This window comes from Collinsella stercoris DSM 13279 (assembly GCF_020735465.1).
Classification (GTDB): domain Bacteria; phylum Actinomycetota; class Coriobacteriia; order Coriobacteriales; family Coriobacteriaceae; genus Collinsella; species Collinsella stercoris.
Genome location: NZ_CP085935.1, coordinates 517044 through 632386 on the forward strand (window position 1 = coordinate 517044; position 115343 = coordinate 632386).

General features: G+C 61.8%; 103 protein-coding genes, 1 tRNA gene and 1 pseudogene (2 of these 105 cut by a window edge). 89 read left to right on the forward strand and 16 right to left on the reverse strand.

All coding sequences use genetic code 11. The features are described 5' to 3' along the window. Positions 1–410, forward strand: the final stretch of a protein-coding gene (gene dnaG, locus LK434_RS02210) for a DNA primase (protein ID WP_227917806.1). The gene continues 1696 nt to the left of window position 1, outside the view; 410 of the gene's 2106 nt are visible here — the last part of the coding sequence; its start codon lies beyond the left edge, outside the window; its stop codon occupies positions 408–410. A gap of 91 nt (positions 411–501) precedes the next feature. Beyond that, entirely contained in the window at positions 502–1839 is a 1338-nt protein-coding gene (rpoD, locus tag LK434_RS02215; RefSeq protein ID WP_006721486.1) for an RNA polymerase sigma factor RpoD, read from the forward strand. Between the two features lie 168 nt (positions 1840–2007). Here the strand turns inward: rpoD and LK434_RS02220 are convergent. After that, positions 2008–2082, reverse strand: a tRNA-Asn gene (locus LK434_RS02220). A 630-nt stretch (positions 2083–2712) separates the two neighbouring features. Between LK434_RS02220 and LK434_RS02225 the strand changes: the two genes are divergently transcribed. The 22 genes from LK434_RS02225 (at position 2713) to rpsT (ending at position 23840) form a co-directional block, all read left to right on the forward strand. Beyond that, entirely contained in the window at positions 2713–5082 is a 2370-nt protein-coding gene (locus LK434_RS02225; RefSeq protein ID WP_198002280.1) for a helix-turn-helix transcriptional regulator, read from the forward strand. A 109-nt stretch (positions 5083–5191) separates the two neighbouring features. Beyond that, on the forward strand, positions 5192–5674 hold the full coding sequence (locus LK434_RS02230) for a DUF2712 domain-containing protein (RefSeq protein WP_006721484.1): 483 nt from the start codon (positions 5192–5194) through the stop codon (positions 5672–5674). 77 nt (positions 5675–5751) lie between these two features. Then, the gene (locus LK434_RS02235; protein WP_040361333.1) at positions 5752–6426 is read left to right on the forward strand and encodes a DUF5027 family lipoprotein; all 675 of its coding nucleotides are present in this window, start codon (positions 5752–5754) and stop codon (positions 6424–6426) included. A 16-nt stretch (positions 6427–6442) separates the two neighbouring features. Further along, on the forward strand, positions 6443–7312 hold the full coding sequence (locus tag LK434_RS02240; protein WP_148334618.1) for a hypothetical protein: 870 nt from the start codon (positions 6443–6445) through the stop codon (positions 7310–7312). Continuing rightward, positions 7309–8151, forward strand: a complete 843-nt coding sequence (locus LK434_RS02245) for a hypothetical protein (protein ID WP_006721481.1) — start codon at positions 7309–7311, stop codon at positions 8149–8151. Before LK434_RS02240 ends, LK434_RS02245 begins: the two co-directional genes overlap by 4 nt. After that, positions 8148–8822, forward strand: coding sequence for an ATP-binding cassette domain-containing protein (locus LK434_RS02250; RefSeq protein WP_006721480.1), 675 nt, complete (start codon positions 8148–8150; stop codon positions 8820–8822). Before LK434_RS02245 ends, LK434_RS02250 begins: the two co-directional genes overlap by 4 nt. Further along, complete coding sequence (locus tag LK434_RS02255; RefSeq protein ID WP_006721479.1) at positions 8809–9480, forward strand: DUF5028 domain-containing protein; 672 nt, start codon at positions 8809–8811, stop codon at positions 9478–9480. The genes LK434_RS02250 and LK434_RS02255 overlap by 14 nt, the downstream gene beginning before the upstream one ends. 66 nt (positions 9481–9546) lie before the next feature. Next, the gene (locus LK434_RS02260) at positions 9547–10206 is read left to right on the forward strand and encodes a C39 family peptidase (protein WP_006721478.1); all 660 of its coding nucleotides are present in this window, start codon (positions 9547–9549) and stop codon (positions 10204–10206) included. 395 nt (positions 10207–10601) lie between these two features. Continuing rightward, on the forward strand, positions 10602–11180 hold the full coding sequence (gene pyrR, locus LK434_RS02265; protein ID WP_040361331.1) for a bifunctional pyr operon transcriptional regulator/uracil phosphoribosyltransferase PyrR: 579 nt from the start codon (positions 10602–10604) through the stop codon (positions 11178–11180). Positions 11181–11183: 3 nt separating this feature from the next. Then, a complete protein-coding gene (locus LK434_RS02270; protein ID WP_006721475.1) occupies positions 11184–12128 on the forward strand; it encodes an aspartate carbamoyltransferase catalytic subunit in 945 nt (314 codons plus the stop codon). Next, a complete protein-coding gene (locus LK434_RS02275; protein ID WP_006721474.1) occupies positions 12112–13401 on the forward strand; it encodes a dihydroorotase in 1290 nt (429 codons plus the stop codon). Before LK434_RS02270 ends, LK434_RS02275 begins: the two co-directional genes overlap by 17 nt. 123 nt (positions 13402–13524) lie before the next feature. After that, positions 13525–14295, forward strand: a complete 771-nt coding sequence (locus tag LK434_RS02280) for a dihydroorotate dehydrogenase electron transfer subunit (RefSeq protein WP_006721473.1) — start codon at positions 13525–13527, stop codon at positions 14293–14295. Positions 14296–14306: 11 nt separating this feature from the next. Next, entirely contained in the window at positions 14307–15215 is a 909-nt protein-coding gene (locus LK434_RS02285; RefSeq protein ID WP_006721472.1) for a dihydroorotate dehydrogenase, read from the forward strand. Beyond that, positions 15209–15934 (forward strand): orotidine-5'-phosphate decarboxylase, encoded by a 726-nt coding sequence (gene pyrF, locus LK434_RS02290; RefSeq protein WP_227917808.1) that lies wholly within the window; start codon positions 15209–15211, stop codon positions 15932–15934. The genes LK434_RS02285 and pyrF overlap by 7 nt, the downstream gene beginning before the upstream one ends. Before the next feature lie 199 nt (positions 15935–16133). Beyond that, on the forward strand, positions 16134–16442 hold the full coding sequence (mihF, locus tag LK434_RS02295; protein ID WP_006721469.1) for an integration host factor, actinobacterial type: 309 nt from the start codon (positions 16134–16136) through the stop codon (positions 16440–16442). Continuing rightward, entirely contained in the window at positions 16443–17012 is a 570-nt protein-coding gene (gmk, locus tag LK434_RS02300; protein ID WP_006721468.1) for a guanylate kinase, read from the forward strand. It abuts the gene before it with no gap. Between the two features lie 5 nt (positions 17013–17017). After that, on the forward strand, positions 17018–17302 hold the full coding sequence (locus LK434_RS02305; protein ID WP_040361329.1) for a DNA-directed RNA polymerase subunit omega: 285 nt from the start codon (positions 17018–17020) through the stop codon (positions 17300–17302). Further along, positions 17303–18565: a tRNA uracil 4-sulfurtransferase ThiI gene (thiI, locus tag LK434_RS02310; RefSeq protein ID WP_006721466.1), complete on the forward strand. Its 1263-nt coding sequence runs from the start codon at positions 17303–17305 to the stop codon at positions 18563–18565. It abuts the gene before it with no gap. A gap of 309 nt (positions 18566–18874) precedes the next feature. Then, positions 18875–19615, forward strand: a complete 741-nt coding sequence (locus LK434_RS02315) for a ComEA family DNA-binding protein (protein ID WP_040361327.1) — start codon at positions 18875–18877, stop codon at positions 19613–19615. Between the two features lie 32 nt (positions 19616–19647). Continuing rightward, positions 19648–22023, forward strand: a complete 2376-nt coding sequence (locus tag LK434_RS02320) for a DNA internalization-related competence protein ComEC/Rec2 (protein ID WP_227917809.1) — start codon at positions 19648–19650, stop codon at positions 22021–22023. A gap of 350 nt (positions 22024–22373) precedes the next feature. Further along, a complete protein-coding gene (holA, locus tag LK434_RS02325; protein ID WP_006721461.1) occupies positions 22374–23339 on the forward strand; it encodes a DNA polymerase III subunit delta in 966 nt (321 codons plus the stop codon). Between the two features lie 240 nt (positions 23340–23579). Beyond that, positions 23580–23840 carry a 30S ribosomal protein S20 gene (gene rpsT, locus LK434_RS02330; RefSeq protein ID WP_006721460.1) on the forward strand — a complete coding sequence of 87 codons (261 nt, stop codon included), beginning with the start codon at positions 23580–23582 and terminating at the stop codon, positions 23838–23840. Between the two features lie 446 nt (positions 23841–24286). On the opposite strand, the gene LK434_RS02335 is transcribed toward rpsT, so the two are convergent. After that, complete coding sequence (locus LK434_RS02335; RefSeq protein ID WP_006721457.1) at positions 24287–25375, reverse strand: iron-containing alcohol dehydrogenase family protein; 1089 nt, start codon at positions 25373–25375, stop codon at positions 24287–24289. Between the two features lie 123 nt (positions 25376–25498). Here LK434_RS02335 and LK434_RS02340 point away from each other — a divergent pair, with 123 nt between their 5' ends. The 6 genes from LK434_RS02340 to LK434_RS02365 all read left to right on the forward strand — a co-directional run bounded on the left by LK434_RS02340 (position 25499) and on the right by LK434_RS02365 (position 33830). Next, the gene (locus LK434_RS02340) at positions 25499–25939 is read left to right on the forward strand and encodes a DUF523 domain-containing protein (RefSeq protein WP_040361319.1); all 441 of its coding nucleotides are present in this window, start codon (positions 25499–25501) and stop codon (positions 25937–25939) included. A 974-nt stretch (positions 25940–26913) separates the two neighbouring features. Then, entirely contained in the window at positions 26914–27255 is a 342-nt protein-coding gene (locus tag LK434_RS02345; protein ID WP_050754987.1) for a DUF3784 domain-containing protein, read from the forward strand. Positions 27256–27901: 646 nt separating this feature from the next. Continuing rightward, on the forward strand, positions 27902–30703 hold the full coding sequence (ileS, locus tag LK434_RS02350) for an isoleucine--tRNA ligase (protein ID WP_006721452.1): 2802 nt from the start codon (positions 27902–27904) through the stop codon (positions 30701–30703). Positions 30704–30848: 145 nt separating this feature from the next. Continuing rightward, the gene (lspA, locus tag LK434_RS02355) at positions 30849–31367 is read left to right on the forward strand and encodes a signal peptidase II (protein WP_006721451.1); all 519 of its coding nucleotides are present in this window, start codon (positions 30849–30851) and stop codon (positions 31365–31367) included. Next, on the forward strand, positions 31367–32383 hold the full coding sequence (locus tag LK434_RS02360) for an RluA family pseudouridine synthase (protein ID WP_006721450.1): 1017 nt from the start codon (positions 31367–31369) through the stop codon (positions 32381–32383). The genes lspA and LK434_RS02360 overlap by 1 nt, the downstream gene beginning before the upstream one ends. Before the next feature lie 172 nt (positions 32384–32555). Further along, complete coding sequence (locus LK434_RS02365; RefSeq protein WP_006721448.1) at positions 32556–33830, forward strand: glycosyltransferase family 2 protein; 1275 nt, start codon at positions 32556–32558, stop codon at positions 33828–33830. A gap of 124 nt (positions 33831–33954) precedes the next feature. On the opposite strand, the gene LK434_RS02370 is transcribed toward LK434_RS02365, so the two are convergent. Continuing rightward, complete coding sequence (locus LK434_RS02370; RefSeq protein ID WP_006721447.1) at positions 33955–34350, reverse strand: hypothetical protein; 396 nt, start codon at positions 34348–34350, stop codon at positions 33955–33957. A 129-nt stretch (positions 34351–34479) separates the two neighbouring features. Here LK434_RS02370 and LK434_RS02375 point away from each other — a divergent pair, with 129 nt between their 5' ends. From LK434_RS02375 to LK434_RS02440, 14 genes are all read left to right on the forward strand, one after another. Beyond that, complete coding sequence (locus tag LK434_RS02375; protein ID WP_050754986.1) at positions 34480–35004, forward strand: prepilin peptidase; 525 nt, start codon at positions 34480–34482, stop codon at positions 35002–35004. A gap of 64 nt (positions 35005–35068) precedes the next feature. After that, positions 35069–36340: a deoxyguanosinetriphosphate triphosphohydrolase family protein gene (locus LK434_RS02380; RefSeq protein ID WP_148334606.1), complete on the forward strand. Its 1272-nt coding sequence runs from the start codon at positions 35069–35071 to the stop codon at positions 36338–36340. A gap of 77 nt (positions 36341–36417) precedes the next feature. After that, the gene (locus LK434_RS02385) at positions 36418–37743 is read left to right on the forward strand and encodes a replication-associated recombination protein A (RefSeq protein ID WP_083784228.1); all 1326 of its coding nucleotides are present in this window, start codon (positions 36418–36420) and stop codon (positions 37741–37743) included. Between the two features lie 312 nt (positions 37744–38055). Beyond that, on the forward strand, positions 38056–38613 hold the full coding sequence (locus tag LK434_RS02390) for a hypothetical protein (protein ID WP_006721443.1): 558 nt from the start codon (positions 38056–38058) through the stop codon (positions 38611–38613). Continuing rightward, positions 38606–38992: an ATP-binding protein gene (locus LK434_RS02395; protein ID WP_006721442.1), complete on the forward strand. Its 387-nt coding sequence runs from the start codon at positions 38606–38608 to the stop codon at positions 38990–38992. Before LK434_RS02390 ends, LK434_RS02395 begins: the two co-directional genes overlap by 8 nt. Beyond that, positions 38982–39767 (forward strand): SigB/SigF/SigG family RNA polymerase sigma factor, encoded by a 786-nt coding sequence (locus LK434_RS02400; protein ID WP_006721441.1) that lies wholly within the window; start codon positions 38982–38984, stop codon positions 39765–39767. Before LK434_RS02395 ends, LK434_RS02400 begins: the two co-directional genes overlap by 11 nt. Before the next feature lie 20 nt (positions 39768–39787). Next, positions 39788–41155, forward strand: coding sequence for an AI-2E family transporter (locus LK434_RS02405; protein WP_006721440.1), 1368 nt, complete (start codon positions 39788–39790; stop codon positions 41153–41155). 70 nt (positions 41156–41225) lie between these two features. Further along, positions 41226–43880, forward strand: a complete 2655-nt coding sequence (alaS, locus tag LK434_RS02410) for an alanine--tRNA ligase (protein WP_006721439.1) — start codon at positions 41226–41228, stop codon at positions 43878–43880. A gap of 10 nt (positions 43881–43890) precedes the next feature. Next, entirely contained in the window at positions 43891–44319 is a 429-nt protein-coding gene (gene ruvX, locus LK434_RS02415) for a Holliday junction resolvase RuvX (protein WP_006721438.1), read from the forward strand. Next, entirely contained in the window at positions 44312–45640 is a 1329-nt protein-coding gene (gene mltG / locus LK434_RS02420; protein WP_227917810.1) for an endolytic transglycosylase MltG, read from the forward strand. The genes ruvX and mltG overlap by 8 nt, the downstream gene beginning before the upstream one ends. A gap of 3 nt (positions 45641–45643) precedes the next feature. Next, a complete protein-coding gene (locus LK434_RS02425) occupies positions 45644–46141 on the forward strand; it encodes a YqeG family HAD IIIA-type phosphatase (protein ID WP_006721436.1) in 498 nt (165 codons plus the stop codon). A gap of 6 nt (positions 46142–46147) precedes the next feature. Then, entirely contained in the window at positions 46148–46681 is a 534-nt protein-coding gene (locus LK434_RS02430; protein WP_006721434.1) for a shikimate kinase, read from the forward strand. Next, positions 46678–47769, forward strand: coding sequence for a dehydroquinate synthase/iron-containing alcohol dehydrogenase family protein (locus tag LK434_RS02435; protein ID WP_006721433.1), 1092 nt, complete (start codon positions 46678–46680; stop codon positions 47767–47769). Before LK434_RS02430 ends, LK434_RS02435 begins: the two co-directional genes overlap by 4 nt. Before the next feature lie 75 nt (positions 47770–47844). Continuing rightward, positions 47845–48975, forward strand: coding sequence for a M24 family metallopeptidase (locus LK434_RS02440; protein ID WP_006721432.1), 1131 nt, complete (start codon positions 47845–47847; stop codon positions 48973–48975). 395 nt (positions 48976–49370) lie between these two features. Here LK434_RS02440 and LK434_RS02445 read toward each other — a convergent pair whose 3' ends face one another. Beyond that, positions 49371–49769, reverse strand: coding sequence for a hypothetical protein (locus LK434_RS02445; protein WP_006721430.1), 399 nt, complete (start codon positions 49767–49769; stop codon positions 49371–49373). Positions 49770–49831: 62 nt separating this feature from the next. Then, entirely contained in the window at positions 49832–50377 is a 546-nt protein-coding gene (locus LK434_RS02450) for a peroxiredoxin family protein (RefSeq protein WP_006721429.1), read from the reverse strand. A gap of 144 nt (positions 50378–50521) precedes the next feature. Between LK434_RS02450 and LK434_RS02455 the strand changes: the two genes are divergently transcribed. The 35 genes from LK434_RS02455 to LK434_RS02625 all read left to right on the forward strand — a co-directional run bounded on the left by LK434_RS02455 (position 50522) and on the right by LK434_RS02625 (position 88297). Then, the gene (locus LK434_RS02455) at positions 50522–53110 is read left to right on the forward strand and encodes a helix-turn-helix transcriptional regulator (protein WP_006721428.1); all 2589 of its coding nucleotides are present in this window, start codon (positions 50522–50524) and stop codon (positions 53108–53110) included. A 72-nt stretch (positions 53111–53182) separates the two neighbouring features. Continuing rightward, positions 53183–53746, forward strand: coding sequence for an elongation factor P (gene efp / locus LK434_RS02460; protein WP_006721427.1), 564 nt, complete (start codon positions 53183–53185; stop codon positions 53744–53746). A gap of 70 nt (positions 53747–53816) precedes the next feature. After that, the gene (locus tag LK434_RS02465) at positions 53817–54176 is read left to right on the forward strand and encodes an Asp23/Gls24 family envelope stress response protein (protein ID WP_006721426.1); all 360 of its coding nucleotides are present in this window, start codon (positions 53817–53819) and stop codon (positions 54174–54176) included. 3 nt (positions 54177–54179) lie between these two features. After that, positions 54180–54830 carry a transcription antitermination factor NusB gene (gene nusB, locus LK434_RS02470; protein WP_006721425.1) on the forward strand — a complete coding sequence of 217 codons (651 nt, stop codon included), beginning with the start codon at positions 54180–54182 and terminating at the stop codon, positions 54828–54830. 2 nt (positions 54831–54832) lie between these two features. Beyond that, positions 54833–55177 (forward strand): exodeoxyribonuclease VII small subunit, encoded by a 345-nt coding sequence (locus LK434_RS02475; protein WP_006721424.1) that lies wholly within the window; start codon positions 54833–54835, stop codon positions 55175–55177. A 65-nt stretch (positions 55178–55242) separates the two neighbouring features. Then, the gene (locus tag LK434_RS02480) at positions 55243–56058 is read left to right on the forward strand and encodes a TlyA family RNA methyltransferase (RefSeq protein ID WP_040361312.1); all 816 of its coding nucleotides are present in this window, start codon (positions 55243–55245) and stop codon (positions 56056–56058) included. Beyond that, the gene (locus LK434_RS02485) at positions 56055–56915 is read left to right on the forward strand and encodes an NAD(+)/NADH kinase (RefSeq protein WP_006721422.1); all 861 of its coding nucleotides are present in this window, start codon (positions 56055–56057) and stop codon (positions 56913–56915) included. Before LK434_RS02480 ends, LK434_RS02485 begins: the two co-directional genes overlap by 4 nt. Further along, complete coding sequence (recN, locus tag LK434_RS02490) at positions 56905–58539, forward strand: DNA repair protein RecN (protein ID WP_006721421.1); 1635 nt, start codon at positions 56905–56907, stop codon at positions 58537–58539. The genes LK434_RS02485 and recN overlap by 11 nt, the downstream gene beginning before the upstream one ends. Positions 58540–58995: 456 nt before the next feature. Next, entirely contained in the window at positions 58996–60804 is a 1809-nt protein-coding gene (gene lepA / locus LK434_RS02495) for a translation elongation factor 4 (RefSeq protein WP_040361563.1), read from the forward strand. Between the two features lie 192 nt (positions 60805–60996). Next, on the forward strand, positions 60997–61947 hold the full coding sequence (dusB, locus tag LK434_RS02500; protein ID WP_050755000.1) for a tRNA dihydrouridine synthase DusB: 951 nt from the start codon (positions 60997–60999) through the stop codon (positions 61945–61947). Positions 61948–62406: 459 nt separating this feature from the next. Continuing rightward, entirely contained in the window at positions 62407–63843 is a 1437-nt protein-coding gene (gene hemW / locus LK434_RS02505; protein WP_006721417.1) for a radical SAM family heme chaperone HemW, read from the forward strand. A 171-nt stretch (positions 63844–64014) separates the two neighbouring features. Further along, a complete protein-coding gene (locus LK434_RS02510) occupies positions 64015–64485 on the forward strand; it encodes a deoxycytidylate deaminase (RefSeq protein WP_006721415.1) in 471 nt (156 codons plus the stop codon). Positions 64486–64884: 399 nt separating this feature from the next. Next, positions 64885–66003 (forward strand): DnaJ domain-containing protein, encoded by a 1119-nt coding sequence (locus LK434_RS02515; RefSeq protein WP_040361309.1) that lies wholly within the window; start codon positions 64885–64887, stop codon positions 66001–66003. A 308-nt stretch (positions 66004–66311) separates the two neighbouring features. Beyond that, the gene (gene dnaJ, locus LK434_RS02520; RefSeq protein ID WP_227917812.1) at positions 66312–67475 is read left to right on the forward strand and encodes a molecular chaperone DnaJ; all 1164 of its coding nucleotides are present in this window, start codon (positions 66312–66314) and stop codon (positions 67473–67475) included. An 11-nt stretch (positions 67476–67486) separates the two neighbouring features. Next, positions 67487–68827, forward strand: a complete 1341-nt coding sequence (locus tag LK434_RS02525; protein ID WP_227917813.1) for a MiaB/RimO family radical SAM methylthiotransferase — start codon at positions 67487–67489, stop codon at positions 68825–68827. Further along, positions 68824–69864: a PhoH family protein gene (locus LK434_RS02530; protein ID WP_006721412.1), complete on the forward strand. Its 1041-nt coding sequence runs from the start codon at positions 68824–68826 to the stop codon at positions 69862–69864. The genes LK434_RS02525 and LK434_RS02530 overlap by 4 nt, the downstream gene beginning before the upstream one ends. Beyond that, positions 69845–70354: an rRNA maturation RNase YbeY gene (gene ybeY, locus LK434_RS02535; RefSeq protein ID WP_006721411.1), complete on the forward strand. Its 510-nt coding sequence runs from the start codon at positions 69845–69847 to the stop codon at positions 70352–70354. Before LK434_RS02530 ends, ybeY begins: the two co-directional genes overlap by 20 nt. An 8-nt stretch (positions 70355–70362) precedes the next feature. Then, positions 70363–70752, forward strand: a complete 390-nt coding sequence (locus tag LK434_RS02540; RefSeq protein WP_006721410.1) for a diacylglycerol kinase family protein — start codon at positions 70363–70365, stop codon at positions 70750–70752. Positions 70753–71116: 364 nt separating this feature from the next. Next, entirely contained in the window at positions 71117–72133 is a 1017-nt protein-coding gene (gene era / locus LK434_RS02545) for a GTPase Era (protein ID WP_006721409.1), read from the forward strand. A 248-nt stretch (positions 72134–72381) separates the two neighbouring features. After that, positions 72382–73149, forward strand: coding sequence for a DNA repair protein RecO (gene recO / locus LK434_RS02550; protein WP_006721407.1), 768 nt, complete (start codon positions 72382–72384; stop codon positions 73147–73149). Between the two features lie 125 nt (positions 73150–73274). Next, entirely contained in the window at positions 73275–73931 is a 657-nt protein-coding gene (locus LK434_RS02555) for a YveK family protein (protein WP_006721406.1), read from the forward strand. A 1-nt stretch (position 73932) separates the two neighbouring features. Further along, entirely contained in the window at positions 73933–74826 is an 894-nt protein-coding gene (locus LK434_RS02560) for a CpsD/CapB family tyrosine-protein kinase (protein WP_006721405.1), read from the forward strand. Between the two features lie 33 nt (positions 74827–74859). Then, entirely contained in the window at positions 74860–75516 is a 657-nt protein-coding gene (locus tag LK434_RS02565; protein ID WP_006721404.1) for a tyrosine-protein phosphatase, read from the forward strand. 251 nt (positions 75517–75767) lie between these two features. Next, the gene (loaP, locus tag LK434_RS02570) at positions 75768–76352 is read left to right on the forward strand and encodes an antiterminator LoaP (protein ID WP_187371220.1); all 585 of its coding nucleotides are present in this window, start codon (positions 75768–75770) and stop codon (positions 76350–76352) included. Positions 76353–76420: 68 nt separating this feature from the next. Further along, positions 76421–77257, forward strand: coding sequence for a sugar transferase (locus tag LK434_RS02575; protein WP_227917814.1), 837 nt, complete (start codon positions 76421–76423; stop codon positions 77255–77257). Position 77258: 1 nt separating this feature from the next. Then, positions 77259–78161, forward strand: coding sequence for a glycosyltransferase (locus tag LK434_RS02580; protein ID WP_006721402.1), 903 nt, complete (start codon positions 77259–77261; stop codon positions 78159–78161). 3 nt (positions 78162–78164) lie between these two features. Further along, entirely contained in the window at positions 78165–79067 is a 903-nt protein-coding gene (gene rfbA, locus LK434_RS02585; RefSeq protein ID WP_006721401.1) for a glucose-1-phosphate thymidylyltransferase RfbA, read from the forward strand. A 10-nt stretch (positions 79068–79077) separates the two neighbouring features. Beyond that, on the forward strand, positions 79078–80100 hold the full coding sequence (gene rfbB, locus LK434_RS02590) for a dTDP-glucose 4,6-dehydratase (protein ID WP_006721400.1): 1023 nt from the start codon (positions 79078–79080) through the stop codon (positions 80098–80100). Between the two features lie 13 nt (positions 80101–80113). Continuing rightward, positions 80114–81574: a sugar nucleotide-binding protein gene (locus LK434_RS02595; RefSeq protein ID WP_227917815.1), complete on the forward strand. Its 1461-nt coding sequence runs from the start codon at positions 80114–80116 to the stop codon at positions 81572–81574. 74 nt (positions 81575–81648) lie between these two features. Further along, complete coding sequence (locus LK434_RS02600) at positions 81649–82770, forward strand: glycosyltransferase family 4 protein (protein ID WP_148334604.1); 1122 nt, start codon at positions 81649–81651, stop codon at positions 82768–82770. Positions 82771–82772: 2 nt separating this feature from the next. Further along, complete coding sequence (locus LK434_RS02605) at positions 82773–83855, forward strand: EpsG family protein (RefSeq protein ID WP_040361307.1); 1083 nt, start codon at positions 82773–82775, stop codon at positions 83853–83855. Between the two features lie 9 nt (positions 83856–83864). Continuing rightward, complete coding sequence (locus LK434_RS02610) at positions 83865–84848, forward strand: glycosyltransferase (RefSeq protein WP_083784227.1); 984 nt, start codon at positions 83865–83867, stop codon at positions 84846–84848. 104 nt (positions 84849–84952) lie between these two features. Then, the gene (locus LK434_RS02615) at positions 84953–85948 is read left to right on the forward strand and encodes a glycosyltransferase family 4 protein (protein WP_187371218.1); all 996 of its coding nucleotides are present in this window, start codon (positions 84953–84955) and stop codon (positions 85946–85948) included. Between the two features lie 59 nt (positions 85949–86007). After that, positions 86008–87426: a lipopolysaccharide biosynthesis protein gene (locus tag LK434_RS02620; RefSeq protein ID WP_006721392.1), complete on the forward strand. Its 1419-nt coding sequence runs from the start codon at positions 86008–86010 to the stop codon at positions 87424–87426. Between the two features lie 43 nt (positions 87427–87469). Then, entirely contained in the window at positions 87470–88297 is an 828-nt protein-coding gene (locus LK434_RS02625) for a LicD family protein (RefSeq protein ID WP_006721391.1), read from the forward strand. 97 nt (positions 88298–88394) lie between these two features. Here LK434_RS02625 and LK434_RS02630 read toward each other — a convergent pair whose 3' ends face one another. Together LK434_RS02630 and LK434_RS02635 are read right to left on the reverse strand one after the other, a co-directional pair. Next, complete coding sequence (locus LK434_RS02630) at positions 88395–89333, reverse strand: DMT family transporter (protein WP_006721390.1); 939 nt, start codon at positions 89331–89333, stop codon at positions 88395–88397. Between the two features lie 39 nt (positions 89334–89372). Continuing rightward, on the reverse strand, positions 89373–91148 hold the full coding sequence (locus LK434_RS02635; protein WP_006721389.1) for a phosphotransferase: 1776 nt from the start codon (positions 91146–91148) through the stop codon (positions 89373–89375). 455 nt (positions 91149–91603) lie between these two features. On the opposite strand from LK434_RS02635, the gene LK434_RS02640 reads away from it, so the two are divergent. Then, positions 91604–92305 carry an IS1595 family transposase gene (locus LK434_RS02640; protein ID WP_227917782.1) on the forward strand — a complete coding sequence of 234 codons (702 nt, stop codon included), beginning with the start codon at positions 91604–91606 and terminating at the stop codon, positions 92303–92305. Positions 92306–92333: 28 nt separating this feature from the next. Further along, complete coding sequence (locus tag LK434_RS02645; protein ID WP_040361304.1) at positions 92334–93005, forward strand: hypothetical protein; 672 nt, start codon at positions 92334–92336, stop codon at positions 93003–93005. A gap of 462 nt (positions 93006–93467) precedes the next feature. On the opposite strand, the gene istB (LK434_RS02650) is transcribed toward LK434_RS02645, so the two are convergent. Together istB (LK434_RS02650) and LK434_RS02655 are read right to left on the reverse strand one after the other, a co-directional pair. Beyond that, on the reverse strand, positions 93468–94211 hold the full coding sequence (istB, locus tag LK434_RS02650) for an IS21-like element helper ATPase IstB (RefSeq protein WP_227917816.1): 744 nt from the start codon (positions 94209–94211) through the stop codon (positions 93468–93470). After that, the gene (locus tag LK434_RS02655) at positions 94201–94527 is read right to left on the reverse strand and encodes a hypothetical protein (RefSeq protein WP_227917817.1); all 327 of its coding nucleotides are present in this window, start codon (positions 94525–94527) and stop codon (positions 94201–94203) included. The genes istB (LK434_RS02650) and LK434_RS02655 overlap by 11 nt, the downstream gene beginning before the upstream one ends. A 119-nt stretch (positions 94528–94646) precedes the next feature. On the opposite strand from LK434_RS02655, the gene istA (LK434_RS02660) reads away from it, so the two are divergent. Further along, entirely contained in the window at positions 94647–96125 is a 1479-nt protein-coding gene (gene istA, locus LK434_RS02660; RefSeq protein ID WP_227917818.1) for an IS21 family transposase, read from the forward strand. Next, complete coding sequence (istB, locus tag LK434_RS02665) at positions 96106–96918, forward strand: IS21-like element helper ATPase IstB (RefSeq protein ID WP_006721381.1); 813 nt, start codon at positions 96106–96108, stop codon at positions 96916–96918. The genes istA (LK434_RS02660) and istB (LK434_RS02665) overlap by 20 nt, the downstream gene beginning before the upstream one ends. Before the next feature lie 70 nt (positions 96919–96988). Here the strand turns inward: istB (LK434_RS02665) and istA (LK434_RS02670) are convergent, their stop codons facing one another. Continuing rightward, complete coding sequence (istA, locus tag LK434_RS02670) at positions 96989–98047, reverse strand: IS21 family transposase (RefSeq protein ID WP_187371216.1); 1059 nt, start codon at positions 98045–98047, stop codon at positions 96989–96991. Positions 98048–98685: 638 nt separating this feature from the next. On the opposite strand from istA (LK434_RS02670), the gene LK434_RS02675 reads away from it, so the two are divergent. The 4 genes and pseudogenes from LK434_RS02675 to istA (LK434_RS02690) all read left to right on the forward strand — a co-directional run bounded on the left by LK434_RS02675 (position 98686) and on the right by istA (LK434_RS02690) (position 102522). Next, positions 98686–100026 (forward strand): AAA family ATPase, encoded by a 1341-nt coding sequence (locus LK434_RS02675; protein WP_006721379.1) that lies wholly within the window; start codon positions 98686–98688, stop codon positions 100024–100026. Next, positions 100026–100697 carry an RloB family protein gene (locus tag LK434_RS02680; RefSeq protein ID WP_050754984.1) on the forward strand — a complete coding sequence of 224 codons (672 nt, stop codon included), beginning with the start codon at positions 100026–100028 and terminating at the stop codon, positions 100695–100697. Before LK434_RS02675 ends, LK434_RS02680 begins: the two co-directional genes overlap by 1 nt. 87 nt (positions 100698–100784) lie before the next feature. After that, positions 100785–101210, forward strand: a pseudogene (locus LK434_RS02685) (GDP-mannose 4,6-dehydratase); the annotation flags it as partial. Between the two features lie 148 nt (positions 101211–101358). Beyond that, positions 101359–102522 carry an IS21 family transposase gene (gene istA / locus LK434_RS02690; protein ID WP_227917819.1) on the forward strand — a complete coding sequence of 388 codons (1164 nt, stop codon included), beginning with the start codon at positions 101359–101361 and terminating at the stop codon, positions 102520–102522. An 85-nt stretch (positions 102523–102607) separates the two neighbouring features. Here the strand turns inward: istA (LK434_RS02690) and istB (LK434_RS02695) are convergent, their stop codons facing one another. Together istB (LK434_RS02695) and istA (LK434_RS02700) are read right to left on the reverse strand one after the other, a co-directional pair. Then, positions 102608–103378 carry an IS21-like element helper ATPase IstB gene (gene istB / locus LK434_RS02695; protein ID WP_227917820.1) on the reverse strand — a complete coding sequence of 257 codons (771 nt, stop codon included), beginning with the start codon at positions 103376–103378 and terminating at the stop codon, positions 102608–102610. Further along, on the reverse strand, positions 103362–104834 hold the full coding sequence (gene istA / locus LK434_RS02700; protein ID WP_050755028.1) for an IS21 family transposase: 1473 nt from the start codon (positions 104832–104834) through the stop codon (positions 103362–103364). The genes istB (LK434_RS02695) and istA (LK434_RS02700) overlap by 17 nt, the downstream gene beginning before the upstream one ends. A gap of 195 nt (positions 104835–105029) precedes the next feature. Here istA (LK434_RS02700) and LK434_RS02705 point away from each other — a divergent pair, with 195 nt between their 5' ends. After that, on the forward strand, positions 105030–105314 hold the full coding sequence (locus tag LK434_RS02705; RefSeq protein WP_006721374.1) for a transposase: 285 nt from the start codon (positions 105030–105032) through the stop codon (positions 105312–105314). Between the two features lie 474 nt (positions 105315–105788). Here the strand turns inward: LK434_RS02705 and LK434_RS02710 are convergent, their stop codons facing one another. Then, positions 105789–106544 carry an ABC transporter ATP-binding protein gene (locus tag LK434_RS02710; RefSeq protein ID WP_006721373.1) on the reverse strand — a complete coding sequence of 252 codons (756 nt, stop codon included), beginning with the start codon at positions 106542–106544 and terminating at the stop codon, positions 105789–105791. Positions 106545–106633: 89 nt separating this feature from the next. Further along, positions 106634–107461 carry an ABC transporter permease gene (locus tag LK434_RS02715; RefSeq protein WP_006721372.1) on the reverse strand — a complete coding sequence of 276 codons (828 nt, stop codon included), beginning with the start codon at positions 107459–107461 and terminating at the stop codon, positions 106634–106636. A gap of 214 nt (positions 107462–107675) precedes the next feature. On the opposite strand from LK434_RS02715, the gene LK434_RS02720 reads away from it, so the two are divergent. After that, positions 107676–110825 (forward strand): NlpC/P60 family protein, encoded by a 3150-nt coding sequence (locus LK434_RS02720; protein ID WP_083784226.1) that lies wholly within the window; start codon positions 107676–107678, stop codon positions 110823–110825. Positions 110826–111019: 194 nt separating this feature from the next. Here the strand turns inward: LK434_RS02720 and LK434_RS02725 are convergent, their stop codons facing one another. Further along, on the reverse strand, positions 111020–114139 hold the full coding sequence (locus LK434_RS02725; protein WP_187371215.1) for a C39 family peptidase: 3120 nt from the start codon (positions 114137–114139) through the stop codon (positions 111020–111022). Positions 114140–114279: 140 nt separating this feature from the next. Then, on the reverse strand, positions 114280–115343 hold the 3' portion of the coding sequence (locus LK434_RS02730; protein WP_227917821.1) for a lipopolysaccharide biosynthesis protein. It continues 190 nt past the right edge of the window; only the last 1064 of its 1254 coding nucleotides appear in the window; its start codon lies off the right edge, out of view — the gene reads right to left on this strand; the stop codon is at positions 114280–114282.

The following is a 115343-nucleotide window of genomic DNA, read 5'->3' on the forward strand; positions in this document are numbered from 1 at the left end:
CGGACTCGTTCAGGCCGTTTGCCGAGCGCATCACCGAGGTCGAGTGGGTCGACGCCCGCAACGAGACGATCGCATGGGCGGTTCTCGCGACACCCGAGGGCACGGGGGCTGCCGAGGTGATGGCAGCCGCCCGCGCGGTGTGCCCCGAGGCGGCCGAGCTCGTGTCTGCCGGCATGATCTCGTCTACGAGCAAGCACCCCACGGAGACCAATATCGGGTTTTTGCTCGACACGCTGGAGCTCTACACGGCCCGCCGCCGTATGAAGGCGGCGCAGGGGCGCCTGCGCTCGGACAGCTCGCTTGGCAGCGACGAGCGCCGTGCGCTGGCGATTCAGGCCACGCAGGACGCCGCGCGCATCCGCGAGCTCGAGCGTGCGGTGGAGGGCATCGCCGACCCGTTCAGGCAATAGCTAAATTGTCTGGAAGCTGCAATTTTCATGCCCGATCGGGTATAGAACCGTGGTAAAGTAATGAATCCTATGTGTTAAGAAGGGAGCATCTGTGCCGAAAAAGACTCAAAGCACGGGATCTGCGCTGGATACGACCATTGAGAAGCTTCTCAATCTCGGGTCGAAGGCGGGGTCCGTCACCGAGGATGAGATTCAGATCGTCCTCAAAGATGTCGACGTTACCGATGCACAGCTGACCTCCATCTACCAATTCCTGCGCGATCGCGGCGTGGAGATCGTGTCTGCAAATGAGGATGACGAGTCCGAGCTCGTGGTCGATGACGATGACCGCGATGCCATGGATGACCTCGACGGCGATGAGAGCGACGAGGACCACGACCTCAAAATGGCCAAGCAGGCCGATGCGGAGATGGCCTCCACCAAGTCCAAGAAGAAGGCCCGCACGGTGCGCACCACGCGCAGCCGTTCGCGCACGCGCGGCATCGACGCCTCCACGGTCATGCTCACGGGCGACCCGGTCCGCATGTACCTCAAGGAGATCGGCAAGGTCGACCTGCTGACCGCCGCCGAGGAGGTCGACCTCGCCATGAAGATCGAGGCCGGCTTGGATGCGGCCGACAAGCTCGAGAAGCAGGAGGCGGGCGAGATCGAGCTCACCCGCGCCGAGATGCGCCGTCTCATGCGCGTCGAGCAGGTGGGCCTGGACGCCAAGCAGGCCCTCATCTCCGCCAACCTGCGCCTGGTCGTGTCCATCGCCAAGCGCTACGTCGGGCGCGGCATGCTCTTCCTCGACTTGATCCAGGAGGGCAACCTGGGCCTCATCCGCGCGGTCGAGAAGTTCGACTACGAGAAGGGCTTCAAGTTCTCCACGTATGCCACCTGGTGGATTCGCCAGGCCATCACGCGCGCCATCGCCGACCAGGCCCGCACCATCCGCATCCCGGTCCACATGGTCGAGACCATCAACAAGCTCGTCCGCGTGCAGCGCCAGCTGCTGCAGGACCTCGGTCGCGACCCAACCCCGGAGGAGATCGGCGCCGAGATGGACATGAGCGCGGACCGTGTGCGCGAGATCCAGAAGATCAGCCAGGAGCCCGTCTCGCTCGAGACGCCCATCGGCGAGGAAGAGGACTCCCAGCTCGGCGACTTCATCGAGGATGCCCAGGCCGTGGTTCCCGCTGATGCCGCCAGCTTCTCGATGCTGCAGGAGCAGCTCACGCAGGTGCTCGACGGTCTCGCCGAGCGCGAGCGCAAGGTCATCGAGTTACGCTTCGGGCTGGTCGACGGTCATCCGCGCACGCTCGAGGAGGTCGGCCGCGAGTTCGGCGTCACGCGTGAGCGCATCCGCCAGATCGAGTCCAAGACGCTCGCCAAGCTGCGTCACCCCAGCCGCTCGAGCAAGCTCAAGGACTACCTCGAGAACTACTAAGTCAATACGAGAGCGCGTTCTTTTCGCCCCTTGCGAGCCCTGTGCTCCAAGGGGCGCTTTTCATGCTTGCCTAGCGGGTCAGAACTCAGACTTTCGTACTTGCAGGGAAGGGATCGCGATGGCTTATCTGTATACAAAAAGACCCGCAAAAAGCGGGTCTGAAAATTCTGGCTCCTCGAGTAGGACTCGAACCTACAACAACGCGGTTAACAGCCGCGGGCTCTACCATTGAGCTATCGAGGAATTTGTCAAGCTGCTCACGTGCTGTGCTCCTGAGCAACGAAATTAATTATACGGAACGTCCCGCGTGACGCAAGCCCCAATTTTAAAAAAATTTGGAAAACGTTGGCATGTTGGCGCTGGTGCGTTGAAGTGAGGCCTGCAGACGCGGTTACATGCATTCTATCGTTTTGGTACAGGGTTGATGACGAGCGGGAACTTTTCATTGTCTGACGGGTTTGATCGTGTGGGTGGATCGCATGGTGTTACCCTAGTTGTGAATTAGAGACGTCTCATGGTTTGATGCTGCGCGTCGTCTAATCTAGATTCTCCCGGTATAGAACGGCATTATATGGATTGGCTGTTGGCATCCATCGTTATGATGCCTATTGTGGATATGGGCTGGAGGCACCAGTGCTTAGGCGTTTGAGGTTGGATCCTTGTTGGCTGTATGGTGGAATCTGTGCTCTTTATTTAGCATGTCCTTATCATCTGCTTAACGGATATATGGGGCCCTTGTTCGATCGCAGGGCGATCTTCGCGATTCTCGGGATGCTCTTGGGCTGTGCTCTACATCGAGCTTGGCTTAATAGAACAGATCCACAATCCTTTTCTTCGATTTGCCGCTCTTCTCTCTTAAATGGGGCCCTCTTGGTGTTGTCGATTATCACCGTAGGCGTCGAGTTCCTTGACTATCCGATGTACCTTGCGGGAGATGTGGAGAGCAGTGCTTTTTTGTTTCAAGTCCCATCGTTCGCTTCGATTGTCACTTGGTATGTTCTCGATATCGAGCCGTATGTCGTATTGTTAGGGGCCTCGTTCTCGGTGTTCGGGTTTCTCTGCTCCCATGATGCTGCCTACGGGCCTTCCGCCGATTCGCCGAGCATCTTCGCCACAGCGCCGATCGATTTTATCGCTTGGGCTCCGGCGATATCGATTGTTCTTGGAATCGCTGTCCGTCTGGCTTGGACCGTGTTTTTGCCGCCAACGTTTGGCTCCTCTGGATCGCTCGAGGTCATCCTTTCCGGTTGCGTGTCTATTGTCCTCGCCCTTGCGCTGTCGCTTCTCTTCCTGGATCTTGACAGGGCCACTTTTGTTTCTCTGCGATGTGTTGCTGAAAGCAAGTTCTATGGGCGTATCTCGTATGCCCAAATGCTTGTGTTTTGCATGAGTTCGGGGCAATTGATTGCAACCGTTGTGATGCGGTATGCATACGACAGAATTGCCGGACTGGCTACCTTGCTTGTTTTGTTGGCATTGCTGGCCGTTATTCTCTTGCGCGTCCGCCGGTCGGCATCAGCGGGGGAGCAAGATGGCAGTAATGCCACGAGCCAAATCACGGATCTCCTCAGGGAACGTTACGGACTATCTCCGCGTGAAGCCCTGTTTGCGTCAGGAGTTTTACTTGGAAAGAGCGGGAAGGAAATCGCACTTGATTATGAAGTGAAACCGGGAACGGTGCGAAGCATGCTGTTTCGAACGTACCAAAAATTGGGCGTGCACGGGGAGCGTGAACTTCGCGACCAGTTAATGCTCGATGAAACGATTCGCGGACTTCTTGATTGCGCTTCGCAGTCAAGTTTGACTTGCGATGAGGCGAGTTCGCCGCATGAGCATGGGCGGGAGCTTGGATATATTTCCAGGCTCCTTGAATCAGCCGGCATCATTCTTTGTCTGCACGCATCGCTGTATGTATTATTCCCCGTTCAGATTGTTGGTGGTTTGTGGGGGGTCGGTCAACTTCCTTTGGTGGGTGTTGTACTTGCGCTAATTGGGACGGGATTATTCGGTGTGGCATTCGAGGTTGTACAAGGTCTTGGATTTCGTTCGCGCAACTTACCAAGCGACATGGGAAAAATCGGATTGATAGGGCGGGTTTTAGGCGCCTTTATTGTTCTAACTGCGGTCGCCTTTTGCCTCTCATATACTCATGGCGGAAAGCTTGTCCATGCCCTCGGTTCATGCTCGGACATAGTTTCAGTTGTGTCCTATAGCCTGGTTGCCATTATGGCCTTGGCCCTTGTAAGCCACGTGCTCGGCTCGTGGAATAGAATCTCTGCAATTCAGATTGCCGTCTCGTTTGCGCTCTGGGCCATTCTCTCGCGCTTCGAAGCTTGGGGCCTTGTGCTCGTTGAGGCCGCTCTTGGGATCTTGTTCTTGTCGTTCGCTCGTGTTGAGGGAGGCTTTGCTCGATACGGTGAGCCTTCAGGCAAGTTGGATCGTTTGAGCGGTGTCGTTGCGTACGAAGTTGCCTTGTGTTCTCTGTTTGCATTTTGCTTCGAGGAGTGGTGGAGAACTTTGGGCCAGCAATCTTACTTGATCGCGTCGATTCCACTCTTTGTTTCTCTTGCAGCTGCCTATCTCGTTTCTTATCGACGTTGGCTTGTGCCATCCGCCTCTGTTCCAGTTGCATGTATAGCTTGCTTGTTTACCATCATGGTACAGGTCGCGTTTGGCGAGCCGCTCTTTTCGATGTTGCCGTGTTCATTGATAGTACTGTTTGTGTTTTTGGGTGGCATGGGTTTAGGTCGCATGTCGCATGTGTCTCGGTTTTTCGCAGGATGCGTCATGGCGGGAAGCTTGATCGTTGTTAACAAGATTCAAGACTTTGCCGTTCATCCGCCTTCAATGATTGGCTCTCTATTTGGGTCCGGAGAGAACTTCTCTGTTGCGGTGGGCGCCGTTCTTTCCGTCATGAGCCTTTTCGCCGGCGTATTCTTTTGGCACTTTGCTAGAGAAGCATGGGAGATGCGTGAGTCTCATGCATTCGATATCGGTAGTTCTTCGGAAGAGAGTGGAGTCATCCGGCGCCAGAAAGCGCTGCTTGTTTCGCGGGGCCTTTCCGATGTTCAAACGGAAATAATGCTATTGACAGCTCGCGGGGAGACGGCGAGAAATATCTCGGACAGGGTCTGCTATTCGCCGGCAACGGTGAAAGCGCTTCGGACCGCATCCTATCGCCAGCTTCGAGTTCGTGATCGAGCCGGCTTGATTAAACTGATGTCGCAGGTAGATGGCATGTAAACATCTCTCTGCAATCCTCTATCCCGCCTGCTTACATACGGATTGTTCATTTTGGGGCATGCTGTTCTTGCGTCGACGCGCTAGCCAACATCTCTGAAAGGAGAATCTGATGAAGCGTCAATCTCTTACCAAATTCGCGTTCGCATCTTGTGCGGTTGCCGTCAGCTTGATGACGGCAACACCCGTTTTTGCCGATACCGTTTCGGATGTGGCCGGAACGGAGGTGTCCACGTATGCAAACAATTCGGACACGGGCTTCGCGTTTAATTTGGGCCGGGGAGGAAAGGTCGGTACGGGCTTTCGCCGCAAGGATGACAGCAGTTCCCTCTATATCAAGATTCTTGCCTATAGCGGCAAGCCGCTTCGACTCTACGTGGATGGTGCCTATGACACCGGTGGCTCCGGATGGAAGGACTGCACCGAGGGCGTGTACCGCTCGAACCATAAGGGCGAATGGGAAATGTACAACCAGGTGAATGAGTCTGGCCGCCATGCCGCGCGGCTGACATCGTGGGCGGAGAACGGCGCAGGGTCTGTAAACGGTGTTTGGAGCCCTGATTGCGTCGGTCGCTACCAGAAGTTACCGGCGTAAACGTTTGTTGCGATGCGCGGGGCGCAGGCGTGCCCCGCGCATCGCGATTTCCTTCACTTTCTAAAGGAGAATCCAGCATGGCGCTATCTAAATCAGAAAAAATGAGTGCGGTTGGCATCGCAGTGGCTGCGGTCATTGTTGCTGCTCTTTTTGGTGTCCAGCATGTGATGCATGAGATGCAAGCACAACGTGTGCAGGAAGAGAAGAAGTCGCTTGATGTGTCTGTAGGAATGGGGGAGCCGATTCAGCTCGACTCGGCTGCTGACGGGCAACTTCTCGAGGACGGATCAACCTACAATGCTGGCTTGCTTTTCGATGGAATTGCATCCGTGACGGTCCAGAGCGCAAAGTTGTACGATTCAAAAGAGGCAATTGATGCATTGACTGGCGATCCCAGTTGGCAAGGCGCTGCCGACGTGTCAGGAGTGAAGGGGTATTTGGTCTGCTCTGTTACGTTTGACAATGTCGACGCTATGCCACTAAATACCTCGCAAACAGGCGTACCAGTGTTCAATGCCGGCATGTTCAATGTGAATCATGGAGGAGAGATTGCTTGGATGAGCGCTCCGGTTGACCGTGCTAGCTACCACGATGCCCTTAACTTCGAAGTTCCAGAGGGGGAGTCTCGTACCTTCGATATCCTCTTTGTGTTTTACGAGGACATTACTCCCGACAGCATGCAAATGTGGTTTGGGAGCGGCTCGGTGAAAAAATACCGCTGTGACTTGACGGTAGATGATTGCCGTGGTTAGCAAGTCAAGCAGACCATTGATCATCATGGAGCTAGAAAGGATGCTCCATTCCCCCTGGCTCCTCGTTCCCTTGGGCATCGCCCTTGCTCTGGCGACGGCGTCCGCGATTGAGGCATACGCCTATCTGCAGAATCAGTATGCACAGCACGTTAGCTTTGGGTACGGATTGGGTCTGGCCTCTCATTACTACAACGGCCAAACGCGAGAGGGCAGCTTTGGCAACTGGATCGTGGTTGGAGCAAACCCCACACTTTCGGGAACCTTGTTTTTCTATGCATTGCCCCTGCTTGCGGTCATGCCGTGCGCTTGGTCGTATCTTTCCGAGAGAAAGTCAGGTTACGGGGCTCAGGTCTGTATTCGCTCCGACAGGAATTCTTATCTTGTTGGGAAGTGCGTTGCCGCCTTTGTGTCTGGTGCCCTCATCGCTATCGTCCCCCTGCTCTGGAACTTCCTGCTCATTTCTTGCCTCCTTCCTGCCTATTTTCCGCTTATCGAGGATGTCCAAAGGGTGGGCCTGTTTGACACCTGTTTCTTCTCCGAGTTGTTCTACAGTCACCCGCTTCTCTATGTTGGGGCTTATACGCTTCTTGACGCTCTGTTGATGGGTGCGTGGGCTGTGGCGGTGATGGGGGTCTCGAACGTCACCAACGACCGCGTCAAGCTGATGGTCGTCCCGTATCTCGCCCTGTTTGCCTGGCACTACTTCAACGGCTGGATTTTCGACACGCTCGCCATCCAGGGATTCAACATGAATCTCTTCAACAGTCTTCGCTCGGAATCTACGCTCTCACGTCCTGATTTTGCCGCAACGCTGGTGGAGCTCGCGTGTTTAGTTCTTTTTGGAATCCTATCCGCCCGAGCGCTTGCTCGTAAGGAGGCATCATGATGCTGTTGCGAGCGCTTCGCGTCGATCTCAAGGTTGGATTGCATGGGATTCTGCCCGTGCTTCTTGGCTTGTCGATGGTGTCTGTATCGTGTCTTATTGTTGCGTACACGCGCGTAGATGCAGTTGGATCCGTTGACGTTGCAGAGCTGACGTTTGCGGACAACATCGCTTTGATTTTTGCCGGCAGCCTGCCGTTTGAGTATCGGCCGGGAGTCATGTTCGTTCCACCTTTGGGGTGGACGCTTCTATCGATGCTTGTGCTCTATGCGTCCCTTTCGTATCCGTACCGCGATCTCATGGGGTTCGGCCAACAGGTCCTAGTGCGTGAGAATTCCCGCGTTACATGGCTGCTTTCCAAATGCATTTGGGTCGCATTAACTTGCCTGCTGGGTTGCACAATCATTGTTCTGGTGGCGGCGATCTGGACTCTTGTTCAGGGTCAGGGGCTCACCACGGTGCTCCATAGCGATGCGCTATATCTTGCGGCAATGCTCATGGGACCTTTCAAAGCAGATATGTTAGATGGAGCGGGATTTATGCTCTGCATCGTGGTTGTCCTATGCTCATTGTCGCTCCTGCAGCTGTTTTTGAGCATATTTCTTCGACCGAGCATTTCGTTTTTGTCCATGATCTTGCTGCTCATCGCTTCCGCCTATGCTCAAACGTGGTATTTGCCCGGTAACTACCTGATGTTTGTCCGGTGGGGAGGGTTTGTCGAGGGCGGTGTCGATATGTGGGTTGGCATGATGTTGTGCCTGGGTGTTGCCTTGGTCTTCGGCGTTGTTGGTTTTGGCTATTTTTGCAAAATGGATTTGGTGGATAGGGAGATGGCCGCATGACGATCAGAATCGAAGAGCTGAGCAAAAACTACCACGGCGTCGATGTGCTCGCTCGGGTGAATCTTGAGATTCCGACCGGGGCTGTCGTAGGCCTGCATGGCGTCAATGGATCCGGAAAGACCATGCTGATGAGGGCGATATGTGGCCTTATTCGTCCTACCTCGGGACACGTTTACATTGATGGCGTCGAGGTACGTGCCGGTGCCTCATATCCCAAGCGTCTCGGGATGCTTATAGAGGGACCCGCGTTCCTTCCAGGGTATACGGCCCTGGAAAACCTTCTTTTGCTGGCAAGCATACGTGGTGTTGTAGGTGAGGACTATCTGCGTGGTCTCGTTACGATGGTGGGACTTGATCCGGATGACAAGAGAAAATATCGGAAGTTTTCCCTTGGCATGAAGCAACGCCTGGGTATTGCGGCTGCAATCATGGAAGAGCCGGATATCGTGGTGCTCGATGAACCGACGAACGCCTTGGACACTTCAGGCGTTGCCATGGTAAAAAGGGTCGTTTCGTTGCTTCGCGACCGCGGGGCGACCGTTGTCCTTGCGTGTCATGATTTCGCCGTGCTTAAAGACCTCTCGGATCAAATTGTCCATATTGCAGAAGGCAAAATTGACGAAGCCTATGTTTTTCCTGACGTCATTGAGGAAGGGTATGAGCATGTTTAGCGGGAGCTCCTCGATTTCTAGGCGAGGCGTAATTGCTGCGGGGCTCGCGGTCTGTGGCGCCGGATTGGGATTGCGCGTAAAGTTCTTGAATGACACCAGCGTGGTGATTCCCGAGTGCCAATATGGCATGAACGAGTGGCTTGACTTGGATGACTGCTTTTTGGGGACGGAGGATGACCGCGCACCCGGCTATGGCTTCATGGTGTCTGGATGCTCGGTCATGACTCCGAACGAGTTTCTGAAGGCGTATTCGAGAAGCGACCTCAAGGAGCTCCACTCCGATGATGCGGATCGACCAGGCGTTGCGGTGGTCGATATGAAGGTCCGTAATGAGGGGACATCCGATAACGGAATTAAAATGTTCACATGGCATCTGGCATCTCTGGACCATCCAGATAAGGTGTATGAAGTCGATTTTGATCTGCTCGGTGCTGCAACACCCGAAATTGCAGGTTCCGTTGGCTTTATCGTTGACCCTGGGGTCGAGTCACGGGTGATTCATTTCCCGTTTACAACGGTCGGCGGCCCCGATTATTTCCACGATTACGAAGATACATATCGTCCGGATATCGAGGGAAGAAGATTCCGTCTCATAATGACCAACCTGCCGGAGCGCCGCATGTTTGTGCTTGATGCAAAAGATCATGACGCAGCCTAAGGTGCTGATGATTCTATGACACGCAGAAGGCGTAGTTGCCGCCGTAAGAGAAGGGCGAGAGCAATTATGCGTTTTACGGGGGTGGCCGGGCTATTGACGGCGATTGCGATCGCGATGGGCTCCACGTTCGGTTTCCTGTCTCCAGTGCTCTTGCGGTTTCCCGAACGTTCGCAGGCGCCCATCGTCGCGCCACTGTTTCAGAACCCGGAGTTTCCCTCGGGGTGCGAAGCGTTCTCGCTCGCCATGTGCCTGCGCGCGATGGGGTATACAGTTGAGCCATCTGAGCTCATCGATGTCTACATGCCGACCGACCCCACGTGGAGCGATTACGTCGATCATTACGCAGGTGACGCGCGCGATCTTGGGAGCGCCATGCCTCCGGCTGTGGTGGCATGCACGGATGCGTACGCGGTCGCCACGGGTGCGCCGCTTCACGGGGTCGAGCTCACCGGACGCCCCTTCGATGAGCTCGCCGAAATCGTCGAGCGCGGCTACCCTGTGCTCACGTGGATCACGACGGATTACGAGCCCCCTCGTTTCTCAGACGACGGGATGCGGGGGTACCTCCTGTATCGCAATTTTCATTGCGTGCTGCTGTACTGCATTCAGGGAGGCGTTGCTTACATAGCCGACCCGCTCATCGGTCTCGTCGAGCACGACGTACACTCATTCCAAACTCTGTGGGAGGAATGCGGCAGCCTCGCGATGGCAGTATCGGAATCGTAGAGGCAAGTCTCCGTCGCGACGCGTGGCGACCTGTGGGTGCCCAGGGATATACCCCGAATGCGAGTTCCGCACAAGCCGAAGGCCACTTGATGTGGCCTTCGTGCGAGCAGGACTGTTCGAGCAGGCGGGGTTTATCCCTGGGCACCCACAGGTCGCCATCTTCGCTTTTTATGCGCTCCGCGCGAAATTCTATTCACCATGCTCATCATTCGCCATACCGTGTACAATGGACGATGACCTTTAAGTGCGTACGAGATACCACAAGGACCATCAAGCGGGGCGCCCGCGCCCGGTATATATGCCTTCCTGTGATGCTCGCGCGCCAAGCGGTCGGGCATTATTTTTTTGACCTGCAGCGTTTGCGGGTCAAGAGCGTAAGGAAGGAGTTCGAGAGCATGTCTTCACCTAAGGCCGTCATCATGGATGACACCGCGATCAATCGCGCCATCACCCGCATTGCGCATGAGATCGTCGAGAAGAACGAGGGCGTTGAGAACCTCGCGCTCGTCGGCATCGTCACCCGCGGCGACTTGCTCGCCAAGAAACTCGTCGACGAGATCGAGCGGATCGAGGGGGTGCGCGTCGATCTGGGAAGCCTCGACATCAGCTTCTATCGCGACGACTACCTCACCAACTTCGCTCCGGCGGTGCACGCTACGAACATCCCGTTCAACCTCGATGGCAAGCGCGTCGTGCTCGTGGACGACATTCTCTACACGGGCCGCACCATCCGCGCCGCCCTCGACGCCATCATGGACCTCGGTCGTCCCAACCGCGTCGAGCTCGCGGTCCTCGTTGACCGCGGCCATCGCGAGCTGCCCATCTGCCCCGACTTCGTGGGCAAGAATGTGCCCTCCTCCCGCGAGGAGAACGTCCGTCTGTATCTTGAGGAGGTCGACGGCCGTTCCACCGTCGAGATCTTCGACGTCGCGCCGGGTGGCCATGTGGGCTCCGCGCCGTTGGGAGGCGAGTAATCCGTGTTCAACAACCATAAGCACCTCATCGACATCTCCGAGTACTCCGATACGGAGCTCATGACGATCCTGCAGACCGCCAAGGCGTTCTCCGAGGTCAACGAGCGTGCCATCAAGAAGGTCCCCACGCTCAAGGGCAAGACCATCGTCAACATGTTCAACGAGCCCTCCACGCGCACCCGTAGCTCCTTCGAGCTGGCCGAGAAGCGCCTTTCGGCCGATACTCTTAACTTCGGCGGCTCCTCCACCTCCACGGTGAAGGGCGAGAGCCTCATCGACACCGTCATGACGCTCGACGCCTACAAGATCGACTGCATCGTCGTGCGCGACAAGCACGCCGGCGCTCCCCACATCGTCTCCCAGGCGAGCCCCGCCGTGGTCATCGACGCCGGCGACGGCAAGCACGGTCATCCCACCCAGGCCCTGCTCGACCTGTACTCCATCTGGGAGCGCAAACAGAACTTCGACGGCCTCAAGGTGGGCGTTGTGGGCGACATCGGCCACTCCCGTGTGTGCGGCTCCCTCATTCCCGCCCTCAAGATCATGGGCGCCGAGGTCACGGCCGTGGGCCCCAACACCCTCATGCCGCCGCGCCCCGATATCCTGGGCGCCGACCACGTGTCCAACAATCTCGATGACGTCCTGCCCGACCTCGACGTCGTGTACATGCTACGCATTCAGCGCGAGCGCCTCGAGGGCGCGCCGTTCCCCAGCGAGCGCGAGTACCACAAGATCTACGGCCTCACCCAGGCCCGCGAGCGCCTCATGAAGCCCGATGCGATCGTGTGCCACCCCGGCCCGATCAACCGCGGTGTGGAGTTCGACTCCTACATGCCCGATCATCCGGAGCGCTCCGTCATCCTCGACCAGGTGTACGCCGGTATCTGCGTGCGCATGGCTGCCCTGTATCTGCTGCTTGGAGGTGCCGATAATGGCCTTGCTTCTTAAAAACGCGCACGTCGTCGACCCCGCCGTCGACCTTGATGGCGTGATGGACGTCCTCGTCGAGGGCGATGTGATCGCCGCTGTGGGCGAGGGCCTTGCCTGCGAGGGCGCCGAGGTCATCGACCTGACCGGCAAGTACCTCGTGCCCGGCCTGGTCGACATGCACGTACACCTGCGCGAGCCCGGCTTCGAGGCCAAGGGCGACATCGAGTCCGAGACCGCCGCTGCCGCCAAGGGCGGCTTCACCGGCGTGTGCTCCATGCCCAACACCAATCCCGTGACCGACAACGGCGTGGTGGTCGAGTACATCAAGTCCGTCGCCGCCGCCAAGGGCCACTGCCGCGTGTACCCCGCCGGCGCCATGACCAAGGGCCTCAAGGGCGAGATCATCGCCGAGATGGGCGACATGGTCGAGCACGGCGCCGTCGCCTTCACCGATGACGGCCGTGGCATCCAGGGCGCCGGCATGGTGCGTCGCGCCATGGACTACGGCCAGATGTTCGGCAAGACCTTCATGAGCCACTGTCAGGACGATGACCTGGTGGGCGACGGCCAGATCAACGAGGGCGCCGTCTCTACCCGTCTGGGCCTTCTGGGCTGGCCGGCCGAGGGCGAGGAGCTCCAGATCGCTCGCGATATCACGATCGCCGAGCTCACGGGCGCCAAGCTGCACATCCAGCACATCTCCACCGCCAAGGGCCTCGACATGGTGCGCGCCGCCAAGGCCAAGGGGCTGCCCGTGACCTGCGAGGCCACGCCGCATCACCTCTTCCTCACCGAGGACGCCATCGACGGCACCTACAACACCTGCTTCAAGGTGAACCCGCCGCTGCGCACCGCCGCCGACGCCGAGGCGCTCATCGCCGGCGTCGTCGACGGCTCCGTGGACGCCATCGCGACCGACCACGCCCCGCACTCCGATTGGGAGAAGTCCCGCGAGTTCGAGCTGGCGCCGTTCGGCATGACCGGCCTCGAGACCGCGCTCGGCCTCGTGATCACCAACCTGGTCAAGACGGGCAAGATGAGCTTTGGCCGCATGGTCGAGCTCATGGCCATCGCGCCCCGCAAGATCCTGGGCCTCGACCAGGTAACGATTGCCGAGGGCAGCGTCGCCGACCTCACCGTCTTCGACGCCGATGCCGCCTGGACCGTTTCCGAGGACGACTTCGCGTCCCACGCCAAGAACTCCGGCTTCAAGGGCGTCGAGCTCACCGGCCGCGCCACCGATGTCTTCGTGGGCGGCAAGCGCACGCTCGCCAACGGCGTCGTTTGCTAACATAGCCATACGGATCAACGCGTCGCGCGGCCGCCTGCCTCAGTGCGGCCGCGCGCCCGTATCAATCGACCATGCGTTTGCATGGGGAGGGGAGCATACATGCCGAATCCTTCGCCTGCGCGCATGCACGACTTCGAGGTCGTTTCGAATGAGGAGATCGCCGAGGGCATCTTCTCGCTCGTCATTTTGGCCCCGCGTCTTGCATCTGCGCTCAAGCCCGGCCAGTTCGTGAACATTCGCGTCCCGGGCGATGCCTCCGAGCTGCTGCGCATCCCGCTGAGCTACGTCTCGGCCGACGCCGAGCACGGCACCGTCGAGATCTGGTATGCGGTCGTCGGCAACGCGACGCGCCGCATGTCCCAGTGGAAGCCCGGCTTCACGAGCGACCTTTTGGGTCCCGGTGGCCGCGGCTGGAAGGCTCCCGAGGGCACCAAGCGCGCGCTCGTGGTGGGCGGCGGCATCGGCGTGCCCCCGGTGCTTTGCCTGTCGCGCGAGCTCGTCTCCGCCGGCGTCGCCGTCGATGCCTGCGTGGGCGCCGCGAGCGCTTCCAAGCTCGTGGGCCTTGAGGACTTCCGCGCGCTCGGTTGCGACCAGATATGCGTGGCGACCGACGACGGCTCCGCAGGCGCCTGCGGCTTTTGCACCGAGCCTGCCTCCGAGCTGCTTGCGGCCGGTGGGTACGACTACGTCGCCACCTGCGGTCCCGGCGTCATGATGAGCAAGGTCGCCGCTGCCGCCGCCGAGGCTGGCGTGTACTGCGAGGCCTCGCTCGAGCGCATGATGAGTTGCGGCTTCGGCGCGTGCAGCACGTGCAATGTCGAGACGGCCGACGGCATGCAGGGCGCCTGCATGTGCGGCCCGGTATTCGATGCTTCCAAGGTGGTGGTCTGGTGAGCCAGGTGAATATGGCCGTCGACTTCGGCGGCGTGAAGATGAAGAACCCCATCAACACCGCGTCCGGCACGTTCGGACAGGGCTGGCAGTTCTCCGAGCTCATGGACGTGAGCCAGCTCGGTGCCATCACCACCAAGGGATGCGCCGCCGAGCCGTGGCCGGGCAATCCCGCTCCTCGCATGACCGAGGTGCGCGGTGGCATGATGAACTCCGTGGGCCTGCAGAACCCCGGTGTGAGCGCGTTCGCCGCCAACTACGGCCCGTGGCTTGCCGACCTTACCGACAAGGGGACCCAGGTCATCTGCCAGGTCGCCGGTCACTCTACCGAGGAGTACGTCCGTGCGCTCGAGATGTTCGACGAGCTGTGCCCCTGGGCCGCGGGTTTCGAGATCAATGTGAGCTGCCCCAACATCGCCGCGGGCGGCGCCGCATGCGGCTCCACGCCCGAGGGCGCCGCCGAGGTCATGCGCGCGTGCCGCAAGGTGTGCGACCGACCGCTCTTCGTCAAGATGGCGCCGGTGCGCATTCCCGAGATTGCCCGTGCCCTCGAGGCGGAGGGCGCCGACGGCCTCACGGTGATCAACTCGATCCCCGGCATGGCGATCGACGTCCACACCCGCCGCTCCAAGCTCTCCAAGCCCACGGGCGGACTTTCGGGCCCGCTGTGCCACCCCATCGCCGTTCGCATGGTGTGGGAGGCCGCCAACGCGGTCGATATCCCGGTTTGCGGCGTGGGCGGCGTCATGACGGGCGAGGACGCGGCCGAGTTCATCCTCGCCGGCGCGTGCTGCGTGTCGGTGGGCATGGCGAGCTTCGTCGAGCCCGACGCGTCCGTGCGCATCCTGCATGAGCTTGAGGAGTGGGCCGCCAGCCAGGGCGTCCGCGACATCAACGAGTTGATTGGAGCCTTCGAATGCTAGAGGCAGACGCCCGCGATCGCATCATCGTCGCCATCGACTGCGACCGCACGCGCGCCCTTGAGCTCGCCGACGCGCTGTCCGGCCACGCCGCGTGGCTCAAGGTGGGTATGACGCTCTTTTACGCCGAGGGACCTCAGATCGTGCGCGAGTTCAACGAGCGCGGTTTCAAGGTGTTCTTGGACCTCAAGTTCCACGACATCCCGCATCAGGTGCGCGGTGCGGCCCGTTCCGCGGCGCTCGCCGGCGCCGATCTGCTGTCCGTGCACGGGCTGGGTTCCGGCGCCATGCTCGCGGCCTGCCGCGAGGGCGCCGATCAGGCCGCCGAGATTCGCGGCAACCGCCCGAAGCTCGTGGCGATCACCGTGCTCACGAGCATGAGCCAGGACTCCCTGACCGAGATCGGCGTCGATGCGCCCGTGGCCGACGAGGCCGCGCGCCTGGCCACGCTCGCCCAGGGCAACGGCATCGACGGCATCGTCTGCTCGCCCATGGAGGCTCAGGCCATGCGCGAGCTGCTCGGCCCGGATGCGCTCATCGTCACCCCGGGCGTGCGCCCCGCCGGCGCGGAGCTCGGGGACCAGACGCGCGTGGCGACGCCCGCCCAGGCCATCCAACGCGGCGCGAGCCACATCGTCGTCGGGCGCCCCATCACCGGCGCCGAGGACCCGGTCGCGGCGTACGAGGCCATCGTCTCTGAGCTGGTCAAAGACGTGGAGTAATGGTGAAGTGATCCCCGCGAGCCCGTCGATTTCCACAATCGGTGGGCTCCGCGGGCGTTTTTGGGCATCTTTTCGCGCATAGACTTGCACTTTGCAGGCCCATCGACTAGTCTAAGGGACTGTTGAAGGTTCAAACACGCACGTAAATGCCCGTATTCGAACCTACGTTGGAATAAGAACCCTGTATTTGGAGGTACACATGGCGCTTCCTCAGCTCACCGATGAGCAGCGCAAGGCCGCTCTCGAGAAGGCCGCTGCCGCCCGTCACGCCCGCGCCGAGCTTCGCGAGAAGATCAAGAAGGGCGAGACGACCCTCGAGTCCGTCCTGAATTCTGACGACCCCATCGCCTCCCGTATGAAGGTCTCCACCCTCATCGAGTCCCTCCCTGGTTACGGCAAGGCCAAGGCCGCCAAGATCATGGACGAGCTGGGCATTTCCGCCACCCGTCGCGTTCAGGGCCTGGGCGTCCGTCAGCGCGAGCAGCTCCTCGAGCAGCTCACCAAGTAAGTGGGCAGAAGCGAGTCAAAGCTCTTTGTGATTTCCGGGCCGTCAGGCGCAGGGAAGGGAACGCTGGTCGCGCGCGTTCGCGAGCAGGTGCCCAACCTGGGCCTGACGGTTTCCGCTACCACGAGGAGCCCGCGCGCCGGCGAGGTGGACGGCGTGAATTACTACTTCCTGACCGATGAGGAGTTCACCGCCCGTGTCGAGGCGGGGGAGTTCATCGAGTGGGCCCAGGTGCACGACCATCGCTACGGCACGCTTGCCAGCGAGGTCGAGCGCAACTTGGCCACCGGCCAGTCCCTCATCCTGGAGATCGACGTTCAGGGCGCGCTCGCCGTCAAGGAGCGCTTTCCCGACGCCGTCCTCATCTTTATCGAGCCCCCGTCGCTCGAGGTCCTGCGCGACCGTCTTCTCGGTCGCGGCTCCGAGACGCCCGAGTCCCTGGAGCTGCGCCTGCATACCGCCGAGGGCGAGATGCGCCTGCGCGACCGCTACGACGAGGTCCTGGTCAACGACGACCTCGACCGTGCGACCGAGGAGCTCATTGCCGTACTGCACCGTCACGAAAGGAACTGATTCCTGTGTCTGTTGTGAAGCCCGCCATCGATGATCTGCTGGAAAAGACCGACCACAACCGGTTCCTGCTCTCCTCGCTCGCGTCCCAGCGCGCCTGCGACATCAACAACATGCTGCGCGGTCAGCACAATCGCGTGCTCGCTGTCCAGGATACGGACGACCTGACCGTCATGCTCTCCGGCAAGGACACCATCTCCATGGCCATGGAGGAGATCGTCGACGGCACCATCTCGTACGATCACGCTCGCTACGAGGCCGCCCTCGGTCACATCGACCCCACGGAAGCGTAGATGGCCAGTCGCGTTTGCCTGGTTCACTATCACGAGATAGGGCTCAAGGGCAAGAACCGCGCCCGGTTCGAGCGTATTCTCATGGATTCGTGCAAGGCGGCCCTGGCCGCCTTTTCCGTTTCGTGCATCACGCGCATTTCCGGGCATATCCTCATCACGTTCTCGGCAAAGGGCGAGGCCGAGCGGGCTATGCCCCTCATCGCGCAGGTTCCCGGCGTCGCCCGCTGCTCACTGGCGTTTCACACCAATCGCGAGCCCGCCGAGTACTGCCGCGCGGCGATTGACGCGCTCGCCGAGTTCGGCCCGTTCGAGACCTTCAAGGTCGCCGCGCGCCGCTCGAACACCGATTACGAGCTCACGAGCATGGACCTCAATCGCCAGGTGGGCGAGGCCCTGTGCCTGGCCTATCCCGAGAAGAAGGTCCAGATGCGCGAGCCCGACGCGACGGTGCACGTGCTCGTGGTGCAGGGCAGCGTCTACGTGTACGCCAAGAGCGTGCGCGGCGTGGGCGGTCTGCCGCAGGGGTCGGCCGGCAAGGTCGTGACGCTTCTGTCCTCCGGCATCGACTCGCCGGTGGCCACGTGGCAGCTCGCCCGCCGCGGCGCCGTGGTGGTGCCCATCCACTTCTCCGGTCGCCCCCAGACGGCCGACACGAGCGAGTACCTGTGCCAGGACATCATCGAGCAGCTCGCGCCCGCCGTGCAGATCGGCCGCATGTATGTGGTGCCGTTCGGCGACTGTCAGCGCGAGATCTCAATGAAGACGCCCTCCGACCTGCGCGTGATCATGTATCGCCGCGTGATGTACTCGGTCGCCGAACGCATTGCCAAGATCGAGGGCGCCAAGGCCATCGTCACGGGCGAGTCGCTCGGGCAGGTGGCGTCGCAGACCCTGGAGAACATCATGGCGGTGAACGAGGTCGTGGACATCCCGGTGTTCCGCCCGCTCATCGGCTCGGATAAGCAGGAGATCATCGAGCGCGCTAAGCAGATCGGCACGTACGACATCTCGTGCGAGACGGCACCGGACTGCTGCACGCTCTTCATGCCGCGCCGTCCCGAGACACACGCTAAGATGGACGCCGTGCACGAGGCTTGGGACATGTTCGACCACGATGCGATGATCGATTACCTGGTCGAGCATGTGGAGTACGTCGACTTTACCGCGCCGGTGTACAAGCGTCCCCGTGCGATGCGCGAGCGTCACGAGGAACTCGCGCCCCGCACCGTCGTTCGCGAGGGCGACGCCGAGGCTGGCGAATAGGACGTTTTGCCGTCCAGGTTGAGGCCTTGCCATCGCCGTGGTCTAAGAGCGAGTTGGATCGACGGCTGTATACGTGCGCTAAGGGCGCGACTCGATGGGATGGGTCGCGCCCTTTTTCATGTCTGGAGACCGTGTTGGCGCGCGCGTCCTGTCGTTTGCCGAGCGCGGCCGCGGCGTGATTCTGGCATGAATCTCGCGCTCCCTGTCAGCTGCTGGTAAGAGCCCTGCACAGGGCGACATCGTGTTTTTACATTCGTCCCCCTCCGGCCTCGATGCGTTGTGCACGATGGGGGGTGGGAGGTGCTCTTGATGGCTCAAGTTCAGGCGAATACGGCGACGTGGCGGCAGCGCCTTGCGCTCATGGTGCGGCAGAGACCGGTCCTCGGCGTGGCGCTGGCCCTGGTGGCGGGGCTGCTGGTGGGCGCGTGTGCAGGTGGAAGCGTGATGGCGTCCGGTGTGGCGGAAGGTGACTCGTGGGGAGGGGCGGGCATCGAGGTCAAGCGGGCGCGCGACGACGCTGGCGACGATACGGAAGGCGACGGAGCGTCGTCATCGGATGCGGACGGTCTGCCCGATGAGGAGGCGGCGGAGGCGAAGGATGCTATCGTGGTGGACGTGGCCGGGGCGGTGGCGTCCCCGGGCGTGGTGGAGCTGAAGGACGGCGCGCGCGTCGCCGATGCGCTCGACGCCGCGGGAGGGCTTGCCGAGGATGCCGACTTGACGTCGGTGAACAGGGCCGCGCTCCTTACGGACGGCCAGCGCGTCTACGTTCCGCGTGTGGGCGAGCAGGTTGCCCCCGTCGAGGGGGATGGGTCGGGCGGGGTGGCGGGCGAGGGTGCCCAATCTACAGCGACGGGGCAGGCGGTGAACATCAACGACGCGGACCTTGCCGAGCTCGATGCGCTGCCGGGCGTCGGCCCCGCCACGGCGCAGGCCATCATCGACGACCGCGAGGCGAATGGGCCCTTCACGGCGCCCGAGGACCTCATGCGCGTGAGCGGCATCGGTGAGAAGAAGTACGAAAAGCTCAAGTCGTCGATCTGCGTGTGATCGCGATGGGAGGCGAAGCGCGTGAAGCGCCCATGCGCCCTTACGTTCCTCCCACGGCATGCATGGCCTTGGCCACGTGCGCCGCCGCGGCGCTGCTGATGCAGGCGGGGTGGTTGCGCCATGGGGATGAGGAGGTGGTGCCGTGGGGCCTTGTCGTGGCGCTGGCGGCCGGTGGCGCGCTGGCGATGGCGGCGTCGACGCGTCTCGCCGCCGGAGCGCGCGCTGGATGGGCCGGGGTGTTCAAGGCGGCACGCGTGGAAGGCCCGCGCGACTATGCGGCGGCCGCGTTGATGTGCGCGGGGGTCGGGTTCGTGTGTGCGGCGGCCGCGAGCACGCTCGCGTTGTGGGCATGGCAGCGAGACGCCGCATTTTCGCGCGAGGCCTCGGTCAGCTCTTGCATCGTGCGCGTCGAGGGGGATCCGCGTGCGGGGGCAAGCGGGTGGTCATCGACCGTCGTGCTTGCGGACGCGCCGGGAGGCGGCCGCTCTTGTCGCGTCCGTGCGGCGAGCGGGGAGGCGTACGAGGACGGGGACGTGCTGCATGTCGTGGGCCGTCTCGACTCGCTAGGCGATACCGACTGGGACCGCAGCCGTTTCATGAAGGGCGAGGTGGGGTCGTTGGACGTGCGCGCGGTTCTCGCTTGCGAGGAAGGCGCGGACAGAACGCCGCTCGGCTCCCTCCGCGCGGCGGCAATTCAGTGTATCGAGCCTTCGCGCGGCGCGGCGAACGCGATGCTCGCGGGCACGGTGTGCGGGCGCGTGACCGAGCTTGCCGACGAGGATGCGTATGCTGCTTTCACGCGCTGCGGACTCACGCATCTCGTCGCCGTCTCCGGGAGCCATCTGGCCTATATCGCCGCCTTGGTCGAGGCCGTCTTGCGCCGCTCGCGGGCGGGCAGGGGTCTTCGCAAGGCGATACTGCTCACCGCGATGGGTTCCTATGTCGTATTGAGCGGGGGCGCGCCGTCGGCCATGCGCTCGGTGTCCATGGTGGGCATGGCCACCGCGGCGGTGCTCGGCGGGCGCCGCGCGCACGCCCCCTCGGCGCTCAGCCTCACCGTCTCGCTGCTGGTCGTGCTCGACCCCGGCGTCGTGTTCGATCTGGGGTTTCAGCTCTCTGCGATGAGCGTGCTGTTCATAACGGTCTTCGCGCCGTATATGACGTTTACCTTGGAGAGGCTTCGCGTGCCGGCGCTCCTTGCCGAACCGCTCGCCCTGACGCTGGTCGCGCAGTGGGCGACGTTGCCCCTGACCATACCCGTGTTCGGCGAGGTCTCGTTGATCGCTCCCGTGGCGAACCTGATCGTGGGGCCCATCATGAGCGCGCTGCTGGTGACGGGGCTCGTCTCGGTCGCGTTGGCGACCGCCGTGCAGATGGCGGCGTCCGTGCTCGGCCCCGCGGTTTCGCTCGTTTTGGGGCACGTGGGCGTTTTGATGTGGGCTCCCCGCTTTCTGGCGCAGCTCGCCATGTTTCTGGCGGGGGCTATTGCGCGGGTTCCCTTCGCCTCGATCTCCGTGCCCGGGGCCGCTTGGCTTCCCCTGGCGTTCTACGGAGCGGCCGTGTTGCTGTATGTGCGTTGGCATGCGATCTCGCCGCGAGGCCTCGGGGCGTGCGCGTCTGTGCTCGCGGCCCTCCTCGTGCTGCACGTTGTTCGCTGGACGCTGTTTGCGCCGGCTGGCGTGACCGTGCTGGACGTGGGGCAGGGGGATGCGATTTTGCTGCGGGACGGCGCGCATGCGGTGCTGGTGGATGCCGGGGTCGACGACGCCACGCGAGCCGCGTTGGCGCGCAACCACGTGTTCAGGCTGGATGCGGTCGTCGTGACGCATTGGGATCGCGACCATTGGGGCGGTTTGCCCGACCTCGCGCAGACCATCCCCGTCGATTCCCTGATCGTGGCTGAGGGGGCGGCGGATGGCGCGCCGGAGGAAGTCCGCGATCTTGGCGTGCCGATCGTGGAGTTGCGCGAGGGCGATGCGTTGGGCGTGGGCGCGTTCTCATGCGCTGTGGTATGGCCGGATGAACCCGTGGGCGGCGAGGAGAACGCCGACTCGCTCGTGCTCGATGTGGCGTATCGCCAAGGTGGCCGAGCGTTGAGCATGTTGCTCACCGGCGACACCGAGCGCGATGAGCTGGCGCGGTACATGCGGGAGGTGGGTGACATCGACGTGCTCAAACTCGGGCATCACGGCTCAAAGGTATCCGTCGACGGCGCGTCGCTTGCCGTGTTGGACCCCGAGGTCGCGATTGCGAGTGCGGGGGAGGGAAACTCGTATGGGCATCCCGATCCCACGTGCGTTGATGTGGTCGAGAAGAGCGGCGCGAGGTTTCTGTGCACCAAGGACGTAGGCGATATCACCATCACTCCAGGGGAGCAGGGGGTGCGCGCGACGGCGGGCGGTGGGTAGCCCACGCATGCGCGCGTGCCATGGCGAGCCCGGGGTCGGCGAGAGCGGGAATCGCTCAAGCGCGCGCCCAGGAGCCTCGGGGTTGGGGCGCGACGGGGCCTTTGGCTGCCCCGGCGCCCAACGCGTGGCGGGGCGCTTGGCTGTTCCCGGCCTCCAGCGCGGGGACGTTCGGTCGTCTCGGCCCTGAACGCGGGCGATGCGGGAATCTGCAAGCGGGCGCTCGTTTGCCACGCGATCGGGCGCATACGCTGTCCTCGGCTGCCCTCGGCGCCGAACGCGCGCGATATATGTCGGGGACTTCGCTATACTCAAGCAGATGTATATGCGCGTCTTGCGAGCGAGGTGTTCACATGTCCGATACGGGCCTTCTTCCCGGCTATCTGATCGTTGGATCCGATGAGCTCAAGAGCTCGCACGCCGTCGAGCGGATGCGCTCGCGCCTGGAGAAGACGGGCATGGCGGAGTTCAACCTCGACGAACGCGACATGGCCAAGGACCCGCAGATCGACGACATCATCGCCTCGCTCAACACCTTTCCCATGGGCGCTGAGTTTCGCCTGGTCATCTTGACCAATTGCGACAAGCTGCCCAAGGCGGTGAGCGAGCCCCTCGTGGAGTATTTCTCCAATCCGTCCCCCACGACCGTTTGCCTGGTGGTCGCCACCTCGCTTGCCAAGAACACGCGCCTCTACAAGGCGATCAAGAAGCTCGGCGCCAAGGCAATCATCGAATGCGCCCCCAAAAAGACGTGGGAGATGCCGCCGCAGGTGGTCAAGATGGCCGCGGCGCACGGCAAGTCGATGGGCATTCCCGCCGCCGAGGCCCTGGTGGCGCGCTCGGGTGAGAACACCCGCATGCTGGACAACGAGCTTAAAAAGCTGGCGTCCATGGTCGAGGGTCCCGAGATCACCTTGGCGGACGTCGAGCGCCATGTCATGCGGACGGCGGAGGTCAAGCCCTGGGAGTTTTTGAACGCCGTGGCGGCTCGCGACCTTGCGCGCTCGCTCGAGCTGCTCGCGCTGCAGCCGGCCAAGAGCGAGGTGCGTCTATGGTCGCTGCTGGTCACGCGCCTGCGTGAGCTGATCATCGCAAAGTCGCTCGATGCGCGCGGTCAGGGTTCCCAGCTCGCCTCGACTCTGGGCGTTCAAAGTTGGCAGGTCAAAAATCACCTTGGCTGGGCTCGTCGGTGGCGCATGGATGAGCTGCTCGATGCCCTGACGCACGCCGTCGATGTCGAGCTCGCCCTCAAGGGCTCGCGTGACAGTGAGCTCGCCTTGCGCATGTGGGTCATATCCATGACGCGCCGCAACGGTTAAAAGGCGCATGGGAGCGTCCGCCCGCGTGTCCGCTCGCGCCCTGTGGGCGGCATGGGCGTGTGAAAGGGGCTCGTCTTCTCCCGTACACATGTGGAATCCGCAAGTAACCTGCACAATTGTGCAATCTCGCTTGCATGGGTCTGTGCCCGCGTGTAAAATACTCGCCCGTATGACCTCAACAACCGTGTCTCAGAGGCCGGATAGTAAGACCTTGTAAGTACCCGAAAGGAACCGAACCCGATGGCAAACATCAAGTCCCAGAAGAAGCGCATCCGCACCAACGAGATCGCTCGCGTCCGCAACAAGGCGATCCGCTCCGAGCTCAAGACGGTTATCAAGCACGTCAAGGCCGCCGTCGAGGCTGGCGACAAGGCCGCCGCTCAGGCTGCCGCCACCACCGCTTACCGCAAGCTCGACAAGGCCGTGGCCAAGGGCGTTATCCACAAGAACCAGGCCGCCAACCGCAAGTCCGGCGTCCAGAAGCTCGTGAACTCCCTCTAGGATTTCGCGACATACGATTGCCTGCAACGGGTCTCGCTTGCGCGGGACCCGTTTTTCGTTTTGCTTTCGCCGGGGCTCGCGTCATGGATGCCTGGAAAGCGGTCGGCAAAATGGGTCATGGGGTCATGGGGTTGGGTCTATAGGACAACAGCATGCTCAGCGAAGGCAGCTCGCACGGGCGGGTGGTTCTTGCTCGCGCCACGGGACGCAAATGAACGTCGGGGTGCAGGAGGAATAGAGCGCAAAACGAGGGCCATGGAGCTCTGGCGCGCTATGAAACCCAAGGCAAGGGCCATGGTGTCCTGGGATGCCATGAAACCAAAAGCGCCAAAAAAGTGAGGCCGTCTACATAGGTAGACGGCCTCACTTGGATGCACATCTTTAAAAAGACAGCAGGTGTTCGGGCGACACGCCCGCTCTTGCGCACGGTCCTTCCATTGTGGCCGCTACGCCAGGCTTCGACCGTAGGCGTCGGCGACGCGGATCGCCTCGACGAACGCCTCGGGCGAGAACGGTTCGGGATTGCCCTGTTTCCACTCATTGGTGTTTTGCGCGAGCGTCGCGATGCGATCGAGATGGCTCTCGTCCAGGTCGAGCTCCGCCAACGTGGTAGGCAGCCCGATATTCTTGTTGAACGCTGCGTAGCGCTCCAGCTCGGCGGTGTTGCCCATGTAGGCGAACAGCACGAGTACGCCAAAACTCACGACCTCGCCGTGCAGGTGCGTGCGCCCCGCGCGCGGCACGCCGCACGTCGCGTTGTAGAACGCGTGCGCGAGCGATGAGTTGTAATAGAAATCCGGCTGGTTGGTGAGGTTGGATACGTATCCGGTGTTCACCACGATATCCAGCGCGATCTGCCGGACGGCCTCGCTCGAGCGGTCGGCCCGCACGTCCGCCAGCCCCTGCTCGCCATAGGTCATGAGCGGGGCGGTGCAGGTGTGCGCGAGCGTGAGCCCCAAGGTGCCCGTGTGCGTGAGGTCGGCTCGGCTGGTGGCATATTCGACTTCGGGCTGCTTGGAGAGCGCGTCGCCGATGCCCGCCCAAAAGTACTCGGCCGGCGCCTCGGCGATGATGGCGGGATTGATAAAGATATGCGCCGGCGCGTCGGGGTACGCGTAGCCCTTGAGGGAGTGGTCGTCGTTGTAGACGACGGCGATCGCCGTGGCGCTCGAGCAGTTGGAGCAGATGGTCGGCACGGAGAACACGGTCTTGTCGAGTTCCTTGGCGGCCGTCTTGACGGTGTCGATAGCCTTGCCGCCGCCGATGGCGAACGCGACGTCGGCAGCGCGAAACGCGTCATTGCGCACGAGTGCGTCGATCGCGGATTGCGTGGAGTCGGTGCCGTAGACGATCTCATCGAGAATCTCGACGCTCGTGTCGGCCAGGGCCTTGCGGATCTCCGGGGCAGCCGCGGCGAGCGCCCGTGCGCCACCGACCAGGACGATCGATTGCGCGTGGTGGGGCGCGAGGACGTGCGCGATCGCTTCGAAGCAATCCTCTCCGACTGTGTAGCTGCTCATTTGGATGGTTCGCATGGGTCCTCCTTATGTGATGATGGTTCGTGACATTGTAGGACCGCTCCGGTTGTCATCACCGCGCGCCTCGTTGTGTAAAAGAGTGTTAACGTGAGGTTTCGCACACGAGGAAAGGACGACAACGTGAAAGTCGTGGTGAGCGCCTGTTTGCTGGGTGAGAATTGCAAGTACAGCGGTGGCAACAACCGCTGCGACAGCTTGATCGAGAGACTCTCGGAGCGTTCCGACATCGAGGTGATCCCCGTGTGCCCCGAGGTGGCCGGTGGCTTGCCTACGCCTCGCCCTCCCGCGGAGATCGTCGACGGGGAGGTCGTCAACAACCAGGGCGTCAGCGTGGACGCCGAGTATCGCGCGGGAATCGCGGCGGAGATGGAGCGCCTGACTTCCATGATCAACACGGGGGAGGTCGCGGCGGCGGTCTTGCAATCACGAAGCCCCAGCTGCGGCGTGCACGAGGTCTACGATGGCACGTTCACGGGAAGGCTCATCCCCGGTCAGGGGCTGTTCGCCGAGGCACTTGCGCAGGCGGGCGTCACGCTGGTCGACGCCGCCGACGTCGAGTAGGCTTATTGCAAGAGTCTCCCATTTCTTGGACGTTACTTTCAAGTCCAAGAAATGGGAGGCAGTTCAGAACGGGACCCGCTTTTGTGTTTATGGGCTGCAGTCCATGTCGTGCGTCGGCACGGCATGGAAAACTGTCAGGCCGAAATACCGTCATAGACGAAGGCTGTCCGTGTCGTGCGCCGGCGCGGCATGGAAAACCACCCGCTGCGCAGATGGAGGCCAAGCTCGGCTATGCGACTGCGGCTACCAGCCCATCTGGACGTCACATTCTTTACGGGGAGTTTTTAGGCGACTTTTGCATACGACATGCTGCATGTCCGATGTAGTGAGCACCGTTTCGGATGGGCTGGCTCTTAGGGCAGACTGATAGCGCGTCTTCTATCCGTCTTGATGCTACGAATCACGGGAGGGGCGTCGTGTAAGGTGCGTCTGCGGCGGAAATCGTAAAGGATACGCAAGCTGTGTGCGCGTCAATGCCGCAAATCAGGCGAAAAGGTAACGAATTCCAAGACGGCCCGAGTAGACCACGGTTTTTGATCGCAAAATCCCAGTTGTCGATTGCTCGGGACCCTGTTGTGCCTGACCCACTTGGAAATTCGTTACCTTTTCGCCTGATTTGCGGCATGGGAGCTGTTTCGGTTGCACTTTTGAGGGTCCGGATTACATGCTGCCAGTGAAAACCCCGCTCGGCTGCGCATCTTTCAAGCCGCTTAGATACTCATTTGAATGGATCGGTTTGAATGGCTCGGGTTGCTGGTCGATGCGGTTGATGTCGAGTGGCACATCTGGCCGGTATTTCATGGTTTTTTAGGCTGCCGTGTTAAAGACGTGGGCAGCTCTTTCGGCCTTGAGCGATGGGCACCTCTTCGCCAGTGTTCGTGCAGTGCCTAGCGCGAATGGACGTGCGACTTCGAATTATAATTTCAAATTGTTCTTGCTTCGTGGCGTTGGCGCCGATGACTGCAGGGGGCTTTATGGACTCTGAGGTGGTGCTCTCGATTGGCGCGTTGTTGTTTCTTGCCTTGAGCATTCCACTGCTTGCGGGCCGTGGTGCCTGGCTTGTGGCGGGCTATAACACCATGGCGCCCAACCAGCGCGAACGATACGACGAGCGCAAGCTTTGCCGCGCTACGGGATGCATGTTGCTTGGCGTTTCCATTGCCTGCGGTCTTATGGCATGCGCCACCGTGTTTGAGACTGAGCGGGTGGGTGCCCGCGAAGTCGCTGACTGGCTCTATTTGCTTGCCGCAGTGGTTCTCATTGCCGATGTCGTTGTCGGGGTGTGGTATGCCAGCACGAGATGTTATCGAACATGATGTAGGCAGGTCGGGATCATAGACGGGTCGGGTTGTGCTTCGCGCGATGCGGAGTTGGTCTGCGCGCAGGTATTCGCTTGGTGTCTGGTGATCGTGCGGTCGCGGTGTCAATGATCGAGCATGATCTTTTGATGCTGGAATCCCCAGCGGATGATTACCTTGAGGATACGGGTCTTACCGCCTAGGGCATGCCCGCGCGTGCTATCATGCTGAATCACAGGCGTTGATGGGGACGAGTACGTTGGCCCCGCACGGCAAAGAGAGCCCGGGAGGCTGCGATCCGGGTGCGTGCGACCAGTGGAATATCACCCCGGAGCCGCGGTCCGAACGGCTGCGCGTTTGGACGGGTTGCGTTTCGCGCGACGAGGGCGTATGTGCCTTGAGTCGCGTGTTGAGCGAATATGCGATGCGCCCCGTCTCCAAGTGCAGCTCAGTAGACACCGCCGGGATGGCCGTCGTGACGGGCCAGCCGAGTACGAGGGGAGCGCGATTTGCGCGAACCTTTGAGCTGGGTGGTATAGCGAAACGCGAATGCGGGTCTGCTTCCCGCACCTATAGGCGCTTCGTCCCAGCTTGAGCTAGGACGGGCGCTTTTTCTTTTGGGTCGAACGACCCGGTTGGCGCCCACAACGAGAAGGGGGTATTCGTGGCAAACGAGTACAAGCAGACCATGAACCTGCCCAAGACCAAGTTCCCCATGCGGGCGGCCTTGGCGCAGCGCGAGCCGGAGCGCCTCAAGCGCTGGCAGCAAAACCACGTGTACGAGCTCATGCTCAAGAAGAACGAGGGCCACAAGAAGTTCGTCCTGCACGACGGTCCTCCGTATGCCAACGGCCCGATCCATCTGGGCCACGCCATGAACAAGATCTCCAAGGACATCATCAACCGCTACAAGGCCATGCAGGGCTTTGAGACGCCGTACGTTCCCGGCTGGGATTGCCATGGCCAGCCCATCGAGCACAAGGTCGAGGAGAAGCTCGGCACCGAGAAGTTCAACAACACGCCGGTCGCCAAGATCCGCGAGCTGTGCAACGAGTTCGCCGTCGAGAACATCGACCTGCAGCGCGAGGGCTTCAAGCGCTTGGGCGTGCTGGGCGATTGGGACAACCCCTACCTCACGCTGTACCACCAGCACGACGCCGCCGACATCGAGGTCTTCAAGGCGATGTTCGATAAGGGCATGGTGTACCGCGGCCACAAGCCGGTGCACTGGTGCAAGCACTGCCACACCGCGCTCGCCGAGGCCGAGATCGAGTACGGCGACGAGACGAGCCCGTCCATCTACGTGCGCTTCGAGCTCACGAGCAAGCCTGCCGGCCTCGAGTCCTTCGACGGCCCCGTGGACTTCGTGATCTGGACCACCACGCCGTGGACGATCCCGTCCGACCAGGCCGTGTCGCTCAAGCCCGAGGCCGTCTACACCGCCATCGAGCACGACGGCCGCGCCGAGATCATGCTCAAGGACCTCGCCGAGAAGGTCTGCGGCATCGCCGGCTGGGATGTCACGCCCGTGATGGTCGCCGGCAAGCCCTATGAGGTGCCCGCCGAGGTGCTCGATCACCTGCACTACAAGCAGCCCGTCTTCGACGGCGTCGAGGGCGTCGCGCTGCTCGCCGATTACGTGGGCACCGAGGACGGTACCGGTATCGTCCACAACTCTCCTGGCCACGGCGTGGACGACTACTACGTCTGCATGAAGGAGGGCATGGACGTCTGCATGCCCGTCGACGACGACGGCCGCTTCTACAACGGTGACGAGTTCGGCACCGGCGGCCCGTTCTCTGGCATGGACACCGATGAGGCCAACCCGCACATCATCCAGTTCCTGCGCGACCGCGGCATGCTCGTGGCCGAGGTCAAGATCACCCACAGCTATCCCCATTGCTGGCGCTGCAAGCATCCGGTGCTCTTCCGCGCCACCGACCAGTGGTTCGTGTCCATGGACAAGACCGGTCTGCGCGAGCAGGCCCTCGACCAGGTGCGCAACCATGTTGCCTGGTATCCCGGCCACGCCGTCAACCGCATCGGCGCCATGGTGGAGCAGCGCCCCGACTGGTGCATCTCGCGTCAGCGCAACTGGGGTGTGCCGATCCCGTCGTTCACCTGCGCCGACTGCGGCGAGAAGGTCATGAACGACGACACGCTCGACGCCGTCATCGCGCTCTTCCACGAGAAGGGATCCGACGCCTGGTTCACCGACGCTCCCGAGAGCTACCTGGGCGAGGCCTGCGTGTGCCCCAAGTGCGGTGGCCATCACCTCAAGGCCGACCGCGACATCCTCGACGTGTGGTGGGACTCCGGCGTGTCTTGGAAGGCCGTGTGCGAGTACCGCGATGAGCTCCATTACCCGGCGGATGTCTACCTCGAGGGTTCCGACCAGCACCGCGGCTGGTTCCAGTCCTCGCTGCTCACCTCCGTGGGCGCCAACGGCGTGGCTCCCTACAAGGCCGTCATCTCGCAGGGCTTCACCCTGGACGGCCAGGGCCGCAAGATGTCCAAGTCGCTCGGCAACGTGATCGACCCCAACAAGGTCTGCGACGAGATGGGCGCCGACATCGTGCGCCTGTGGGTCGCCTCGATCGACACCTCGACCGACGTCGCCTGCGACACCGAGATCCTCGCCCGCACCTCCGACGCGTATCGCCGCTTCCGTAACACCCTGCGCTTCCTGCTGTCCGTGCTCGAGGGCCAGTTCGAGCCCGCGACCGACGGCGTGGCCTTCGACGAGCTCATGCCGCTCGACAAGCTCATGCTCGCCCGCCTCACCCAGGTTCAGGCCGAGGTCGACGCGGCGTACGAGGGCTTCGAGTTCAACCGCGCGTACCGCACGCTGTACGACTTCGTGGTCACCGAGCTCTCCAACGTCTACCTCGACGCACTGAAGGACCGCCTGTACTGCGAGAAGCCCGGCAGCCACGAGATGCGCAGCGCGCAGACCGTCGTGGCCGAGCTGCTTTCCATGCTCATGCGCGACCTGCAGCCCATCCTCGCCTACACGGTCGACGAGGCCATGGAGTTCGCTCCGGCCGGCTGCCGAGACAACCAGGAGTACGCCGCGCTGCTCGATTGGTACAAGAGCCCCATCACGCTCGAGCAGGCCAACGAGTTCGCCGGCGTCCTCGAGGCCTCCCTCGAGCTGCGCGGCGTGGTGACCAAGGCCATCGAGGAGGCCCGCGCCGAGGGCACCTTCACCAAGAGCCAGCAGGTCCGCGTGAGGGCGACCGCTCCCGCCGAGGCCTATGCCCTGCTCACGGGCGACAAGGCCGTCGACCTCGCCGAGTTCTACATCGTCTCTGAGGTCGAGCTGACGCAAGGCGAGGAGTTCTCCGCCCAGATCGAGGCTGCCCATGGCGAGGCCTGCGACCGCTGCTGGAACTACCGCGCATCCACGGGCGCTCATGGCGAGCACGCGCATATCTGCGACCGCTGCGCCGCCGCGCTTTCCTAGCGAGCCCGGTGGGACTGCCCGCCGCCGGGGCACGCTGCCTCGGCGCCGGGCCGATGCCGATGTGTAAAGGGGGCGGGTCCGTATCGCGCACGTGAGGCGTGCGTGGCGGACCCGCCCCGCACCCGTTTGAGAGAGTGATGAGCCCATGTCGAAACCGACGAAGAGCAGCAAAATCGAGCCCCCGATTGGCTGGCGCGTGAGCGTGGCCCTCGCGGCCGCGGCGGCGGTGCTCGTGCTCGACTGCCTCACCAAGATGGTCGTTCGGGACACCATCGCGGTCACGGGCGAGAGCGTTTCCGTTGTGCCCGGCGTCCTGAGCTTTCGCTACGTGGAGAACATCGGCGCCGCCTTTAGCATGGGGGAGGGTCACGGGCTCGCGTTTGCGCTTTTGGCCTGCGTGGTGACGATAGCGATCGCCATGTATCTGTCCCGCGCGTCGGCGGTGTCAAAGGTCGAGGTGCTCGGCCTGGGGCTGCTTGCCGGCGGTGCCATCGGCAATGCGATCGACCGCCTCACGTTGGGGTACGTGGTCGATTTCATCGCGACCGACTTCATCGACTTCCCGGTGTTCAATATCGCCGACATCGGCATATGCATCGGCGTGGCGCTTGCGTTCCTGGGGTTCATGTTCTGGTCGCCCGCGGCCAAGAGGGGTGGCGCGTAATGGCATCCGAGCTTCATCTGGCCGTCTCCGCAGCCGATGCGGGGGAGCGCCTGGACTCGTATCTGGGGGCGCAGAGCGCCTGCCCCTCGCGTTCGGCGTGCGCCAAGCTCGTCGAGGCGGGCTCCGTCGCCGTCAACGGCGAGACGTGCCTGTCAAAAAAGCAGGCGGTGGCGGAGGGCGACCGCATCTGCGTCGAGCTGCCCGAGATCCGGGAGCCAGGCGCCATCGTGCCCCAGGCGATTCCCCTCGATATACGTTACGAGGACGATTACCTAATCGTCCTCTCCAAGCAGCGCGGCCTGGTGTGCCACCCGGCGCACGGGCACGAGGACGGCACGCTCGCCAACGCGCTCGTCCACCACTGCGGCATCGAGCATCTGGGGACCGTGCAGGGGGAGGACCGTCCGGGGATCGTTCATCGGCTGGACCGCGATACGTCGGGCCTCATGCTCGCCGCAAAGGACGATGAAACACAGCGCGAGCTGCAAAACCTCATCCGGACCCGCACCCTCGACCGCCGCTACATCACGCTCGTGCACGGCGAGATCGTCATGGACGAGGGAACCATCAACACCGGCATCGCCCGCTCGACGCGCGACCGCGTGAAGATGGCGGTGTCGGACGACCCGTTCGCCCGCCAGGCCATCACCACTTTCCAGGTGCTCGAGCGTTTTGAGCCCGCCCGCGGCGATGAGGGCTACACCCTGGTCGAATGCCACCTCTACACCGGGCGCACGCATCAGATCCGCGTGCACATGCGCCACATCCACCATCCCCTGGTGGGCGACCCCCTATACGGCAAGGGCAACGAGCGCATGAACCTCGACCTCGACCGGCAGTTCCTGCACTCCTGGAGCGTCCAGTTCGAGCATCCCGTGACGGGGGAGACCATAAGCTGCCGCGACGAGCTGCCGTGGGATCTGGCCGCAGCCCTGGACGAGCTGCACGACCGTTCGCTCGGCCGCACGGATGCCGGCCGCGCGATCATCCCGCGGCTCGGCATGTTGGAGGATTAAACCGCGCCCCGCGCGCGTGCTGCCGGATGTGGACGCCAGGGGGGGCGGGGCCGCCTTGTGCGCGCGATGCGCAGGGCGGCCCCGCCCCTTCTGAACATTCTTTGAGCTTTTTCGTTTGCGCGTTGGGTGGCGTACACTTGAACGCGTTGTATTTTGCGTCCAAGGAGGCGTTTTGACCCCTATCGTCGCCTTCAACACCATCGTGGGTGTCGTCTTTGGCCTGTGCTTCCTGTACCAGGTCGTGTTCTTCTTCGTCGGGCTCCTTCGCGGCGAGGTGAAGATCCCCCAGGCAAAAAAACAGCATTCGTACGCCTTCTTCATCGCCGCGCATAACGAGGAGGCGGTCATCGCCAACCTCGTCAAGTCCATTCGGGAGCAGGACTACCCCTCCGAGCTCATCGACATCTTCGTGGTCGCCGACGCCTGCACCGACAACACCGCGCAGGCCGCGCGCGAGGCGGGCGCCATCGTCTACGAGCGCAACGATCTGTCGCGCAAGGGCAAGAGCTGGGTCATGGACTACGGGTTCGACCGCATCCTCAAGGAGTACCCGGGCAAGCACGAGGCGTTCTTCATCTTTGACGCCGACAACCTGCTTTCCCGCGATTACGTCAAGATCATGAACGACGCGTACGACCAGGGCTACCTCGCGCTCACGAGCTACCGCAACTCCAAGAACTTCGGTAGCTCCTGGATCAGCTCCGCCTATGCCACCTGGTTCATGCGCGAGGCGCGCTACCTCAACAACGCGCGCATGATCTGCGGCACCTCGTGCGCCGTCTCGGGTTCGGGCTATCTCGTGTCCGCAAAGATCATCCAGGGCATGCACGGCTGGGATTTCCACACCCTCACCGAGGACATCCAGTTCACGACGTTCTGCGCCATCCACGGCGTGCGCATCGGGTATGCGCCCGCGGAGTTCTATGACGAGCAGCCCGTCAAGCTCAAGGCGTCCATCAAGCAGCGCATGCGCTGGACCAAGGGCTTTTACCAGGTGCTCTTTACCTACGGACGGCATATCTTCACGTCCATCACCAAGTTTCGCCGGTTCGCCGCCTACGACATGCTCATGGTCATCGGCCCGGCGATGTTGCTCACCCTCATGTGCCTGCTGGTGAACGTCACGTTCATCGTGGTGGGCAGCTTGAGCCATGGCTTTTTGGCAACCGATGCCGAGATCGAGATGGCCTTCGGCTCGGTGGTGATGATGCTCGCCTACATGTACTTCACGTTCTTCATCATGGGCCTGTTCACGACGGTCACCGAGCGCAAGCACATTCACTGCCCGCAAAAATGGCGCATCGTCACCAACCTGTTCACGTTCCCCATCTTCATGTTCACCTACATCCCGTTGACGGTCGCGGCGCTCTTCCTCAAGGTCGACTGGGTGCCCACGCCGCACGACGTGAGCGTCACCCTCGATGAGGTGCTCGACGGCGCGAAGTAGCCCGTGTCTATCGAGATGCGCGAAAGGGGACGGGCCCGCAGCGCACATCCGGTCGTCGATGTGCGCTGCGAGCCCGTCCCCTTTTTGCGTGCGGTGCGCGTCGGGCGGTTAGGCCGTCGGGCGGTTAGGCGCTATAGCCGTCGTCCATCATCAGCTCGTTCATGAGCTCCTCTTCAAGCTGATCGAACTCGTACTCGTGGTCGTTTTGGAAGTGCTCCCAGTCGTCCCAATCATCCTCGTAGAACGACGGGTCGTAATCGTACGCGTAGGACGAGTTGACCGCCGTCCCCACGACGCCAAAGAGCAGCAGGGCGAACGCGATGGCCAGCAGCGAGACGATGCCGAGCGCCACGCCCGTGAGGACGTAGGCGAAGTTCGAGGAGTTCGTCTGCGGCGCGGTCGATGCGCTCGCGCTCTCGATGGGGCGCGAGGGCGCGAGCGTGTCGGATTCGTGCATGGGCTGCTGCCCAGCGGTGCGAGAGGAGGGCGTGGTGCGGTAGTCGAACGTGGGTGGTTCCATGGATTCCCCCGTAGCTGATCGGATGCGTTGCATCGCATTATACCCGCGCGCCCGTCTAGGTGATAAGGTGACACCACCTCAGAAAAGGGACTGCCCCTCATTTGAGGTGAACGGGCGGAGGTGATGCCGATGCGCAGGAGGGTGTGTGTCATCGCGGGGGCAGTGTGCTCGTGGGGCGCGGGCGTGGGGCGATTGCCGGCCGCGCGTGCGGGCGTTCCGCTGCTTTTTGTGGCGCTGTGGGCCCTGCTTGTCCTCGCCGCCGGCATTGATGCGCGGCAGCGGAGGTTCCCGCGTGCGCTCGGTTGCGCCATCGCCTGCGTATCCGCCGCGTTGAGCGTGCTCGTGGGCGGCCTTGTCCGCTTGGCATGGTGCGCCTGCGCCGCGTGCGCGTTCGGCGCCGTGTTGACGGGTGTCGAGATAGTGTGGCGTCGCCGTCATGCGGGCAGGCCGGGACTGGGCATGGGCGACGTCAAGTTCTTGGCCGCCCTCTCGCTTTGGGCGCCGCTCGATGCGGTGCTCTCGCTTGCCGGGGCGCTCGTGCTCCTGGCGTGGTGCGGGCTGCTCTTGCACCGCGATTCACTGCCGCTGCTTCCCTTTGCGGTTTCCGTGTTCGCCATGGTTCGCGTCGCCCGCCTACTGGGATGGGTTCCGTGACTCGCGTATGTCCGGACGGGATGGCATGATGGTCGCAAGAGATGACAGGATGAGAGGAACCGACATGACGAACGCACATCCGGCAATCGAGTGCCCACCACATACCGACGGCAACGCCCTGAGGGACCGCTTGCTCGCCATGCCCGACACGCTGAGCGATGCCTTGGTCGCGCGCATGGAGGCCGACCGGGCGGCGGGCTGGGTGAACCCCTACCGCACGTCCGACAGCGAGGCGATCCGCCGCGAGCCGCGCGCGGGTGACGCCGGCAGCATCTGGCGGCCCTCGTACGTGCGCGACACCGAGAAGATCTTGCACCTGCCGGCCTACAACCGCTACAACGGCAAGACGCAGGTGTTCAGCTTCCGCAGCAACGACGACCTCTCGCGCCGTGGGCTCCATGTGCAGCTCGTGGCGCGCATCGCGCGCGACATCGGACGGGCGCTCGGCCTCAACTGCGACCTCATCGAGGCCATCGGCCTGGGCCACGATCTGGGACACACGCCGTTCGGCCACGCGGGCGAATCGCATCTCAACGACATCTATCGCGCCCGCACCGGCCGCTCGTTCTTCCACAACGTCCACTCGGTGCGCGTGCTCGACACGCTCTACGGCAGGAATCTCTCCCTGCAGACGCTCGATGGCGTGCTGTGCCATAACGGCGAGTACGAGCAGCGCGTCTTCGAGCTGTCCCACATGGATACGTTCGAGCAGTTCGACCGGGTGATGGAGGACTGCTACACGCACGATTTCGATTACGTCAAGACCCTGCGCCCCATGACGCTTGAGGCCTGCGTGGTGCGCATCTCCGACATCATCGCCTACGTGGGCCGCGACCGCCAGGACGCCATCGAGGCGGGCCTGCTCGCGGAGGATGCGTTCGAGGACGGCCTGGGCGGCAGGTACAACTCCTGGATCCTCACGCGCGCGTCCATCGACATCGTGGAGCACAGCTACGGCAAGGACCGCATCGAGATGAGCGAGGAGCTGTTCCGCGAGATTCGTCGCGCCAAACGCGAGAACTATCAAAAGATCTATCACTCGACCGGTATCGAGGAGGAGCAGAGCGCCATGATGGCACGCGCCTTCAACCTCATGTACGAGCACTTTCTGGGTGACCTCAAGGCGCATGACGAGAGCAGCTTCATCTTCCGTCACCACATCGCGCGCATCGACAAGGCACTCTCGCACTACGGCGGCTCGTACGATTGGGAGCGCGATCTGGATATGACCGTGGTCGATTACATCGCGAGCATGACGGACGGGTATTTCACCGAGCTTGCCTGCACGCTGTTTCCCGAGTTGAGGTTCCCGCAGCGCACGTACATCAACGAGTGAAAATACGAACAGGTGTTTGACTATGAATGCCCGTTTGTTAGAATGGAGTCGAACTTCGATAGATGGAAAACGGGCACATGGACACCTTATTCTCTAGCAATGAACGCAGCAAGCAGCTCAAGAACGCGCCGCTGGCGGTGCGCATGCGGCCCAGCTCGCTTGACGATTACGTGGGTCAGGAAAAGGCGGTGGGACCCGGTTCGTGGCTGCGGAGCGCCATCGAGCACGACGTGCTGTCGAGCGTGATCCTGTATGGCCCCGCGGGAACGGGCAAGACCACGTTGGCCCATATCATCGCCGCGCACACCAAAAGCGAGTTCGTCGAGGTCTCCGCAGTCACGGGCACGGTGAAGGACCTGCGTCGCGAGATCGACGAGGCCAAGCACCGGCTCATGATGTTCGACCGCCGGACCATCCTGTTCATCGACGAGATCCACCGGTTTTCCCGCTCGCAGCAGGATGCGCTGCTGCACGCGGTCGAGAACCGCACGGTCGTCATGATCGGCGCCACCACGGAGAACCCGTATTTCGAGGTGAACGCGGCACTGCTCTCGCGCAGCCGCGTGGTGGAGCTCGAGCACCTGAGCGATGCGGACGTGGAGCGCCTCGTGCGCCGCGCCCTTTCGGCGCCAGAGGGTCTTGCGGGCCGGTACGCGGTGAGCGACGAGGTGGTCTCCGCCATCTGCACGCTCGCCGCCGGTGATGGCCGCAGCTCGCTGACCACGCTGGAACTCGCGAGCGAGATCGCCCTCACGCGCCCGGTCGGGGAGGGCGAGGCCGAGCGCCGCGAGTCCGATCCCATCGAGATCACGCTCGATGACGTCAAGCAGGCCAACCCGCGGCGCGGCCTGTCCTACGACAAGAACGGCGACATGCACTACGACATCATCTCCGCGTTCATCAAGTCGATGCGCGGTTCCGACCCCGATGCCGCGGTGTACTGGCTTGCGCGGATGATCGACGCTGGCGAGGACCCCAAGTTCATCGCGCGCCGCATCATGATCCAGGCGAGCGAGGACATCGGCAACGCCGATCCCACCGCGCTGCTGGTGGCGGAGGCGGCGTTCAAGGCCGCGGAGGTGATCGGATACCCCGAGTGCCGCATCAACCTCGCGCAGGCCGCCATCTACAACGCGCTGGCGCCCAAGTCCAACGCCGCGGAGGCCGCGATCGACGCGGCTCTCGCCGATGTCCGCACGAGCGGGCAGCGCGAGGTTCCCAGCTACCTGCGCGACCGTCATCGTCCCGGGTCGGACGAGTACGGGGAGTACAAGTACCCGCATGATTACGAGCAGGGCTGGGTGGCCCAGCGCTACCTGCCGGAGGGCTTGGAGCCAGGAGCGTTTTGGCACCCGAGCGGCCGTGGCTGGGAGCAGTGGCGAGCCGAGAATCGCCCCCGCTAACGGCAAGGGCGTCCTTGCATTCAAGGCGCCCCTGCATTCAGCCTATCGTTTTTCGGCTTGCATGGTGCCCGTACTTTGGGGCGTTTCGCGAATTGCCGTGCGCTCCCGGCTCCGTCCCCGCGGCCGCGCCTTGGTTTTTGTAGATTCCGCACGAGCCGGAGGGTCCAGTGGACCCTCCGTGCGAGTCAGGACTGACCGAGCAAAAACCAAGGCGCGGCCGCGGGGACGGAGCCGGGAGCATCCGTCATGGTTGAATTCGCCCCAAACGGGTATCATCAACCTACCTGTGTCTAGATTGCTACGGAGGCATCCATGGATCCCATGCAGATCGTCCTGGTCATTCTCGCCCTCGCCGGCGTGTGGGCCGTCGTCGAGCTCGCGCTCGTGCTGCGCCGCATCCGCGGTGTGGTCGCCTCGCTCGACAAGACCGTCGAGCAGGTGGCGAGCACCATCGAGGAGGCGCGTCCCGTGGTCGCCAAGCTCGATGGCGTCGTCGACGAGCTGCAGCCCGCGGTGGCGCAGATCGAGCCGCTGCTCAAGCAGGCGACCGTCGCGGTCGAGGCGCTTTCGGCGGACCTCGTCGAGGTCAACGGGGTGCTGCGCGACGTGTCCGCGGTGAGCGGCGCCGCAAGCAGTGCGTCCAACGCCGTGACGGGCATCGTGGACGGCGCGACCGAGAAGGTCCATAAGCTCTTCGCCAAGCCGCGCAAGGCGGAGCCCGCACCCGCATCGCCCGTCCTGACCGACGCATCCGAACCCGTCGCCGAAGCCAGCGACAACGCCCAGGCCCCCCTCGCCGAGGAGGATACCGATACCGCGCCCCGCCAGTACTTTACCTATGCGCCCGCCGAGGAGTCCGACCATGAGTAACGCCACCCACATCGTGCTCACCGTCGCCTGTGAGCCGCACCTCGCGCGCATCGTGCGCATGACCGCCGCCAACGTGGCCACGCTCTCCTCGATGTCCGTCGAGCGCGTGGAGGATATCCGCATGGCTGCCGAGGAGGCATTCATCTACGCGTGCGGCACCGCCCCCGGTGAGGACCTCGTCATCGATTTCGACGCCGACGCCGATCACGTGGCGATGGTGTTCAAGCTCTCCGCCCCCGCGTTCCCCGAGCCCTCCGAGGACGATCCCACGGCCGCGTACGTCGACCTCATCCTCGGCTCCGTGTGCGACATCTACGAAAAGCACGAGGCTCCTGCCCGCCTGGCGCTCGACATGAAGGCGGATGTCGATGGCATCTAAGACCTCGGGTAAGAGCGCCTGGGATAAGGAGAAGACGCGCGAGCTCTTCCGTCGCTTCAAGGAAGAGGGCGATATGGACGCCCGCGAAAAGCTCGTCATGTCCCATCTCAACCTGGTGCGCTTCATCGCCAACAAATTCAAGAACCGCGGGGAGCCCATCGACGACCTCGTGCAGGTCGGCTATCTGGGCCTGCTCAAGGCCATCGACCGCTTCGACCCGGCGCGCGGCCTGGAGTTCACCACGTTCGCCACGCCCACCATCATGGGCGAGATCAAGCGCCACTTTAGGGACAAGGGCTGGAGCGTTCGCGTGCCCCGCCGCCTGCAGGAGCTCTCGGCAAAGGTCAACCAGGCCACCGATACGCTGACCTCTCAGCTCCAGCGCTCGCCCACGATCGCCGAGATCGCCGAGTATCTCGACGCGACCGTCGATGAGGTGCTCGAGGCCATGGAGTCCTCCTCCGCGTACAGCTCGGTCTCGCTCGAGGCGCCCTCCGGCATGGAGGATGACGACGCACCGTCGGTCATCGACCGCTATGCGACCGAGGACGAGGAGCTCGCCTTCACCGACGACCGCATCATCATCGAGGAGGCGCTCGCCAGCTTCTCCCCGCGTGAGCGCGAGGTTATCGAGATGCGCTTTTTGCAGGGCATGACGCAGATCGAGATCGCGGAGAAGCTCGGGATCTCCCAGGTCCAGGTGAGCCGCCTGCTGCGCCGCACGCTCAAGAAGATTCAAGAGAAGATCGACCCCGACGGGGTCATGACCGGCTAGCCCGGTCTGCGAAGGGGATTATGCAGCACGATATCTCGCACGCCGAGCGCGTGGCACGCAATACGTTCGTGAACATATGGATCGTCATCGGCGTCATCATCATCGGCGGCGTGGTGCTCGATCTGATCGGCTCGCTCTCGAGCGTGCTGCTCTTCCTGTCGGTGGGGTCCCTGTCCGCATTCGTGGCGTCGCCCATCGTCAACTGGTTCGAGCGCCATCGCGTGCCACGCGGCGCCGGCGCGCTCGTGGGCCTGGTGGTGGTCATCGTCGGCCTGGTGCTGCTCTTCGCGCTCGTGATCCCCATGGTCACCGCTCAGCTCATCGACCTGCTGCGCGACGCGCCCTCAAAACTCGCCGCGCTCGGCGCGTGGGTGGTCCGCATGGAGAACGAGTACGCGGTGATCGAGCACCTGAACGACGTGGTGCAGCTCGATTCCATCTTCACGGCGGCCCAGGACATCACCAACCAGGCGCTCTCGGGCCTCCTTGCCGCCGTGCGCGACGGCATCGTACCCATGGTGAACAACATCGCCTCCACGGTCTTCATCGTGTTCCTCGGGTTTGTCCTGGCGTTTTGGCTCGCCTGCGACTACCCGCGCATCAACGACGAGATCTGCCGCATCCTGCCGCACGACAAGGCCGACGACTATCGCCTGATGGTGGCCGTGGTGAGCCGCTCCGTCGGCGGCTACCTGCGCTCGACCGTGATCAACTCCGTGATCCAGGGCTTTCTCGCCTTCGTGGGCTTCGCCATCGTGGGACACCCGTACGCCGCCGCCATGGGCGTGCTCTCGGGCGTGCTCAACATCATCCCGGTGGTCGGCCCGTCGATCTCGGCCATCATCGCCACGCTCATCGCGCTCGTCTACAGCCCGATGATGGCGGTGTGGACCATGATCATGGCCATGCTGTCCCAAAACATCACGGACAACGTGATAGCGCCCAAGATCAACCAGTCGACCATGCAGGTCCATCCCGTGCTGTCGCTCACCGCGCTCGTGGTGGGCTCGACGTTCGGCGGGGCCGTGGGCATGATCGTCGCGCTGCCGCTCGTCGCCGTGATCAAGTCGCTGTTCATCTTCTACTTCGAGACGCGCACCGGCGAGCAGATCGTGTCGTACGAGGGCGCGCTGTTCCGCGGGGCGCCGTTTCGCGATGCGCAGGGCAACCCGGTCCCGGCTTTTGACGCGCTGGGGGATGACGGCTTTGTGGCCGACTCCCAGATCCTCGACGAGGGCGCCGTGCCGGAGGCCGAGGCCATGCCCAAGCCCGAGTTGGAGAACCCCTGGGCCAAGCTCATCGACTTCGAGAATCCCTTCGCGGCGCGCGAGCACGTCGCCGCGTCGAAGAAACCCGAGGAAACCGACACATCTGACGACGGCCGTTAACGTATAATCGTCAAGTTGGAAATATGTCCCGCCGCGCGGGACTCGAACTTGATGTACAGGGAGTTTACGCATGGCCGCTGACTATCCCACCATGACGACCGCCGAGATCCGCTCGGCATACCTCAACTTCTTCGAGAGCAAGGGCTGCAAGCTCTACCCGAGCTCCTCGCTCGTTCCCGATGACCCGTCGCTGCTGCTCGCCAACGCCGGTATGAACCAGTTCAAGGAGTTCTACCAGGGCAAGAAGGTCATGAAGGAGATCGGTGCGTGCTCGTGCCAAAAGTGCGTCCGCACCAACGACATCGACATCATCGGCGCCGACGGCCGCCACGCCTCGTTCTTCGAGATGCTCGGCAACTTCGCCTTTGGCGGCGTGACCAAGGGGCAGGCCTGCGCTTGGGCCTATGAGCTCATCACCGAGGTCTTCAAGCTGCCCAAGGACCGCCTCTACTTCACCGTGTTCACCGAGGACGACGAGACCGAGGCCGTATGGCGCTCCCTCGGCGTCGAGCCCGACCACATCACCCGCCTGGGCGAGGACGATAACTTCTGGGCCGCCGGCCCCACCGGCCCCTGCGGCCCGTGCTCCGAGATCTACTTCGACCTCGGCGAGGAGGTCGGCTGCGGCTGCGACACCTGCGCCCCCGGCTGCGACTGCGACCGCTTCCTGGAGTTCTGGAACCTCGTGTTCACGCAGTTCGACCGCCAGGAGGACGGCTCCATGCCGGAGCTGCCGCACCGCAACCTCGATACGGGCATGGGCCTGGAGCGCATGGCCGCCATCATGCAGCACAAGAGCTCCTTCTTCGACGGCGACGTCATGCAGAGCCTCATCAAGCTGGGCGAGGACATCTCCGGCAAGACCTACGTGGACGACGACTACACCGGGGCCTCCCGCTCCCTGCGCATCATCGCCGACCACGCCCGCTCCGTGAACTTCCTCATCTCCGACGGCGTGCTCCCCGGCAACGAGGGCCGCGGCTACGTGCTGCGCCGCCTGCTGCGCCGCGCCGTGTTCCACGGCCGCCTGCTCGGCATCGAGGACGCCTTCCTGGGCCGCTTCATCGATGCGGTGAATGACGTCATGGGCGACGCCTACCCGAGCCTGCTCGAGAACGTCGGCCTGGTCAAGGGCATCGTCGAGGCCGAGGAGGAGCGTTTCTCCACCACCCTCAACAACGGTCGCGTCTACCTGGACGAGCAGCTCTCCGCCCTCGCCGAGGGTGAGCAGCTCCCCGGCTCCGCCGCCTTCATGCTGCACGACACCTTCGGGTTCCCCATCGACCTCACCGTCGAGATCGCCGAGGGCGCCGGGCACGCCGTCGACATCGAGGGCTTCAACGCGGAGATGGCCGAGCAGAAGGCCCGCGCCCGCGCCGCCGCCAAGGGCGACGCCTGGGGTTCCTTCAACGACGTGTGGACCGAGCTCGCCGACCAGCTGCCCGCCACCGAGTTCGTGGGCTACGACAACGAGAGCATCGAGGGCGCCCATGTGCTGGCCATCGTGGTGAACGGCGAGCGCGTCGAGCGCGCCGAGAACGCCGCCGAGGCCGCCGTGGTGCTCGACCGCACGCCGTTGTACGCCGAGATGGGCGGCCAGATGGGCGACCACGGCCTCATCGACACCGACGACGCCCAGTTCTTCGTGTCCAACACTACCGCCAAGGGCGGCCTCTACGTCCACGAGGGCAAGCTCATCGGCGCGCTTTCCGAGGGCGACACCGTGTTCGCCGGCTACGACCTCAACCGCCGCGGCCTGCTGTGCCGCAACCACACGGCGACCCATCTGCTCGACGCCGCGCTCAAGGAGGTCCTGGGCGATCACGTCAACCAGGCGGGCTCCCTGGTGTCCCCCGAGAACCTGCGCTTCGACTTCACGCACTTCGAGGCCATGACCTCGGAGCAGATCCGCGCCGTCGAGGACCTCGTGAACGAGCAGATCCTGGCCGCCCAGCCCGTCGTCACCCAGGTCATGGGCATTGACGAGGCCAAGGCCTCCGGCGCCGTGGCCCTGTTCGGCGAGAAGTACGGCGGCGTGGTGCGCGTCGTCTCCGTGGGCGAGGGCGCCGAGCCGTTCTCCCGCGAGCTGTGCGGCGGCACGCATGCCAAGAACACCGCCGAGCTCGGCCTGTTCAAGATCGTGTCCGAGTCCTCCACGGGCTCCAACGTCCGGCGCATCGAGGCCGTGACGAGCACCGGCGCCATCGCGTACCTCGAGGAGCGCGCCGCCCTCGCCGAGACCGCGGCCGCGAGCCTCAAGTGCCGCGTCGAGGAGGTCCCGGCCCGCGTGCATGCGCTGCAGGCGGAGCTGCGCGAGGTCAACCAAAAGCTCAAGAAGGCGCTCACGGGCGGCAGCTCCGACGCCATCGCGTCGGCCATCGATGCCGCCGTGGACATGGGCGGCTACCAGCTCGTCGTCGCCGAGCTCTCCGGTCTCGAGGCAGCCGACCTGCGCAACGTGTGGGACACCATTCGCGGCAAGCTCTCCAGCGCCTGCGCCTGCGTGCTCGCCACGGTGACCGAGAAGGGCACGCCCGCCCTCATCGCCGCCGCGACCGACGACGCTGCGGCCGCGGGCTTCCACGCCGGTAACGTGATCAAGCAGATCGCCCCCCTCGTGGACGGACGCGGTGGCGGCAGGCCCACGATGGCGCAGGCCGGCGGCAAGAACGCCGCGGGCATCGCCGCCGCGCTGGACGCCGCTCGCTCCCTGCTCGCCGAGTAGGGCCCCGCGCATGATCGCCCTCGCTCTCGACATCGGCGGTGCGCGCACCGGCATCGCCGTCTCCGACCGGACGGGTCGCGTCGCGTCCCCCGTCAAGGTGTTGCCCGCCGCCGAGGTCGAGGGCGTGGCCCGCACGTTTCGCATGGTGCTCGAGGACTACGAGCCCGATGTCATCGTGTGCGGCCTGCCCCAGACGATGGCGGGGGAGGAGGGCCCCCAGGCCGCGCGCGTCCGCGAGGTCGCGGGGCGCATCTCGCGCGTCACCGGGCTGCCCGTCGAGTTCATCGACGAGCGCCTGTCCTCGACGGAGGCAAAGCGCATCCTGCGCGAGCAGGGTTTGAGCGAAAAGCAGATGCGCGGTAAGGTTGATATGATCTCGGCCTCCCTGTTCCTGCAGGCGTGGCTCGATGCCCAAAGTCGAAAGGAAGATCGTGGCTAACGTTCCCGGCTCCCATCGCCAGGCCGATGTGCCTCGTCCCGCGGGCGCGCGTTTCCGCACTCCGGATCCCGCTTCCGCCCCGTCTCAGCGTCCGCGCTCCGCGGCGTATCCTTCCCACGGCGCCCCTTCGCCCGCCCAGGCGCCGGCGTCGCATGCCGCCGGGTCCCGGTTTGCCAAGGGCTCCCACCAGTCGTATGCCCAGCAGGGCTCCCCGGAGCCTGCGTACATGCCCCAGCGCTCCCAGGGCGCGTATGCGCGCGGGGGCGCCCGCCCGCCCAAAAAAGGCTCGCCCGTTCCGGTCGTGATCGGCGTGCTCATCGCCATCGCCGTGGTCGCGGGCGCCGCGTTGTTCCTGTTCCCCCGCATCTTTGGGGGCGATTCGGCCAATATCGAGGCGGGGCAGCAGGTGTCCATCACCATCCCCGAGGGCTCCTCGAGCGATGCGATCGCCACGATCCTGGTCGATAACCACATCATCGCGGATTCCGGCGAGTACTACGCCGCCGTCAAAAAGCTCAACGCGGAGATGTCTCTCAAGCCGGGCGACTACCAGTTCGAGACGCTGCAGGACCCGCTGTCGGTGGTCAAGCAGCTCGTCGCCGGCCCCAACCTCGAGGGCGTCAAGCTGACCGTTCCCGAGGGCAAGACCGTCGAGCAGACCGCGCAGCTCGTCGAAGACGCATACGGGATCTCCGCCGATGAGTTCATCTCGCAGGCCAAGGCCAGCGCGTATGCGGGCGACTATCCCTTCCTAGCCGACGCCGGGAACGATTCGCTCGAGGGCTTCCTCTATCCCAAGACCTACACCTTCGCGGGCACCCCGACTGCCGACGAGGTCATCCGCGCCATGCTCGACCAGTACCAGCTCGACGTCGTCGACGCTTTCGATTTCGATGCCGGCCGCGCTACCATCTCGGCGACCTACGGAATCGAGCTGTCCGACTACGAGCTGCTCACGCTGGCGTCCATCGTGGAGCGCGAGGGCCTCAATGCCGACCAGCGCGCCCACGTGGCATCGGTCTTCCTCAATCGCCTGGCGGGCAAGGGTGATTTTGCCGGCAGGCCGTACCTGCAAAGCGATGCGACCCTCATGTACGAGACGGGCGGCGCCGTCACGGCCGAGGACATCCAGGGCATCGACAGCCCGTACAACTCGTATCAAAACGCCGGACTGCCGCCCACGCCCATCTGCTCTCCGTCCTCCGAGGCGATTCTGGCGACCCTGGAGCCGACGGACTCGGATGACCTGTATTTCTACATCACGCAGGACGAGGAGTACTTCTCCCAGACCTACGATGAGCACATGCAGTCCTGGGAGTAGAAGATGAGCGTGCTTTCTCCCACTCGATACGTGGCGCGCGTGGAGCTCATCGACCTCGACGCGCTCTGGGCGTCGGGCAAACGCGCCATCCTGCTCGACCGCGACAACACGCTCGTCCCGCGCGACCGCACCTGCGCGCCCGCGTCGGTCGCCGCATGGCTCGACCACGCTCGCGATCTTGGCTTCGAGCTCATCATGGTGTCCAACAACTGGCATAAGAGCCATGTGTCGCGCTCGGCCGGCGAGCTCAAGATGGATTACATCTCCTTTGCGTGCAAGCCGCTGCCCTTCGCCATCACGGCGGGCATGCGCCGCCTGGGCGCCAGCAAGGCCAACGCGGTCATGATCGGCGATCAGCTCTACACGGACGTGTGGGGCGGCAACCTCGCCGGCATCGACACGATCTTGGTCAAGCCGCAGACGACCGTCGACCTGTGGTACACGCAGATCTTCCGGATCTTCGAGCGCCGCGCGCTGCGCGGGCTGACCTGCGAGGAGTAGGTCGGCATGACGTCTGCGGTCAAGCACGGATGCGACCACGTGTTCTTTGTGGGGTTCCTGGGCGCCGGCAAGTCGACGCTCGCCCGCAACTTGGGGCGCATGTTCCACCGCCGCTTCGTCGACACGGACCGCCTGGTCGAGCGCCGCTGCGGCAGCACCGTGACCAAGCTGTTCGAGGAGTTCGGCGAGGAGCGGTTCCGCGAGCTCGAGACCGCCGCGCTCGAGGGCCTGCGCGGGGAGCGCAGCCTGCTCGTGTCATGCGGCGGCGGCATCGTGGAGACGCCGCGCAACATCGAGCTCATGCACGATATGGGCTTTTGCGTGTATCTCGATGGCGACTTGGACGACTCGCTGCGCCAGATCCGCCGGAGCGACACGCGCCCCGATTTCCGCAGCGCCGAGCACGCCGCGCGCCTGCTCGAGCATCGTCGACCGCTGTACGAGCAGGCCGCCGACCTCACCGTTGATATTCGCGGCACGTCGTTCACCGATGTGTCCTACACCGTTGCCGAACTGCTTCTGGAGCGTGGTCTCATATGACGATCCGTCGCAAACTGCTCAACTTTGGAAACCGCAGCACCGACTTCCGCATTGGGACCGGTGCCTTTTCCGAGCTCTCCAAGATGCTTGCGGGAGCCGTGGGGCGCCCCTGTCGCGCCTTCATGATTGCGGATGCGGAGCTCGATGAGGCGCTGCTCGTCCAGGTCCGCCGCTCGCTCATCGACGCGGGCTATCGTGTTGACGAGCTTATGCTCGATGGCCTTGAGGCCGCCCGGTTCACGAGCGTCTCGCGCGCGTACGAGCGCTTGGCCGCCGCCGGCATCACGTCCGAGGACTTGGTGCTCGGCGTCGGTCCCGCGGCCGTGTGCTCGCTCGCCGCCTTCGCGTCGCATGGATGGTGCGGCGGGACCTCCTGCGCGCTCATCCCCACCACCCTCGACGCCATGGTTCGCCTGCCCACGCAGATGGAGTCCCTCTCCGTTGCCGGCGACGCCCATGCCGTGAGTGTGAGCCCCCAGGTCTCGCTCGTGGTGTGCGACCTGAACCTCGTGGTCGGCCGCGACGTCGATGCGAACGGCATGGGGTACGTGCTCATCTGCGCCGCCCATCTGGCCGAGAGCCGCAAATGCTGGGAGGGCTTTGCGAGCACGGTCGAGGGGCTTGCCCAGCATGGCGAGATCGCCTTCATCGACGCCATCTGCACGGCGCAGACCTCGCGATTGAACACGGTCAAGTCCGCCAGCCCCTCCGCCCGCCGCGCGTTCACGTACGGCCAGACCACGGCACGCGCGCTTTCCGCCTGCCTGGGGGATGCCGCCATCCAGCCGTATCGCCTCTATGCGGAGGGCATGCGCTTCGAGGCCCGTCTCGCGGTCGATGTGTGCGACTTCTCGGTCGATGAGATGTTCGCGCAAGACGATCGCCTCGAGGACCTCGGCATCGAGGAGCTCTCGTTCGCGCTCGATGCGGACGCATTCATCGACGCCCTGCGCGCCGAGCGCTTCCGCCGTGCCAATCGCTTCCAGCTCGCCCTTCCCAAGCATCCGGGCATCATTCGCCTCTCGTCCGTCGAGGACGAGGTGCTCGAGCGCCACGCCCGCGCCTTCCTCGCCTCCCGCCGCCCCTAATGTGTCATCTTATGTGTCATTTGGGGTCAGACCCCAAATGACACATGTTTATCCCGTCGATGGAAAGGATTTCCCATGTCTGAAGTTATGAACGGTCCCGCCGGCCGCATCGCCCGTCTGCGTGCCCTCATGGCAGAGCGCGGCTACGACGCCGTGGTCGTGCGTGACGAGGCAAACCTTCGCTGGCTCACCGGGGCCATGCGGGTCTTCGATTACACCGGCGAGTACCCGCATGCCGCCTTTATCACCGCTGATGCCTGCTACCTGCACACGGACTCCCGGTACTTCAACACCTTCGAGGAGAACCTTCCCGAGGGTGTCGAGTGGAAACTCGACATGGAGTCCATCGCCATTCCCCGTTGGGTGGCGGAGCGTTCCCGCGCCACCAAGAGCCGCACCGTCGCCGTCGAGGATGACATGCAGATCGGGTTCTATCGCGGCATCGAGCGCGGGCTTGAGGACTGCTCCGTGTGCGCGGCCCTGCCGCTCATGCACGGCGATCTTCAGCTCATGCGCGCCATCAAGGACGCCGAGGAGATCGAGCTCATGCGTCACGCGCAGTCCATCACCGACGCCGCGTTCGCCCACATGTGCACCGTGATTCGCCCCGGCCTCACAGAGAAGCAGCTCCGCACCGAGCTTGAGACCTTCATGTTCGATCACGGTGCGGACGATCTGGCCTTCGGCTCCATCGTCGCATCCGGCCCCAACACGGCCAACCCGCATGCCATCCCCGGCGACCGCAAGGTGGAGAAGGGCGATTTCGTCCTCATGGACTACGGTGCGGGCTACCGCGACTACAAGTCCGACATGACCCGTACGGTCTGCGTGGGCGAGCCCAACGCAAAGCAGCGTGAGATCTACGACATCGTGCGCCGCACGCACGAGGAGTGCGTCGCCGCCATCCATGCGGGCGTCGACGGCAGCGACATCCATCTGCTGTCGCAGAAGATCATCGGTGATGCTGGCTACGGCGAGTACTACGGCCACGGCCTCGGTCATGGCGTGGGTATCGACATCCACGAGCTGCCGGTCTTCGGCCGCAAGAGCAACATCGTGGAGGAGGGCGCGGTTATCACGGTCGAGCCCGGCATCTACCTGCCCGGCGTGGGCGGTGTGCGCCTTGAGGACTACGGCGTCGTCACCAAGGACGGCTACGAGCCCTTCACGACCTCTACGCACGAGCTGGTCGTCATCGACTGCTAACGGTAGTAGTGTAGCGGCTTCCAGTATTCCAGAAACAAGGGCTCGCTGGGCATTGCGAGCCCTTGTTGGCGGTTGCGGCTGTTGTCTACTCCAATTGGCAAGTTCGATCAGCGCAGCCACTTGATGTACAGCGTAAGTAGTATGATGCACAAGCCAAGAAGCAATGCGCCAAGGATTGACTTTCGAGAGGCTGCTTGGCCGCCGTGTTTTCTGTACAGGACCCACGTGGCTGTTACAGAGAGAGGGAGCGCTAATGAAATAGTCCAATAGATTGCGCTCGGCACCTGCACATCCACAATGATCAAAGCGAGAATCGCCAATGTCCCGATAACTGTCACGGTATCGTGAGCACGTTTATATAGGACTTGTTTATCATGGCATTTGTTCATGGGGGTCTAACCCAGACACTTGAACAAGGTGCTCGCTACATCTGCGGTTGCAAATAGGAATCCACGTGCATCTTTCGTTACGGCAGTGACCACCCATTCGGCTCCGTTCCTAATGAGCCCCCAGTAACATTCAGCCTCTTTTTCGGTCAGTTGCACCTTGTGCGGCACTGGGCGGTTGTTCTGGAATCCGTGCGCGTCGCACCACTCCTTCGAGTAACTGTCGGTGCAGCGACCGCGTTCGCGCAGTATGGTCTCTCCAGTCTCCTTCTCATTCTCGAGCGTGTAGACTTCGGCTTCTTGCGACGTGGCCTCGCTCGCGATTGCCAGCGTCGGCGCTGCCGTGAGGCTCGATGCGACGAGAGCTCCGATCACGGCGAGGATAATGGGCTTTTGCTGCGTGGTCATGGTAGTTCCTTTCGTTGAATGGGTACGGTGCCCCATGGCTCCTTTCTCGATGTGTGGGGCGTTCACCTGTTCCGTTGGACATATTCATCGAGCATTGCTTTCACATCATGTTCTCCTTCCGCGGAGCCCAGAATGTTGCCCGCGTCATCTATAACTAACGCGCTCGGCAAGTGCTCGAGATTGAACTGGTCAAATGTTTTCCATTGAGAGTCGAGGAGAATGGGGAACTCTCCTTTATGCTGCTCGATTGCCTCGATCCCATCATCTTCCGAGACCGTGAACAAGTTTCGTTCGATGGCCCGTTTGCAACCAGATTGTTCGATGTAATCAAATACGTTTTCGCAATGGGGACAGAAAGATCCCCAGAAGAGCAATATGTTTTCCTCGCCAGGCTTGAGCTTGGAATAGTAGGTCTTACCATTTCCAAGACTGAAATCTTCTGCCTTATTGAGGTCGCAGTATTGCTGGGTGTATGGATCGCCTTTTTTCGGCTGCTGACTCTTGATAGATGTCGCGTTTGCATTTCCTGCGATCAGGATAATGGCTACAAGGGAAATAGCCGCTGCGATACAGAGGTTTCGACGATTCATGTTACGTAGCGTCTTCATGATCTCCTCCTGTCAGGCTCGACGTGATGAGAGCGTGCCAGAAAAGGGTCGATTTGTATGCCAACAGGTCGTATAAAACTTAATCGATGTGGCTGTTTACAGAGATAAATTACACATGTTGTCTTTCTGTCCTGTGCGAGTACAATGAGTTTGAACGTCATTCGCCGAGGTTGGGTGGTCGCGATGGGACATCGTGCTCAGGCCTATATCCGCTATGCGCCGTTGCTGCTTCTTTGTGTCTTTCCCCACCAAATACTCCTTATCGGTACGACTGATAGCATGACCGGGGTGCTCATCGCTCCCTATGTGTTTGTCCCTGCTCTTGCCTTTCCTATCGGAGCGGGTGTTGTCATTCATATAGGCGAGGAGTTTTTTACTCAAAAGGCATGTCTGAATCTTTATAGGGTGCAACTTGCTTTGTCGGTCGCTTTGATCGCGCTTGGCTGTTTGCATCCCGTTTTGCTCTACCTGCACCGTGCGGGCGAGTTCTTTTATTATCTGTATCCTTTGCAGCAGGCGGTTCTGTTTGTGTCCTACGCGCTGACGCCTTTGCTGCATGTATACGCGGCCCATGCAGAGAGGAACGCGTGCGCGCAGAAGCCCTATCGCGGGCTATCGCGGGGCTGGAAATGCGATTATTGGCTCCGTGCGGTGGCTGATGCGTTTCTCGTCTCGCTTTTTATGACAGGCTGCCTTTTGCTTCCGTTCAGCGCATCCCATCGCATAGGGTTCTGGTTGTCCCTGGTGATTGCGGCGCCTTTACAGCTGACGTTTGGCATACTCGCTGTGGCGAGTCTCGTTCGCACCGGCGGTTCATGGATTGACTCTCGTTTTTGGGCTGTTTGGCCGATGAGGTTCATCGGATCAGTTGTCGCATGGCCTGTGGCAGTCGGTGCGCTTGGTCATGATGTGTACGGGGTCATGACGTGGACTGCGGTGCTTGGTTTTTTCCTTGTTGTATCGAGAGTTTGGTTTCGACGCTCAGTCTTGTCGGGGGATGTCGCTCGTGACGACCCGTGTTCGCAGCTTGATTCGTCTTCTGGACAATATCCCGTCCCTGAAATGGCGCTTCAGCTTCAACGCGCGTTTCCCGATGCGGCGCTTGCCGACAGGGAGAGGCATTGCATCGAGATGGCGCTGGCAGGGATGACTTCCGCCCAAATCGCTGCAGAACTCGGCATCAAGTCCGTCACCGTCCGATCGTATCTTGTGAGGGCTTATCGAAAGCTCGGGGTTTCTGACCTCAAGGCGCTCGCTGGATGCGTACGGGACGTGCGGCAGTCTGTGGGGGAGGAGTCCGATAATCGCTCGCCGGCCTTCATGGGAGGGGAGGGCGAGCGGGCCCACTGTGCTTTTTTGTGCGCGCCTGCCGACCTGCGCAGTTTATTTGCGACGCTGTTGCTCATGGTGGTCCTGAGCGAGCCCGGGTTGTCAAGTGACCTGTTTGCCTTCGCCGTCTCCTGCATGGTTATCGCGGGAGTCACGATGCGCGCGATTGGGACCGGGCTACCGTTTGACCTGAGGGCAAGGCCCGCACGCATTGCCTTTGAGGCGGCGGCGCTCAGCTCCATCGTTTTGTTTGAGCTTCTCGCATCCGGGCTGACGTCCGCGAGCCGCGTGCCGTCGTTCGCCTGCGTAGCCATATCGATGTGCGCGCTGCTGTTCGTTCCATATCTGTTGCATATGGCTCTGTTCGGGGGTGAAGAAAGCCCCGGTCGTGAGCCTGGCGCATGCGCAAAGCTGCTTTTCCCGTACCTACTTTCTGGCACCGTGTTTCTGGTGGTCGTCTCGACGGTGCCAAAAGCGCGGGAGATCGCGTTTTTCACGTTGTTCCTTTTTGTGTGCGTGGACAGAATAGGGATCTGGCGTGCTCTCGCCACGCGGGCGGATACGTACGAGTCGATACCCGGCGACGTTTCGTATCTCCACACGCATCACTTCATTCCGTTCTTCATGGCGGGCGTCGTTGTTGGTGTTTGCGTACAGACGGCTCTGCACATCGGTGCCGAATTGGGCGGAGATGTCATGCTCGCCCTTCCGCTCGCATTGTTGGCTGTGGGGTGCTGCCTGTACCTGCGTCGCCGTGGCTGCGTTGGGGGCTGGCGTGGCGGTGCGGTCGCATTGGGCGCCGTGGCTACGATTGCCGTGGGATACTGGTTTGAGGGCTCTGCGCGGCTCGGAACGGCGTACGTCCTTCTTGTGCTGTGGGCGACGGTTGCCTGCTTCCGCGATTCGCCTTCATGGCGGGCTGCCGTTCATGCCCTTATGTTCGGTGCGGCGGCCGGTGCTTCGATGAGCCTGATGGAATTTGAAGTTCGCTTTGTTATGGTTCGCGCCCTCAGGGGTCTCGATGGCGTCCTGCCTGCCGCCTTCGATATCGAGTTCCGCTCGCTCATCTTGGTCGGGCTTCTCGTCGCGTGCGCTCTTTGCGCGCTCTATGAGCTGAGGACGGCCTCCCTTGAGGATGCGCCGGCCCTGCCTGAGGATGCATTCCAACGGATTTTGAGCTACTGCCATGGAAGGGGTTTGAGCGAGTTACAGGGACTTGTCGTTGCGTATACCGTGTGCGGGGAATCTGCGCGGCAGACGGCTCTGCGCGTGGGATATTCCGTGGGATCCGTCAACTCTGCGCGGCTTGCGGCGTATAAACTGCTGAGGGTTCATACGAGAGATGAACTTCTCGAGCTGGTTCAACGCGAGCTCGGGCTATCCAAGGCGTCCGGCCTTCAATGAAGGGACGTTCCGTGTAGGACATGCAAATCGGGTATAATTCTCAAGTTCGATTCTTCTATAGAAAGGCACGTCATGGCTTCCATCACCACCGCCGACTTCCGCAACGGCATGGGTCTCAAGATCAAGGACAAGTACTACACCATCGTCGAGTTCCAGCACGTCAAGCCTGGTAAGGGCGGTGCCTTCGTCCGCTACAAGACCAAGGACCTCAAGACCGGCCGCGTGGTCGAGAACACCTGCAACGCCGGCTCCAAGTTCGAGAGCGTGCAGCTCATCACCAACGAGATGCAGTACCTCTACAACGACGGCGACAACTACTACTTCATGGACATGACCTCCTACGAGCAGATCGCCGTCCCGGCCGACTTCATCGGCGACAACGCCAAGTGGCTGCGCGAGAACGACAACGCCCAGCTCCTCTACGCCGACACCGAGCTGCTCGGCGTCAACCCGCCCATGTTCATCGAGGCCGAGGTCATCGAGACCGTCCCGGGCGCCAAGGGCAACACCGTCCAGGGTGCCACCAAGCCCGCCACCATCGACACCGGTGCGGTCGTTCAGGTTCCCATGTACCTCAACGAGGGCGAGCGCATCAAGGTCGACACCCGCACCGGCGAGTTCGTCCAGCGCCTCTAATCGCGCCGTATTCGCGAACGCAATCGGACGGCCCGCATACGGGCCGCCCGCAACACGCAAAGGAGTGAGCATGTCGCAAGAGATCACCATCGCCGGCATCGGCATCGCGCCCGAGGTCCTGGCCGTCATCGTCTCCCGTTCCGTCGAGGAGGTCGAGGGCGTCGCCTCCGTGGGCGTCAAGGACCTGGCCACCAACCTCGTGTCCATGTTCTCCGCCAAGTCCACCCAGGTGGGCGAGGACGTCGAGGCCGAGGTCGTCGACGACAAGCTCCGCCTCACCGTGCACCTCACGGTCTTCTTCGGGTATCCGTTCAAGAAGCTCGCCGAGGTCGTGCGCGAGGCCGTGGTCAGCGCCATCGATGCCCAGGTGGGCGTCGAGGTCGAGAGCGTGAACATCTGCATCGACAGCCTCGTTTTCCCCAAGGAGTAGCGCGTGGCATCCCTCAAGGTCAATCGCGGTCGAACCCTCGCCCGCAGCCAGGCACTTCAGATTCTGTTCCAGGCGGAGGTTCGCGGTGAGTCCGTGGGCGACGTCCTGGCCGGCGACTTCACCCTCTCCAAGGGGCCGCTCGCCGATTACGCCATCCAGATCGCGCGCGGCGTGGACGCCAACCGCGAGCGCATCGACTCCGCGCTGCGCGCCGTCTCCGCCAACTGGAGCCTGGAGCGCATGCCCGGCGCCGACCGCAACCTGCTGCGCGCCGCCGTGTACGAGCTCTATTTCCAGGTTGCCGACACGCTCGACGCCGCCGTGGTCATCAACGAGGCGGTCGAGATCGCCAAGGCCTACGGCACCGACGATTCCGCCGGCTTTGTGAACGGCGTGCTCGGGCGCATCGTGCGCGAGCGCCATCTGCCCAGCCTGCAGCACGTGGCCTGTACCGTCACGGCCGATGACTGCGAGGCCGCCTGCGTCGCCGCGCTGTGGTTCGAGATCGACCCCAAGCGCATCGAGGCCGAGCGCGAGGCGGCGCGAGCCGCCGAGGAGTCGCGTGCGCGCTTCGAGGCAGGCGAGTACGGCTTTGAGACCGAGGACCTTGACGAGATGTTCCTCGATCCGTTCGACGCGCCCGCCGGGGAGTAGCGATGGCCGAGGGCACCTTCGACGACATCACGGAGCGCCTGGACGAGATCATCGCCCAGGTGCGCTCCAAGGACACGTCTCTCGAGCGCAGCCTCGATCTGTTCGATGAGGCCATCGAGCTGGGCTCGCGCGCGGTCGATATGGTCGATTCCTTCGAGCTGTCGCCGCGTGAGGCGGATATGCTCGACGAGCAGGAGGCCGCGGCTGCCGCAGCCAAGAGCGGCGACGTTGCGTCCAAGTCGGGCGACGCCGCATTTGAGGTCGCCGGGGCAGCGCCTGAGTCGGGCGCTGCATCTGGGTCCGCTGACGCTGCGGACGCCGGCGTTGTGGCGGTAGGCGGCGCTTAGGGCGGGCCATCCGAGAGGGCAGCTGGCGTCCAACGGGGCGCCGAGGACGTGCAAAGGGGCGTTTCGTGGCACGCGTTCGTCTTGATGATGAATTGATTTCCCAGGGCATCTGCGAGAACCGCGCGGATGCCCTTCGCACGTTGATGGCGGGCCTTGTCTCATCCGGCGGCGAGCGGCTGAGCTCTCCCGGCATGATGGTCAAACCCGGCATTGACCTGCACGTAAAGGGGCACATCCCGTACGTGGGGCGCGGCGGCCTCAAGCTCGCCGGCGCCCTCGATGCGTTCGGCTTGGACCCCGCGGGGCTCACGTGCGTCGACGTGGGGTGCTCCACCGGCGGGTTCACCGATTGCCTGCTCAAGCGCGGCGCCGCGCACGTGGTGTCGGTGGACGTGGGTCGCGCGCAGTTCGACTGGTCGCTGCGCAACGACGATCGCGTGACGCTGCTCGAGCGCACGAATATCGTGGACGTGCCCCCGCTTGGGTACGCCGGTTCGTTCGATGTGGCGGTGTGCGACGTCTCGTTCACGAGCATCCGCACGATTCTGCCCGCGGTGCTCGATCTCCTGTCTGTGGACGGCGCGTTTCTCACATTGGTGAAGCCCCAATTCGAGGCCGCCCCTGGTGAGGTGGGTGAGGGCGGCATCGTGCGCGACCCCGCCGTGCATGCGCGCGTGCTTGCGGATACCGTGCGACTGTTTGCCGCGAGCGGCCTGGCACCGCTCGACATCTGCGCATCACCCATCAAGGGTGCCAAGGGCAACCGCGAGTTCTTCCTCCTCGGCGCCCGCGGCTCGCGCGACGTCGACGCCCTGCTCTGCCACGCGGATGCGCTCGCTGCCCATGTAGAGGCTCTTACCGATAAGGCGGTTCGGCTATGAAGGTCTTCCTCGTACCCAACTACTACAAGCGCGAGGCCGTGGAGAGCGGGCTGCAGCTCGAGCTCTGGCTCTCGCGCCAGGGCTTCGACGTCGTTTGGGCCGCCGACCAGCGCTCGGGTATCGAGTCGACGCCCGATCTGGACGACTGCGGGCTGGTGATCTCGCTCGGCGGTGACGGCACGCTTCTGCGCGCGGCGCGCATCGTCGGCTACCGCGAGATTCCCATCTTGGGACTGTCCTACGGCCATTTGGGCTTTTTGACCGCCGCGAGCCCCGAGGACCGCAATATCTTGGAGGTCGTCGAGGATGCACTTGCCGGCGAGCTCCACGTGAGCCGCCGCGCCACGCTCGACTGTCGCGTGTTCTCAATCGACGAGCAGGGCGCCGAGCGCGTCGAGACGGGTTTCGCCCTGAACGACCTCGCCCTTGCCCGCGGACCGCTGTCCGACATGGTCGAGTTCGACATCACCGTTTCCGACCACCATATCGACCGCCTGCGCGGCGACGGCTTTGTGGTGTCCACCGCCACCGGCTCCACGGGCTACGCACTTTCCGCCGGCGGGCCCATTGTGAGCCCCGAGTTCACGGGCATGGTGTGCGTGCCCATCGCCCCGCACACCATCCAGGCGCGCGCGTTTTTGACCTCGCCCTCCGACGTGATCGAGCTCAAGCTGTCCAAGGACCGCCCCTCGATTCCCGCCATCGCGATCGACGGGCAGTTCCTCGAGGTTGCCGGCGAGGTGGAGCGGGTCGAGGTCCGTCGTGGCGAGGCCGATATCCTGCTGCTCGATTACGGCCCGGAGAGCTTCTACAACTCGGTGAGCCGTGTGTTTTACGGGGTGCGCAATGATCGATGAGATCCATGTCGAGAACGTCGCGCTGATCCAAGAGGCGGACCTTGTGCCCGGAACGGGGCTGACGGTCCTTACGGGCGAGACGGGCGCCGGCAAGACGGCGCTGCTGTCCGCACTCAAGCTTTTAATGGGTGAGCGCGCGGATTCCTCCGCGGTGCGCGAGGGGAGCGAGGGGGCCCTGGTCGAGGGCCGCCTGTTCGCGGGGGCGCACGACGAGCAGGGCTTTGTGGCCCAGCGCCGCGTGGGCCCCGACGGCCGCTCCCGCGCTCGCGTGGATGGTGCCATGGCGAGCGTTCGAGAGCTTTCCGAGCGGGTCAGCCCCCTGATCGACCTGTGCGGCCAGCATGAGCACCAGCGCCTGCTCGACGCATCTTCCCACGTCGACATGGTCGATGCATGGGCGGGCGCGGGCATCGCCGCAGCACTCGAGGCGTATCGCACGGCCCTCGACGCCGCTCAGGAGGCGGCCCGAGAGCTCGCGCGCGTCGAGGAGGCGAGCCGCACGCAGGGGAGTCGCCTTGAGGAGGCCCGCTTTGCCTACGAGCGTATTTGCGACGTTGATCCCAAGCCCGGTGAGTATGAGGAGCTTGAGGAGCGCCTGCCGCGGTTTGAGCATGCCGAGGCGCTTGCGGGCTGTGCGCACGAGGCCGCCGAGGCGCTCTCCGGTGAGGGCGGTTCGCTCGACCCGCTGAACGCGGCGATCTCTGAGCTTTCGCGCATGGGCCGCGTCGACGCCAAGCTCGCGGAGTTCGCCGACGAGCTCACGGGCGCCGCCATCACGCTTGAGGACGCCGCGGCGGAGCTTCGGCGTTATCGCGACTCGGTCGATTTCGATCCCGCGGAGCTCGTGCAGGCGCAGGAGCGCTTTTCGGCGTTCAAGGGGCTGCTGCGCCAGTGGGGCCCGCGCATGGAGGACGTATTCGCCCGCCGCGACGAGGCCGCCGAGCTTTTGAGCTTGGTCGATGACGCCGAGGTGCGTGTGCGTCGAGCGCGCGAGGCGCGCGATGCCGCCGAGAACGCCCTTGCCCGTGCGGCCCGCGACCTCACCAAGCGTCGCAACATGGCAGCACCCCGGTTTTGCCGTGAGGTGGGCAAGCAGATGGCGCGCCTGGAGATGGGCCGCGCCGAGCTGGTGTGGGACAGTCGCGAGCTGCCGCGCGAGCGCTGGACCGCGCAGGGGCCGTGCGCGTGCGAGCTGCTGTATCGCAGCGGCGCCGGACTCACGCCGCGCCCCTTGCGGCGCATCGCGAGCGGCGGCGAGCTCTCGCGCGTGATGCTTGCCGCCAAGGTCGTGCTCGGTGAGTCCGATGCGGTCGATACGCTCGTGTTCGACGAGGTAGACGCCGGAGTGGGCGGTGCTACGGCACGCTCCCTCGCGCAGGTGCTCGCCGATCTGGCGCGCACGCATCAGGTGATCGTCGTGACGCATCTGGCGCAGGTCGCCGTGCAGGGGTCCGTCCACTACGTGGTGCGTCGCAGCGACGACGGCGACATGCCCGAAACACGGCTTGTGCGCGTCGAGGGCTCCGACCGTGTGACCGAGGTCGCGCGCCTGTTGTCCGGCGATGCCTCCGACGAGTCCCTGGCCCACGCACGGCAGCTCCTTTCCGAGGCCGGGCATCTGTAACTGTCTGTCCCGTGAGGATGCATAAGGCTCGGCGCTCGCGCGACCCTGGCTCACGACGAGACGTCGCCGGCGCCTTAAATTCGTGCGGAATCCACGCCGATCCTTATGCATTCTCGCAGGGCTGCGCTTCTGTATTGATGGCCTGTTTCCTGTCAACCGGCCAGATGGGACGAACCTTACCTGTAGATTCCGCACGCAAAGAAGAGCCCGGTGGGCTCTTCGTCTTGCGCGGTACCGCGTTTAACTAATGCTCGGGTGATTATTCAGGGGAATCTCGTTGTGAATGCTCGGTCGTCTTGCCTGACGTCCCACTGGGGTGTGCCGCCTGTGAATTTGCCGTAGATTCCGCACGAGCAGAGGCGCCTGTGGCGCCTCGTCGCGAGTCAGGACTGACCGAGCGGTAAATTCACAGGCGGCACACCCCAGCGGGACTTCCTTTCAGGTAAGATGGTCAACATGAATACTTTTGACACCTCCCACATCCGCAACTTCTCAATCGTTGCGCACATCGACCACGGCAAATCGACGATCTCCGATCGCATCCTCGAGCTCACCCGCACGGTGGAGGAGCGCGACATGGAGTCGCAGCTGCTCGACACCATGGACATCGAGCGCGAGCGCGGCATCACGATCAAGTCGAACGCCGTGCGCGTCATGTACGACGCCGACGACGGCGAGACGTACCAGTTCAACCTCATCGACACGCCTGGCCACGTCGACTTCACCTACGAGGTCTCGCGTTCGCTCGCCGCGTGCGAGGGCGCCGTCCTCGTGGTCGACGCCACGCAGGGCGTCGAGGCCCAGACGGTCTCCAACGCCAGCCTCGCCATGAACGCTGACCTGGACATCGTGCCCGCCATCAACAAAATCGACCTGCCTTCTGCGCATCCGGAGGAGGTCAAGGTCGAGATCGAGGACGAGCTCGCCATCCCGGCCGACGACGCCGTGTGCGTGTCCGGCAAGACGGGCGAGGGCATCCACGACCTGCTCGAGGCCATCGTCTTCCTCGTGAGCCCTCCCAAGGGTGATGCGGACAAGCCGCTCAAGGCACTCATCCTCGACTCGTACTTCGACGAATACCGCGGCGTTGTGGCGACGGTTCGCATCTTCGACGGTCAGGTCAAGAAGGGCGATCACCTGCGCATGATGCAGGGCGGCGAGGAGTTTCTCGTCGACGGCGTCGGCGTGCGCCGTCCCGCCGAGTTTGCCCTCGACGCGCTGGGCGTGGGCGAGGTCGGCTTTGTGGTTACGGGACTCAAGGACCCCGAGGCGGTCCATGTGGGCGACACCCTCACGCTCGTGAACAACCCCTGCGACGCGCCGTGCGAGGGCTATCGCGAGGCCAAGCCCATGGTTTACACGGGCCTGTTCCCCATCGACAACAAGGACTACGAGAACCTGCGCGACGCGCTCGAGAAGCTTCACGTTAACGACCCCTCTCTCATCTGGGAGCCCGAGACCTCCGCGGCGCTCGGCTTCGGCTTCCGCGTCGGTTTCCTCGGCCTGCTGCACATGGAAGTCGTCAAGGAGCGCCTGGAGCGCGAGTTCGATTTGGCGCTCATCGCCACGAGCCCCAGCGTGGACTACCACGTCTACAAGACCGACGGCGAGATGCTCGAGGTCCGCAGCCCGCAGGACCTTCCCGACGTGACGCGCATCGATCACATCGAGGAGCCGTACCTCAAGGCCAAGATCATCACGCCGCCCGAGTACACCGGCGCGGTCATGCAGCTCGCCATCGAGCATCGCGGCGTCACCACCGACATGATTCACCTGTCGCAAAAGTCCGTCGAGATGCACTTCGACATTCCGCTCGCGGAGCTCATCTTGGACTTCTTCGACCAGCTCAAGAGCCGCACCAAAGGCTACGCATCGCTCGATTACGAGTTCTCCGACTACCGCATGAGCGAGCTCGTCAAGCTCGACATCCTGCTTTCGGGCGACGAGGTCGACGCGCTGTCGTTCATCGTGCACAAGGACAAGGCGTACAGCCTCGCGCGCGGCCTGTGTGACAAGCTCAAGGAGATCATCCCGCGGCAGCTGTTCGAGGTGCCCATCCAGGGTGCCATCGGCAACAAGATCATCGCCCGCTCCACCGTCAAGGCGCGCCGCAAGGACGTGCTTGCCAAGTGCTACGGCGGCGACATCTCGCGTAAGCGCAAGCTGCTCGAGAAGCAGAAAGAGGGTAAGAAGCGCATGAAGGCCATCGGCTCCGTCGAGGTGCCGCAGGAGGCGTTCCTGGCTATTTTGAAGGTTGAGGACTAGCTGCCGGCTTTTCCAGGCACCCCGCCTACGGGTTCAATTGTCGGGTGCGGCGCGCTGGGCGTGCGCCCTCCTCTTTCATCCGAAGCTGGGGCACCTGGAAAACCCGGCTTGACCTGACCGAGGCATCTCATTCATTCCGAAAGGCTGACGTTGATCGACCTGCGTGAACAATTTGAGCATCAGCCGTTTTTGATGGCCCCCATGGCCGGCGTGACCGACGCGGCGTACCGTATCATGTGCCGCCGCCGTGGCGCCGAGCTCGCCTATACCGAGATGGTGAGCGTGGCGGGGCTCTCGTACAAGAGCGCCAAGACGTGGGTGCTCGTGGAGCCCGAGCCCGAGGAGCCGCAGATCTGCGTGCAGCTGTTCGGGACCAAGCCCGAGCAGTTCGCGTACGCCGTGGATTCGGTCCAGGAGCGCGTGGGCGACAAGCTCTCGCTCATCGACATCAACATGGCATGCCCCGCTCGCAAGGTCATCACCAAGGGCGAAGGGTCTGCGCTCATGAAGACGCCGGAGCTTGCGGCGTCGTTGGTCGAGGCATCGGTGCGTGAGGCGCGCGTTCCCGTCACCGTGAAGATCCGGCGCGGGTTCGCGGCCGGGGAGAACACGGCGGCCGATTTCGCCGCCCGTATGGAGCAGGCCGGCGCCGCAGCGGTCGCCGTGCACGGGCGCACGGCGAGCCAGCTGTACACCGGGCAAGCCGACTGGTCCACCATAGATGAGGTCGCTGGGCGCGTGAGCGTCCCCGTGATCGGATCGGGTGACGTCTTTTCCGCCGAGGACGCCGCGCGCATGCTTTCGGATACCGCGGCGGACGCCGTGTTCATCGCGCGCGGCACTTACGGCAACCCTTGGGTGTTTGGCGACGCGCGGGCGCTCGCCCTCGAGGGCACCCCGGTTCCGGAGCGGAGCGCCCGCGAGCGCATCGAGGCGTTGCGCGAGCACCTCACCCTTTTGCACGAGACCCAGCCGTTCATGGCCCGCGCCCGCGCTTTTGCCAGCTGGTACCTCAAGGGGCTTCCGCACGCCGCGGCATGGCGCGGCAAGGTGGTGCAATGTACGACCTACGAGGAGTTCATGGCGCTGCTCGACCGGGTCGAGGCCGACGCATGCGCATGTGAGGACGGCGGACAAGCGTGAGGTTCGCGTGCACGTGTGTATGATGCAGGGAAGCCTGCCCTGCGGGTTCCATGCGCGGTGCGATGAATTTGGCCTGTCGGAATGCGGCATGTGGCTTGTCGTCCCGATACGCCTGTGCGGCAGTGGGCTGAGCCGCTGCGCTGCCGTGCTGCCGTGCTGCGCCGGCGCCGTGTTGACTACCGTGATGTCTTGGTGCGCTGCGGCGACGCGCCGGGGCGGGGCGGTGGGCTTTCGGTGTCGCACCGGGGCGGTGCACGGGCTTTCGGCGCGGCGCAGGTGTCGAATACGCGCGAATTCGCCCAGATCGCACCTGGATTTCAAGCGTCTACTCGGCGAGTCGCGATATTGCTTCCCAATACCGAAAGTTTCTTTTCGCGAATCCTGCGTAAACGCCAAACAAACTTTCGGTATTGGGAAGCTTTTTTGGAAGTGCTCGAGTAGACCCATCGTAGTGGGAGGATGCGGCCCGTGAAGTACCGTGCTCTATACCTTCATATTCCGTTTTGCAGGGCCAAGTGCCTCTACTGCGATTTCGACTCGCGCGCGTTGACCGGATGCGCGCTCGAAGATGCGATCGGCGCGTACTGCGAGGGGCTCTCCGCCCAAGTGGATGCCCACGGCAATGCCGGGGAGCTGTCCGAGGTCGAGACGGTCTACGTCGGTGGGGGAACGCCCTCGCTGCTGGGTGATCGCCTGGTTGGGCTGGTCGATCGCGTGCGCGCGTATTGCGAGCCCGTCGAGTTCACCTGCGAGGCGAATCCCGAGTCGTTCACGCTCGACCTGGCGCAGGCCCTGCGCGCTGCGGGCGTGACGCGCATCTCGCTGGGCGTCCAGTCACTCAACGCCAGCGAGCTCAAGGCGATAGGCCGTGTTCATTCCGCTGAGCAGGCGATGTTCGCAATCGCCCAGGCAAAAGCGGCGGGCTTTTCCACCTCATGCGATGTGATGTGCGGTCTTCCCGGGCAGACGCTCGACACCTTCGCCGAGACGTTGCGATCTCTCGTCACGCTGAATCCTGACCATGTGTCGGTGTATCCGCTCCAGCTTGAGGATGGCACACCTCTTGCGCGCATGGAGGAGGCGGGAGAGACGGAGGTCCCGGACGAGGATTTCCAAGCGCAGTGCATGGATCTGGCCGCTGAGGTGCTCAAAGAGGCCGGCTATGAGCGCTATGAGGTGGCGAGCTACGCCAAGCCCGGTCACCGATGCCGACACAATATCGCCTACTGGACGGGTAAGTCCTATCTGGGGCTCGGTCGCTCCGCCGCAAGCATGCTCGATGTGTGTAAGGGCGAGTGCAGGGAGGCGCGCTTCATTGCATGCCCTGACGTGCAGAAGGGCGAAGCCTCGTGGACGAGGGGGGAGGCCCTGTCGCCGAAGGAAGAGGATCTGTCGTCACGCTCTGATGCGCGGAGAGGTGAGAGTCTGTCGTCGTGTCCTGACGAGCGGAATGGGGAGAGCTTGTCAGCGAGAGAGAAGGGCTTGTTACTGAGAGAAGAGGGCCTGCTATCGAAAGGGAAGGCCTTGCCGCCGATTGATGAGGATCTGTCGATGGACGGCCTCACCAGCATACGGGTTTCATCGGATGTCGCGCGAATCCGGTTCAAGCAGCTTGACGATGCGGGCGGGCAGTTTGAAACGGAGGAGCTTTCCGTCCGCGAGGCTACGGCCGAGGACCTCATGCTCGCGTGCCGCATGACGGACGGGATTTCCGCCGATCTGCTCGCGCGAGCTACGGGGATCATCCCTGATGACGAGCTCTCCATTGCATGTCAGCAGGCTGTCGAAAAGGGCCTTGCCGTATGGGATGGCGGCACCTTAAGACCCACACATCTCGGGTGGCTCGAGGGCAACGAGCTCTTCGGCATCTTTTGGAATCTCGCCTACGAGTCTTAAGGAGTGCTTCAGCTAAAAAGCGCGGCGCGATGCGCGTGACTCTGCAGCGTCCGTTGGCATCCTTCCGACCACAAGTGATCACGTAATTGCGATATGGAGAATCGCGCCGACGCCCTTGCGCCGCGCCGGCTGTTGCGGCATGCTTTCCACATCAAATGAGAGGAGGGCCCCATGCCCGGTAAACGCGAAGACGTCATCAGCTGGGACGAGTTTTTCATGCGCGCGGCCGTTGCGGCGAGCTTGCGCAGCAAAGACCCCAACACGCAGGTCGGCGCCTGCATCGCCGACACGAACAACCGCATCCTCTCGGTGGGCTACAACGGCACGCCCTCTGCGCTCAACGACGACGATTTTCCGTGGGGCACGGCGGACGACCCGCTGCACGACAAGCACAACTACGTCATCCATGCCGAGGCCAACGCGATTCTCAACTACCGGGGCTCCCTCAAGGACATGGCCGGAGCCACCGTTTACGTGACGCTCTTCCCGTGCCATGAGTGCGCCAAGACCCTGGTGCAGGCGGGGATCGGCGAGGTCGTCTATCTCGACGACAAGTATTGCGGTACCGAGGACAACCTCATTTCCAAGAACATCCTGGACCGTTGCGGTGTAACGTATCGTCAGGTGAGCCTCGACGCCTAAGGCGCGTGGCAAGACGCGCGTTCGGCGAGGAGCCTGCACATACTTCAAAGTGGCGTGCGCATTCGCCTCGAAGCGACAGGCTCTTGTGTCATCGAAGTGCGCTGTGTCACCGCTGCGTGCTGCGCCGTTCCCACGCGCCATCGACGTTCGCCGTGCTGTTGTCACACGCCGTGTTGTGGCTGCACGCCTATCGCCGCAGTGTGCCACGCCGACGCCCCGCTCCGTGTCATCGCTGCGTGCTGCGCGATCGCCATGCGCCGCCCTGCCGCCACGCTCCGCGTCATCGCCGCGTGCCATGTGTAAATTGAACCCTCCCTCTTTTACGCATGGCTCGAATTGCGGGTCGGGATATAATGTCTCCCACTCAACGCAACCCATGAACAGGGGAGTTTTTGCCATATGGCAGGAATGAACGATAAAGACTACTACGCCATTTTGGGCGTCGACAAGGACGCGTCCGCCAAGGACATCCAAAAGGCCTTCCAGCAAAAAGCCCGCAAGCTGCATCCCGATGTCAATAAGGAACCCGACGCCGAGGAGCGGTTCAAGGAGGTCTCCGAGGCCTACGCGGTGCTCTCCGACGAGCAGAAGCGCGCCCGCTACGACGCCATGCGCTCGGGCAACCCCTTTGGCGCGGCGGGCTCCCCGTCTGCCGGAGGCTATCCCGGAGGGTACCAGGGTGGGTATGGCGGCTTTGGCGGCTTCGGTTTCCCGTTTGGCGGCATGGGAGGCGTGGGCGGCTTTGGCGCCCAGCGCCGCCGCGGCGCCTCCGCGTACAACCCCTCGACCGGCGCGGACGTCGTCGTCGAGGTCAAGCTCTCGCGCGAGCAGGCGAGGGACGGCGCCAAGGTGGCCGTCAAGTACCCGCGCTACGAGGCCTGCGACAACTGCCGTGGCTCCGGTTCCGTGGCGTCCGAGCATCACCGCGCCTGCCCGACCTGCGGGGGCACCGGATCCATCGCCGTCGACCTCGGCATGTTCGGCATGGGCCAGGCACGCATGGTCTGCCCCGAGTGCGGGGGCTCGGGCAAGGTCGTGGCAGATCCCTGCCCCGTCTGCGGGGGAGAGGGCCGCACGCGCGTGCAGGCCGAGGCGGTGGTCGAGTTCCCGGCGGGCACGCACGACGGCGACCTCATCCGTATGAAGGCCCGCGGCAACGCCGGCACCAACGGCGGCGAGACCGGCGACTTGGTGGGTCGCGCGCACGTGGCGGCCGAGCGTCTCGAGGGTCGCGCCCAGAGCGGGTTCTACCTGCTTGGCATGGTCGTTCCGTTCCTGGTGCTCTCGGCCTTCTCCGGCACGTTCTCGATGTTCCTCATGCTGTGCATCATCCCGCTGGTCATGGGCGTCTTCATGATCGCAACGGACGACGTGCTGCATCGAAGCGCGCTGTGGTGGAAGCGCGGCTTGCGGGTGCTTGCCAACGGAGCGACGAACGGCCTGTTCTTCGCGCTCATCGTCGTGTGGTTCTCCAGCTGCACGCAGGCGATTTTCCTGGCGCCCTTCAGGTACATGTAGCGGCAGGGCCCTGCGAGGGCGGCCCGCGCGAGGGCGCCCCTGTGCGCCGGCGGCCCTGTGCGGGTGGCCTTGCGCGCCAACGCGGCAACGCGACCACGCGGCGAACGCGTGTGGAGCGCGCCGGCGTACGTGTGAACGCGCGCGACTTTGGGTAGAACGAACAGCGCCGGTCCAAGCGCATGCCGGGTCTTGGCAACGCGCTCCGGACGCGGCGTCTACGAACCAGAGCGGTCGAGGCGTCGACCGCGGACAAGGGCGGAACACCCCGCCCCAAGCAGAGAGACATTCAGTGGGGGAGGATCCACAAGGTGGCGGACAAGAGGGATTACTACGAGGTGCTGGGCGTCGAGCGCGACGCCACGGCCGATCAGATCAAGCGCGCGTTTCGAAAGAAGGCGGTCAAGCTCCATCCCGACCATAACGACGCTTCGGACGCCAACGAGCAGTTCGCCGAGCTGAACGAGGCCTACTCCGTCCTCTCCGACGACCAAAAGCGCGCCATGTACGATCGGTACGGCACGGTGGACGGCATGCCCGGCGGCTCGGGGTACGTCGATTTTTCCGACATCTTCGGCGGCATGGGCGTCGATGACATCTTCTCGTCCATCTTCGGCGGGGGCGCGGCCGGCGGCTCCAGCCCGCGCGACCGGGCGCGCCGCCGCGCGGGGCGCGACATGGCCATATCGCTCTCCATCTCGCTCGAGGAGGCGGCGACGGGCTGCAAAAAGACCATCTCCTACGACCGCCTGGCCCCCTGCGAGGATTGCGCCGGCTCCGGCATGGGCGAGGGCGGCCAGGAGAAGACCTGCCCGCGCTGCAACGGCACGGGCTACGTGACGACCGTCCAGCGCTCCATCTTCGGTCAGATGCAGTCGAGCTCCCCGTGCCCCGATTGCGGCGGCGAGGGAACGGTCGTCGATACGCCCTGCTCGCACTGCGGCGGCGAGGGTCGCGTGCGCACGCACGAGCGCCTGGACGTCGAGGTCCCGGCCGGCGTGGCCACCGGGCGCCAGCTGCGCCTGCACGGATACGGCGAGGCAGGTTACCGGGGCGCGGCATCGGGCGACCTGATCGTCACCATCCAGGTCGACGCGCACGAGCGCTTCGAGCGCCACGGCGACGACCTGGTGTGCGACGTCCATGTTGGCATCGCCGAGGCCGCGCTCGGCTGCGTGGTCGAGGTCGAGGGCATCCTGCCCGACGAGAAGTTCGAGCTCGAGGTTCCCGCCGGCACGCAATACGGCAGCGCCCTGACGGTGGACGGCCACGGCATGCCGCGCTTGGGCGGGGGAGGCTCTCGCGGCCGCTTTGTCGCGCGCGTCGTGGTGGACGTCCCCGCGCGCCTGTCCGCGGAGGCCCGCGAGGCGCTCGAGCGCTACGCCGAGGCCGCGGGCGAGCACGCGGCCGGCACCGCCAAAAAACGCACCATGGGTGATCGCATCCGCGACGCCATCGACGACATCCTCGACTAGAACGGAACCGCATGACGCGTCCTTTCGCCTGCGTGGTTAACCTGGGATGCCGGGTGAATCGCGTCGAATCCGATCGCATCACGTCCGACCTCGCCTCCGCGGGCTTCGCGCTCGTTGACCAAGACGAGGCCGACCTGGTCGTCATCAACACCTGCGCCGTCACGGGCGAGGCCGAGTCGAAGACCCGCAAGGCGGTGCGCCACGCGCTCGGGCTGCCCCGCGAGCCTCTCGTGGTGGTGACCGGCTGCGTGGTCAACCTGCACCCCGGCGCGCTCACGGAGCTCTCGCCGCGCGTGATCGCCGAGCCCTCCAAGATCGACGTGGCCCGCACCGCGGCGCGTGCGGCGGGCCTGCCGCCGCGGAGCGCGGGCGCCTCGGGCGAGGGCCACGACCTTGCGGATCTGCTGGGCCGTTCCCGTTTGGGGATCAAGGTCCAGGACGGGTGCAACAACCGCTGCTCCTACTGCATCGTGTGGAAGGCGCGCGGGCCCGAGCGTTCGGTGCCCGTCGAGGCGGTGCTCGATCAGGTCCGCGAGGCCGAGCGCGCCGGTATCCCCGAGGTCGTGCTCACGGGGGTCAACCTGGGCGCGTACGACGGCGTCGACGCGCGCGATGCTCACGTGGAGATCGACGAGCTGCTCAATATCATCCTGCGCGAGACGGACATCCCGCAGGTGCGCCTGTCGTCCCTCGAGCCCATGGATGTGGACGAGCGCCTCATCGACGCGATGGTCGCCGGCGGCCCGCGCGTCGCCCCGTTCCTGCACCTGCCGCTCCAGTCCGGCTGCAGTGCTACGCTCGAGCGCATGAACCGCCCCTACACCGCGGAGCAATACGAGGCGACGGTCGCCATGATCCGCGCCAAGCTCCCGGCCGCTTCCATCTCGTGCGACATCATCGCGGGCTTTCCCGGCGAGACGGACGACGAGTTCGCCCAGAGCCTGGCGCTGTGCGAGCGCGTGGGCTTTAGCCGCATGCACGTGTTCCGCTATAGCGCCCGCCCGGGGACGCCCGCCGCGGAGGCGGCCGACCAGGTGCCGCCCGAGGTCATGGCGGAGCGCGCGAGCGAGCTGCGCGCCGTCGCCGAGCGCTGCGCCCAGGCCGACGCCGCCGCGCGCGTGGGCTCTGTCGAGAACGTCGTGCTGGAGTACGGCAACCGGGGCACCCTGGGCAGCTTTCACCGCGTGATCGTGGACGACGCGCCTCAGGACCGCACGGGTTCGCTCGTGCGTGTGCGCATCGACGCCATGGACGACCGCGGCATCCTTCACGCCCATGTTGCGCCATCTGACCCCAACGAGCTCGCCGCCGCCGGCGATGACGTGCCTGTGGGGAAGGGAGGGCGCTCATGACCGCGCCCGCTTCGGATATCGCGAAGGTTCGCCTGCCCATCCCGCAGGGCGTCGACGTCGCGCGCATCACCGGTCCCGCCGACGCCCTGTTCCGCGCGGCGGAGCGCCGGTGCGAGGCGAGTGTGACGCTGAGGGGCGGCGCCGTGGTCCTCAGCGGCCCCGTGGGCGAGGTCGACCTGCTCACGCGCCTGTTCACCCATGTCATCCAAGCCGCGGGCACCGGCATCTCCCTCACGCCCGACGACGTGGACCGCGCCATCGACGGCCTGCGCCAGGAGGACCTGCACGCCACCGGTCCGCGCGACGATGTCCTGCTGAGTTATCGCGGCAAGGTCATCCGCCCCAAGACGCCCGGCCAGCAGCGCTACATCGATGCCATCCGCGAGCACACGGTCACGTTTTGCACCGGTCCCGCGGGAACGGGCAAGACCTACCTGGCCATGGCCATGGCCGTGAGCGCCCTGCAGCGCCACGACGTGGGCCGCATCGTCCTCACGCGCCCGGTGGTCGAGGCGGGTGAGAACTTGGGCTTTTTGCCCGGAACGCTCGAAGAGAAGGTCGATCCGTACGTGCGCCCGCTCTACGACGCCCTGTTCGACATGATGGACGCCGAGCGCGCTCACGAGCTCGTGGAGCGCGGCGTGGTGGAGATCGCGCCGCTCGCCTACATGCGCGGCCGCACGCTCAACGACGCCTTCGTCATCCTGGATGAGGCGCAAAACACCACGCCCGAGCAGATGAAGATGTTCCTCACGCGCTTGGGGTTCAACTCCACGTTCGTCATCACCGGCGACGCGACGCAGCGCGACCTGCCGGGAAAACGCGGCGGCCTGGTCGATGCGCAGGAGATCTTGAGCGGCGTGGACGGCATCGCGTTCGTGGAGCTTGCGCGTGCCGATGTGGTGCGCCACCGCCTGGTTGGTAAAATCGTGGAAGCCTACGAGCTGTTTGAAGCGGGGCGTGAGGCGGGCGCGCACGAGGGCCCCGCCCGCGCCAAGGCCGGAAAGGAGGGGCGCCATGTCCGTGCTCATCAGTAACGACGCCGAGCTGCCCACGCTCATCGAGGAGGACGAGGTGCGTGCCATAGCGGCGCACGTCCTGGCGTCCGAGGGCGTCGCGCGCGAGGTCGAGATCTCGCTCTCCTATGTCGACGAGGACGAGATGCACGAGCTCAACCGCGAATGGCGCGGCATCGACCGCACCACCGACGTTCTGTCCTTCGAGTGCGACTCGGCGTTTGACGAGGACATCCCCGTGGATGAGATCGTTGAGCTGGGCGACGTCATCTTGGCGCCCGAGGTGATCGCCCGCCAGGCGCCCGGTTTTGGCAACAGCGCCGCGGACGAGTGCCGCCTCATGCTCGTGCACGGCCTGCTGCACCTGCTGGGGTACGACCACATCGAGGACGACGAGGCCGAGGTCATGGAGGCGCGCGAGGACGCCTTGCTGCGCGAGCTCGCCGTCATGCGCGGCGAGGACCCCAGCCGCATCGAGGTCGGCCCCATCACCAACCACGCGCACGATTAGGAGGCGCCATGATTCCGGGTTCGCAGAAGGACCATCCGTCCTTCATCAGGTCGTTCGGCTATGCCATCGAGGGTTTTGTGACCGCCGTCAAGACGGAGCGCAACATCAAGCTCATGCTCGTGGCCGGTGTGCTCACGGTCGTGGCGGGGCTGGTCGCCCAGCTCGAGATGATCAGCTGGGCCCTCATCGCCATCTGCATCGGCCTCGTGATTTTTGCCGAGCTGTGCAACACCGCCATGGAGGCGATCGTCGACCTTGCCACACAGGAGCTGCACCCGCTGGCCAAGCGCGCCAAGGACATCGCCGCCGCCAGCGTGTACGTGCTGTCCATCACCGCCGCGATCGTGGGCATCCTGGTGTTCGCCCACGCCTTCGGCCTGGTGGGCTCCTGGCACTAGGCGCGCCCACGGACCGGGCGTGACTTGGCGCTAGGCGCGGCCTGGGACCGGGTGGGCCTTGGGACTAGGCACGCCCTGGGACCGGGCGTGCCCTGGGGCAGGTGCGCGAAAGGCCGACGGGGCCGTTTGCGCATCCCGGCGCGCCCGGCGATCTTGATGCGTGAGTCGATCCCGGCGCTCAGAACCAGCCTACTTCCCATGCGCGTGCACAACCTTGATGTGCGGTGCAAACCCGTCTTCTTTGCGCAAAACGAGACCATCTCCACGCGCCGCGCGAACCCGTTTCCCCCTGCACTAACGAGCCTGTCCTCTACGCGTAGAGCGGGCCGCATCCCTACACACCATCGCCCTCAAAGGAGCAGCCATGACCGATTTCGACCCGTTTGCCGACCTGTCCGACGATGAGCTCGACGCCATGCTCGAGGAGGGCTCCTTAGCCGAGGGCGCCGGCCTTCCCGCCATGTCCTGCGGCACGGACGTGCCCGAGGGCTTCCACTCCGGCTTCGTCGCCCTGGTGGGCCGTCCCAACGCGGGCAAGTCCACGCTTCTGAACGCCTGCTACGGTGAGAAGGTGGCCATCACTTCGCCGGTGGCCCAGACCACGCGCCGCCGTCTGCGCGCCGTGGTCAACCGCGAGGGCTGCCAGCTCGTGATCGTGGACACGCCCGGCATCCACAAGCCCAAGGACGGTCTGGGCTCCGAGCTCAACAAGAGCGCTCTGGGCGAGCTCGCCGACGTGGACGTGATCGCCTTCGTGATCGATGCGAGCGCCCCCATCGGTCGCGGCGACGCCTGGGTCGCCGAGCGCGTGGCTGCCGCCAAGGCACCCAAGGTGCTCGCCCTTACCAAGGCGGACCTGGCCGGTCCCGAGCAGATGCTCAAGCAGCTCGAGGCGGCGCGCGCCTTGGTGGACTTCGATGACGAGATCGTGGTCTCCTCCACGGAGGGCTTCAACGTCGAGGCGTTCGTGGACGTGGTGGCCGGCTTTTTGCCCGAGGGCCCGCGTTGGTTCCCCGAGGGCATGGGCACCGACGAGGCCGATGAGGTCATGGTCGCCGAGTTCGTGCGCGAGAAGGTCCTGCTGCGCACGCGCGAGGAGATCCCCCATGCCGTCGGCGTGATCTGCGATGAGTTCGAGCGCCCCAAGCGCGATCTGCTGCGCCTGCACGCCACGGTGTACGTCGAGCGCGAGGGGCAGAAGGGCATCCTCGTGGGCAAGGGCGGCGAGATGATCAAGCGCATCGGCATCGAGGCGCGCCGCGACCTTGAGCGCATGTTCGGTTGTCGCGTGTTCTTGGGGCTCGACGTCAAGGTGAAGCCTCATTGGCGCGAGGACGCGCGCGAGATTCGTCGTTTTGGCTATGCGGCCGATGACGAATAGCAGCTCCTTCTGGGCGTCTCGCCATATACGTCGCCTGCTCGGACAATCCTGCTCGCTCGAAGGCCCCACCGGGGCCTTCGGCTCGTGCGGAACTCGCATTCGACGTATATGGCGAGACGCTGCGAGGGGGAGCGCCGATTCGCAGGTATGCTCGCCTTCGGCTCGTGCGGAACTCGCATTCGACGATATACGCCGTCCTGCGGTGATGACGAGCTCATCAAAGGGCTCTTGTTCGATAGCGGTTCGCCATGGCAGGTAGCCGCACGTTTCGCACGAAGGCCATCGTGCTCGATAAGACCAAGCTCAAGGAGACGGACCTCATTCTCACGCTGGTGGGGGAGTCGGGGCGGCAGATCCGCGCCGTTGCCAAGGGGGCGCGCAAGCCGGGCAGCCGCTTGGCGGCGCGCTGCGAGCTCTGCTGCGAAGTCGACGTGCTTTTTGCTCATGGACGGAACCTGGATATCGTCTCGCAGGCGGATCTCATAGCCTCCCCGCTGGGTGCGCAGCCGAGCTATGAGCTGCTGACTGCGGCCAGCGCCGTGGCCGAAGTTGCGGAAACATGCACCTACGAGGACGCCGAGGATCCCTTTGTGTACGCCATCACGCGGGCCGTTCTCGCGCATCTCGCGGCGGCTGGGGCGGATACGCCCGTCGAGGGCCCCGCGCATCTTGACCTACTGGTCGCGGCGTACATATTCAAGCTGCTGAGCCACGTGGGGTATCGGCCCGACTATTCCGCCTGCGTCGCGTGCGGAGACCCGTCCCCGGGGTATTTCTCCGCCCAGGCGGGCGGCCTGCTGTGCGCCAGTTGCGCCTCGGGCGTGCCGGGTTGCGAGCCGGTCGACGCCAATATGGTCCGTTGGCTCGAGGGACTTGTTTCGATGCGCTTTTCCGAGCTCGCCATCGCTCCCATTGATTCCCATACCGCGGCGCACGTGCTGGGCCTGGCGCACCTGTGGGCTGCGACGCACCTGGAGTGCCGCCTGCGCGCGTTGGAGTTTCTGTTGGGGCGATAAGTCATGGGGGGGGGGTGCTCTTCATGGCTTTGGTATGATGAGCCATAGTTTTGCTATCATAATGTGTTGGATTATTGTCAGCACTTCACTTTGGAGTCGTCGAGAGCGTAAAGGATTAGTGCCGAATGACCTTACTCGAGCTAATTAATCTGATGAAAAAGCAGCTCAGGCTCATGATCTTTCTGCCTGTTGCATGCGCGGTCGTGGTGGGTGCGTACGCATTTCTGGGCATGCCGAACACGTATCTGGCCACCACGAGCCTGTACGTGCTGACCGGGCAAAGCGATTCGAGTTCCAATCTCTCCACGGATCTTTCTGCTTCGCAGCTTGTCGCCAACGATGTCACCTCGCTTCTTAAATCGAGCCGTGTCCAGAAGCAGGTTAAGGAGGAGCTCGGCCTCAAGGATCTTTCCGACTACGACATTTCGGTCGAGAGCACCACGACGTCTCGCATCATCGAGGTCAGCGTAAGTGGCACCGATCCTGAGAAGGCGGCTGCCATCGCCAACGCCATGGCCGAGAACACCGCGGAGGTGTCCAGCGAGGTCATGGGCGTCGACGCCGTGAACATCGTCGACCCCGCCGTGGCGCCTACGTCCCCCAGCGGCCCGTCCCGCATGCTCTACATCGCCGTTGCCGCCATGGGCGGTCTGTTCCTGGCTGTCGCCATCGTTGTGGTGAGCGACATGATGAACACCCGCATTCGCTCCGCCGAGGACGTCGAGGAGCTCATCGACGTTCCGGTTATCGGCCGTATCCCCCTAGTGAAGAGTGGTAACTAACATGGCAAAGAAGGCAAAGGCCGGTATCGACCAGATCCATATGCAGAACGCGATCAAGACGCTCGCGGCGAACATCCGCTTCGCCTCCGTTGATGATCCCATTCGCTCCATCGCCGTCACCTCCTCCGTCCCCAACGAGGGCAAGACGACCATCGCCATCCAGCTCGCCCAGGCCATGGCCTCCAGCGGCAAGACCGTGCTGCTCGTCGAGTGCGACATGCGCCGTCGCTCCCTCGCCAACGCGCTCGGCCTGCACGCGCGCACGGGCATCTACTCGGTGCTGTGCGGTCAGACCGAGATCGGCGACGCCGTGGTCTCGACCCTCACGCGCGGCATGTACTTCCTCGACTCCGAGCCGCATATCCCCAACCCCGATGTGCTCCTCAACTCCAAGCGCTTCCGTCGCTTTGTTGAGCAGGCGCTCGGCAACTTCGACTACGTGATCTTCGACACGCCGCCGCTGAGCGCGTTCATCGACGCGGCCGTCCTGTCCACGGTCGTGGACGGCGTGCTGCTTGTGGTGGGTCAAAACGTGGTGCGCCGCGATGAGCTCGCCAAGTCGCACGAGCAGCTCAAGAAGGCCGATGCGAACATCATCGGCGCCGTTATGAACCTGTGCGAGAGCGAGAAGAACGAGTACTACACCGAGTATTACACTCGTGGCAACAGCTCCGACGCCGATGCTCCCGCCGCACCGGCCGCCCCTGCCTCCACGCCTGTTCCGGCAGCCGCCGCGCCGTCTTCTCGCGCTGGCCGCCGTGCCCAGGCCTCTGCGCCCGCACCTGCCCCTGCGTCGAATCTCAAGCCGATTCCCTCGGCATCGGGCGCCAAGATCGCACCCGACACGACCGCCCAGTTCATCGCGAGCATGTCGCGTTCGTCCAACAAGCAGTAACAGGTAACGAATCGTTGTAGCAAGGAGGTGCACATGAGAGACATTCATTGCCACATTCTTCCCGGCGTGGACGACGGCGCGCGCGATCTTTCCGCGAGTCTCGAGATGCTCGAGGCCGCCAAGGCGGCTGGCGTGACCAGTATCGTGTGCACCCCGCATTGCCGCGACCCGTATTTCGACTTCAATCGCATGTGGAACGCCTTCCATGAGCTGCAGGCACACGCCGGCGGGTTTCCGCTCCAGATGGGGTTCGAGGTTGCCCATCCCAAGCTTCTCGAGCTAGGGATTGAGCAGTGGGCACCTCATCTGTGCTTCGATGGCAGCAATGAGTTCCTGCTCGAGCTTGAGCCCAATTGCACCGAACGCGACTTCCAGGATTACGAGCGCACGATTTTTGAGCTCCAGGGCATGGGGCTCACGGTGATTATCGCGCATCCCGAGCGCTATCGCGTCATCCAGAACAACATCGAGATCGCGGAGCGACTGCTGCGCCAGGGCTGCATTTTGCAGGCGAGCGCGGACTTTTTGGGCGGCGGCCGTTTTGGCAAGGAGAAGAAGCCCGCCAAGCGCATGTTCGAGAAGAACCTCTACCGCTACATTGCCAGCGATGCGCATAAGCCCGAACATTACGCGTATCTTGCGAAGGCCGTCGCCAAGTTCCCGCGGAGGGGAGCGCACATGAGGGTGTAGCCACCGCAGGTGGGCCCTTTGCCTTGCCGATACTTGAACGGCGCGTTTGAGTGGCGGCACGGCAGAAGGCCGACTCGTTCGGTTTTCTGACATACATATCTTGCTCCAAAGGGGATCGTGCCACGTGCAGAGCCCGGCGGTTCAGGAGAGCGAATACGACGATTCCGTATGGTTTGCAGCCTATGGCGAAGCTCTATCTATGCGATGTGAGCTCCCGCAGGATGCTTGCCGTGCGGGCGGGAGGTTGCCCTATGAAGAGCAACGTAGCTTGCGCATCTCAAGAGGTGCCCTGGTATGTGGTGAACGTGCCGACGGGCAGGGAGTCAGCTCTGTGCAAGGTGATAGAGCGCATCGCGCCCGAGGGCGTCGTGCGCGAATGCTTTAGCCCTCTGTACTCCACGCAGATCAAGCGGGGAGGGGAGTGGCTGGACGTTGAGAAAACCCTTTTGCCCGGATACGTGATTGTGGCCACCGAACAGATCGGTCGCGTCAAGCGGTTGTTGCGCGAGGTACCCGAATACACCCGCGTGCTCAATATGGGAGAGTCGTTCGTTCCCCTGGCAGATGGCGAGCGCGCCTGGATAGACGCCTTTACCCGTAAAGGCGAGCGGTGCGTGCCCATGTCGATGGGCGTCATGGAGGGCGACCACGTGGTCGTGGTGTCCGGTCCGCTCTTGGGTCGCGAGGCGTGTATCAAGAGCGTCAACCGACATCGCAGCATCGCCTACGTGGAGCTCGAGATATGTGGACGTAGGGTCACGACAAAGGTGGGACTGGGAATTGTCAGTCGAGCAAAAGACTTACCCGCAGCGGGAACAAGCCGCAGCAGGAGTTGATGGTAAACACGTAGCGGGGGGGGCAGCTCCCCGTGCAACCACTAGGTGAACCCACTTCTCAGGAAGAATTGAATAGCGACGCGATGGTCGTGGACGCGGGCGCGCGTTTCAGCGAAGGTGTGAGTGCGGTTCCCGAGGACGGCATGGCCGCAGGCCGCGAGGACGGCGTGGTGGCCGCCCCCGTCCACACGCCCGTGGCCGGCACGCGCAGCGCCGCCGAGGACGGGGAGCGCTCGGTGCGCAGGCTCTCGCTCATGCGCAGCGCCGAGGCCTACGACCGCGAGCGCCTGGGCTACCGCGTCGCGAAGCGCGCCTTCGACATAGCCTTCTCCGCCGCGGTCATCGCCGTCGGGCTCGTGCCCGGCGCGATCCTGTGCGCCGCCATCGCGATCGACAGCCCCGGCTGCCCGCTCTACGGCCAGAGGCGCGTGGGCCGCATGGGCGCGGACGGCCGCCCGCGCGAGTTCACCATGTGGAAGTTCCGGAGCATGGTGAAGGACGCGGACAAGATGAAGGACGCCCTGCTGGCCGAGAACGAGGTGGAGGGGCCCATGTTCAAGATGAGGGACGACCCGCGCGTCACGCGCATCGGCCGCTTCATCCGCAGGCACTCCATCGACGAGTTCCCGCAGTTCGTGAACGTGCTTCTGGGCGATATGTCCGTGGTGGGCCCGCGCCCTCCGCTGCCGCGCGAGGTGGAGCAGTACGACGAGTGGGCCATGCAGCGCCTGGCGGTGAAGCCCGGCCTCACCGGCCCCTGGCAGGTGGGCGGCCGCTCCGACGTGGACTTCGACGACATGGTGCGGCTCGACCTCGGCTACATCGCGCGCCGGTCGGTCGCCATGGACCTCAAGATCATTCTCCAGACGATCGCGGTCGTCTTCACCGGGAAGGGGACGGCGTAGGATGGCGGCCCCTACCGTCAGCGTGATCATCCCCACCCTGAATGCCGAGAGGGAGATAGGGGCTCTTCTCAATAGGCTGCTCTCCCAGACGCTCCCCCCAACGGAGATATTCGTCATCGATTCCGACTCGGAGGACCGTACCGTCGAGGAAGTTGAGGAGGTTGCCTCTTCTGGTGGTGACTCCTGCGTTCGCCTTCTCGAGATTGAACGCGGCGATTTCAACCATGGCGGCACGCGCCGCATGGCAGCGGACCGCACCTCTGGCGAGTTTATCCTGCTTCTCACTCAGGACGCCGTTCCGCTTGATGAGACGTTCATCGAGTGCCTGGTGTCGCCCTTCTCTGACGAGCGCGTCGCGATCTCCACTGGTAGACAGATTCCCAAGGCGGACGCCGTCCGATACGAGCAGTTGGTTCGCGAGTTCAACTATCCACGGGAATCGTACGTGAGGTCTTCTAAGGATCTCGAGAGATGCGGGATTAAAACCTATTTCACGAGTGACGTGTGCTGTGCATACAGAAGGTCCGCATATGAGGACCTCGGAGGATTCCCGGAGCGCTGCAACACGAGCGAGGACATGTATCTTGCGATCAGGGCAATCGGCAAGGGCTGGTCCATCGCTTACGCCGCCGATGCGGCGGTCCTCCATTCGCACAACCTCACCCCCTCGCAGCAGTACAGAAGGAATCTGGAGGTCGGCTACTTTCTTGAGACACAGAAGGAGCTGCTCGATGGGATTTCTGAGACGGGGGAGGGAGCGCGCCTCGTCATGTCGGTTACCTCCCGACTCCTTTTGGAGGGTCGCGTCGGGCAACTCATCTCATTTTTCATCGATTGCTCGGCGCGCCTGCTCGGCAACCGACGCGGAAGATCAATTGCAAAGAAAGAAATGGAGAGAGCTTAGTCTATGAAGGGCATCATCCTCGCGGGCGGCAGCGGTACGCGCCTCTACCCGCTCACCACCGTCACGTCCAAGCAGCTGCTGCCGGTCTACGACAAGCCGATGATCTACTACCCGCTGTCCGTCCTCATGATGGCCGGCATCCGCGATATCTTGATCATCTCCACCCCGGCCGACCTGCCGAACTTCGAGCGCCTGCTGCGCGATGGCTCGGACTACGGCGTGAACCTTTCCTACGCCGTGCAGCCCAGCCCCGACGGCCTGGCGCAGGCGTTCGTGATCGGCGAGGAGTTCGCCGCCGGCGAGCCCTGCGCGCTCGTCCTCGGCGACAACATCTTCTACGGCAACGGCTTGGGGCGCCACCTCCGCCGCGCGGTCGAGAACGCGGAGACCCGCGGCCTGGCCACCGTGTTCGGCTACCACGTCGACGACCCCGAGCGCTTCGGCGTCGTGGAGTTCGACGCGGACTTCAACGCCGTGTCCATCGAGGAGAAGCCCGAGCACCCCAAGAGCTCCTACGCCGTCACCGGCCTGTACTTCTACCCGGGCGACGTCGCCGAGCGCGCCGCGCTCGTGGAGCCCTCCGCGCGCGGCGAGCTCGAGATCACCGACCTCAACCGGATGTACCTGGCCGACGGGCTGCTCTCCGTGGTGACGCTGGGCCGCGGGTACGCCTGGCTCGACACCGGCACCATGGAGTCCCTCCACGAGGCCGGCGAGTTCGTCCGCGCCGTGGAGCGCTCCCAGGACATGCCCGTGTCCGTGCTGGAGGAGATCGCCTACGAGAACGGCTGGATCGACCGCGAGACGCTCTCGGCCTGCGCCGAGCGCTACGGGAAGTCCGAGTACGGCCGGCACCTCAAGCGCGTCGCCGCCGGCGAGTTCGTCAACCAGGCAACCGAGTACTAGAGGAGAGACCATGACCACCGAGACCTTCGAGCCGAAGTCCATCGTCGTCACCGGCGGCTGCGGCTTCATCGGCAGCAACTTCGTCCACCACGTGGTGCGCGAGCGCCCCGGCGTCCACGTGACCGTGCTGGACAAGCTCACCTACGCAGGCAACCCGGAGAACATCGCGTGCCTGCCCGCCGACCGCGTGGAGCTGGTGGTCGGCGACATCTGCGACGCCGAGCTCGTGGACCGGCTCGTGTCGGAGGCCGACGCCGTGGTCCACTACGCCGCGGAGTCCCACAACGACAACTCCATCGCCGACCCCTCGCCCTTCCTCAAGACCAACGTGCGCGGCACCTACACCCTGATCGAGGCGTGCCGCAAACACGATGTCCGCTACCACCACGTCTCCACCGACGAGGTCTACGGCGACTTGGCGCTCGACGACCCCGCCCGCTTCACCGAGGAGACCCCGTACAGGCCCAGCTCGCCGTACAGCTCCACCAAGGCCGCATCCGACATGCTCGTGCGCGCCTGGGTGAGGACGTTCGGCCTGCGCGCGACCATCTCCAACTGCTCCAACAACTACGGGCCCTACCAGCACGTGGAGAAGTTCATCCCGCGCCAGATAACCAACCTGATAGACGGCGTGAGGCCGAAGCTCTACGGCGACGGCAAGAACGTCCGCGACTGGATCCACACTGAGGACCACAGCTCGGCCGTGTGGGCGATCCTCACCCGCGGCCGCATAGGGGAGACCTACTTGATCGGCGCCGACGGCGAGCGCGACAACATCACGGTGCTCCGCGAGATCCTCAAGGCCTTCGGCCGCGACGCCGACGACTTCGACTGGGTGCGAGACCGCCCCGGCCACGACCGCCGCTACGCCATCGACTCGACGAAGCTCCGCCGCGAGCTCGGCTGGGAGCCCCAACGCATCGATTTCGCCGCGGGCCTCGCGGAGACCATAGCCTGGTACCGCGCCAACGAGTCCTGGTGGCGCCCCGCCAAGGAAGCGACCGAGGCGCGCTACCGCGCCCAGGGCCAGTAGGAAGGGGAGAGGCATGGCCGGCATGGAATTCGAGAAGGACCTCTCCGTCGCCGAGACCGGCATCGGGGGCCTGAAGGTCGTCGACCTCGCCGTCCACGGCGACTCGCGCGGCTGGTTCAAGGAGAACTGGCAGCGCGCCAAGATGACCGCCCTGGGCATCCCGGACCTCAGGGTCGTCCAGAACAACATCTCCTACAACGACAGCCGCGGCGTCACCCGCGGCATCCACGCGGAGCCCTGGGACAAGTTCATCTCCGTGGCCCGCGGCTCGGTCTTCGGCGCCTGGGTGGACCTGCGCGAGGGAAGCGAGACCTTCGGCAAGGTGTTCACGACCGTTCTGGATCCCAGCAAGGCCATCTACGTCCCGCGCGGCGTGGGCAACTCCTTCCAGGCCCTGGAGGACGGCACCGCCTACACCTACCTGGTGGACGCCCACTGGTCGCTCGAGCTCAAGAGGACCTACACCTTCGTGAACCTCGCCGACCCGGAGCTCGCCATCGAGTGGCCCATCCCGCTCGACGAGGCCACCGTCTCCGATGCCGACCTCAACCACCCGATGCTCAAGGACGTCGTCCCCATGGCGCCCAAGAGGACGCTCGTCACCGGCTGCAACGGCCAGCTGGGCCATGCGGTCCGCGCGCTGGCGGAGGAGCGCGGCGTGGCGAAGGACTTCGACTTCTGCGACATCGACACCTTCGACATGTCCGACCCGGACGCCTACTCAAAATACGACTGGTCCCTCTACGGCGCGGTCATCAACTGCGGCGCCTACACCGCCGTGGACCGCGCCGAGACGCCCGAGGGCCGCGCGGCGTGCTGGGCCGCCAACGCGACCGGGCCGGCGCTCCTCGCCCGCACCTGCGCCGAGCACGGCATCACCCTGGTCCACGTCTCCTCCGACTACGTCTTCGACGGCATCGCCGAGGTGCATACCGAGGACGAACCTTTGAGCCCGCTGTCCGTCTACGGACAGTCCAAGGCCGCCGGGGACCTCGCCGTGGCCGGGTGCCCGCGCCACTACATCATGCGCAGCTCCTGGGTGATCGGCGAGGGCTGCAACTTCGTGAAGACTATGAAGAGCCTGTCCGACCGCGTCGCCGACTCGGAGGACAAGCTGGACAAGATCACCGTCGTGGACGACCAGCTGGGCCGTCTGACCTTCACGCGCGATATGGCCCAGGCCATCTTCCACTTGCTGGGCACGCACGCCTCCTACGGCACCTATAACTGCTCCGGCTCCGGCGCCGTGAAGTCCTGGGCGGACATCGCCCGCGCCGTCTTCGAGGCCGCCAACGGCAACGGGGACAGGGTTGTGCCGGCGAGTACCGCCGACTACTACGCCAGCGCCGCCGGCCCCATCGCCCCGCGCCCGGTCCACTCCGCTCTCGACCTTTCCAGGCTCGAGACGGTCGGCTTCCGCATGCCCGACTGGGAGGAAGAACTTGCTGGTTATATTGGGGCGCTGATGGTTTAGTGGGTATCAGAAATCATAATAATCCAATCGTTATCGTTAGCGACTTCGGTTATATCGAAGGCGGTGCTGTCGCCGTGGCAGTGAAGACGGCTCTTCTCCTTGCCTCCGAGGGACGCAAGGTTGTCTTCTTCTGCGGGGAGGGGCCTGTTTGCGAAGATTTGGCATTATCCGATGTCGAAACGGTCTGCCTGGATATGCCGTCCATCAACAGCAACCCCTCGCGGCTCGATGCGATCCGCAACGGGATTTGGAATTCGCACGCTTACGAGTCCTTTCTCGGGCTTCTTAAGCGCGGTGACTTGAAGGATGCCATCGTCCATGTACACACGTGGACCAAGGTTCTGAGCAGCGCAGTGTTCGCTGCGGCGACCGAGAACGGTAACCCGATCCTACTGACCGTGCATGATTACTTCTCTGTTTGCCCCAACGGCGGATTCTACGATTACAACGAGAAAAGGATTTGCGAGCGGAAGCCCATGTCGGGTTCTTGCATCTGCCTCAACTGCGACAAACGCTCCTATGCTCAGAAGCTCTGGCGCGTGGCGCGTCAAGCCCGACAGGACCGCTGGGTTCGCAACAACCCCAAGCTCCACTACGCGTTCGTGTCTGAATATTCTCGCGACATTCTTGTTCCATTCCTGAACAGCGAGTATCCCTATGAGGTCCTGCGCAACCCAATCGACCACTTGAAACGCGGCGATGATAGGCATGAGCACGACGCTTTCCTTTTCATCGGACGGGTAAGCCCGGAGAAGGGCGCAGATCTTTTCTGTGAGGCAGTTACGGCTATAGGAGCAAAGGGTATTGTTATCGGCGACGGCGAGATGCTGGCCGAGCTTCAAGCGCGATACCCCCAAATTGAGTTTACGGGATGGGTCAAGCCCGAACAAATGCGATTGCACGGGATAAATCGCGCAATCGCGATGGTGCAGCCGTCGCGATTGCACGAAACGGCCTTGCTCACGCCTCTTCAGATGCTTGAGCAAGGCGTGCCATGCATTGTGCCTGATCGTTGCGCTGCTCGCGATTATGTTGAAGAGGGTGTTAACGGCCTGTTGTTCAAGACGGGCGACGTTGAAGATCTTGAGCGGGCAATGCAGGAGATGCTTGATAGGCAGCTTTCGCCAGTTCCAATCAGAATTGATGATGAGGAGTATTTGCGAAATTTGATAAATCTGTACAAGAGGGTGAATTAATCGTGCTTCCTGGTATTACTCTCGTCGTTGCCACGGCTCTTCTCTGCTTTATGAAAAGGCAGTCGCGTGTAGTCACCGCTATAGCGTTCGCTTCCTTGTGGATTTTGATGGGCCTTAATACTGCCAATGCTGACTATACTCTATATAAATACTTATACGACTTTAAATTGCTTGATGCGTCAGGGATTAATGCAGGGTATCTTGCCGCTGAACAGATTGCTTGGTTCCTTGGTCTTGATTTCATGCAATTCAGGGCGTTGTTTTCGGCTGTCGGTCTTGGATTGATTGTCCTATTTATCAGGCGCTACTCTACGTGTCCAAATATTGTTTTAGCGCTTTATGCACTTCTGCCTTTTATGTATGACGTAGTCCAATTTAAGTTTTTTTTGGCGGCGTCTATCGCTATTTATTCTTTACGATTTCTTATCGATAGGCCGAAATTCTTTGGATTGAAATACGGTATCGGTCTTTATATTGCGGCGCTTATTCATCCGGCATCTTTTCTTTTCATTGTCTTTGTTATTGGTCTTCTCAGTGAGCGGAATGCCTTTCGGGTTTCATTAATAGCTGCTGCTTTCGTTCTGATTGCTGTCTACAGTGGACTGGCTCAGCATATATCTACGTTCCTTCTCGACTCTGTTAAACAGGCTGCATATATGACTGAGCTTGGCAGATTTGGATGGATTCCTTATTTTGTTTCCGGTGTTGGCGGCGTTGCGCTCTCTTATTTTTCATCGTCTCGACGGCATTGTACGGAGTTATCTAGGTTCGATAGAGCGCCATTACGTTTTCGACGTTACTTTGAGAGCGCTAAGTATGCGTTTCTGCCGCTTTTGGCGATGCTTCCTCTTTCTGTTCAGAACTTTTATCGCCCGATTCGAAGTGGCAACCTGCTCATCTTGATATTTCTTTCTTCTTTTGTTTTCGATGGGTCGGACTTTTCGATTGGCTTTTCTCGTACTGAGATAAAGGCCATTGGCATTTTGTTTTTAGCGTGGCTCGTTTTTACGCAGATCATTCTTTACAAGGGTGTCATTGACCCCGTGCTTGTCACCGAGTTGACCAATAATTTCCTTTGGAGTTAGACGATATATATGGACTTTGATTTGTCATCTAGAGGAACTACTGCGCATGCAAAAAGTGTCGCTGTCGTCCTTTCAACGTATAACGGGTCGCGTTACGTCCGCAAACAATTGGATTCTTTGCTTTCTCAAAGAAAGTTGCCTGATTCGATTGTTATAAGCGATGATTGCTCGACCGATGAAACGCCGAAAATCGTCCGTGATTATATTGCTGAACATCACGACTCGCCTGTTTCTTTTGAATTTTCAGTTAATGACAAGAACATAGGTTGGAAAGCAAATTTCATGAGGCTGATTTCGCATTGTGAGGCGACTTATATCTTCCCCTGTGACCAGGATGATATCTGGAATCCGAGCAAGATCGAAAGCATGGTTGAGATCATGGAAGCTCACCCCGACCTCGATGTACTTGCGTGCTCAGTCGAGCCTATTTATGAGGTGGGCTCCCAGATGACGGATGCAGGGTCTTTTGAGGCCGAGCCTGGTCAAGAGCTATTTGAGCGTGAGGACTTCTCTCCTAATTTCATGTACATTCGCCATCCGGGATGCTCTTACTGCGTGCGTACGAGCTTTGTCAAACGAATTCTTCCATATTGGGAAGAGGGCTATCCGCATGACGCTGTACTGTGGAGGTTCGCGGTTCTAGAAGGCGGTGCTGGAGTTATTAATGAGCGCCTCATCAAATTTAGGCGCCATGAAGGAAATGCGTCGGATCGAAGGAAGCAGACGCGGCAGGACCGTATTGCCGATGTCGATTACTATATCGATTTCATTGAGCATGCGGAGCGTTTTGCAGCCGACGATTTTCGGTGCGGAGCGGAGGCAGAGAAGCTCTTGGTAGATTGTCGTAACTGGCTTGATGCCCGTAAAAATCTGCTCTGTACTGGATCTCTCATGGCGGCAATTGAATGCCTGAAACGCAGACGATTCTACAAATCTAACCGGGGTCTTGTCCTCGACCTCTCCTTTGCATGGCTTAAAGGTCTCAAGGTTTAACTCGTTCTCTTCTTATTTGAAAGGGTTGTTGCTCCATTATGTCCGCAACCAAAGTTACCTTTGTTCTCCCCGGCATTGCTAGGACCGCAACGGGTGGGGCGAAGATGGTATTCATCTACGCTAACCATCTAGTGGAAAAGGGCTTCGATGTGGCAGTATGCTTCGATTGCCAAAACATGCTCAAGCAGTTTCCCCTGCCCTCTTTCGTTCGCAGGATGGGGGCGAGGGCGCTTGTGAGACGACGTCCGAACTGGTTCGTTCTCGACTCTAGGGTTGAAAAACTGTGCGTTTTCGGTATCGATGATACGACAATGCCCGACTCCGACCACGTGGTAGCGACCTGGGTGGGTTCAGCACGGCCTGTTGCGGCGCTTTCTTCTGACAAAGGTATAAAGCACTATTTTATTCAGGGCTATGAGACTTGGGGCACCCCGTCTGAGGAGGTCGAGGAGACGTATCGCCTCGGTATGTCGAATATCGTCGTGAGTGACTGGCTGGCGGACTTAGTCGAGCGCACCACTGGCATCGAGCCTGTTAAGGTGAAGAATCCCATCGATGAGGGCGTCTTTTATCCGAGTGGGGAGGAGCGGCACGATCACGAGGTAGCCCTGCTCTATCATCCAGGTGAGCACAAGGGGTTTCTGGATGCCTTCTCTGCACTTGAGATTGCCCGCAGGCAGGTACCTGACCTCGTTGCTAACGTGTTCGGGGGACCCAAGAGACCTGAGGTGCTTCCCGAATGGTGTTTATATACCCGCAACGCAAGCCAGGAGCAATTGAGGCACATTTACTCGAGGAGCTCGGTCTTTCTGTGTGCGACTATCAACGAGGGCTTCGCGCTCACGTGTCCTGAGGCGATGTTCTGCGGTTGCGCGCTCGTTTCGACGGACTTTCAGGGTGTTCACGAGTATGCAGACAAGGACTGTGCGCTGCTCTCGCCCGTGCATGATCCTGAGGCGCTCGCGGCTAATTTGGTGAGACTGCTAGTCGATTCCGCAGAGGCGAGACGGATTGCCGACTTGGGTGGCGCGCGGGCGCGGAAGGAGTGCTCGATGAGACGGGCATTTGCTTCAATAGAACAGGAGTTTACGATTCGTTAAATACTATATTGACACATTGAATCGTTACTATCCACGTCCGAAAGGTGTTGCCGTCAATAATGAGGTTAAAAGAAGTAGCTCAGAATACCGCCATTGCCTTCGTTTCCCAGGGTTTTAGTTTTCTCTTAAGTGTTTTGACATCACTTCTCGTGCCGAAGGTCTTGGGAGTCGAGGAGTTCGGCTACTGGCAGCTGTTCCTCTTTTACTCCAGTTACACAGGTTTTTTCGCTTTCGGCATCGCTGACGGTATATATCTTATCGAAGGTGGCAAGACGCGTGGCGTAATCGATAAGCGCAGGGTCAATTCTGCTCTTTTGTTCGGTATCGCCTATGAAATTCCGCTGGCAGCCGCCGTTGCCGTGGGGTGCTCATTGGTCGGCTTCGAGGAACAGCGGGAATTCGTTATTCTGGCAACAGCTGCATATATGGTCATTTCTTATCTATGGAATGCCCTGGGCTATGTATTCCAGGCGATGAACGAAACCAAGCTCTATTCTTTTGCGGTCATGGCAAATAGGATTGCATTTCTTCTTCCGTTAGTATTCTTGCTGTTTGTCAAGTGCGATAGCTTTAAACCGTTCGTTCTCTTCTATATCGCGTCCCACTGCTGTTCTTTGATTTATTGCGCGTGGAATGGCCGAGATATTTTGGCGTCGGGCTTGTACATGCCGATCGAAACTGTACGAATTGGCATCGGCTATATCCGTGTTGGTGTCAAGCTGATGTTTGCAAATATCGCCAGTATGCTTATCCTCGGTTTCGCGCGCCTACTCATTGATGCGGCGTGGGGGATCGAAACATTCGGAAAGCTATCATTCTCGCTTTCAATGGTCAATTTTTTCCTGGCGTTTGTTTCTCAGGCGAGCATGGTTTTATTTCCGGCGCTTCGACAGAGCCATGGTGACGAGCAGCGTAGGGTATTTTCTATGATGCGAGAATGCCTTACGATACTATTACCCGGGATATACGTCTTTTGTTTTCCTCTGACTTGGCTTATCGGAATGTGGCTTCCTCAATATGCTGATAGTCTCAGATTTTTCGTTTTCCTTCTCCCCATGTGCGTCTTTGACGGGAAAATGGATCTACTTGGAACTACTTTCTTTAAAGTGCTGCGTAAGGAATCGACATTACTTCGAATCAATATCGCGACTGCTGTTGTTAGCGCAATCGGCACCCTTCTTGGGGTTTTTTGTTTCGAGAGCGTTGACGTCGTCATTTTCTCAGTTGTATTCGCGCTTGCCATGCGGAGTCTGATTTCCGAAGCCCTGATTTCGAGGAATATTGATGCTCCCAGGTCATTTTTACCTTTAGGTGAAATTATTGTGACGGCTGGCTTCCTGCTGACAGGGTTTTTCCTTCCGGGTTTTTATGCAACCTGTGTTTACCTTGCTATTTATATCGTTTATTTGTTTGTTTTCAAAAATGAGACAAAGGGGGTTCTCCGCACTATCAAAAAAATGCGCGGCGGCTTGATGTGACGTTGGATGGGCTCTTAGATTTTAAGTTGGGGAGGTCTTACTTATGTCCGATTTTAATCGTGAATCCAGGGAGTACTTAACAGCCAGTGAGCTTCATAATGAAGAAGTGCGTCTTTTGCTCTCGTTTCATAATTTCTGTAAACAACACAACATTCGTTATTCTTTGAACGGTGGCACCTTGCTCGGGGCTATCCGTCATAAGGGGTTCATTCCGTGGGATGACGATATTGACGTATGTCTTCCAAGGCCTGATTATGATCGGTTGCTTGCGATGCGCGACGATCTTCCCGATGGGATGAGGATCATCGATGCTGCTACAAGCGGATTTGTATTTCCTTTTGCAAAACTATTTGATACTTCCATTCGTGTGCAAGAACCTGGCTACGAAGGGGTAATGGAAGAGTACCTATGGATTGATCTTTTCCCTATGGATGGCGTTCCTGATGATATCCATGATTTGAATAGGATGAAGAGTCAAGTTAATTGGGCGACCAGAGCTTGTTCATATTCATATGAGCAACGTGGCTTTTTTGATTCGCCGAAAGATAGCATCAAATGCGTTCTCGGTTTCTTTCTCCGCATGTTCGGTGATTCAAGAAAACGGTTGATTCGCGTCATGAACGATGTTGTCCTTTGGCCAGGTTATGCTAACTCCGAAAGGGTTGCCGAAGTTCTATATGCGCCGTCTGCTGTTAGTATCGTTTCAAAAGCAGAATTCGAAAATTTGATCGACGTAGAGTTTGAAGGGCATAAGTTAAAAGCCATGAGTTGTTGGGACAATTACCTTACTCAAACTTACGGCGATTATATGAAACTACCGCCTGAATCGATGAGGGTTACTCATGGTGTGAAAGCCTGGCGCACCTTCTAAAGTTCCCTGTTTTTGGCTACTCGGGGGTGAGGTTTCATTTAACGCCTGGGATGTCTATTGAATATAGAGACATCCCAGGCGTTTTTTATGTTCGTACTTATGCTTGTTTTTTCCCGAACAGCTCTTTCCAGTCGCAGGCGGCAAGAACGGTACCCGCGAGAATGAGAACACAACAGCCGATCTCGAGAGGTCCGGGGACATTGCCGAGGGCAATTCCCAGGATGACCGCCCAGGCAGAGTAGGAAATGTTGAGCGCCATTCCTCTGGCCGCGCCGATCTTGGAGATGGCCTTGTAGTAGAAGAGGTACGATGCCACGCCGGCGAGTGCCGAAAGGGCTACGGTACCTGTCGCCATGGTGGGCGCCGCCTGTGCGGCAAATCCCCATGCTCCGAATACCGGGAGAACGATCAGGGCGTAAACAAGACCGGAAGTCGTCTCCCTAATCTGCAGCGCGGTTTCGTCGTCGACGTTATCGCCCTTCATGCCCCATGCGCAGAACACCGCTTCGGAACCCCAGCCGACGACGCACAGAAGCGCGCAGACTATGCCAAGTACGGGGTTGGTCATTGCGTCAGAACCGAGTGCGCCCGCGCTCATGCCGACAATACCGAGCAGCGCGGCCGCTAGCGCAATCATGCGCGGGACGGTTACCTTCTCCTTGAGGACGATTGCGGCGAGCAGCGTTCCGAATGCCGGATAGAAGGCCGAGATGACTGCCGTGTAGGAAGGGCCGATGAGGTTGATTGCCATTACGTAACCGCTCATGCCGATGGGGCCGCCCAGCAAGGCGCCTGCAGCGACAACCAAGCCGTCGCGGGTTTTAATAGCGGTCAAGGCTTTTCCAAGCTGGCCCTTGATGGCGGAATAGATCGTCATCCAGAGAGCGCAGAGGATGTCGTGGAAAGCGGAGCTCACGATCGCGGCGAAGGCGATGGCGGCCGCGGTTCCATCGGAAAACGGGGACATCGCGAGTGCTATCGAGAGTACGGTAGTGTCCAGTGCCCAAAGGGCACCGCTCAGTATGCCGTAATGCATTGCTTCTTCTCTTTTCTATAGTTTGCTAAAGTGGCTGGTTTATTCACCGGACGTCTTGTATAGCTCAAGGGCCTTCTTGAGGTAGGTCTTGCCGTAACGGTAGTAGATGTGGGACCACTCGCCGACGTCCTCGCCCTCGGCCTCCTTGAGCAGCGCCCAGGCGTACCAGCACCATCCGGCCATGCCGACCTGGCCCAGGTTGTGTCGCCATTCGGCGTCGGTGGGCGTTCGTCCGAAGTAGTGGGCGAGCGCGCGGGCCATTTCCTCCTCGGAGAGCTGCTCGCAGACGCAGAACGTGCCGAAGTCGTTGGCGTAGTCGCTCATGCCGGCGTACTCCCAGTCGATGAGGTCGACGTGTCCGTCGCGGGACACGAGGAAGTTGAGGCCGAAGAAGTCGTTGTGGCAGAGCACGGGCGCGCCGCCGTCTGCGACGAGCAGGCCGTTGAGCTCGGTCGCCCAGGCCTCCATCTCCCAGTAGTCGGGGACGTCGATCCGCCCCCTGTCGAGGATGGCCCGCTCATAGCCCTTCCCCTCTTCGTAGAAGCTGAAGGAGCGGCCGACGGCGGCGCCGGATTCATGGAGTTCGCGGGCCATCTGCATGGCGCGCGCAAGCTGTGTGTCGTCATGGGAATCGAGGTTCTTGGCATCGGTGACGAACTTGGAGACCTTCCATCCGCGGCGGGGGTTCTCGAAGACGAAGGTGCTATCGAGGCCGAGAAGCCTGGCGGTTTGCAGCGCCTCGTGCTCAGCCTCGCGGTTGACGATCAGCTCGGTGCCGACGCCGGGGTGCCGGTATACCCATTCGCCGTCATCGGTCGCGAAGTGGCACGAGAGGTTGGTGAGGCCCTGCTTGAGCGGGTAGACGTCACGGATCTCGGACTTATCGCATCCAAGTACTGCGACGATGTTGTCGAAGATCTCGCTGTCGAGGTTCTCGAGGAACAGCGGGTCGAACCCGCGCAGCTCGTCGAGGGAGTCGAACTCGTTGATGACGCCGGGGGCGAATTTGCGGATCCTCATGTCGAGCTCGGGGAGATGCTCGGCGTACAGGTCCTCCCAGAGCTTGTCGCGCGTCTGGGGCAGGTCGTACTCGGACTCGAGGATCTCGCGGAAGCGCGCCGAGAACGCCCGGTCGAAGTACGCGGGCCCGAGCATGTACCAGGCGTCCGAGCCGCCCACGCGCACCCCGGTGATGCGCCCGTGGGCGCCCGTCTCCAGGCACCACTCGCCGGTCGGGCCCTCGGAGTACTCCGCGGAGTAGCACGCCTTCCAGACGTGGCTGTCGAAGGGGTTCTCCGTGAAGTAGTTGTCCGAGGAGCAGATGTAGGTGTTGCCGAGCAGCTCGCGGACGAGCATGAGCGACGAGTTGTTGTTGCGCTCGGCGTATTCGCGGTTCACCACGACGTCGACGCCGAATTGATCCTCGAGGTAATAGAAGGATTCCTTCTTGTAGCCTACGACGACGATGATGTTCGTGATCCCGACTTCCTTCAGCTGCTTGATCTGGCGTTCGATGAGAACCTCCCCGCGGACCTTGAGGAGGCCCTTGGGGCGCTCGTAGGAGATGGGCGCGAAGCGCGAGGAGAGGCCTGCGGCGAGGATGACGGCGTTGTCGACGGCGTGGGGCCTCAGCGCCGCGAGCCCGGCGGGGGTGGGCCGTCCGTCCTCGACGAGCCCGAGCTCCGCGCACTCGCGCATCGCCCCGTTGACCGTCGCCAGGCCGAGGCCGGTCCGCGCCGAGACCTCGCGCTGCGTGAGACCGGATTCGAGATGAAGCGCATTCAGAATGCGGAATTGGTTATGGGTGAGTTCCATGCTAGCCCCTTGTGTTCGGATATTTAATAAATCAGATAATAACAGAACACAATGTTCATGTTCTGAAATCTTCTTTCTTGAACATAATTCGAACAAATTGAATGGAGGAGTTTCGGAGGGTGGGTGTCGTCTGGCGACATAGCTGGAATTGCCTGGATTAACGTTCGGGATTCCTAGTGGTTTAAAATAGCCTGCACGGCAAATGCGAACTGTTTGTAAATCAGGCTTTGCACTTGAAGCCTGATGAGATGAAAAAACTTCATGCACGATTGGCTGAAAAGTTATGCGGGTGACCTACAAAGGCAATAGATACGAGCTCACATTGTTGAGCGGAATGGTATTCAAGCTCAGGCAGTTGTGGTTTCCGATGAGGCGAATAGCCAGAGCTGTGCGGCGGACGATTTTGGTATGGGGCTTGCCTAGTTTAGGGGCCGGAAAGGCTCTAGAATTAGGCCATGAGCAGCAAGAAGGCACCGAAGAACAAGTACGTCAAAAACTCGCACCTCTCGGAGCGCAAGTTCAGGGAGCTGCTGAGGCTCTTCTGCGCCGATGTCACGGCGCTCTCGGCGGCCTCCCTGACGGGCCTCAACCGCAACACGGTCAACCGCTACTACGGCATGCTCCGCGTCCGGATCGCCGAGATTTGCGAGGCCGACAGCCCCTTCGATGGCGAGGTGGAGGCCGACGAGAGCTACTTCGGGGCCAGGCGGGTGAGGGGCGTCCGGGGGCGCGGGGCGCGCGGCAAGACCATCGTCTTCGGGCTGCTCAAGCGCGGCGGCAGGGTCTACACGCGGATCGTGCCGGACGTCACCAGAAGGACGTTGATGCAGGTCATCGAGGGGAAGGTGTCCAAGGACTCGACCATGTACACCGACGGGTTCGCGTCCTACGACGGCCTGGTGGACTGGGGCTACCGCCACCACTACCGCGTGCGCCACCGCGAGAACGAGTTCGTCGAGAGGGGCAACCCGGGAAACCACATCAACGGCATCGAGAGCTTCTGGGGCTACGCCAAGAACAGGCTGGTAAAATACCAGGGGATACCCAAGGAGGACTTCTACCTCCATCTGAAGGAATGCGAGTTCAGGTTCAACATGCGGGGGCGGGACATGTACAAGTTCATGCTTCGAGAGCTCCGCGAGAGGCCCCTAAACTAGGCAAGCCCCTTTGGTATTAAGGGGCTGGTTGGTAACGCTTCTGGTCTTCATTTCCATTGGTGCCGTCGTTCTATCGGCGATGGTTGCGTTGGGTTACTTGGGGCCGGAGTCGTCAATAACGGAATTCGTCCTTATGCTCCTTGGATCGGTTCTACTGCTTACGATTAAAGAAACTCGAGATAATGCTGCTTGGAGAAGAGCGGTGCTTGTTGAGCAGTGGAAGCATTATGCAAGTTGCCGCGGTTCTCTCAATGCGAATTTGTACAAGCTGTTTCATGCGTTGGGACTAAGAGTGGACCACTGGGACATGCTTGCTTCGCGTGAGAACCTCGAAAGGGCGTTGTCGGACGCGACATGTTCCGATGTGTCTGTGGACGACAATGCATTGGAGGAGGCCACTTGTTCCATTTTCGATATTGTGGAGTGCTATATCGACCTTTCGATCAAAAACGAATGGATTGATTGGGACGGCGACGAAGCATCGTTCATCTTTGAAAGCTGCTTACCAAGATCGCTTACCGTTGTTCGGAGTAGCTCAAAAGAAGGGTTTGAAGAGAGGAAACGTTCTCTGAGTGGGCTTTCGGACGACCTGCTGCGCTTCGTGGCAATCCTGCGGCGGCCGTGGAGATATCCGGTGGACGTTGCTCATGACCAGTTGCTTGAGAAATATCTTGAGCGCCACGGCGTGCGGTTGGGGTAGTTTCTTGCGCGAAGCGGATTGGGCCTGACGGATTCCCTCGGGCGCCAGGAGTACGTTGAGCTCGCTGCTCCGGTAGCAGCTCCTGTTGTCGTTCGTCGCCCACTCAACGACGATGTCCAGGTCGACGAAGAAGGCCAGACGCGAGCCGTGAAGGAGCCAGCTGTGCCCTTAAAATGGCGTCGTTATTCAATCCGACTGGTATCGGTCGTCAATTCCAGTGGCCTTGCGCTGCCAGCGCTATGCCCGCTATGCACTCGTGTATAAAAGCCCTTGTGGGGTTGAGGGTAGTGTCCCGAAAGTTGGTGTAGACGCCTAGAATCACAACCGTATTCTAGCCCAACATCTAGGCCGCCCTCCTCCCGATCGGGTTGTCGGCGTGTGTTTAGTCAATAGCTTTTGAGCAGAATGGTCATCGGAATTTGAGCAGCTTGCGCACCCGCCCTGCGCACCTTTTCTGAGCACCTACCCCTCCTGCATGAGCGCGTTTCGCACGCGGTAGGACTCGCCGCGGAACTGGACGAGCCTCCCGTGGTGGACGATCCGGTCGATGACCGCCGCGGCCATCTGGTCGTCCCCGAACACCGCGCCCCATCGGCTGAACTCCAGGTTCGTGGTGATGACCACCGACTGCCGCTCGTATGCGTCGGCGAACACCTGGAAGAGCAGTCGCGCGCCGTCGGGGTCCAGCGGCAGGAAGCCGAGCTCGTCGATGACGAGCAGCCTCGCGCGGCCGATGAGCGCGGCCTCGCGGTCGAGGCGCCCCTCGTCGCGGGCGCGGCGCAGCCGCATGACGAGCGACGACGCGGTGAAGAAGCGGGCCTCCAGCCTGCGCTCGCACGCCAGCATGCACAGCGCCGAGGCCATGTGCGTCTTGCCGGTTCCGACGTCCCCCATCAGCACGAGGTCCTCGCGGCGCTCGAGGAACCCCAGCGAGGTCAGGTCCTCGCGCCCGAGCCCCTCGGGCCACGAGACCGCCGCCCAGTCGTACCCGTCGAAGGTCTTCGGCGCGGGCAGCGCGCAGCGCCGCAGCAGCGTGGCGCGCTTGGAGGCCTCCCTGCTCGCCCGCTCCGCCTCGAGGTGGCCCGCCAGGTACTCCACCTGCCTCGGCGTGCCGAGCTCCGACCACTCCTCCAGCACCGCCGTCGTGAGCGAGCACGCCCTGCCCGCCTCGACCACCCTGCGGGCGAGGGCCCCGTTAGCGGCCATCGCCGACCGCCCCCCTCAGGAACCCGTCGTAGACCGACAGGTCCGCGCCGCCGCGCTCCCCGGAGCCGGCGGCGATGCGCCTGGACAGCACGTCGACGGTCGCGTCGTCGGGCACGCGCCCGCCCTCGACGACCCGCTCCGCCGCGAGGCAGGCGGCCTCGAACCCGGAGGCGGCGCCGGCCCTGCCGATCGCCCTGAGGGTCTGCCTGCGGCCCGCGCCGTCCATCCGGTCGATGCCCGCGACGAGCGCCTCGGGCATGTCGCGCCTGATGGTCGACTCGCCGAAGGCCCGCGGCCTGGCTGTGTTCGCTAACATAGTTTTCGACACTTCGCTCAGCAGGGTTTCGACACTTCGCTCACGGCCACGCTGACCATCCCCCAAGGGGCCTATCTTTGCTGTTGTCCCGAATACGGCAAAGGAGGCCCGGAAGGGAAATGATCAGCATGGACAAGATCGATTCTATACGCAAGAGGTACAGGCGGGGAGAGAGCGTGGCGTCGATAGCCCGCGACCTGCAGGTGTCCAGGGATACGGTGTACAAGTACGCCAGGATGGAGGACCTGTCTCCGAAGATGCCGGTGAAGAAGGAAAAGCGCCCGAGCAAGATGGACAGGTGGGCGCCCTACGTCGACCAGTGGCTCGAGGACGACATGCGCGAGAACAGGAAGCAGCGCCACAGCGCCCATCGCATATGGCAGAGGCTCACCCAAGAGCTCGGCGCCGACGTGGCGGAATCCACGGTGAGGCGCTACGTGCACCTCGCGAAGCAGAGGATGCACGAGGGCGCGGAGCAGTACCTCGACCTCGAATGGCCTGCAGGCGAGGCCCAGGTGGACTTCGGGTTCGCCGATTTCGTCGCGAGGGGCACCCGCATGCAGCTGCCGTACTTCGTGATGAGCTTCCCCTACTCCAATGTCGGGCTGATGCAGGTGATGCCCGGGCAGAACAGCGAGTGCGTCTGCCAGGGGATGGAGAACATCTTCGAGTTCGTCGGCGGCGTGCCCACCGCGGTCATGTTCGACAACGCCACGGGCGCCGGCAGGCGGATCGCCGACACGATACGCCTGGCCACGCTCTTCAAGGCGTTCTCCGCCCACTACGGCTTCGAATACCGCTTCTGCAACCCCCGGGCGGGGCATGAGAAGGGGTCCGTGGAGAACAAGGTGGGCGCCCTCAGGCGCGCCCTGCTCGTGCCGGTCCCCAGGGTATGGAGCATGGACGGCTACAACTCCCGCCTGCTTGAGAGGTGCATGGCGCTCTCCAAGGGCAAGGAGCACTGGAGGAAGGGAGAGGGCGAGGACGTCCTGTTCCACGAGGACGCCTACGCCTTCCTGGCGCTGCCGGAGCATCCGTTCTCCTGCGTCACCTACAGGCGCGCCGTCGCCGACAAGAAGGGCAAGGTCAGGGTCGACGGCAGGCATTGGTACTCCACCTCCCCCGAGTACGCCGGCCAGGAGATGATCGTGGGGCTCCATGCCGCCAAGGTGACCATAGCGGACCGCGACGGCACCGTGGTGGCCGAGCACGACAGGGCCTACGGCGACGCGCCGACCGACACCACCGACCCGGCCTCGCAGCTGCCGCTGCTGTGCAACAAGCTCAGGGGCTGGCACGAGAGCAAGGTCAGGGCGAACCTGCCGGACGGCCTGAGGGGCTACATGGACGGCCTCGACAGGAGGGGGCTGGGCGACGCCGCGAGGGCCCTGCGCGACCAGTGCGCCGAGAGCGGCTGGGACGGCGCCGTGGAGGCCGCCGAGGGCTCGCTTGAGCGCTGCGGGCGCATCGACAGGGCCGCCATGTCGCTGGCGGCCAAGCGGCAGGCGACGGGATCGATCAGCTACGACGACGCGGTGGACCTGGCCGCCTACGACAGGCCTCTGGAGGCGAGGCGCCATGCGCACGAGGGTCGATAGGGCCGGCCTGGACTCCCATGTCCGCGACCTGGCGCGCCAGATGTTCTTCTCCAATGCCGCGATCGACGCGTTCCTCGAGGGGGCCAGCGCCTCGGACGCCAGGGCGGTGGAGGCGCTGCTCTCCGAGGAGCTCGAGAGCCGCGCGCGCAACAAGAGGAAGAGGCTGCTGAACAGGGCGCGCTTCCCCAAGATCAAGTCGTTCGGGGGCTACGACTTCTCCCAGGTGTCCTTCCCGGAGGGCTACGGCCCCGAGGACCTGAAGTCGCTGAGGCTCCTCGATTCGGCGGAGGGGTTCGTGTTCTACGGAAAGACCGGCAGGGGCAAGACGCACCTGGCGACCGCCATAGGGGTCAAGGCGGTGTCCGGAGGCAGGTCGGTGAGGTTCCACTCCACGGCCGACCTCGTGATGCGCCTGGAGCGCGCCCAGGGCGAGGGATCGCTCGATCGGGCCCTGCGGGACGCCACAAGCGCCGACCTGGTGATACTGGACGAGTTCGGATACGTGCCGATCGACGTGGCCGGCGCGAGGATACTGTTCCAGGTGGTGTCGGACTGCTACGAGAGGCGCAGCCTGATCGTCACGACCAACATCGAGTTCTCCAAGTGGGGCACCGTCCTGGGCGACGACAAGCTCGCCGCGGCCATGATCGACAGGATCGTCCACCACTCGAGGCTCATCGAGTTCCTCGGCTCCAGCCATCGCATGGACACCGCCCTGCTCTTCGGCGAGGAGGGCTCACAGGAATGCGACGGCGTGAAGGGAGGCGATGCGGAAGGCACGGAAGGCAAGTAGATGTAGGCAACAATCAGCTCACGGGGACGGTCGGCCTATCCTCGTGAGCGGAGTGTCGATTTTCGACAGATCATTCTGTCGATTCGGACTTGACTGAATGCACCAACAGCTCGCGGGAGTGCCAGGCCGGCCCGGCCACGTACTCGCGGCCGTCGACCGTCACGTAGCCTCGCTTGTCGGCGCGCGCCCGCACCCACCTGACAGCGTCGAAGGGGTCCGCCGGAAGCGCGGCCATCGCCGCGAGGTCCTCGGCGAGCGCCTCTGTAACCGGGCGCCCGTCGCGGCAGGAGGAAGCCGCGTTGAGCCGCGCGCAGCCGGCTTCGAGCATCCCGTCGGGCTCCTCGAGCGCGCCGACCGAGGGCACCGGGACGAGCAGGTTGCGCCGGATGAAGCCGACGGCGTTCTCCACGGAGCCCTTCTCGTTGCCGGAGTAGGGGTCGCGGTAGCGGCTCGCGCACCGGTAGTGGGCTCGGAACAGGGAGAACGGATGGGACTCCGTCACCTCGCCCCGCGACATCCGGCCCGCCTCGGTGGCGTTGTCGAGAACGAGCGCCGCCGGCGCGCGCCCGATCTGCCCGAAGGTCCGCGAGAGGCCCTCGCACATGCACTCCGAGCGCTGGGACATGCAGGCCCGGGCGTAGCGGGCGTCGGGGTGCGGCAGCGAGACGACGAGCAGCTTGAGCGCGAGGCGCTCTCCGGCCACCACGGCCTCGAAGTTGCCGTAGTCGACCTGCGCGGTCCCCGGTGCCCACTCGAGCTCGAGACAGCCCTCTTCGGCGCCTTGGCGGTGAGAGTTTCGCCACTCGCGCACGTGGCGTCGCGCCGTGGAGTAGGAGCCCTTGTAGCCCCTCTCCGCGACCAGCCGGTCATAGATGCGCTTCGCGGTATGGCGCTGCTTGCGAGGTGCGCCCGAATCGGCCTCGAGAACGGCATCGATCCATGCGGCGTCGTCGGGTCCGAGTGCGCGGCGCGCCCTCGACCTCGGCTCCGGCGCCGCGGGCGACATGTCGGCCATATCGGCGTATTTGGCGACGGTGTTGCGGCTCAGCCCCAGCCTCCTCGCGATCTCCGCCCGCGGGACGCCCACGGCGTCCATCTCACGTATATCATTGATTTCATCCAGGGGCACGGTCATCTCCTCCATCCTTTCCGGGCGGGTCCGTCCAAAGCCTTCGCCCGGAAAAACAATACGGCGAGGGCCGCGCCCCTGGTTCTTGGGGTGCGGCCCTCATGATCAAAATGCTCAATTCTTAATGCGCACGGTGCTCAAATCCCGGCGCTCATTCGGACCAGTTCTTATTGCACATCAACAACGCCGATCATTCCTCTCTGGCCCTCCTCACGTCGTAAGCCGAGGCAACGACATTGTTGGGCCGATTGCGGGTGGTCGGCGTGCCCATGCTCAAAGCCGAAAGAATTTCGTGCTCAGGCCCGAAACTTTCCGACGCTCAAACCCGCAACTTCGAGGCTATCAAACACAGGTGACCAGGAACGGGTCTATGGAAGCGCCGTTCGTGCCGGTACGGAAACGGCGGACGAGGCGATACGTAAACCGCGAAACGACCTGTACCCGCGACGCGAAATAATCAGTGGCGCTACATGAATGCGATACGGGCTCGTGACGTCGTGAATCGTAACGATGTTTATCATTGAAACGGGCAAAGATAAAAGGCAATCTTGTCTAATAACTGCAAATTCAGCATCTATAATGAATAAAAACCAAACGCATCGTAGGCTCTAACTAAGTTGCATGGGAGGGTGCTGAGTATGCTTTTAAACTTTACCTTCAAGAATTATGCCAGTTTTCGTGACGTCCAACAGTTTTCAATGGAGATTCCGTCTAAAGAGAATGGCGAACAGTGGAAGTATCCCGAGCTCTCCACCGTCACTGCTTTGTATGGTGCAAACGCGTCGGGCAAGTCGAGTTTTTTGGCCGCGCTCTGGTTTGTCTCTTCATTTGTTAGGGATGGATATGCATCGGGTGTTGGCGAAAGTGTAATACCGCGTCGTGCCTTTTTACTGGATCAACTTTCTGCCACGGATACTTCCGAGTTCTTGATTGAGATGCATGCCGGGGATGGGCATAGATACATTTATGAATTTGCGGTGACCGACACGACGGTCGAATATGAGGAGCTTACTGCATATTATTCACGACGACCGTCGCTGCTGTTTTCAAGATATCTGACGGCAAATGGAGAAACTGGTATTAAATTTGGCTCATCATTTAGTGGACCGAAAAAGCAGTTGACCGCGCTCTTGCGCAAAAATGCCCTCTTTTTGTCTGTGACCGCTACTGCTGGCGTAGCGATTACTGCCCCAGTTTTTACGGAGCTTGCTGAGGGTTTTGGCTACTACGATGCAGCGGCTTACAGAAGCGAGCTTGAGCAGATTAAGGTGATGGCAAGGAAGGACCCCCATGTCCTAGCGCAAATGTCTCAATTGATTCAGTACGCTGACTTTGGAATTGATGAAATTCAGGTTCGTGCCACGGGGGCGACATCCGGGAGCGCGGGTGGACAGGGCGTCGATCCTCGCCTCTCGTTTGATGGAGTCCCTGATGAGATCATGGATTACATCAATACCGAACTGAAATGGAGTCTGAATAACGAATTGGTTTTCCATCATGTTTCTGAGGATGGTGGCGGTTGGCTATCGCAGGCCATGGAGTCCGATGGAACACTTGCAGGCTTGGCATTCTTGTCGGTTGCGTTGCGAACGCTTAAAAATGGACGGGTTATGCTTGTTGACGAAATAGAGCGGAGCCTTCATCCCGTTCTTGTAAAAGGCCTCATTTCGCTGTTCACGGATATCCGCACAAACCCTCATCAGGCTCAGCTGATCTTTACCTCTCACGATGTCTCTCTTATTACGTCTGGTTGTGGAGGGGATGGAGTACTCAACAGGAACCAGCTGTGGTTTACGCGCAAGGGAAAGGATGGGGCATCTTCACTTTGCCCGGTTACTGCGTTTAGCCCGCGCCCGGATGAGAATCTTGGCAAAAACTACTTGAATGGGGTATACGAGGTCCTGCCTGTTGTTGGTTTGCGCCAGAGCTTTGCCGAGCTTATGAAAGAGGACGGCGCACAAGAGGAAGAGGGGGAATAATGGCGGGGCGACTGCCGCGAGGGCGATCTACAAAAAAGCGGTCTCGAGGCAAACGATACCTGATTGTAACTAATGGCAAGGTGACCGAGAAGGAGTACTTCGAAAGGTTGGTCGACCTATACGGCTTGCGGGGTCGCGTTGTAATTGATAAGGGAGCCGCTGGACGAGATCCTAAAACGCTTGTTGAGCGGGCAGCAGATTTGAAGGCAAAGGAAGATGAAGAGGCAAGGAAGGAGCGCTTCGACTCTTGGGAGTCTGTCTGGGCGGTTACGGATGTTGATGACTTCTCCATGTTCGCAGCTCAGCAACTTGCTAAGCAAGAGGCCGTTAGCCTTGCAGTATCAAATCCGTGCTTCGAGGTGTGGCTCATAGACCATGTGATTGTTTGTCCAGAGTCTTGCGCCGAAACAAAAGCATGCGAAAAGAAGGCGCAGGAGTTGGGAGTGACTTGTTCAAGGGGGAAGAAGAGCAAGTCACTTGAAAAGTCGAAGGCAATCGGCTTTCCGATTACGAAAGAACGGGTGGTCAAGGCCTTGCAAAATGCGCAGGGGCATAACTCAGATCGCAAGCGGCAGGTTCGGTTTCATTCCGTTGATCAGGCAAGCAAGTATTCAGTTTGGACAGATGTTCCAAGCATAGTGGATTGCTTGCGAGCGAGTGCGCAGGAGTGAATCGGGGCATCGCTCTGAGTTCCATTGTGCATTTAGTCGATAATGCGGGAAGTAGATTGTTCGGCTGGTTTATTTTGGGGTAGGGATATGGATACCTTCGGGCCCCACCGCATAATCGTCACCGGCGGGTGCGGCTTCATCGGGAGCAACTTCGTGCGCTGAGTGGTCGAGAACCGCCCAGGCGTGCGCATGACCGTGCTCGACAAGCTCACCTACGCCGGCAACCCCGAGAACATCGCCGGCCTGCCCTCCGACCGCGTCGAGCTCGTCGTGGGCGACATCTGCGACTCCGCGCTCGTGGACCGGCTCGTGTCGGAGGCCGACGCCGTGGTGCACTTCGCCGCGGAGTCCCACAACGACAACTCCATCGCCGACCCCTCGCCCTTCCTGGAGACCAACGTCCGGGGCACCTACACCCTCATCGAGGCGTGCCGCAGGCACGGCGTGCGCTACCACCACGTCTCCACCGACGAGGTCTACGGCGACCTGGCGCTGGGCGACCCCGCCCGCTTCATGATACTGCCAATATAAAAATCCCCATTCACACCAAGCGGGAATCCCGGTCGCACCAATTCGCAACGGCCGTTCGCGCCAATCGGCTTTACCCAACCAGACCAACGAAGTACCCTCCGCTCGAGCGCCGCTCGAAAGGAGGACCTTGATGGAGAGGAACGTGATGGGAGAGCTGAATATGTACAGGCAGGCCGGCGCCAAGCCGAACTTCAGCGAGGTCGCGCGGAGGCACGGGATGGACCGGAAGACCGTGGCGAAGTACTGGCGCCTCGGGGAGGCGCCCGCCGACAGGCCGCCGCGGCCGAGCGGGTTCGACGCGGTGAGGGAGGCGATCGAGGAGAAGGCGGGGCTGCCGGGCGTCACCAAGAGGGCCGTGCACGAGTACCTGCCCCACCGCCACGCAGGCGCGGGACTGCCCGGCTACAACGCCTTCACCGCGTACCGCCGCAGCCGCGGCATCGAGTTCGGCGCCGCCCGCGACCCCGGGGCGCACCCGCGCTTCGAGACACCGCCGGGCCGCCAGCTGCAATTCGACTGGAAGGAGGACGCCAGGATGGTCGACGCGAACGGCGAGGTCTTCGAGTTCAACGTGTTCACGGCGACGCCCGGGTACTCGAGGCCGCGCAAGTTCACCTACTCCCCGACCAGGACGACCGACGACCTGCTGGCGCGCCTGCTCGGCGCGTTCAGGTTCACGGGCGGCGTCCCGCAGGAGTGCCTCACCGACAACATGGCGGCGGTCGTGAGCGCATCGTCGGGCCGAAGGGAGAAGAACGGGCGGGCGTCCCGCTTCGCCAGGGAGGCGGGATTCGAGCTGCAGCCCTGCAGGACCCGCACGCCGCAGACGAAGGGCAAGGACGAGTCGGCCAACAGGTTCCTGTCGCGCCCTCTGGCCTACGACGGCGACTTCGTCGGGCTGGAGGGCCTGCTCGAGGCGATAGCGCGGATCGAGTCGAGGAGCAACTCCGAGCCCAACGAGACGACCGGCCTGCCCCCGGCGGCGCTGTTCCTGCGGGAAAAGGAGCACCTGCGGCCGATCGGCAACGCCGCGCTGCTCGAGTCGATGGTCGGCGACGTCACCGAGCAGGTCGCGCCCCCGACGATGCTGGTCAGGGCGGCGGGCAGGCAGTGGTCGGTGCCCCGCGGGTGCATAGGCAGGAAGGCCAGGGTGGTGTCGATGCCGGGCGGGCAGATACGGGTCGCCGTGGCGGGTGGGCTCGTCGCCGTGCACGATGCCTCGCGGGGCTCCGCGCGCATCAATTATACCGAGGACCACCACGTCTGTGTTTTGTCAAGCAGAAGTGAACGGTAATATCACCAGGAATTGAACGCTGCAGGCACGGGAACCGGACATCCGGTGTTCAATTCCTGTGCCTGAATGCGCCGCATGGAGACTGCTAGGCCAGCTGCCCTTCAGGCGTGCCATCTCCCGATATGAGGGCATGCCTCATGCGCCGGGACTCGCCGCTGAACTTCAGAAGCCTCCCGTGATGGCAGATGCGGTCTATCACGGCAGCAGCCATCTGGCCGTCCCCGAAGACGGCGCCCCAGCGCGCGAACTCGAGGTTCGTGGTGATCACGAGGGACTGCCGCTCGTGGCTCTCGGATATGACCTGGAAGAGCAGCCTCGCCCCGTCGGTGTCGAGGGGGAGGAAGCCGAGCTCGTCTATCCCCAGGATGTCGGCCTTCGCGAGCTGGGCGAGCTCGCGGTCGAGCGATCCCGCATCGCGTGCGCGCCTCAGGCGCATGACCAGCGACGATGCGGTGAAGAACCTTGCAGGGCGCATCTGCTGGCAGCACAGCGAGCAGATCGCCTCGAGCATGTGGGTCTTGCCGGCGCCGACATCGCCCATGAGCACGAGGCCCTCGCGCCTCTCGAGGAACGAGAGCGAGGGCAGGTCCGCCCGGCCGAAGCCTTCCGGCCAGGAGGCGGATGTCCAGTCGTGGCCGTCGGACGTCTTCGCCTGCGGAAGCGCGCACCTCCTGAGCAGGGATGCCCTCCTCGAGGCATCCCTGCTTGCGCATTCTGCCTCGAGGTATTCGGCAAGGTATTCTACCTGCCTCGGCGTGCCGCGCACGCCCCAGTCGGCGAGGAGCGACTTCGTGAGCGAGCATCTCGCGCCGGCGGCGGCGACGCGCTCGGCAAGGGCCTCAGCGCCGCTTCCCATCGGAGCCCCCCTTCCCCGCGAGGCGGTCGCATGCGGCAAGGTCGACCCCCGCGCCTTCCGCGCCGCCCGAGGCGATCCTCCTCGCAAGCGCGTCGCACGAGGCATCGTCCGGGACCCTGCCCTCTGCGAAGAGGCGCTCCGCGGCCTGGCACGCGGCATCGAAGCCGGACGCGTCCGATGCCCTCCCCATGGCCCTGGGCGCACGCCTGAGGTCATCCTTCTCCAGCCGGTCCATATGGGAGAGGAGCGCTTCCGGCATGTCCCTGCGTATGACCGACTCGCCGAACGCCCCCGGCCTCGCCACCGGCGCAGGCACGAGCGACGCGGGATTCCTCACGAGCTCTCCCTGCCTCCACGACCTCGGAAGGGATGCCGCATGCCTTCCGTGCATGTCCATGATCTCGACCGTGCGCGCTCCGGCGCCAGCAAGGAGGTCGCGGCTGCGCCAGGCGGGGCCTGCGCAGCAGGAGACGCCGCCCAGCTGTATGTAGCCCCTCTTGTCCGAGCGGACATGCACCCATCTCACGGAGTCGAAGCGCACGCCCGGAAGGGCCATCATCGCCGCGAGGTCCTCGGCGAAGGCCTTGGGCGCAGGTCCGTGCAGCCTGCTCTCCGCCGCGGCGTTGATCCTCCTGCAGCCGGAGAGCAGCATCGAGTTCAGCGCGTCGAGGCTCGGCACGGAGGGCACGGGGACGAGGAGGTTGCGGCGCAGGAACCCCACGGCATTCTCCGCCGATCCCTTCTCGTTTCCGGAATCGGGGTTGCAGAACCTGGCCTCGAAGCGGTAATGGGCCCTGAGCTGGGAGAAGAGCTTGGACTCCGTCACCCTGCCGAAGAGCATCCGCCCCGCCTCGGTGGCGTTGTCGAGCACGACGAGGCGCGGCGCGCGCCCCGCCATCTCGAATATCTCGGCGAGCCCCTCGCAGAAGCACTCTGCCTTCTCGCACGTCATCGCGATGCAGAAGCGGGCGTTCGAATGCGGGAACGTCGCGACGAGGAGCTTCAGCTCGAGCCTCTCGCCTGCGACGGTGGCGGTGAAGGCGCCATAGTCGGCCTGCATGGCGCCCGGCGCCCAGTCGAGCTCGAGGAAGCCGTCGCGTGGGGACTGCTCCCGCGCGAGCTTCCATTCCCTCACAAAGCGGCACACCGTCGGATAGGATCCCGCGTAGCCCTGCTCGGCGACGAGCCTGTCGAAGATCTTCTGCGCGCTGTGGCGCTGCTTCCTGGGGACGGAGCGGTCGTCCACGAGCATGCCGACGATAAAATCGGCGTACCTGTCGATTGCAGGCCTCTTCCTCCTTTCCGCCACGGGCGGCTGCGGGGAGAGGTCCTCCATCCTCGAATACTTGTACACGCTGTTGCGGCACACGCCGAGGGCCTCCGCCATCTCGGTCGGCCCGGCTCCGTCGGCATCCATCCGTCTGATACATTGTTGTACGTCAGGGGACACGGTCATCTTTCCTTTCCTCCTTCTGGCGGGACGTTCGTCGCCGTCTTGCCCGCCAGAAAGGAATTGTGGGGCATGGCCGTGCCCTCCGGCTCATGTGCGGAGAGACGCCATGCCCCGTGAACGGGATGTGCAGAAACAGATCATCGGGATGTTCAATTCCTGGTGATATTTCTGGTCACTTCTTATTGAAAGAAAACAAACGTGCAGGAGCGCGCCGACCGCGAGCTCAAGCGCCGCAGCCGCGTCGTGCAGGTCTTCCCCGGCAGGGAGCCGTCCATCAGGATGATGGGCGCCGTGTTCTCGGAGATGGACGAGGACTGGGCGGGCCGCCGCTGGTTCGGCGACGACTCGATCGGCAGGGCCGTCGAGGGCGCCGAGGCCGACGAGCCCGCGCACGCCTACGAGGGCACAGCGGCCGAGCACGCGGCCAGGATCATCGCGCTCGTGGTGGCCGACAACCCGATCCCCGGCAGGAAGGCGGCGTAGCATGCGCTAGAATGACGGCATTCTAGGCGATTCTCGGTTCCTCGAACAGCCTGCGGCCGCCCCTTTATCGACCTCGCTTACACCAACATTTCCGACGCGATCTGCCAAGAAAAGCTTGAAGCAAGAATCGATAGCATTGCGTTGTGTCGCGATGATTTGCGCGTCGAGTAAGACGATGTGCTTCTTAGAAATAATGGCAGTTTGAGCTTCTGCATCCCTCTGGGAAGGGACCAAGGCGAGTCAAATGGTTGAGGAACCCCCACATTTGAACTGCATCTCATTTCTGGCTAAGAGAAATGGGAGGCAGTTTATGTCAATTCGTCCTGTAATCTCCCGGTTCAATCGGTGGGCGTTTCCGAATGGGTGCGCCATCTCAGAAAGGGGACAGGCACCTTTCTGAGATGGCGAGGGCCCTCCGGTGCGATCCGATTTGGACGCGCCGGAGGGCCCTCTGCTCGATATCTGCGTGCGCGCTTACGCGAATTGCGCGCGGTAGGCGTCGCAGACCTCGCGGACGGGACCGTCCATGCGCAGGTCGCCCTTCTCGATCCACACGGCGCGCGTGCAGATGCGTTCCACCTGCTCGATTGAATGGCTTACGAACAGCACCGTGACGTTTCCATTGTCGATGAAGCTCTGGATCCGGCGCTCGCACTTCTCCTGGAAGAACACGTCGCCCACGGAGAGCGTCTCGTCCACGATGAGGATATCGGGCTCAGTGATGGTCGCGATGGCGAAGGCGATGCGCGCGACCATGCCCGAGGAAAAGTTCTTCATGGGCATGTCGACGAAGTCCGGCAACTCTGCAAAGTCGACGATCTCCTGGAAGTGCTCATCGATGAACTTCTCGGTGTATCCGAGCAGCGCGCCGTTGAGGTAAATGTTCTCGCGCGCGGTGAGCTCCAGGTCAAAGCCCGCGCCGAGCTCGATGAGCGGCGCGATGTTGCCCCGCACGACGCATTCGCCCTCGCTCGCCTCGAGAACGCCCGCGATGACTTTAAGCATGGTGGATTTGCCGGAGCCGTTCGTTCCCACCAAGCCCACGACTTCGCCGGGCTTTACCTTAAAGGAGATGTGCTTGAGCGCGCGGAACTCGTTGAAGAACAGCTCGTGTTTCATGAGCTTAATGAAGTACTCTTTGAGGCTGTTGAGCTGCTCGGATGCCATATTGAAGATCATCGTTACGTCGTTGACCTCGATGGCGTATTCAGAAGAGTTGTTGGTAGCCATGGTGACCCTTTGGGTAGTTACGGTTGACGGATGTTGTCGTCGCGGTGCAGGTTGTCGCAAGTCGCGGTGATGGTGGGGGCGGGAGGGGTCTAGACGTACAGGATGAATTTGTGCTGGGTCTTGCGGAACACGATGATGCCAAGAGCGAGCATGGCGAGGGACCAGATGGCGCACAGCGCGATGATTTCGGGCGAGGGGCTCTGGTTCCACAGGAAGATGTCGCGCATGAAGGTCACGAAGCCGTACATGGGGTTCGCCTTGACGATGCCGATAACCCACAAGGGGGCACCCTTGTCGATGAGCAGCTGGAAGTCCCAGAACAAGGGCGTGAGGTAGGTCCACGCGGTGAGGATGACGCTCCACAGGTGGATGACGTCGCGGAAGAACACGGCGAGCGAACCGATAACAAGGCCGATGCCGATGCAGAAGACGATGAGCAGGGCAAGGCAGACGGGCAGCCAGATGAGATGCCAAGTGGGCATAACGCGAAACCACAACATGACGATGGCGACCGCGACGAGCGAGAAGGCGAAGTTGACGAGCGCAAAGAGGACCTTTTGCACGGGGAAAACGAACCGGGAGATCTTGACCTTTTTGAGGAGGGGTGCGGCGTCAAGGAAGGACGTGAGCGCGGCGCTGGTGGAGTCGGACATGAATGAGAACGTGATGTTGCCCAAGATGAGGTAGAGCGGGAAGTTCTCGATGCCGTTGCTAAAGAGGAACGAGAACACGATGCTCATGACGACCATCATGAGCAGGGGGTTGAGCACCGACCAGACGACGCCGAGAACCGAGCGGCGATACTTGAGTTTGAAGTCCTTGGTGACGAGCTGCTTGAGAATGAAGCGGTTTTTATCACGCTCGGTTTTCGCGTAAGGCGAGACAGATGCGCTGGAGGTTGTTGCAGTGTCGGCCACGAGCAGTGCTCCTCAGTAGAAGTATTAGATGAGCCCCCATTTTAGCATGCGACCTATATGGGCACGGTTTCTGCATGGGATGGAGATGATAAGCACCGAAGGCTAGGAATATGTGGTCGGTAGCCAATCCGCGCGAGTAACCGAGGACACAGATTTGTATAGTTGTGGTGTTATCATGAAATACGATTCATGATTCATTGAGAGAGGGGTCCACGTGAGACGGTCCATAGTTCTCAAGGCGGCTATTTTGTTGATTGCCATTGGCACATCGTTTTCAATCCCTCAAGTAGGCTATTCGGAGGATGTTGAAGGATTGGCCGCAGAGGACTTGTCAACCGAGCCATCCTCTTCAAACACTTGCGAGGATCCTGCCTTCGCCGCTGCGAGCGAATCGAGAGTTGCCTATGAGCTCAACTACCAAGACGTTTTTGCGAGTGAAAAAGGTCTCGCCATTCGTTTGGGCGGTTGGGATCCCGCTGCGCAAACGTTTGTAGTAGATTCCACATGGACCAAAACGCTCGAAAGGGCGCAGAGTGATGGACGACGTCACGTCGTGTACTGTGATTTTTTTACTGACGTTTCGTTGGCGCAATCGCAAATTGATGGCATGTTGCGTGCTCTGAGCTCCACGACCCTCGACTGCCCTCTGTTCCTTAGCTTGTCTGATGAGGCTCACACGTCGCAGCAGCTCAGTGTTTTAACGTCTGCTTTGGATAATTTCCAGGAGCAGGGTTATCTCGTTGGCGTAATGGCTCGCTCTTCTTGGTGGGAAGATCTACCCGACAATTCTTTGGCGAACGGCGTGCTAGTCTGGTCTGAGCAAGATGGATATTCCGACATTCCGCACATCAAGGATTATGGAGGAATTGAAGGCGAGTCTTCTGAATCCGCGCTTGATTCCGATGGCGAGGACTTGCCCTCAGATTCTGGACCTTTCGACTCTGCTGTTGAAGGCGATGTGCCATCCAGCCTTTCTACCGAAGGCTCTTTGCAGCTTGGCTTTCGCGTTCATTGTTCTAATGTGGGTTGGATGGACCCGGTTGGTTCTGGGGATATTGGGGGAGACCTTGAGAGAGAACATCCTGTTGAAGCTATTGAATTTGACACATCCGATCAACTGATAAAAAACAGCCTTCGTATTACCACGCATGTTGCGGAGAAAGGGTGGGCCTCTGCCGTAACCGGAGAACAGATGGCTGGCTCAACGGGGCAGTCTTTACCAATGCAGGCGATTTCAATTGAACTTGCGGGGAATTTGGCGTCAACCCACGATGTCTATTACCGGGTGTTTGTCGATGGTGTTGGTTGGATGGGCCTAGCCAAGAACGGAGAATATGCGGGAACGCAGGGCAAGGCAAAATCAATTCTGGGCATTCAGGTCTTTCTCCAAGAATCGGACGATGCTGCGCCGGTTGTTTCTGCCCCTGCTGTAGATGAGGCTTTCCAGTGCGTTCCGGCAGCGGTTTCGTATGCTGCCCATGTGACAAACTTGGGTTGGCTTGCAACCGCTTCCAACGGTGCGACCGCGGGCACTGTTGGTAAAGCGCTCTCTTTGCAAGCCATCTCGTTTAAGCTGGCTCAGTTGCTTCCTAACGAGTCGGGAGCCATTGAAGGAGACGCTCATGTTTCGGAAATTGGATGGCAAGGTTGGCGGACCGGCCAAATTGGAACGACGGGCAGGAATCTACCCATTGAAGCTGTCAGGTTTCGGTTGTCAGGAAATGCATCCGACGTCTATGATGTGTATTACCGTTTGCATGTTTCCGATATCGGCTGGATGGGCTGGGCTAAGAACGGGGAGCCTGCCGGCACGCAGGGGTATGCTAAAAGCGCAGAAGCCATTCAGCTTGTTTTAGTGCAAAAGGACGGTCGGGCGCCTGATTCTTCTGATTCCGCAACTGAGGATGCCTTTAGAAAGAAGCCGCTTGGAATTAGCTATCAGGCTCACGTATCTAATATTGGATGGACAGGATATGTTTCTGACGGGAATACCGTTGGAACAACTGGGCGCGCTTTGCCTATGGAGGCCGTAAAGGCTTCACTTACCAATCTTGGAGAAGATGAGGAGGGCTGTATTCGGTTATCTGCCCACGTTTCTGAGATTGGCTGGATGGATTGGGCAACTGGGACAGCGGGAACAACCGGCCAGCATAAATCCATGGAGGCCATAAAGGCAAAGCTCGATGGAAATATTGCCACGCATTATGATTTGTATTATCGCGTGCACTGTGCGGGGTTTGGATGGCTTGGTTGGACTAAAAACGGCGGAGAGGCAGGGACGTCAGGGTTGTCCTGCCCCATCGAGGCTCTTCAGATCAGGCTAGTCAAGAAGGGCGCTCCTGCCCCCAACGAAGGGACTGCATTTATCTCCGCTCCTGTTGGCTTGATTTCTGCAAGTATCGCAGGATCATGGCAGCCTACTGTGACATTTGGCGCAGTTGCGGGGACTACTGGACAGGGAAGGTCTTTAGATGGCTTTAAGCTAAGCATTGATTCTGCGGTTGACGGGTCGGTCTCATATCGAGCCCATTGTGCAAACATCGGTTGGCAAAACTATGTTGAAGAGGGTTCTGTTGCTGGAGGCGCGGGGTCGGGCAACGCACTGCAGGCAATTCAGATTTCCCTTACGGGCGACCTTTCTAAGCTGTTTGACATCTGGTATCGGGTTCATGTTGATGACATTGGTTGGCTCGCTTGGGCATCTAATGGAATGACTGCCGGAACTACCTCATGCGCCTTGAATATTCAGGCCATTCAGGTTGTTGTAAGGGCGAAGGGGAGTTCGGCTCCTGGTGCAACGAGCGGATCAAGCTATGTCAATAAAGCAGCGCTGCCGTATGTGGGTTTCCAGAATCCGTCAGGATATCCGCAAGTGAGCAACAAGACGGTCAAGTTGCCAAGCTATTGTCATGGCGAATTTACATATGTCACTCCTTCCCGTATTCCATTCAATGCGACGCGTCAACAATGTGTTGAGGCGTTTATCGGAAGGGCGGTCGAGTATCTCGGCACGAGGTACATAGAGCCATATTCAACTGCTCCCGGTGGGGCTGTCGATTGCTCTGGTCTCGTCCTGCAGTGCCTTTACGCTACGGGTATGGATATGGGTTGGTACAATCCATACAACCATCGCTGGTTGCCCGAACAGACCTATAATTCCATGAATTGGTACAGGAACAACACTTTCAAGCCTGTGAGCGTGTCAAATATGATTCGAGGAGACGTTGTCTATTACAGTGGTCATATTGCCATCTATTTGGGCAACGGGCAGATTATAGATTCTTGGCCGCGTATTGGCGTTACGATTCGGAGCCTATATGCTCCAGGAACCCCTATAGGAGCCGGGCGACCTTATGTTTCTTGATGTACAGCCCGACTAGATTGTCTTAAGGACTAGAGGATAGACGCCGTGCCGCATTCTGGGCCGTCTGCGTAAGTGGGCGGCCCTTCCTCTATCTTTAAAACTTTGCGACGGTTATGCTCTAGGACAAAATGACGGGTGGTCGATCCAAGACAAATCGACCACCCGTCCCTATTTCAAAACGTCTAGAGTTTCGATTACTTAATAACAACTGCCTGGGATCCTCTTTGAATGTAGAGACGGTTGAACCAGCTGGCATCAACGGTTTTGTATCCTGAAAGGGAGTCGGCGATGTAGACGTTGCCCGTGTTGCGATCGAAGCCACGCAGCACAATGGTGTGAGAGTTCGTGACAGTGATATAGCGTTTGCCATTATAGTTTTGCCAAGCATATTGTTGGCCAATTGGCTGCTGATACATTGTGCTCCAAACAATCACGGGCGCACCGTCTTGAATGTTTGAGTACATGCCCTCGAGTGAAATGCCCGAGACGTCGTAAGCGCGCAAGCTACTTCCTCGTTGCGCAAGAAACTTGTTGGCTGCGTTTGTGATTGCCGGGGCAGAACAGCAGTTGCCCGCTCGCGCAGAGTGGGGGTCGCCCCAAAAAGAGGTCACAAAGTCCCAATTGCTACGTGGAATATACGAGTCTGCCATGGTTGTTTTAGACAACCCGAAAACGTAGTAGTTTAGCGTGTTGGTAAGTGCGACTGATTCGCAACCTGTGGGGAGCTGGGGCATTTGAAGCAAGCACGGAACGTCAAGCAGCGCGTAATTGACTTTAAAAGGCTTGTCGGTAAACGGCTTCTGGGTTGATCCGGGCGCTGCGACCCCCTTCGGAGTAATCTTGATTTGGAGCGCCTCCATGCGATAAGAGAGGCTTCCTGTTCCGGCTGCATTTCCGTTTTTTGTCCACCCGAGCCAGCCATACTGTTCCACATGGGCCCTATACCAAATATCAAAGTATTTGGATAAGTCGCCCGTTAGCGAAATCTTAATTGCCTCAAGTTTTTGACCTTGACCGATAATGCCAGCCGTTGCGTTGTCGGTGACGCTATTCATCCAGCCAACGTTGCTTACGTGGACGCTATAGCTCACGCTGCCGGTCAGTTGGCTAGGTACATCAATTTTAAGCGCTTCGAGTGTCTTGGCCTTGCCGGTTGTTCCGACAATTTCGCCATTGCCGACCGATTTGGTCCAGCCCTCGCCCGTAATGTAGGCTTGGGAGGCGAGGGAGGGGAGGGAGATATATGAGGGGATGCCCGTTGCCGGTAATTGAGCGCCTGTTGGCACTAACCTGACCTCAATTGCCTCGATGTTTTTCGCGAGTCCCGTTGTGCCAGCTATTTGACCGTTCTTAGTCCAGCCGAGCCAACCGAAATCAGAGACGTGAACGCGGTAGAAGAGTTCATATGTCTCCGCTGCGGGGCCTGTAAGTCGCAGCTTGAGGGCTTCCATAGGAAGATTCTTGCCAGTTGTACCAGAAACCGCGCCGTTGGATACGGCTGGTTGCCAGCCGAGCTCGGCCACATGAGCTTGAACTTCGATCGAGCTGTTAGACTGAGCACCCTTTAGGTCAATGCGGAAAGCCTGCAGAGGTTGCGCTTTGCCTTGCGTCCCGACGATACCGTCTGTTGCAGATTGCTGCCAACCGATGTCTGCGGAGTGAGCCTGCATGCGAATCATTGTTGAGGAGGTGTTTGTCGACATCGCTCCATCTTGAGGACCTGGCGTAGCTGATCCAACTTTAACAATGCGGATCTCGACGGCATTTATTCCGGATCCAAAGCCGTCAAATCCAGCGGGTTCGCCATTTGTTGCCCACCCGCTCCATGTATTCGATGTGTTGTGCACGCGGTACCAAACGGAATACTTGGAAGAAATGCTACCGGCTAGTTTGATTTGGATGGCTTCAATCTGCTGGGCGTCACCAGAATTGAGCGATCGCCCGTCAGATTGCCATGAGCTCCATCCGGAGAATTCAAATAAGCCTCGATACTGAATGCTTCCGTCCGTGATGAGGCTGTTGAGTTGTAAGGTCATGCCGATTGCTGGAGCTGAAGCTTCTGGTGCTCCCAAAATCAGCGAATCGCCGCTGGAGGAGTGAGTCTTCCCGCTCCATGTCTTTAGAGTGCCAGACATAGATTCAGATTGGCCTTGCCATGAGTTGGTTGAGTCGCCCGGAGCTGTGCCCCCTTTTTCTACAAGGCGTATTTCGATGGCTTCCACCTGCAGCGATTTGCCACTGGTGCCGGCTGGCTCTCCGTTGGAGGTCCAGCCCATCCATCCGATTTCAGAGACATGAACTCGATACCAAACGTCATACGCTTCAGCGAGTTGGCCAGTAAGGCGAACCTGCAAGGCCTCTACGGGCTTCCCCATCCCCGTGGTTCCGCATTCCCCCGATTTCCACTCCATCCATCCGATGTCCGACACATGTGCGCGCATTTCAACGGTGCCGGTGTGTGCACACCACGATGCAGAGGCTCGGACGGCTTCTATCGACAGGCCTTTTCCCGTTGTGCCTGAAGTTTTGCCATCCGTAACGGGTGATTGCCACCCTGTGTTTCTAACGTGCGCTTGATATTCAAGGGCGGGGGGTTCCTGCGCCCGATCGCGGAATGGATTTTGCGTCGGCCCTGGTGCTTCTGTTCCCTTTTCAACGAGAGTGATTTTGATGGCCTCAATTGGATAGCCGTAGCCTACGGTGCCAGCGTTTGCTCCATTGGAGGCCCAGTCAAGCCAGCCAATGTTAGAAACATGGACCTGATAGTACACGTCATAGCTTTGGGCGGTGGATCCAGACAGCTTGATGGAAATGGCTTCGAGGTGTCTTGCTTGTCCTACGGTTCCTGCAATTTGATCTCCTGTTTGGTATGGTTGCCAGCCAAGGTCGGAGATGTGGCATCTAACCTGAAGGTCGATTGTCTCGAAGCCGCTGCACTCGAACGACAAAGCCTCTAATGCGAGGTTCTTTCCAGTGGAACCGGCGATTTCGCCCATTGGTGAAGGATCTTGCCAACCAAGCTCACTAATGTGCGCGGAATAGCTGATTGCCGCATCGTCTGTTTTCACGTTTGATGGCTGCGCTTGCTCGGTGCTAGCTTCGGGCTGAACGGTGGATTCGGGCTCAGAAGGCGCGTTGGTGCTTTGCTCGGATGGGGGAGTGACTGTGGCTTCGATAGCTGAAGCTGCCTGGTCGTCTGACACAACGGCGGAATTGGACGAGGATTCGATGTGCTCTGTTTGCAGTGGCTCTGCATGTACGGTGATGGCGCATGTGCCTAGTGCAGCTGGCATGAGGCCAAGGCAAATCGCCATGGCGATTTGCCTTGCACGGGCGCTGCGTCTGCCGGTGCCAAGAGATTGTCGCTCATTGCCACAATGAAGTGCCAACATTTTCGCCTACTTCCAGTGTTGAATCGGCTTGTCTGGGCGTACATCCCTCTGAGTGAATTGGTCTACTCGTCAGATTGCTTATTACAGTTCATCATTATTTTAGTAAATCCAATGAATGCTGCAGGGATGACCGCTGCAAGAATCGCAAGATTGACCCCGTTCATGCCGAATGAAGCGATAAGGGGCTTAGAAAGCATGGCGGCAAGGATGAGTGCAAGAGCGTTGATAGCTATTTGCGTACGGTTGTCGCGCAGGATAATGAGTGCATCGTTTATGTAGAGCAGGATTGCAATCGATACCGTTCCTGCGAGTACATACGGAAAGATCCAAGCATGTGGCTCAAGCCCCTCGCCAAAGATAAAGATAAGGCTATCCTCGCCCACAAACGATAGGGCGATAACGCCAAGTGTCATAATCACAGCGATGGACAAAAGCACCTTGAGGAAGACTTTCCTAAATTCAAGTTTGCCCTCCGAATATAGCGAAGACGCCATTTTCCCAATCAACGGGCTATAGAGGAATGCAGTGCCTGCCTGAATTAGCACCGCCGGCGTCGCAATGCTGGCGTAGATGCCAAGCAGCTCATCGCCTGCGAGGATTCCGTAGTTTTGCCTCACGACTGAGACGATGGAGGTAGCGCAGAAATTGGCGATAGTGGGGAGGGCACAAGCTTTTGCAAGTTTTGTGAGATCGGCTTTGTTGAAGCGGGGTGCAATTGAATCAAGACGACGGGCATGGCGAACGTCGTATAGAATCGTGTTAACAAAGCATAGAAGCGTCATTCCAAAAATGGCGTGGGTTACAGAACCGGTTATTGCAAGAGGGACTGTGAATCCGATAATCGTTGCAAGGCCGCGAAGAATCTGCGACTTCCCTATGTAATCCATTCTTCCGTACTTTTGGTCAACGCCGTAAAGAACATCTGCGAACGTTTCGTCGGCCTTAAAGAGCAGAAACGCCAGTGTGGAGACGACCATCGCGTCCCCCGGCGCTATGACAATGAGGTAGATGGTCAAGAGGGCGAAGCTCGCTGCGATGGTTGCAAAACGAAACGCAACATATTCACCGCTTGAGTGCTCGTTGGCGATATCGGAAACTTGATAAGTTCTAATTTTGTAGAGCGCAA

Excerpts from the sequence above, each read along its gene's own strand:
- LK434_RS02230 (WP_006721484.1), top strand. The coding sequence starts at position 5,192 with ATGAAGCGTCAATCTCTTACCAAATTCGCGTTCGCATCTTGTGCGGTT.
- LK434_RS02235 (WP_040361333.1), top strand. The coding sequence starts at position 5,752 with ATGGCGCTATCTAAATCAGAAAAAATGAGTGCGGTTGGCATCGCAGTG.
- LK434_RS02245 (WP_006721481.1), top strand. The coding sequence starts at position 7,309 with ATGATGCTGTTGCGAGCGCTTCGCGTCGATCTCAAGGTTGGATTGCAT.
- LK434_RS02250 (WP_006721480.1), top strand. The coding sequence starts at position 8,148 with ATGACGATCAGAATCGAAGAGCTGAGCAAAAACTACCACGGCGTCGAT.
- LK434_RS02255 (WP_006721479.1), top strand. The coding sequence starts at position 8,809 with ATGAGCATGTTTAGCGGGAGCTCCTCGATTTCTAGGCGAGGCGTAATT.
- LK434_RS02260 (WP_006721478.1), top strand. The coding sequence starts at position 9,547 with ATGCGTTTTACGGGGGTGGCCGGGCTATTGACGGCGATTGCGATCGCG.
- pyrR (WP_040361331.1), top strand. The coding sequence starts at position 10,602 with ATGTCTTCACCTAAGGCCGTCATCATGGATGACACCGCGATCAATCGC.
- LK434_RS02275 (WP_006721474.1), top strand. The coding sequence starts at position 12,112 with ATGGCCTTGCTTCTTAAAAACGCGCACGTCGTCGACCCCGCCGTCGAC.
- LK434_RS02280 (WP_006721473.1), top strand. The coding sequence starts at position 13,525 with ATGCACGACTTCGAGGTCGTTTCGAATGAGGAGATCGCCGAGGGCATC.
- LK434_RS02285 (WP_006721472.1), top strand. The coding sequence starts at position 14,307 with ATGGCCGTCGACTTCGGCGGCGTGAAGATGAAGAACCCCATCAACACC.
- pyrF (WP_227917808.1), top strand. The coding sequence starts at position 15,209 with ATGCTAGAGGCAGACGCCCGCGATCGCATCATCGTCGCCATCGACTGC.
- mihF (WP_006721469.1), top strand. The coding sequence starts at position 16,134 with ATGGCGCTTCCTCAGCTCACCGATGAGCAGCGCAAGGCCGCTCTCGAG.
- thiI (WP_006721466.1), top strand. The coding sequence starts at position 17,303 with ATGGCCAGTCGCGTTTGCCTGGTTCACTATCACGAGATAGGGCTCAAG.
- LK434_RS02315 (WP_040361327.1), top strand. The coding sequence starts at position 18,875 with ATGGCTCAAGTTCAGGCGAATACGGCGACGTGGCGGCAGCGCCTTGCG.
- LK434_RS02320 (WP_227917809.1), top strand. The coding sequence starts at position 19,648 with ATGCGCCCTTACGTTCCTCCCACGGCATGCATGGCCTTGGCCACGTGC.
- holA (WP_006721461.1), top strand. The coding sequence starts at position 22,374 with ATGTCCGATACGGGCCTTCTTCCCGGCTATCTGATCGTTGGATCCGAT.
- rpsT (WP_006721460.1), top strand. The coding sequence starts at position 23,580 with ATGGCAAACATCAAGTCCCAGAAGAAGCGCATCCGCACCAACGAGATC.
- LK434_RS02335 (WP_006721457.1), bottom strand. The coding sequence starts at position 25,375 with ATGCGAACCATCCAAATGAGCAGCTACACAGTCGGAGAGGATTGCTTC.
- LK434_RS02345 (WP_050754987.1), top strand. The coding sequence starts at position 26,914 with ATGGACTCTGAGGTGGTGCTCTCGATTGGCGCGTTGTTGTTTCTTGCC.
- lspA (WP_006721451.1), top strand. The coding sequence starts at position 30,849 with ATGTCGAAACCGACGAAGAGCAGCAAAATCGAGCCCCCGATTGGCTGG.
- LK434_RS02360 (WP_006721450.1), top strand. The coding sequence starts at position 31,367 with ATGGCATCCGAGCTTCATCTGGCCGTCTCCGCAGCCGATGCGGGGGAG.
- LK434_RS02370 (WP_006721447.1), bottom strand. The coding sequence starts at position 34,350 with ATGGAACCACCCACGTTCGACTACCGCACCACGCCCTCCTCTCGCACC.
- LK434_RS02375 (WP_050754986.1), top strand. The coding sequence starts at position 34,480 with ATGCGCAGGAGGGTGTGTGTCATCGCGGGGGCAGTGTGCTCGTGGGGC.
- LK434_RS02380 (WP_148334606.1), top strand. The coding sequence starts at position 35,069 with ATGACGAACGCACATCCGGCAATCGAGTGCCCACCACATACCGACGGC.
- LK434_RS02385 (WP_083784228.1), top strand. The coding sequence starts at position 36,418 with ATGGACACCTTATTCTCTAGCAATGAACGCAGCAAGCAGCTCAAGAAC.
- LK434_RS02390 (WP_006721443.1), top strand. The coding sequence starts at position 38,056 with ATGGATCCCATGCAGATCGTCCTGGTCATTCTCGCCCTCGCCGGCGTG.
- LK434_RS02395 (WP_006721442.1), top strand. The coding sequence starts at position 38,606 with ATGAGTAACGCCACCCACATCGTGCTCACCGTCGCCTGTGAGCCGCAC.
- LK434_RS02400 (WP_006721441.1), top strand. The coding sequence starts at position 38,982 with ATGGCATCTAAGACCTCGGGTAAGAGCGCCTGGGATAAGGAGAAGACG.
- LK434_RS02405 (WP_006721440.1), top strand. The coding sequence starts at position 39,788 with ATGCAGCACGATATCTCGCACGCCGAGCGCGTGGCACGCAATACGTTC.
- alaS (WP_006721439.1), top strand. The coding sequence starts at position 41,226 with ATGGCCGCTGACTATCCCACCATGACGACCGCCGAGATCCGCTCGGCA.
- ruvX (WP_006721438.1), top strand. The coding sequence starts at position 43,891 with ATGATCGCCCTCGCTCTCGACATCGGCGGTGCGCGCACCGGCATCGCC.
- LK434_RS02425 (WP_006721436.1), top strand. The coding sequence starts at position 45,644 with ATGAGCGTGCTTTCTCCCACTCGATACGTGGCGCGCGTGGAGCTCATC.
- LK434_RS02430 (WP_006721434.1), top strand. The coding sequence starts at position 46,148 with ATGACGTCTGCGGTCAAGCACGGATGCGACCACGTGTTCTTTGTGGGG.
- LK434_RS02435 (WP_006721433.1), top strand. The coding sequence starts at position 46,678 with ATGACGATCCGTCGCAAACTGCTCAACTTTGGAAACCGCAGCACCGAC.
- LK434_RS02440 (WP_006721432.1), top strand. The coding sequence starts at position 47,845 with ATGTCTGAAGTTATGAACGGTCCCGCCGGCCGCATCGCCCGTCTGCGT.
- LK434_RS02445 (WP_006721430.1), bottom strand. The coding sequence starts at position 49,769 with ATGACCACGCAGCAAAAGCCCATTATCCTCGCCGTGATCGGAGCTCTC.
- LK434_RS02450 (WP_006721429.1), bottom strand. The coding sequence starts at position 50,377 with ATGAAGACGCTACGTAACATGAATCGTCGAAACCTCTGTATCGCAGCG.
- LK434_RS02455 (WP_006721428.1), top strand. The coding sequence starts at position 50,522 with ATGAGTTTGAACGTCATTCGCCGAGGTTGGGTGGTCGCGATGGGACAT.
- efp (WP_006721427.1), top strand. The coding sequence starts at position 53,183 with ATGGCTTCCATCACCACCGCCGACTTCCGCAACGGCATGGGTCTCAAG.
- LK434_RS02465 (WP_006721426.1), top strand. The coding sequence starts at position 53,817 with ATGTCGCAAGAGATCACCATCGCCGGCATCGGCATCGCGCCCGAGGTC.
- LK434_RS02475 (WP_006721424.1), top strand. The coding sequence starts at position 54,833 with ATGGCCGAGGGCACCTTCGACGACATCACGGAGCGCCTGGACGAGATC.
- LK434_RS02485 (WP_006721422.1), top strand. The coding sequence starts at position 56,055 with ATGAAGGTCTTCCTCGTACCCAACTACTACAAGCGCGAGGCCGTGGAG.
- recN (WP_006721421.1), top strand. The coding sequence starts at position 56,905 with ATGATCGATGAGATCCATGTCGAGAACGTCGCGCTGATCCAAGAGGCG.
- lepA (WP_040361563.1), top strand. The coding sequence starts at position 58,996 with ATGAATACTTTTGACACCTCCCACATCCGCAACTTCTCAATCGTTGCG.
- dusB (WP_050755000.1), top strand. The coding sequence starts at position 60,997 with ATGGCCCCCATGGCCGGCGTGACCGACGCGGCGTACCGTATCATGTGC.
- hemW (WP_006721417.1), top strand. The coding sequence starts at position 62,407 with ATGCGGCCCGTGAAGTACCGTGCTCTATACCTTCATATTCCGTTTTGC.
- LK434_RS02510 (WP_006721415.1), top strand. The coding sequence starts at position 64,015 with ATGCCCGGTAAACGCGAAGACGTCATCAGCTGGGACGAGTTTTTCATG.
- LK434_RS02515 (WP_040361309.1), top strand. The coding sequence starts at position 64,885 with ATGGCAGGAATGAACGATAAAGACTACTACGCCATTTTGGGCGTCGAC.
- LK434_RS02525 (WP_227917813.1), top strand. The coding sequence starts at position 67,487 with ATGACGCGTCCTTTCGCCTGCGTGGTTAACCTGGGATGCCGGGTGAAT.
- LK434_RS02530 (WP_006721412.1), top strand. The coding sequence starts at position 68,824 with ATGACCGCGCCCGCTTCGGATATCGCGAAGGTTCGCCTGCCCATCCCG.
- ybeY (WP_006721411.1), top strand. The coding sequence starts at position 69,845 with ATGTCCGTGCTCATCAGTAACGACGCCGAGCTGCCCACGCTCATCGAG.
- LK434_RS02540 (WP_006721410.1), top strand. The coding sequence starts at position 70,363 with ATGATTCCGGGTTCGCAGAAGGACCATCCGTCCTTCATCAGGTCGTTC.
- era (WP_006721409.1), top strand. The coding sequence starts at position 71,117 with ATGACCGATTTCGACCCGTTTGCCGACCTGTCCGACGATGAGCTCGAC.
- recO (WP_006721407.1), top strand. The coding sequence starts at position 72,382 with ATGGCAGGTAGCCGCACGTTTCGCACGAAGGCCATCGTGCTCGATAAG.
- LK434_RS02555 (WP_006721406.1), top strand. The coding sequence starts at position 73,275 with ATGACCTTACTCGAGCTAATTAATCTGATGAAAAAGCAGCTCAGGCTC.
- LK434_RS02560 (WP_006721405.1), top strand. The coding sequence starts at position 73,933 with ATGGCAAAGAAGGCAAAGGCCGGTATCGACCAGATCCATATGCAGAAC.
- LK434_RS02565 (WP_006721404.1), top strand. The coding sequence starts at position 74,860 with ATGAGAGACATTCATTGCCACATTCTTCCCGGCGTGGACGACGGCGCG.
- loaP (WP_187371220.1), top strand. The coding sequence starts at position 75,768 with ATGAAGAGCAACGTAGCTTGCGCATCTCAAGAGGTGCCCTGGTATGTG.
- LK434_RS02580 (WP_006721402.1), top strand. The coding sequence starts at position 77,259 with ATGGCGGCCCCTACCGTCAGCGTGATCATCCCCACCCTGAATGCCGAG.
- rfbA (WP_006721401.1), top strand. The coding sequence starts at position 78,165 with ATGAAGGGCATCATCCTCGCGGGCGGCAGCGGTACGCGCCTCTACCCG.
- rfbB (WP_006721400.1), top strand. The coding sequence starts at position 79,078 with ATGACCACCGAGACCTTCGAGCCGAAGTCCATCGTCGTCACCGGCGGC.
- LK434_RS02595 (WP_227917815.1), top strand. The coding sequence starts at position 80,114 with ATGGCCGGCATGGAATTCGAGAAGGACCTCTCCGTCGCCGAGACCGGC.
- LK434_RS02610 (WP_083784227.1), top strand. The coding sequence starts at position 83,865 with ATGGACTTTGATTTGTCATCTAGAGGAACTACTGCGCATGCAAAAAGT.
- LK434_RS02615 (WP_187371218.1), top strand. The coding sequence starts at position 84,953 with ATGGTATTCATCTACGCTAACCATCTAGTGGAAAAGGGCTTCGATGTG.
- LK434_RS02620 (WP_006721392.1), top strand. The coding sequence starts at position 86,008 with ATGAGGTTAAAAGAAGTAGCTCAGAATACCGCCATTGCCTTCGTTTCC.
- LK434_RS02625 (WP_006721391.1), top strand. The coding sequence starts at position 87,470 with ATGTCCGATTTTAATCGTGAATCCAGGGAGTACTTAACAGCCAGTGAG.
- LK434_RS02630 (WP_006721390.1), bottom strand. The coding sequence starts at position 89,333 with ATGCATTACGGCATACTGAGCGGTGCCCTTTGGGCACTGGACACTACC.
- LK434_RS02635 (WP_006721389.1), bottom strand. The coding sequence starts at position 91,148 with ATGGAACTCACCCATAACCAATTCCGCATTCTGAATGCGCTTCATCTC.
- LK434_RS02640 (WP_227917782.1), top strand. The coding sequence starts at position 91,604 with ATGAGCAGCAAGAAGGCACCGAAGAACAAGTACGTCAAAAACTCGCAC.
- istB (WP_227917816.1), bottom strand. The coding sequence starts at position 94,211 with ATGGCCGCTAACGGGGCCCTCGCCCGCAGGGTGGTCGAGGCGGGCAGG.
- LK434_RS02655 (WP_227917817.1), bottom strand. The coding sequence starts at position 94,527 with ATGTTAGCGAACACAGCCAGGCCGCGGGCCTTCGGCGAGTCGACCATC.
- istA (WP_227917818.1), top strand. The coding sequence starts at position 94,647 with ATGATCAGCATGGACAAGATCGATTCTATACGCAAGAGGTACAGGCGG.
- istB (WP_006721381.1), top strand. The coding sequence starts at position 96,106 with ATGCGCACGAGGGTCGATAGGGCCGGCCTGGACTCCCATGTCCGCGAC.
- LK434_RS02675 (WP_006721379.1), top strand. The coding sequence starts at position 98,686 with ATGCTTTTAAACTTTACCTTCAAGAATTATGCCAGTTTTCGTGACGTC.
- LK434_RS02680 (WP_050754984.1), top strand. The coding sequence starts at position 100,026 with ATGGCGGGGCGACTGCCGCGAGGGCGATCTACAAAAAAGCGGTCTCGA.
- istA (WP_227917819.1), top strand. The coding sequence starts at position 101,359 with ATGGAGAGGAACGTGATGGGAGAGCTGAATATGTACAGGCAGGCCGGC.
- istB (WP_227917820.1), bottom strand. The coding sequence starts at position 103,378 with ATGGGAAGCGGCGCTGAGGCCCTTGCCGAGCGCGTCGCCGCCGCCGGC.
- istA (WP_050755028.1), bottom strand. The coding sequence starts at position 104,834 with ATGACCGTGTCCCCTGACGTACAACAATGTATCAGACGGATGGATGCC.
- LK434_RS02710 (WP_006721373.1), bottom strand. The coding sequence starts at position 106,544 with ATGGCTACCAACAACTCTTCTGAATACGCCATCGAGGTCAACGACGTA.
- LK434_RS02725 (WP_187371215.1), bottom strand. The coding sequence starts at position 114,139 with ATGGCGATTTGCCTTGGCCTCATGCCAGCTGCACTAGGCACATGCGCC.